Annotated in this window: 115 protein-coding genes and 1 pseudogene; 66 read left to right on the top strand and 50 right to left on the bottom strand. The window is 68.3% G+C overall.

Going from position 1 to position 110483, the window contains the following annotated elements; genetic code table 11:
* Positions 1-95 precede the first annotated feature (95 nt).
* The 4 genes from A5727_RS18965 to A5727_RS18950 are packed head-to-tail and all read left to right on the top strand — an operon-like array spanning position 96 to position 3508.
* Entirely contained in the window at positions 96-1343 is a 1248-nt protein-coding gene (locus tag A5727_RS18965; protein WP_068253078.1) for a M16 family metallopeptidase, read from the top strand.
* 1 nt (position 1344) lies between these two features.
* Positions 1345-2256: a class A beta-lactamase gene (gene bla / locus A5727_RS18960; RefSeq protein ID WP_068253075.1), complete on the top strand. Its 912-nt coding sequence runs from the start codon at positions 1345-1347 to the stop codon at positions 2254-2256.
* Positions 2257-2286: 30 nt separating this feature from the next.
* Positions 2287-3087, top strand: coding sequence for a VOC family protein (locus A5727_RS18955; RefSeq protein WP_068253073.1), 801 nt, complete (start codon positions 2287-2289; stop codon positions 3085-3087).
* Between the two features lie 19 nt (positions 3088-3106).
* Entirely contained in the window at positions 3107-3508 is a 402-nt protein-coding gene (locus tag A5727_RS18950; RefSeq protein WP_068253070.1) for a YchJ family protein, read from the top strand.
* Position 3509: 1 nt separating this feature from the next.
* On the opposite strand, the gene ald is transcribed toward A5727_RS18950, so the two are convergent.
* A complete protein-coding gene (ald, locus tag A5727_RS18945; protein WP_068253133.1) occupies positions 3510-4622 on the bottom strand; it encodes an alanine dehydrogenase in 1113 nt (370 codons plus the stop codon).
* A gap of 100 nt (positions 4623-4722) precedes the next feature.
* Here ald and aldR point away from each other — a divergent pair, with 100 nt between their 5' ends.
* The 5 genes from aldR to A5727_RS18920 all read left to right on the top strand — a co-directional run bounded on the left by aldR (position 4723) and on the right by A5727_RS18920 (position 8690).
* Complete coding sequence (aldR, locus tag A5727_RS18940; protein ID WP_157521458.1) at positions 4723-5247, top strand: HTH-type transcriptional regulator AldR; 525 nt, start codon at positions 4723-4725, stop codon at positions 5245-5247.
* 94 nt (positions 5248-5341) lie between these two features.
* On the top strand, positions 5342-6862 hold the full coding sequence (phoA, locus tag A5727_RS18935; RefSeq protein ID WP_068253065.1) for an alkaline phosphatase: 1521 nt from the start codon (positions 5342-5344) through the stop codon (positions 6860-6862).
* Between the two features lie 48 nt (positions 6863-6910).
* Positions 6911-7648, top strand: coding sequence for a 4-hydroxy-tetrahydrodipicolinate reductase (gene dapB / locus A5727_RS18930; RefSeq protein WP_068253062.1), 738 nt, complete (start codon positions 6911-6913; stop codon positions 7646-7648).
* Positions 7648-8103, top strand: a complete 456-nt coding sequence (locus tag A5727_RS18925; RefSeq protein WP_068253059.1) for a hypothetical protein — start codon at positions 7648-7650, stop codon at positions 8101-8103. Before dapB ends, A5727_RS18925 begins: the two co-directional genes overlap by 1 nt.
* Before the next feature lie 131 nt (positions 8104-8234).
* Entirely contained in the window at positions 8235-8690 is a 456-nt protein-coding gene (locus A5727_RS18920; protein ID WP_068253056.1) for a flavodoxin family protein, read from the top strand.
* A 13-nt stretch (positions 8691-8703) separates the two neighbouring features.
* On the opposite strand, the gene A5727_RS18915 is transcribed toward A5727_RS18920, so the two are convergent.
* Together A5727_RS18915 and A5727_RS18910 are read right to left on the bottom strand one after the other, a co-directional pair.
* The gene (locus A5727_RS18915) at positions 8704-10098 is read right to left on the bottom strand and encodes a fatty acid desaturase family protein (RefSeq protein ID WP_068253053.1); all 1395 of its coding nucleotides are present in this window, start codon (positions 10096-10098) and stop codon (positions 8704-8706) included.
* Between the two features lie 16 nt (positions 10099-10114).
* Positions 10115-11212 (bottom strand): ferredoxin reductase, encoded by a 1098-nt coding sequence (locus A5727_RS18910; protein WP_068253050.1) that lies wholly within the window; start codon positions 11210-11212, stop codon positions 10115-10117.
* A gap of 199 nt (positions 11213-11411) precedes the next feature.
* Between A5727_RS18910 and A5727_RS18905 the strand changes: the two genes are divergently transcribed.
* Together A5727_RS18905 and A5727_RS18900 are read left to right on the top strand one after the other, a co-directional pair.
* A complete protein-coding gene (locus A5727_RS18905; RefSeq protein ID WP_157521457.1) occupies positions 11412-12368 on the top strand; it encodes a DUF1214 domain-containing protein in 957 nt (318 codons plus the stop codon).
* 11 nt (positions 12369-12379) lie between these two features.
* The gene (locus A5727_RS18900) at positions 12380-12847 is read left to right on the top strand and encodes a hypothetical protein (protein WP_068253047.1); all 468 of its coding nucleotides are present in this window, start codon (positions 12380-12382) and stop codon (positions 12845-12847) included.
* Here A5727_RS18900 and A5727_RS18895 read toward each other — a convergent pair.
* The gene (locus A5727_RS18895) at positions 12841-13770 is read right to left on the bottom strand and encodes an HpcH/HpaI aldolase/citrate lyase family protein (RefSeq protein WP_157521456.1); all 930 of its coding nucleotides are present in this window, start codon (positions 13768-13770) and stop codon (positions 12841-12843) included. The two genes, A5727_RS18900 and A5727_RS18895, sit on opposite strands and share 7 nt — an antisense overlap.
* A 19-nt stretch (positions 13771-13789) precedes the next feature.
* Positions 13790-14527, bottom strand: a complete 738-nt coding sequence (locus A5727_RS18890) for a dienelactone hydrolase family protein (RefSeq protein ID WP_068253044.1) — start codon at positions 14525-14527, stop codon at positions 13790-13792.
* An 82-nt stretch (positions 14528-14609) separates the two neighbouring features.
* Between A5727_RS18890 and A5727_RS18885 the strand changes: the two genes are divergently transcribed.
* From A5727_RS18885 to A5727_RS18870, 4 genes are read left to right on the top strand one after another with little or no spacing between them, the layout of a single operon-like run.
* Positions 14610-15404, top strand: coding sequence for a thymidylate synthase (locus A5727_RS18885; RefSeq protein WP_197507698.1), 795 nt, complete (start codon positions 14610-14612; stop codon positions 15402-15404).
* Positions 15401-15886: a dihydrofolate reductase gene (locus tag A5727_RS18880; RefSeq protein ID WP_068253037.1), complete on the top strand. Its 486-nt coding sequence runs from the start codon at positions 15401-15403 to the stop codon at positions 15884-15886. The genes A5727_RS18885 and A5727_RS18880 overlap by 4 nt, the downstream gene beginning before the upstream one ends.
* The gene (locus A5727_RS18875) at positions 15886-17094 is read left to right on the top strand and encodes a winged helix-turn-helix domain-containing protein (protein ID WP_068253034.1); all 1209 of its coding nucleotides are present in this window, start codon (positions 15886-15888) and stop codon (positions 17092-17094) included. The genes A5727_RS18880 and A5727_RS18875 overlap by 1 nt, the downstream gene beginning before the upstream one ends.
* A gap of 3 nt (positions 17095-17097) precedes the next feature.
* Positions 17098-17994, top strand: coding sequence for a haloalkane dehalogenase (locus tag A5727_RS18870; RefSeq protein ID WP_068253032.1), 897 nt, complete (start codon positions 17098-17100; stop codon positions 17992-17994).
* 3 nt (positions 17995-17997) lie between these two features.
* Here A5727_RS18870 and A5727_RS18865 read toward each other — a convergent pair whose 3' ends face one another.
* From A5727_RS18865 to A5727_RS18855, 3 genes are read right to left on the bottom strand one after another with little or no spacing between them, the layout of a single operon-like run.
* Positions 17998-18435 (bottom strand): TA system VapC family ribonuclease toxin, encoded by a 438-nt coding sequence (locus A5727_RS18865; RefSeq protein WP_068253029.1) that lies wholly within the window; start codon positions 18433-18435, stop codon positions 17998-18000.
* Entirely contained in the window at positions 18432-18674 is a 243-nt protein-coding gene (locus A5727_RS18860) for a type II toxin-antitoxin system VapB family antitoxin (protein ID WP_197507696.1), read from the bottom strand. Before A5727_RS18860 ends, A5727_RS18865 begins: the two co-directional genes overlap by 4 nt.
* A 35-nt stretch (positions 18675-18709) precedes the next feature.
* Positions 18710-19375, bottom strand: coding sequence for a DUF4304 domain-containing protein (locus A5727_RS18855; protein ID WP_082949893.1), 666 nt, complete (start codon positions 19373-19375; stop codon positions 18710-18712).
* A gap of 124 nt (positions 19376-19499) precedes the next feature.
* On the opposite strand from A5727_RS18855, the gene A5727_RS18850 reads away from it, so the two are divergent.
* Together A5727_RS18850 and A5727_RS18845 are read left to right on the top strand one after the other, a co-directional pair.
* A complete protein-coding gene (locus tag A5727_RS18850) occupies positions 19500-19982 on the top strand; it encodes an MmpS family transport accessory protein (protein ID WP_068253023.1) in 483 nt (160 codons plus the stop codon).
* Positions 19979-22864, top strand: coding sequence for an MMPL/RND family transporter (locus A5727_RS18845; protein ID WP_068253020.1), 2886 nt, complete (start codon positions 19979-19981; stop codon positions 22862-22864). The genes A5727_RS18850 and A5727_RS18845 overlap by 4 nt, the downstream gene beginning before the upstream one ends.
* Positions 22865-22964: 100 nt before the next feature.
* Here A5727_RS18845 and A5727_RS18840 read toward each other — a convergent pair whose 3' ends face one another.
* Complete coding sequence (locus A5727_RS18840) at positions 22965-23552, bottom strand: tRNA-specific adenosine deaminase (protein ID WP_068253017.1); 588 nt, start codon at positions 23550-23552, stop codon at positions 22965-22967.
* A gap of 84 nt (positions 23553-23636) precedes the next feature.
* On the opposite strand from A5727_RS18840, the gene thyX reads away from it, so the two are divergent.
* Genes thyX through A5727_RS18825 form a run of 3 tightly spaced genes read left to right on the top strand, consistent with a single transcriptional unit; the run spans position 23637 to position 27006 of the window.
* Positions 23637-24386 (top strand): FAD-dependent thymidylate synthase, encoded by a 750-nt coding sequence (gene thyX, locus A5727_RS18835; RefSeq protein WP_068253014.1) that lies wholly within the window; start codon positions 23637-23639, stop codon positions 24384-24386.
* 34 nt (positions 24387-24420) lie between these two features.
* Positions 24421-25323, top strand: coding sequence for a 4-hydroxy-tetrahydrodipicolinate synthase (gene dapA, locus A5727_RS18830; RefSeq protein WP_068253011.1), 903 nt, complete (start codon positions 24421-24423; stop codon positions 25321-25323).
* Between the two features lie 6 nt (positions 25324-25329).
* Positions 25330-27006, top strand: a complete 1677-nt coding sequence (locus A5727_RS18825) for a ribonuclease J (protein ID WP_068253008.1) — start codon at positions 25330-25332, stop codon at positions 27004-27006.
* Positions 27007-27013: 7 nt separating this feature from the next.
* On the opposite strand, the gene A5727_RS18820 is transcribed toward A5727_RS18825, so the two are convergent.
* The 4 genes from A5727_RS18820 to A5727_RS18805 form a co-directional block, all read right to left on the bottom strand.
* Entirely contained in the window at positions 27014-27748 is a 735-nt protein-coding gene (locus tag A5727_RS18820; RefSeq protein WP_068253120.1) for a TMEM165/GDT1 family protein, read from the bottom strand.
* A gap of 299 nt (positions 27749-28047) precedes the next feature.
* Positions 28048-28920, bottom strand: coding sequence for an SAM-dependent methyltransferase (locus tag A5727_RS18815; protein WP_068253005.1), 873 nt, complete (start codon positions 28918-28920; stop codon positions 28048-28050).
* A 9-nt stretch (positions 28921-28929) separates the two neighbouring features.
* Positions 28930-29760 carry a mycofactocin-coupled SDR family oxidoreductase gene (locus A5727_RS18810; protein ID WP_068253001.1) on the bottom strand — a complete coding sequence of 277 codons (831 nt, stop codon included), beginning with the start codon at positions 29758-29760 and terminating at the stop codon, positions 28930-28932.
* A gap of 1 nt (position 29761) precedes the next feature.
* Complete coding sequence (locus tag A5727_RS18805; protein ID WP_068252998.1) at positions 29762-30076, bottom strand: putative quinol monooxygenase; 315 nt, start codon at positions 30074-30076, stop codon at positions 29762-29764.
* A gap of 16 nt (positions 30077-30092) precedes the next feature.
* Between A5727_RS18805 and A5727_RS18800 the strand changes: the two genes are divergently transcribed.
* Positions 30093-32801, top strand: a complete 2709-nt coding sequence (locus A5727_RS18800) for an FtsK/SpoIIIE family DNA translocase (RefSeq protein ID WP_502687693.1) — start codon at positions 30093-30095, stop codon at positions 32799-32801.
* Positions 32802-32852: 51 nt separating this feature from the next.
* Here A5727_RS18800 and A5727_RS18795 read toward each other — a convergent pair whose 3' ends face one another.
* On the bottom strand, positions 32853-33365 hold the full coding sequence (locus A5727_RS18795) for an amino-acid N-acetyltransferase (RefSeq protein WP_068252992.1): 513 nt from the start codon (positions 33363-33365) through the stop codon (positions 32853-32855).
* Between the two features lie 54 nt (positions 33366-33419).
* On the opposite strand from A5727_RS18795, the gene pgsA reads away from it, so the two are divergent.
* The 4 genes from pgsA to pspM all read left to right on the top strand — a co-directional run bounded on the left by pgsA (position 33420) and on the right by pspM (position 36194).
* Positions 33420-34028, top strand: coding sequence for a CDP-diacylglycerol--glycerol-3-phosphate 3-phosphatidyltransferase (pgsA, locus tag A5727_RS18790; RefSeq protein WP_068253117.1), 609 nt, complete (start codon positions 33420-33422; stop codon positions 34026-34028).
* Between the two features lie 82 nt (positions 34029-34110).
* On the top strand, positions 34111-34437 hold the full coding sequence (gene clgR / locus A5727_RS18785; RefSeq protein ID WP_068252988.1) for a transcriptional regulator ClgR: 327 nt from the start codon (positions 34111-34113) through the stop codon (positions 34435-34437).
* 115 nt (positions 34438-34552) lie between these two features.
* Positions 34553-35356 carry a phage shock protein PspA gene (pspA, locus tag A5727_RS18780; protein WP_068252985.1) on the top strand — a complete coding sequence of 268 codons (804 nt, stop codon included), beginning with the start codon at positions 34553-34555 and terminating at the stop codon, positions 35354-35356.
* A gap of 16 nt (positions 35357-35372) precedes the next feature.
* On the top strand, positions 35373-36194 hold the full coding sequence (pspM, locus tag A5727_RS18775; protein WP_068252981.1) for a phage shock envelope stress response protein PspM: 822 nt from the start codon (positions 35373-35375) through the stop codon (positions 36192-36194).
* Between the two features lie 4 nt (positions 36195-36198).
* Here the strand turns inward: pspM and A5727_RS18770 are convergent, their stop codons facing one another.
* Positions 36199-36639: a limonene-1,2-epoxide hydrolase family protein gene (locus A5727_RS18770; protein WP_068252977.1), complete on the bottom strand. Its 441-nt coding sequence runs from the start codon at positions 36637-36639 to the stop codon at positions 36199-36201.
* Between the two features lie 35 nt (positions 36640-36674).
* Here A5727_RS18770 and A5727_RS18765 point away from each other — a divergent pair, with 35 nt between their 5' ends.
* From A5727_RS18765 to A5727_RS18740, 6 genes are all read left to right on the top strand, one after another.
* Positions 36675-37838, top strand: coding sequence for a glycosyltransferase (locus A5727_RS18765; RefSeq protein WP_068253114.1), 1164 nt, complete (start codon positions 36675-36677; stop codon positions 37836-37838).
* Positions 37839-37847: 9 nt separating this feature from the next.
* Positions 37848-38042, top strand: a complete 195-nt coding sequence (locus A5727_RS18760; RefSeq protein ID WP_068252974.1) for a DUF3046 domain-containing protein — start codon at positions 37848-37850, stop codon at positions 38040-38042.
* A gap of 13 nt (positions 38043-38055) precedes the next feature.
* Positions 38056-38757 (top strand): alpha/beta fold hydrolase, encoded by a 702-nt coding sequence (locus A5727_RS18755; RefSeq protein ID WP_068252971.1) that lies wholly within the window; start codon positions 38056-38058, stop codon positions 38755-38757.
* Positions 38758-38908: 151 nt separating this feature from the next.
* The gene (gene recA, locus A5727_RS18750) at positions 38909-39961 is read left to right on the top strand and encodes a recombinase RecA (RefSeq protein ID WP_068252968.1); all 1053 of its coding nucleotides are present in this window, start codon (positions 38909-38911) and stop codon (positions 39959-39961) included.
* A complete protein-coding gene (recX, locus tag A5727_RS18745; RefSeq protein ID WP_068252965.1) occupies positions 39930-40454 on the top strand; it encodes a recombination regulator RecX in 525 nt (174 codons plus the stop codon). Before recA ends, recX begins: the two co-directional genes overlap by 32 nt.
* Positions 40455-40508: 54 nt before the next feature.
* On the top strand, positions 40509-41330 hold the full coding sequence (locus A5727_RS18740; protein ID WP_068252962.1) for a TIGR03560 family F420-dependent LLM class oxidoreductase: 822 nt from the start codon (positions 40509-40511) through the stop codon (positions 41328-41330).
* A gap of 4 nt (positions 41331-41334) precedes the next feature.
* On the opposite strand, the gene A5727_RS18735 is transcribed toward A5727_RS18740, so the two are convergent.
* Genes A5727_RS18735 through A5727_RS18720 form a run of 4 tightly spaced genes read right to left on the bottom strand, consistent with a single transcriptional unit; the run spans position 41335 to position 44477 of the window.
* Positions 41335-42195: an amino acid ABC transporter permease gene (locus A5727_RS18735; RefSeq protein ID WP_068252959.1), complete on the bottom strand. Its 861-nt coding sequence runs from the start codon at positions 42193-42195 to the stop codon at positions 41335-41337.
* Positions 42195-42875, bottom strand: a complete 681-nt coding sequence (locus tag A5727_RS18730) for an amino acid ABC transporter permease (RefSeq protein ID WP_068252956.1) — start codon at positions 42873-42875, stop codon at positions 42195-42197. Before A5727_RS18730 ends, A5727_RS18735 begins: the two co-directional genes overlap by 1 nt.
* A 43-nt stretch (positions 42876-42918) precedes the next feature.
* Positions 42919-43731, bottom strand: coding sequence for a glutamate ABC transporter substrate-binding protein (locus A5727_RS18725; RefSeq protein WP_068252953.1), 813 nt, complete (start codon positions 43729-43731; stop codon positions 42919-42921).
* Between the two features lie 17 nt (positions 43732-43748).
* Positions 43749-44477, bottom strand: a complete 729-nt coding sequence (locus tag A5727_RS18720) for an amino acid ABC transporter ATP-binding protein (RefSeq protein WP_068253111.1) — start codon at positions 44475-44477, stop codon at positions 43749-43751.
* 129 nt (positions 44478-44606) lie between these two features.
* Between A5727_RS18720 and miaB the strand changes: the two genes are divergently transcribed.
* Together miaB and A5727_RS18710 are read left to right on the top strand one after the other, a co-directional pair.
* Positions 44607-46136, top strand: coding sequence for a tRNA (N6-isopentenyl adenosine(37)-C2)-methylthiotransferase MiaB (gene miaB, locus A5727_RS18715; protein ID WP_068252951.1), 1530 nt, complete (start codon positions 44607-44609; stop codon positions 46134-46136).
* Complete coding sequence (locus A5727_RS18710) at positions 46133-46708, top strand: Rv2732c family membrane protein (protein WP_068252948.1); 576 nt, start codon at positions 46133-46135, stop codon at positions 46706-46708. Before miaB ends, A5727_RS18710 begins: the two co-directional genes overlap by 4 nt.
* Here A5727_RS18710 and A5727_RS18705 read toward each other — a convergent pair.
* A complete protein-coding gene (locus tag A5727_RS18705) occupies positions 46705-48045 on the bottom strand; it encodes a DUF349 domain-containing protein (protein ID WP_068252945.1) in 1341 nt (446 codons plus the stop codon). The genes A5727_RS18710 and A5727_RS18705 overlap by 4 nt on opposite strands.
* Before the next feature lie 98 nt (positions 48046-48143).
* Between A5727_RS18705 and A5727_RS18700 the strand changes: the two genes are divergently transcribed.
* The 5 genes from A5727_RS18700 to hflX are packed head-to-tail and all read left to right on the top strand — an operon-like array spanning position 48144 to position 52957.
* Entirely contained in the window at positions 48144-49025 is an 882-nt protein-coding gene (locus A5727_RS18700) for a DMT family transporter (RefSeq protein ID WP_068252942.1), read from the top strand.
* A 10-nt stretch (positions 49026-49035) separates the two neighbouring features.
* Positions 49036-49719, top strand: coding sequence for a class III extradiol ring-cleavage dioxygenase family protein (locus A5727_RS18695; protein WP_068252939.1), 684 nt, complete (start codon positions 49036-49038; stop codon positions 49717-49719).
* Positions 49716-50621 (top strand): tRNA (adenosine(37)-N6)-dimethylallyltransferase MiaA, encoded by a 906-nt coding sequence (gene miaA / locus A5727_RS18690; RefSeq protein WP_068252936.1) that lies wholly within the window; start codon positions 49716-49718, stop codon positions 50619-50621. Before A5727_RS18695 ends, miaA begins: the two co-directional genes overlap by 4 nt.
* Positions 50622-50625: 4 nt before the next feature.
* Positions 50626-51495: a diaminopimelate epimerase gene (dapF, locus tag A5727_RS18685; RefSeq protein ID WP_068252933.1), complete on the top strand. Its 870-nt coding sequence runs from the start codon at positions 50626-50628 to the stop codon at positions 51493-51495.
* A gap of 49 nt (positions 51496-51544) precedes the next feature.
* The gene (gene hflX / locus A5727_RS18680) at positions 51545-52957 is read left to right on the top strand and encodes a GTPase HflX (protein WP_068252930.1); all 1413 of its coding nucleotides are present in this window, start codon (positions 51545-51547) and stop codon (positions 52955-52957) included.
* Between the two features lie 8 nt (positions 52958-52965).
* On the opposite strand, the gene A5727_RS18675 is transcribed toward hflX, so the two are convergent.
* Complete coding sequence (locus A5727_RS18675) at positions 52966-54615, bottom strand: PE-PPE domain-containing protein (protein ID WP_068252927.1); 1650 nt, start codon at positions 54613-54615, stop codon at positions 52966-52968.
* Between the two features lie 151 nt (positions 54616-54766).
* On the opposite strand from A5727_RS18675, the gene A5727_RS18670 reads away from it, so the two are divergent.
* From A5727_RS18670 to A5727_RS18655, 4 genes are read left to right on the top strand one after another with little or no spacing between them, the layout of a single operon-like run.
* Positions 54767-55972: a thiolase family protein gene (locus A5727_RS18670; RefSeq protein WP_068252923.1), complete on the top strand. Its 1206-nt coding sequence runs from the start codon at positions 54767-54769 to the stop codon at positions 55970-55972.
* A gap of 2 nt (positions 55973-55974) precedes the next feature.
* Complete coding sequence (locus tag A5727_RS18665; protein ID WP_068252920.1) at positions 55975-56388, top strand: Zn-ribbon domain-containing OB-fold protein; 414 nt, start codon at positions 55975-55977, stop codon at positions 56386-56388.
* Between the two features lie 10 nt (positions 56389-56398).
* Entirely contained in the window at positions 56399-58621 is a 2223-nt protein-coding gene (locus A5727_RS18660) for an acyl-CoA dehydrogenase family protein (RefSeq protein ID WP_068252917.1), read from the top strand.
* Complete coding sequence (locus A5727_RS18655; RefSeq protein ID WP_068252914.1) at positions 58618-59232, top strand: TetR/AcrR family transcriptional regulator; 615 nt, start codon at positions 58618-58620, stop codon at positions 59230-59232. The genes A5727_RS18660 and A5727_RS18655 overlap by 4 nt, the downstream gene beginning before the upstream one ends.
* Here A5727_RS18655 and A5727_RS18650 read toward each other — a convergent pair.
* A complete protein-coding gene (locus A5727_RS18650; RefSeq protein ID WP_068252913.1) occupies positions 59171-61519 on the bottom strand; it encodes a molybdopterin-dependent oxidoreductase in 2349 nt (782 codons plus the stop codon). The genes A5727_RS18655 and A5727_RS18650 overlap by 62 nt on opposite strands.
* Positions 61520-61633: 114 nt before the next feature.
* Here A5727_RS18650 and A5727_RS18645 point away from each other — a divergent pair, with 114 nt between their 5' ends.
* Complete coding sequence (locus A5727_RS18645) at positions 61634-62794, top strand: acyl-CoA dehydrogenase family protein (RefSeq protein WP_068253108.1); 1161 nt, start codon at positions 61634-61636, stop codon at positions 62792-62794.
* Between the two features lie 202 nt (positions 62795-62996).
* Positions 62997-65273 carry a sunset domain-containing protein gene (locus A5727_RS18640; RefSeq protein WP_068252910.1) on the top strand — a complete coding sequence of 759 codons (2277 nt, stop codon included), beginning with the start codon at positions 62997-62999 and terminating at the stop codon, positions 65271-65273.
* Positions 65274-65290: 17 nt separating this feature from the next.
* Here the strand turns inward: A5727_RS18640 and lexA are convergent, their stop codons facing one another.
* Positions 65291-65989: a transcriptional repressor LexA gene (gene lexA, locus A5727_RS18635; protein ID WP_068252907.1), complete on the bottom strand. Its 699-nt coding sequence runs from the start codon at positions 65987-65989 to the stop codon at positions 65291-65293.
* Positions 65990-66263: 274 nt separating this feature from the next.
* Between lexA and A5727_RS18630 the strand changes: the two genes are divergently transcribed.
* Both A5727_RS18630 and nrdR read left to right on the top strand, forming a co-directional pair.
* Positions 66264-66770 (top strand): LysM peptidoglycan-binding domain-containing protein, encoded by a 507-nt coding sequence (locus A5727_RS18630; protein ID WP_082949886.1) that lies wholly within the window; start codon positions 66264-66266, stop codon positions 66768-66770.
* A 135-nt stretch (positions 66771-66905) separates the two neighbouring features.
* Positions 66906-67364, top strand: coding sequence for a transcriptional regulator NrdR (gene nrdR, locus A5727_RS18625; RefSeq protein ID WP_068252904.1), 459 nt, complete (start codon positions 66906-66908; stop codon positions 67362-67364).
* An 8-nt stretch (positions 67365-67372) separates the two neighbouring features.
* Here nrdR and A5727_RS18620 read toward each other — a convergent pair whose 3' ends face one another.
* From A5727_RS18620 to sthA, 4 genes are all read right to left on the bottom strand, one after another.
* Positions 67373-68068 (bottom strand): PhzF family phenazine biosynthesis protein, encoded by a 696-nt coding sequence (locus A5727_RS18620; protein WP_068252899.1) that lies wholly within the window; start codon positions 68066-68068, stop codon positions 67373-67375.
* A gap of 53 nt (positions 68069-68121) precedes the next feature.
* Positions 68122-69144 carry an alpha/beta fold hydrolase gene (locus tag A5727_RS18615; protein ID WP_068252897.1) on the bottom strand — a complete coding sequence of 341 codons (1023 nt, stop codon included), beginning with the start codon at positions 69142-69144 and terminating at the stop codon, positions 68122-68124.
* A gap of 51 nt (positions 69145-69195) precedes the next feature.
* Positions 69196-70173 carry a proteasome assembly chaperone family protein gene (locus A5727_RS18610; protein WP_068252894.1) on the bottom strand — a complete coding sequence of 326 codons (978 nt, stop codon included), beginning with the start codon at positions 70171-70173 and terminating at the stop codon, positions 69196-69198.
* A 176-nt stretch (positions 70174-70349) separates the two neighbouring features.
* Positions 70350-71756, bottom strand: coding sequence for a Si-specific NAD(P)(+) transhydrogenase (gene sthA, locus A5727_RS18605; RefSeq protein WP_197507697.1), 1407 nt, complete (start codon positions 71754-71756; stop codon positions 70350-70352).
* Between the two features lie 195 nt (positions 71757-71951).
* On the opposite strand from sthA, the gene A5727_RS18600 reads away from it, so the two are divergent.
* Positions 71952-73061, top strand: a complete 1110-nt coding sequence (locus A5727_RS18600; protein WP_082949892.1) for a DUF4192 domain-containing protein — start codon at positions 71952-71954, stop codon at positions 73059-73061.
* Here the strand turns inward: A5727_RS18600 and A5727_RS18595 are convergent.
* The 3 genes from A5727_RS18595 to A5727_RS18585 all read right to left on the bottom strand — a co-directional run bounded on the left by A5727_RS18595 (position 72991) and on the right by A5727_RS18585 (position 75363).
* A complete protein-coding gene (locus A5727_RS18595; RefSeq protein WP_068252882.1) occupies positions 72991-73683 on the bottom strand; it encodes an iron-dependent transcriptional repressor DtxR in 693 nt (230 codons plus the stop codon). The two genes, A5727_RS18600 and A5727_RS18595, sit on opposite strands and share 71 nt — an antisense overlap.
* A 147-nt stretch (positions 73684-73830) precedes the next feature.
* A complete protein-coding gene (locus A5727_RS18590; protein ID WP_068252879.1) occupies positions 73831-74793 on the bottom strand; it encodes a sigma-70 family RNA polymerase sigma factor in 963 nt (320 codons plus the stop codon).
* Positions 74794-74940: 147 nt separating this feature from the next.
* Entirely contained in the window at positions 74941-75363 is a 423-nt protein-coding gene (locus A5727_RS18585) for a DUF3099 domain-containing protein (RefSeq protein ID WP_068252872.1), read from the bottom strand.
* A gap of 78 nt (positions 75364-75441) precedes the next feature.
* Between A5727_RS18585 and A5727_RS18580 the strand changes: the two genes are divergently transcribed.
* Positions 75442-75678, top strand: a complete 237-nt coding sequence (locus tag A5727_RS18580) for a DUF3039 domain-containing protein (protein ID WP_068253102.1) — start codon at positions 75442-75444, stop codon at positions 75676-75678.
* A gap of 17 nt (positions 75679-75695) precedes the next feature.
* On the opposite strand, the gene A5727_RS18575 is transcribed toward A5727_RS18580, so the two are convergent.
* Positions 75696-76697, bottom strand: a complete 1002-nt coding sequence (locus tag A5727_RS18575) for a YihY/virulence factor BrkB family protein (RefSeq protein ID WP_068252869.1) — start codon at positions 76695-76697, stop codon at positions 75696-75698.
* A gap of 61 nt (positions 76698-76758) precedes the next feature.
* Positions 76759-76950 (bottom strand): DUF7455 domain-containing protein, encoded by a 192-nt coding sequence (locus tag A5727_RS18570; protein WP_068252867.1) that lies wholly within the window; start codon positions 76948-76950, stop codon positions 76759-76761.
* 131 nt (positions 76951-77081) lie between these two features.
* Between A5727_RS18570 and A5727_RS18565 the strand changes: the two genes are divergently transcribed.
* On the top strand, positions 77082-77447 hold the full coding sequence (locus tag A5727_RS18565) for a DUF952 domain-containing protein (protein ID WP_068252865.1): 366 nt from the start codon (positions 77082-77084) through the stop codon (positions 77445-77447).
* Positions 77448-77462: 15 nt separating this feature from the next.
* Here the strand turns inward: A5727_RS18565 and A5727_RS18560 are convergent, their stop codons facing one another.
* From A5727_RS18560 to ppgK, 3 genes are all read right to left on the bottom strand, one after another.
* Positions 77463-78557, bottom strand: a complete 1095-nt coding sequence (locus A5727_RS18560) for a methyltransferase (protein WP_068252862.1) — start codon at positions 78555-78557, stop codon at positions 77463-77465.
* 73 nt (positions 78558-78630) lie between these two features.
* Entirely contained in the window at positions 78631-80073 is a 1443-nt protein-coding gene (locus tag A5727_RS18555) for an RNA polymerase sigma factor (RefSeq protein WP_068253099.1), read from the bottom strand.
* 189 nt (positions 80074-80262) lie between these two features.
* A complete protein-coding gene (gene ppgK, locus A5727_RS18550; protein ID WP_068252859.1) occupies positions 80263-81045 on the bottom strand; it encodes a polyphosphate--glucose phosphotransferase in 783 nt (260 codons plus the stop codon).
* A gap of 74 nt (positions 81046-81119) precedes the next feature.
* On the opposite strand from ppgK, the gene A5727_RS18545 reads away from it, so the two are divergent.
* A complete protein-coding gene (locus A5727_RS18545; RefSeq protein ID WP_286150189.1) occupies positions 81120-81980 on the top strand; it encodes an inositol monophosphatase family protein in 861 nt (286 codons plus the stop codon).
* Between the two features lie 2 nt (positions 81981-81982).
* On the opposite strand, the gene cei is transcribed toward A5727_RS18545, so the two are convergent.
* Positions 81983-82633, bottom strand: coding sequence for an envelope integrity protein Cei (gene cei, locus A5727_RS18540; RefSeq protein ID WP_068252856.1), 651 nt, complete (start codon positions 82631-82633; stop codon positions 81983-81985).
* Positions 82634-82821: 188 nt separating this feature from the next.
* Here cei and A5727_RS18535 point away from each other — a divergent pair, with 188 nt between their 5' ends.
* Complete coding sequence (locus tag A5727_RS18535) at positions 82822-83124, top strand: DUF4193 domain-containing protein (protein WP_068252853.1); 303 nt, start codon at positions 82822-82824, stop codon at positions 83122-83124.
* 19 nt (positions 83125-83143) lie between these two features.
* Here the strand turns inward: A5727_RS18535 and A5727_RS18530 are convergent, their stop codons facing one another.
* Positions 83144-83641 (bottom strand): DUF3093 domain-containing protein, encoded by a 498-nt coding sequence (locus tag A5727_RS18530; protein WP_082949885.1) that lies wholly within the window; start codon positions 83639-83641, stop codon positions 83144-83146.
* A gap of 25 nt (positions 83642-83666) precedes the next feature.
* Between A5727_RS18530 and dut the strand changes: the two genes are divergently transcribed.
* Together dut and A5727_RS18520 are read left to right on the top strand one after the other, a co-directional pair.
* Complete coding sequence (gene dut / locus A5727_RS18525; RefSeq protein ID WP_068252850.1) at positions 83667-84131, top strand: dUTP diphosphatase; 465 nt, start codon at positions 83667-83669, stop codon at positions 84129-84131.
* A complete protein-coding gene (locus tag A5727_RS18520) occupies positions 84131-84910 on the top strand; it encodes a DUF3710 domain-containing protein (protein ID WP_068252848.1) in 780 nt (259 codons plus the stop codon). The genes dut and A5727_RS18520 overlap by 1 nt, the downstream gene beginning before the upstream one ends.
* Positions 84911-84917: 7 nt before the next feature.
* Here the strand turns inward: A5727_RS18520 and A5727_RS18515 are convergent, their stop codons facing one another.
* The gene (locus A5727_RS18515; RefSeq protein WP_068252846.1) at positions 84918-85619 is read right to left on the bottom strand and encodes an alpha/beta fold hydrolase; all 702 of its coding nucleotides are present in this window, start codon (positions 85617-85619) and stop codon (positions 84918-84920) included.
* 172 nt (positions 85620-85791) lie between these two features.
* Here A5727_RS18515 and A5727_RS18510 point away from each other — a divergent pair, with 172 nt between their 5' ends.
* Positions 85792-86163, top strand: coding sequence for an OB-fold nucleic acid binding domain-containing protein (locus A5727_RS18510; protein ID WP_068253088.1), 372 nt, complete (start codon positions 85792-85794; stop codon positions 86161-86163).
* A 44-nt stretch (positions 86164-86207) separates the two neighbouring features.
* The gene (locus A5727_RS18505; RefSeq protein WP_082949891.1) at positions 86208-86870 is read left to right on the top strand and encodes a DUF3159 domain-containing protein; all 663 of its coding nucleotides are present in this window, start codon (positions 86208-86210) and stop codon (positions 86868-86870) included.
* 2 nt (positions 86871-86872) lie between these two features.
* Here A5727_RS18505 and A5727_RS18500 read toward each other — a convergent pair whose 3' ends face one another.
* The gene (locus A5727_RS18500; protein WP_068252843.1) at positions 86873-87529 is read right to left on the bottom strand and encodes a potassium channel family protein; all 657 of its coding nucleotides are present in this window, start codon (positions 87527-87529) and stop codon (positions 86873-86875) included.
* A complete protein-coding gene (locus tag A5727_RS18495) occupies positions 87526-88197 on the bottom strand; it encodes a potassium channel family protein (RefSeq protein ID WP_068252840.1) in 672 nt (223 codons plus the stop codon). The genes A5727_RS18500 and A5727_RS18495 overlap by 4 nt, the downstream gene beginning before the upstream one ends.
* Positions 88198-88313: 116 nt before the next feature.
* On the opposite strand from A5727_RS18495, the gene A5727_RS18490 reads away from it, so the two are divergent.
* From A5727_RS18490 to A5727_RS18465, 6 genes are all read left to right on the top strand, one after another.
* Entirely contained in the window at positions 88314-90308 is a 1995-nt protein-coding gene (locus A5727_RS18490; protein WP_068252836.1) for an APC family permease, read from the top strand.
* Positions 90305-91486 (top strand): class I SAM-dependent RNA methyltransferase, encoded by a 1182-nt coding sequence (locus tag A5727_RS18485; RefSeq protein ID WP_068252833.1) that lies wholly within the window; start codon positions 90305-90307, stop codon positions 91484-91486. The genes A5727_RS18490 and A5727_RS18485 overlap by 4 nt, the downstream gene beginning before the upstream one ends.
* A 102-nt stretch (positions 91487-91588) precedes the next feature.
* Positions 91589-92884 (top strand): Na+/H+ antiporter NhaA, encoded by a 1296-nt coding sequence (gene nhaA, locus A5727_RS18480; RefSeq protein ID WP_068253085.1) that lies wholly within the window; start codon positions 91589-91591, stop codon positions 92882-92884.
* Between the two features lie 28 nt (positions 92885-92912).
* On the top strand, positions 92913-94826 hold the full coding sequence (gene dxs / locus A5727_RS18475; protein ID WP_068252830.1) for a 1-deoxy-D-xylulose-5-phosphate synthase: 1914 nt from the start codon (positions 92913-92915) through the stop codon (positions 94824-94826).
* 32 nt (positions 94827-94858) lie between these two features.
* On the top strand, positions 94859-96049 hold the full coding sequence (locus tag A5727_RS18470; RefSeq protein ID WP_502687692.1) for an alpha/beta hydrolase family protein: 1191 nt from the start codon (positions 94859-94861) through the stop codon (positions 96047-96049).
* Between the two features lie 9 nt (positions 96050-96058).
* The gene (locus tag A5727_RS18465) at positions 96059-96937 is read left to right on the top strand and encodes an alpha/beta fold hydrolase (protein WP_068252826.1); all 879 of its coding nucleotides are present in this window, start codon (positions 96059-96061) and stop codon (positions 96935-96937) included.
* A 30-nt stretch (positions 96938-96967) separates the two neighbouring features.
* On the opposite strand, the gene A5727_RS18460 is transcribed toward A5727_RS18465, so the two are convergent.
* Together A5727_RS18460 and A5727_RS18455 are read right to left on the bottom strand one after the other, a co-directional pair.
* Positions 96968-98242 carry an HRDC domain-containing protein gene (locus tag A5727_RS18460; protein ID WP_068252824.1) on the bottom strand — a complete coding sequence of 425 codons (1275 nt, stop codon included), beginning with the start codon at positions 98240-98242 and terminating at the stop codon, positions 96968-96970.
* A gap of 1 nt (position 98243) precedes the next feature.
* On the bottom strand, positions 98244-98780 hold the full coding sequence (locus tag A5727_RS18455) for a DUF3000 domain-containing protein (protein ID WP_231992158.1): 537 nt from the start codon (positions 98778-98780) through the stop codon (positions 98244-98246).
* A 133-nt stretch (positions 98781-98913) separates the two neighbouring features.
* On the opposite strand from A5727_RS18455, the gene hemE reads away from it, so the two are divergent.
* From hemE to hemQ, 3 genes are read left to right on the top strand one after another with little or no spacing between them, the layout of a single operon-like run.
* Positions 98914-99975 (top strand): uroporphyrinogen decarboxylase, encoded by a 1062-nt coding sequence (gene hemE, locus A5727_RS18450; protein WP_068252817.1) that lies wholly within the window; start codon positions 98914-98916, stop codon positions 99973-99975.
* Positions 99972-101321, top strand: a complete 1350-nt coding sequence (locus A5727_RS18445; RefSeq protein WP_068252814.1) for a protoporphyrinogen oxidase — start codon at positions 99972-99974, stop codon at positions 101319-101321. Before hemE ends, A5727_RS18445 begins: the two co-directional genes overlap by 4 nt.
* A 60-nt stretch (positions 101322-101381) precedes the next feature.
* Positions 101382-102077, top strand: coding sequence for a hydrogen peroxide-dependent heme synthase (hemQ, locus tag A5727_RS18440; RefSeq protein WP_068252811.1), 696 nt, complete (start codon positions 101382-101384; stop codon positions 102075-102077).
* A 20-nt stretch (positions 102078-102097) separates the two neighbouring features.
* Here the strand turns inward: hemQ and msrB are convergent, their stop codons facing one another.
* Genes msrB through A5727_RS18420 form a run of 4 tightly spaced genes read right to left on the bottom strand, consistent with a single transcriptional unit; the run spans position 102098 to position 106213 of the window.
* Entirely contained in the window at positions 102098-102520 is a 423-nt protein-coding gene (msrB, locus tag A5727_RS18435) for a peptide-methionine (R)-S-oxide reductase MsrB (protein WP_068252808.1), read from the bottom strand.
* Entirely contained in the window at positions 102517-103812 is a 1296-nt protein-coding gene (aftC, locus tag A5727_RS18430; RefSeq protein WP_157521452.1) for an arabinofuranan 3-O-arabinosyltransferase, read from the bottom strand. Before aftC ends, msrB begins: the two co-directional genes overlap by 4 nt.
* 36 nt (positions 103813-103848) lie before the next feature.
* Positions 103849-105408 (bottom strand): alpha/beta fold hydrolase, encoded by a 1560-nt coding sequence (locus A5727_RS18425; RefSeq protein ID WP_068252802.1) that lies wholly within the window; start codon positions 105406-105408, stop codon positions 103849-103851.
* A gap of 31 nt (positions 105409-105439) precedes the next feature.
* Positions 105440-106213, bottom strand: coding sequence for a pyrimidine reductase family protein (locus A5727_RS18420; protein WP_068252799.1), 774 nt, complete (start codon positions 106211-106213; stop codon positions 105440-105442).
* Between A5727_RS18420 and zapE the strand changes: the two are divergent.
* Positions 106212-107277 (top strand): annotated as a pseudogene (gene zapE / locus A5727_RS18415) (cell division protein ZapE). The gene A5727_RS18420 and the pseudogene zapE sit on opposite strands and share 2 nt — an antisense overlap.
* 69 nt (positions 107278-107346) lie before the next feature.
* On the opposite strand, the gene A5727_RS18410 reads toward zapE, so the two are convergent.
* The 4 genes from A5727_RS18410 to A5727_RS18395 are packed head-to-tail and all read right to left on the bottom strand — an operon-like array spanning position 107347 to position 109616.
* Positions 107347-107895 (bottom strand): GNAT family N-acetyltransferase, encoded by a 549-nt coding sequence (locus A5727_RS18410; RefSeq protein WP_068252793.1) that lies wholly within the window; start codon positions 107893-107895, stop codon positions 107347-107349.
* Between the two features lies 1 nt (position 107896).
* Complete coding sequence (locus A5727_RS18405; RefSeq protein WP_068252790.1) at positions 107897-108403, bottom strand: DUF1942 domain-containing protein; 507 nt, start codon at positions 108401-108403, stop codon at positions 107897-107899.
* A 47-nt stretch (positions 108404-108450) separates the two neighbouring features.
* The gene (locus tag A5727_RS18400) at positions 108451-108870 is read right to left on the bottom strand and encodes a TIGR03618 family F420-dependent PPOX class oxidoreductase (protein ID WP_068252787.1); all 420 of its coding nucleotides are present in this window, start codon (positions 108868-108870) and stop codon (positions 108451-108453) included.
* Between the two features lie 2 nt (positions 108871-108872).
* The gene (locus tag A5727_RS18395) at positions 108873-109616 is read right to left on the bottom strand and encodes a Clp protease N-terminal domain-containing protein (protein WP_068252784.1); all 744 of its coding nucleotides are present in this window, start codon (positions 109614-109616) and stop codon (positions 108873-108875) included.
* Between the two features lie 135 nt (positions 109617-109751).
* Here A5727_RS18395 and A5727_RS18390 point away from each other — a divergent pair, with 135 nt between their 5' ends.
* Positions 109752-110447: a hypothetical protein gene (locus A5727_RS18390; RefSeq protein WP_068252780.1), complete on the top strand. Its 696-nt coding sequence runs from the start codon at positions 109752-109754 to the stop codon at positions 110445-110447.
* Positions 110448-110483: the final 36 nt, after the last annotated feature.

The following is a 110483-nucleotide window of genomic DNA, read 5'->3' as shown; positions in this document are numbered from 1 at the left end:
CCCCCCCCCCCCCCCCCCCCCCCCCCCCCCCCCCCCCCCCCCGCCCCCCCCCCCCCCCCCCCCCCCCCCCCCCCCCCACCACTCTTCCGGGTGGTCTGCGCCTGGTCACCGAATACGTGCCGTCCGTGCGGTCGGCGTCGGTCGGGGTGTGGGTCAACATCGGCTCCCGTGACGAGGGGCCGACCGTCGCGGGTGCGGCACACTTCCTTGAGCATCTGCTGTTCAAATCGACCCCGACGCGCACGGCCGTGGAGATCGCCCAAGCCGTCGACGCCGTCGGTGGGGAACTGAACGCGTTCACGGCCAAGGAGCACACCTGCTACTACGCGCACGTGCTCGACACCGACCTCGCGCTGGCGGTGGACCTCGTGGCCGATGTGGTGCTCAACGGCCGCTGTGCGTCTGAGGATGTCGAAGTGGAACGCGACGTCGTGCTCGAAGAGATCGCGATGCACGACGACGATCCCGAAGATGCGCTCTCAGATGTGTTCCTGTCGGCCATGTTCGGTGACCATCCGATCGGCCGGCCGGTGATCGGCAGCGCCGAATCCATCTCGGCGATGACCCGCACACAGCTGCATTCCTTCCACATGCGCCGCTACACGCCCGAACGGATGGTGGTGGCGGTCGCCGGAAACATCGACCATGACGAGGTCCTGGCGTTGGTGCGGGAGCACTTCGGCCGGCGACTCGTCGCGGGGCGCAACGCCGTTCCGCCCCGTGCGGGCACCGGGCGCGTGCCCGGCGAGCCCACCCTTCAGGTCGTCAACCGCGACTCCGAACAGACCCACATGATGCTCGGGGTTCGGGTCCCGGGCCGGCACTGGCGGCAGCGCTGGGCGCTCGCGGTGTTGAACAACGCGCTCGGCGGCGGCCTGAGTTCGCGGCTGTTCCAGCAGATTCGGGAGTCCCGCGGGTTGGCGTACTCGGTGTACTCGACCGTCGACACGTTCTCCGACACCGGAGCGCTGTCGGTGTACGCGGGCTGCCTGCCCGAGCGTTTCGACGAGGTCGTCACCGTGGCCACCGACGTGCTTTCCGAGGTCGCGACCGACGGCATCACCGAACAGGAGTGGCGGATCGCCAAGGGGTCGCTGCGCGGCGGACTGGTGCTCGGTCTCGAGGACTCCGCGTCCCGGATGAACCGCATCGGTCGCAGCGAGATCAATTACGGTGAGCACCGCAGCCTCGATGACACGTTGGCGCAGATCGACGCGGTGACCCTTGACGAGGTCAACGCGGTGGCCCGTAAACTGCTCTCCAGACCGTTCGGCGGGGCCGTGCTGGGCCCGCGGACATCCAGAAAACAACTCCCAGAACGTCTTTCGTCGATAGCGAGGTGATGTGGTGGCCTGGTCACGCCGTGAGGTCCTGTTCGCCGGACTTTCAGTGGCCGCCCTGGCCGCCGGGACCCGTCACGTGATGCCGGTCGCGTACGCCGCCCCGCCAGCACCGGCCGACGCCGCGCTGGCGGCCCTGGAGCAGCGGTACGACGCGCTGGTCGGCCTGTTCGCCCTCGACCTGGATTCGGGGCGCTCATTGGCTTTCCGTGACGACGATCCGTTCGCGATGTGCTCGACCTTCAAAACCTACGCCGCGGGCAGTGTCCTGCAGCGCGACCAGCGCGGCGAACTTCAGTTGGATCGGCAGGTGTTCGTCGATCCGGCTGAACTGGTGGCCAATTCACCGGTCACCGAGGTGAATGCCGGTTCGTCGATGACACTGGCCGCGTTGTGTCAAGCCGCGTTGCAGCGCAGCGACAACACCGCGGCCAACCTCCTGCTGCAGACCATCGGCGGCCCGCCCGCCATCACCGCGTTCGCGCGGTCGATCGGCGATGACCGGTCCCGGCTGGACCGTTGGGAGACCGAACTGAACTCGGCGCTGCCCGGTGACCCCCGCGACACCAGTTCACCCCGAGCGCTGGCTGGGGGCTACCGGGCCCTGTTGACCGGCACGGTCCTCGACGAACCCCATCGGGCGCAGCTGGAGACCTGGATGCGCGGAAACGCCACGTCGGAGAAGAGCCTGCGGGCCGGCCTGCCACCGGGGTGGACGTCGGCCGACAAGACCGGCGCGGGCGACTACGGCAGCACCAACGCCGTCGGCATCGCCTTCGCGCCCGACGGCCGGCGGCTGCTGTTGTCGGTCATGACGCGGTCGAGGTCCACGAATCCGGACGCGCCGTGGCTGCAACCGCTCATCGCCGAGGTGACCGCACTCGCGGTGACCGAATTGATGCCCGACGCGCGATGAGTTCTCGCCGCTGCGGGTGTCTGTAGGGGTATGACCGAATACTCAGCCCCCGTAGGCGCCCCCATCTGGTTCGACCTCATGAGCAGCGACCCCGCCAAGGCCGCCGAGTTCTATCACGCGATCTTCGGGTGGGAACTCGCCGAGCCCGCGCGACCGGAATTCGGCGGCTACCAGAACTTCACCAAGAACGGCCGGCGCATCGCTGGTCTGGTGCCGCCCATGGGAGAAGAGGCAGGGCCGAGCGACATCTGGTCGGTGTACCTGCACACCGCGGATTCAGAGGCCACGCGCAAGGCCGTCGAGACCGCCGGCGGCTCCATCATGGTGCCGCCGATGCCGGTCGGCGACCTGGGCTCGATGATGGTGGCCGTCGATCCGGCGGGCGCGGTGATCGGATTCTGGCAGCCCGGCTCCCACGTCGGCTTCACCCAATGGGGCGAGCACGGCGCCCCGTACTGGTTCGAATGCCACAGCAGGGATTACGAGAAGTCGTGTGCGTTCTATCCCGCCGTGATCGGTGCGCGGCTCGAGGAGGTCGGCACCGGGGGCGATCCCGAGGCGGTGGGCCCGGACCGGTATTCGTCGGTGTTCGTGGGGGAGAGCGCGTACTCGGGGATCATGGACGCCGCGTCGTTGTACCCACCCGAGGTGCCCTCGTTCTGGCAGGTCTACATCACCGTCGACGACGTCGCGGCGACGGTGCAGCAGGCCCGGGAGCTGGGTGCGGAGATCCTGATGCCCGGCGAGGACACGCCCTACGGAACGCTGGCCGCGCTGCGGGATCCGCTCGGCGCGCTGTTCTGCCTGGGGCATCCGCCGGCAGGCAGGTGAGTCCGGGCACACTGTCACGGTGCGTGCCATCGATCCCTGTCCCTGTGGTTCCGGCGATGCCTTCGGACGGTGCTGCCTACCCCTGCATCTCGGCGACCGTGAGGCCGAGTCCGCCGTGCAGTTGATGCGGGCGCGTTACAGCGCTTATGCCGTCGGTGACCTCGATTACGTGTACCGGACATGGCATCCGCGCACCCGGCCCGCCGAACTGCGGCCGGTCGACGGACTGCAGTGGCTGGGCCTGCGGATCCTCGACACCGCCGGCGGAGAGCCGGGCGACGAACAGGGAGAGGTGGAGTTCGTCGCCCGGCACCGCATGGACGGTCAGGACGGGGCGCTGCACGAGCGGTCGCGGTTCGTCGTCCGAGCCCGACGGTGGTGCTACCTGGACGGGGACGAGTTCGGGGACGAACTCGCCTGAGCTACACCAGGCTCGCCGGATCGGTGAACGGCAGGTCCAGGTCGTCGGCCACCTGCTCAGACAGCAGCGCACCCTCGTGGGTGGACAGCCCCTTGGCCAGCGCCGCGTCGGCCGCGCATGCCGCCTGCCAGCCCTTGTCGGCGAGCTTGACCACGTACGGCATGGTCGCGTTGGTCAGTGCGTAGGTCGAGGTCCGCGGGACGGAGCCGGGCATGTTGGCGACGCAGTAGAACACGCTGTCGTGCACGGTGAAGGTCGGGTCGTCGTGCGTGGTGGGACGGGAGTCCTCGAAGCAGCCACCCTGGTCGATCGCGATGTCGACCAGGACCGAACCCGGCTTCATGTGTGCGACAAGCGCATTGGACACCAGCTTGGGGGCCTTGGCGCCGGGCACCAGCACCGCGCCGATCACCAGATCGGCCTCCTTGACCGCTGTCTCCAGGTCGTAGGTCGACGAGTAGCGGGTCTGGATCCGTCCACCGAACTCGGCGTCGAGTTCGCGCAGTCGGTTGATGTTGACGTCGAAGATGGTCACGTTGGCGCCCATGCCGCTGGCCACCCGTGCGCCGTTGTACCCGGCGGTTCCGCCGCCGATCACCACGACCTCGGCGGGCGCGACGCCTGGGACGCCGCCCATCAGCACGCCGCGGCCGCCCTGGGTCTTCATCAGCTGGTAGGCGCCGACCTGAGCCGACAGTCGGCCCGCGACCTCGCTCATCGGCGCCAGCAGCGGTAGGAATCCGTCTGCGGTCTGGACGGTTTCGTAGGCGATTGAGGTGGTACCCGACGCCAGCAGTGCATCGGTGCACGGTTTCGACGCCGCCAGATGCAGATAGGTGAACAGGGTCTGGCCCTTGCGCATCAGCGAGTACTCGGCCTCGATGGGCTCCTTGACCTTCAGCAGCAGGTCGGCCTCGGCCCACACCTGCTCGGCGCCGGTGACGATCTCGGCGCCCGCGGCCTTGAAGTCGCTGTCGGAGATCGCCGATCCGTCGCCGGCGCCGGCCTGGATGACGACGTCATGACCGCGGCGGGTCAGTTCGGCGACGCCCGCCGGGGTGATGGCCACCCGGTACTCGTTGTTCTTGATCTCCGTCGGAATGCCGACGCGCATGATCGCTCCTTGTCGATTGGTCATCAGCCCGGATGGCCGTATTCATCAAGTGTGAAGAAACAACGGAACTTGTGCAATATTTATGGCTAAGATTCGTGCTATGGCCAGCCGTGATGAAGAATCATCAGCACGACCCGTCAGCCTGCCGTCCACGCCGAAGGATGTTCGGGCCGCAGACCTCGATGACGTCGATCGCCGCATCCTGACCACGCTGCACGCCGATGCCCGCATCTCCAACAGCGCCCTGGCCGAGGCCGTGGGAATCGCGGCCTCGACCTGCCATGGGCGAGTGCGCCGCCTCCAGGATCTGGGCGTCATCCGAGGCTTCTACACCGACATCAACCCCGCGGCGATCGGCCTGTCGCTGCAGGCGATGATCTCGGTCAGCCTGCAGGCCGGGGCGCGCGGCAGGATCCGCGACTTCATCTCGCAGATCCGGAGCAAGCCCCAGGTGATGGACGTGTACTTCCTGGCCGGCGCCGACGACTTCATCCTGCACGTGGCCGCCCGCGACACCGATGACCTGCGCGCCTTCGTGGTGGAGAATCTCAACGCGGACCGCGATGTGGCAGGCACGCAGACCTCACTGATCTTCGAGCACCTGCGCGGCGCGTCACCTTTGTGATCCGCTTGCCGGAACTTCGCTGCGTCGTCAGTCTCCGTTCATCGGGGTCCTGTTCACTCTGCCGGGCTCATCCGAACGGACGAAAGACGGTGGAATGCAGAAGTATCTGAGGACGGCAGCGGTGCTGGGCGCGCTCGCGATGCTGCCGCTGGCCGCCTGCAGCGGCGACAAGAGTTCGAACGCGAATGGCGACACCGTGACTCGGCAGGCCGCCGGTGACCTCACCGCACCCGGTGGGGCGCACCGACTCGACGGTGATCAGTCCGGTGCCGTCCGCGCCGCGATCAACGACGGCACGCCGCGCAACGTGATCCTGCTGATCGGCGACGGCATGGGCGATTCGGAGATCACGATCGCCCGCAACTACGACAAGGGTGCCGGCGGCGTCCTCGACGGCCTCGACGCCCTGCCGCTGACGGGGCAGTACACCACCTACTCGTTGCGCAAGGACGGAAAGCCCAACTACGTCACCGACTCCGCGGCCAGCGCCACGGCCTGGTCGACGGGCACCAAGACCTACAACGGCGCACTGGGCATCGACATCAAAGACGCCCCGCACGCGACGATCCTGGAACTGGCCAAGACGCAGGGGTTCGCGACCGGCGACGTCACCACCTCCGAGATCCAGGACGCCACCCCGGCGTCGCAGTTCGCCCACATCACCGAGCGTGACTGCTACGGCCCGGAGGAGATGGCCGACGCCTGCCCCAACGAGACGCTGGCCAACGGTGGCCCGGGATCGGTGACCGAACAGATGCTGGCCGCCCGCCCCGACCTCACCCTCGGCGGCGGTTTCGAGACCTTCGGTCAGACCGCCACCGCGGGGGACTACGCGGGCCAGACCCTTGAGGTGCAGGCCAAGGAGCGCGGCTACCAGATCGTGCGCACCGCAGGCGAATTGGAGGCCGTCACGCGGGCTGATCAGGACCAGCCCGTGCTCGGCCTGTTCGCCGACGGCAATCTGCCGGTGCGCTGGACCGGGCCCGCCGCAGTCCGGCAGGGCTACCTGCAACCCGCGGGTCGGTGTGCCGACAACCCCGGGCGCGGCGCCGATGTTCCCACGCTGGCCGAGATGACCGCCAAGGCCATCGACCTGCTGAAGGACTCCAAGAGCGGCTCCGAGAAGGGCTTCTTCCTTCAGGTCGAGGGCGCCTCGATCGACAAGCGCGACCACGCCGCCGACCCGTGCGGGCAGATCGGCGAGACCGTCGACTTCGACGCCGCGGTTCAGCAGGCGCTCGAGTTCGCTCGTGCCGACGGCAACACCCTCGTGATCGTCACGGCCGACCACGGCCACAGCAGCCAGATCGTCGAGGAGTACACCGAGGACGATCTGCGGGGTCTGGCGCAGGACTCCCAGCAGCCGATCGAGAAGGTGCGCGACGCCATGTACCCAGGGCTCACCCGCAGGCTGGTCACCGCGGACGACGCCGAGATGATCATCAGCTACGGCACCTCGGCCGATGTGGACATCGAGGACGAGACGCACACCGGAACCCAGGTCAGGGTCGCGGCATACGGTCCGCGGGCGGCCAACGTGGTGGGCCTGACGGACCAGACGGACCTGTTCTTCACGATGACCGACGCGCTGGGCATCGACCGCGGCGCCCGGTAGCCGACAGGGGCTCCCTGGGGCTCCCGGCGCCCCGACTACGCTGCTTGCATGCGTGTCGGAGTGCTGGGAGCCAAGGGCAAGGTCGGAGCGACGATGGTGGCGGCGGTCGAGGCCGCCGGCGATCTGGAGTTCTCGGCCGGTGTCGATGCCGGTGATCCGCTGTCGGCGCTGACCGATTCGGGCACCGAGGTGGTCATCGACTTCACCCATCCCGATGTGGTGATGGACAACCTGAAGTTCCTGATCGACAACGGAATCCACGCCGTGGTCGGCACCACCGGATTCACCCAGGACCGGCTCGACCAGGTGCAGCAGTGGCTGGACGCCAAACCCGGTGCGGCCGTGCTGATCGCCCCCAACTTCGCCATCGGTGCGGTGCTGACCATGCACTTCGCGCAGCAGGCGGCGCCGTACTTCGAGTCCGTCGAGATCATCGAGCTGCATCACCCGCAGAAGGCCGACGCCCCCTCAGGCACCGCGGCCCGCACCGCAAAACTGGTGGCCGAGGCGCGAAAAGACCTGCCGCCCAATCCCGATGCCACCAGCCAAGGGCTCGACGGGGCGCGCGGCGCCGACGTCGACGGCGTCCCCGTGCACTCCGTGCGCCTGACCGGCCTGGTGGCGCACCAGGAGGTGCTGTTCGGCACGCAGGGGGAGACCCTGACCATCCGCCACGACAGCCTGGACCGTACGTCGTTCGTGCCGGGGGTGCTGCTGGCGGTGCGCAGCGTCGCCGACCACCCGGGCCTGACGGTGGGCCTCGAACCACTGCTCAACCTGGGCTGATGCGTAGCCTGCGCACTCAGCTGCTGATCGGGTTCCTGTGCGTGGCCCTGATCGTCTACTTCGTGCTGCTGGGCCGCATCGCGGTGGCGCTGATCGCCGACGGGCGCGCGGCGCCGGTCGGGATGGGCATCGCGCTGCTGATCCTGCCGTTCATCGGGCTGTGGGCCATGGTCGCCACGCTGCGGGCGGGGTTCGCGCACCAGAAGCTGGCCCGGTTGGCCGACGAGCAGGGCATGGAGCTGGACGTCAGCGCGCTGCCCCGGCGGGCCAGCGGCCGGATCGAGCGCCAGGCCGCTGACCAGTTGTTCGACACCGTGCGCTCCGAATTGGACGCCGATCCCGACAACTGGGTGCGCTGGTACCGCGTGGCCCGCGCCTACGACTACGCCGGTGACCGCACCCGGGCCCGGGAGGCCATGAAGAAGGCCGTCGAATTGGAACGCGGGCAGCCGTGAGCACCGCGATCCTGCGGCGCTCACCTGGGATCTGCCCGACATCGAACTGATCGTCGCGAGCGTGCGCACAATACGGGTGTTCGTCGGCGTGTCAGCCGGAGACACGCACGCTCGCGGGAGATGAAGACAAGATGAAGCTGCTGATCGTCCACCACACGCCGTCGCCACACTGCCAGGAGATGTTCGAGGCGGTGCTGGCCGGCGCGACGGACCCCGAGATCGAGGGCGTGGAGGTGGTGCGCCGTCCCGCGCTGACGGTCGCGCCGGCCGAGATGCTCGAGGCCGACGGCTATCTGCTGGGCAGCCCGGCCAACCTCGGATACATCTCCGGGGCCCTCAAGCATGCGTTCGACGTCTGTTATTACCCGTGCCTGGACGCCACTCGTGGGCGTCCGTTCGGCCTGTGGCTGCACGGCAACGAGGGCACCGAGGGCGCCGAGCGAGCCGTCGACTCCATCACCGCGGGCCTGGGTTGGGAACGTGCCGCGTCGAACGTCGTCGTGGCGGGCAAGCCGACCAGGGCTGAGCTCGAGGCGTGTTGGAACCTCGGGGCCACCGTCGCCGCGACGGTGATGGAGTCGGCCTGAGCGGGGCGGCCCGCTAGTCGTTGCCGCGCGGCGGAGGCTGCACCTGCACGCCCCCGGACGTGTGTTCCGGACCCGCGTCAGGGTGCTCGGCGGGCAGCCGATCGCGGAATCGGGTGGCCTCGCTGGGACCGTCGCTCCTGGTGCGTCCCTCGGGGCTGCGGTACGGCCCCGGCTTCGGTCGGGGTTTCCCGCCGGGGAAGGCCAGGCGGAAGATGCTGCGGTGCACCGCGAACCACTGCTTGGAGAAACGCCCGGAGTTGTACGGCAACTCGTAGCGCTCACAGATGTCCTTGACCTTGGGCGCGATCTCGGAGTACCGGCTGCTGGGCATGTCGGGATACAGATGGTGTTCCACCTGGTAGCCCAAGTTGCCGCTGATGACGTGGAACAGCGGACTGCCGTCGATATTGGCCGCGCCGATCAACTGGCGGACATACCAACCGCCGCGGGTCTCGTTCTCCACCTCTTCTTCACTGAATGTGTATGTCTGGTCCGGGAAGTGCCCGCAGAAGATGATCGCGTGTGCCCACACGTTGCGAATGAGATTTGCCAGCGCGTCGGCTGCCAGAGTCCGCAGGAAGGTGCTCTCGACACCGGGAAGCAGCCGGTCGAGCAGGGCCGCAGTGGCGCCGACTGATCCGCTGCTCGACATCCTGCGAAGTCCCCTGGCCACCCGCGACTCCGCCGGCTGATCCAGCCGGCCACGCGAGGCCAACTGGGCCAGCGCGAAGGCGCCGGCGCTGATCGTCGGCCAGCCGAGGTAGTCCTTGACAATCTGCGCGCGCGCCTTGCCCCGAATTCCCTTGAGCTCTTGGCGCACCTCCGACCACGGCTTCTCGCCACGTTGTGCGGCGCGGAAGTCGATGTCGTGAACAGCCACGCCCCATTCGAACAGGAGTGTCAGCAGGAGGTTGAACAGTGGCTGCGCGAGCCAGATCGGATGCCACGGCTGATTGGGGTCGATCCGCATGATCTCGTAACCGAGATCGCGATCCTTACCGCGGATGTTCGTGTACGTGTGGTGGATGTAGTTGTGCGAGTGCTTCCACGACCGCGCCGTCGAGGCGGTGTCCCAATCCCAGACCGAGGAGTGGATGTCGGGATCGTTCATCCAATCCCATTGCCCGTGAAGAATATTGTGGCCGAGTTCCATGTTCTCCAGGATCTTGGCCATTCCCAGGCAGGCCGTGCCGAGGACCCACGCGGTTCGGGACCGCGAGGCCAGCAGCAGCACCCGTCCCGCGACGACGATCTGCCGCTGCACCGAGATCACCGTCTTGATGTACTGGCGGTCGCGGTCGCCGAGCTCGGCGAACACCTCGTCGTGGATTGCGTCGAACTCTTTGGCGAGCTTCTCGAGTTCCTGCTCGCTGAGACGGGCGAGCGGGCTCTCGGCGGCAGTGGTCATGATGACTCCTTCACAGTCACAGTTCGAATTCCACGTCACCTTCAGCAGCGTGAATGCAGATCCTCACGTCCTGACCGGTCGGCTCGGTGACCTCACCGGTACGAAGGTCTCGGACCTTCCCCGACTTCAACGTCCCCACACAGGTGTGGCAGATTCCGATTCGACAGCCGTACGCAAGGTTCAGGCCCGCCTGTTCACCGGCTTCCAAAATGGGTGTGCCGCCGTCGCTTTCCGCGGTCGTTTCGCTGTCGACGAAGGTGATCTGACCACCCTCGCCCTTGCCTGCGTCGCCGCCGATCTTCGGCTGGAACCGCTCATAGTGCAGCCGATCCGGGTCGCCGTTGTCCTGCCAGTGCGCGATCATCGCATCGAGCAGCTCGCTCGGGCCCGAACAGAAGGCTTCGCGTTCGCGCCAGTCCGGACACAACTCGTCCAGGTCGTCAGGGGAGAGTCGGCCACGTTCGGCGGTGAGGCGCAGATCCAGCCTCATGTGTTCGTGTCGGTGGTCGAGGTTTTCGAGTGTCGACAGGAACATCACCTGCTCGCGGGTGCGGGCGGAATGGAACACCACCACGTCGTCAAGCGCACCGCGGTGATCCAGACTGCGCAGCATGCTGATGATCGGCGTGATGCCGCTGCCAGCGCTGATGAACAGCATTTTGGCGGGCAGCGGCTCCGGCAGGGTGAAGACACCCTCGATTTCGCCGAGCCGCACGACCTCGCCGGGTTGGATCTTGTGCACCAGATACGGCGACACGACACCGCTGTCCACCTTCTTGGGCGTGACGCTGATCAGCCCGTCCTCGGGTTGCGGATCCGAGGTCAGCGAATAGGCGCGCCAGTGGTAGCGGCCGTCGATGATCAAGCCGAGCCGGACGTACTGGCCGGGCTTGTGTCCCGGCCACTCATACCCGGGCCGGATCAGTACGCTGGCCGCCTCCGACCCCTGCGGTTCGACCCGCTCGACCTTTCCGCGCAGCTCTTTGGTCGTCCACAGCGGGTTGATCATCTCGATGTAATCGTCGGGCCGCAGCGGACTGAACAGATGCCGCACCGCCCGCAGGAACAACCGACGACCGCGTGGGACGGGGGGTGTGGCACCTCGTTCTGCCATGTTCACTCCCTCCCCGCGACGCAGTGCGGGCCGCCTATGGACATCGCGGACCCGCATCCCGGTTACCGGGGGGTAACCCCCTTCGGGACGAGTTGAAACCTGTCGACGGGGGCAGGATCGGAGAATGTCGCGCTGACGTCGTCGGCGCGGCGGCTGAACCGGTGGCCCATCGCAGGACGGGCACATTAGGCTGACGCGCGTGACAAAAGAGGTCAACGTCGACAACTTCGTGGCGGCCGAAACGCACCGGATGTTCACCGACATTCAGCGTGACGCGGGCGGGATCAACACCTTTCATCACAACCGGGAACCGGCGCCGATCGAGAATCAACTGGTCATCCGATTGAATCGGGACACGTTGTACAGCTATGCCATCGCCGATCTGGCCGAGCCCGCCTGGTTGACGCTGCCGGAGGCGGGGGAGCGCTACCGCTCGGTCATGGTGGTCAGCGAGGACCATCTCATCAATGTCGTCCTGCATGATGCCGGGAGGCACCGCCTCACGCAGGAGGAGTGCGGGTCGCGGTATGTGCTCGTCGCAATCCGCACGCTGGTGGACCCGTCGAACCCCGAGGACATCGCCGCCGTCGGGCGCCTGCAGGACGCGACGGTGCTCGAACCCGGGTCGTCCGAGGCGTTCTCGTCGCCGGAGTACGACAAGGCCACCTTCGACACCACGCGCGAGGCGCTGCTGCGCCTGGCCGCCGGTCTGCCGGACTACCGACGTGCGTTCGGGCGCCGCGAGGACGTCGATCCGGTGCACCACCTGATCGGGTCGGCCGCGGCCTGGGGTGGGCTGCCGGCCTCGGAGGCGTTCTATCTGGGGGTCGACCCGGGACTGCCGCCGGGGGAGTACGAGATGACGTTCAAAGACGTTCCGGTGGACGCCTTCTGGTCGGTGTCGGTGTACAACGCCGAGGGCTTTTTCGAGCCCAACGCAGAAGGCCTGTTCTCGGTCAACAGCGTCACCGGTGCCAAGAACGACGACGGTTCAGTCACCGTCCGGTTCACCGCCGACCCCGGGGCCGTCACGGCGCCCAACCGCATCGTCACCCCGCAGGGCTGGAACTGCCTGATTCGGCTGTACCGACCGCGCGCGGAGATCCTCGACGGGGCGTGGGTGCCGCCGTCGCTGAATGTCGTCGAGTCGAACTAGAGAGGGCCACCATGCCGGGAATCGCTGAAATCGCACTGGGTGCCGCGCCGATCGCGGGCGGGGCGCTGCTCGGGTTGGCCGCGGGCAACTTCAAGGGCCCCGACCTGCGTGGTGCGATCAAAGCCGACATGGATCTGCTGGACCGCATTCCCGAGGAGCAGGTGGAGCGGCGCGCTGAGCTGCAGCGTGTGATCGATGCCCGCCTCGACGACATCGTCGCCGCGGTGGACCGCAATCGGGAGATCCGCGAACTCGCGACGTCCTACAGCGGCAACTGGCGTGACATCGTGGTGTTCGTCTGCACCGTTCTGTTCGCCATCGTGTGGTGGAACGTCAACCACGATCGGCAGAACTGGCTGGTGATGTTCATTCTGCTGATCCTGTTGTCGGTCGTCGCGGCGGTGTATGCGGCGCGCGGGATCTTCCGCGGGATCGCGACGTACATGCACTCTCGGCGCAGGGGCGGCGCTGCTCAGTAGTGGTAGGTGTCCGACGGCGCCGGAATGTGGATCGGGTCGTCGACATCGTCGAGTTGCGCCTCGATGCCGTACGCCCGGGCCAGCTTGAGGATCTTGTTGCCGCGCGCGATGCGGGGCAGATCTGAGCCGTTGCGGATCTCGCCGCCCTCCCGCTCGAACTCGGCGAAGAACTCCTTGGCCCAGGCGATCTCCTCCGCCGACGGCGACAGGCCCTCGTTGACGGTGCCGCACTGATCGGGTGTCAGGCAGAGTTTGCCGGTCATGCCGAACTCGGTCGACACCGCGGTGGCCTCTGACAGCTTCAGCGCGCTCGACCCGACGGTCGGCCCGTCGATGGGGCTGGGCAGGTGCGCGGCCGTCGACGCGATGGTGAACCGCGACCGCGCATACGCCAGGGTCATCGGGCTGTCGCCGAAGCCCGTGTCTCGGCGGAAGTCGCCGATGCCGAACGCCAGCCGGAACACACTCTTGGCCGAGGCGATCTCGGTGATGCGTTCCATCCCGCGCGCGGTCTCGACCAGCGCCACGATCGGCACACCGGGCAGTCGCTTCGCGGTCTCGGTCACGTGGTCGACCGACTCGACCATCGCCAGCATGACGCCGCCGACCGAGGTCGAGGCCAGCGCGGCCAGATCGTCGGCCCACCATGCGGTGCCGAAGCCGTTGACGCGGACCCAGTCGGTGTGGCCCTCCGCGAGCCACCGCACCACGTTGTCCCTGGCCTTGAGTTTGTCCTTCGGGGCCACGGCGTCCTCGATGTCCAGGACGACGATGTCGGCCTTGGAGCGCGCGGCGACGGCGAACTTGTCGTACTTCGCGCCGTTGACCAGGAGCCAACTGCGCGCCAGCACCGGGTCGACCCGATATCCGTATTCGCCGCCGGAATCCGCCTCGTTGAACGCCTGGTCATACACGGCGTTCATGTTCCCGCACGGGGTGCTGTCAGGACAAATGCGCCCCGAAGACGTCCTTCATCGCGGTCCAGTGCCTCTTCGCCGCGGCGGCGTCGTACGGCGCGTTGTCCGGGACGGCGAAGCCGTGGCCGGCGGGATAGATCTCGACCGTGTGCTCGACGCCCGCCGCCGTCAGGGCCTGCTCCAACGTCTCGGCGTTCTCGGTGGTGAACGACCCGTCGTTCTCCGCCCCGCCGACGTACACCGCGGCCTTGATCTTGTCGGCCAGCAGATGCGGGCTGGTCGGATCGTCGGTGACCAGGCCGCCGCCGTGGAAGGACATGGCCGCGGCCACCCGGTCGGGTACTCGGCCCGCCACGATCAGCGACGTGCGTCCGCCCATGCAGTACCCGGTGGTGCCGAACGTCGTGCCGCTGACCTCGGGCCGGGCCGCAAGGTAGTCGAGGAAGGCGTTCGCGTCGGCGGCCATGATCTCCGGGGTGATCGTGGAGATCATGGCGAACAGGCGCCTGCGTTCCCCGGCGTCAGCGAAGACCGTGGCCATCTCGAACGGTTCCCAGCCGGGGCTGCGGTAGTACACGTCGGGCACCAGGACGGCGTAGCCGTACTCGGCGAGCTGCGTCGCCATCTGGGTGAACGTGTCGCGGGCGCCGCCGGCGTCCGGGTACATCACCACGCCCGGCCAGGGGCCGTCGCCCTCGGGGGTGGCCAGCGTGACGGTGCAGGTTCCGTCGGGTGTGGTGATGGTGTCGGTGATCGTCGGCATGTCCTCCGTTCTACTCCGCGTGTGCGCCGCCTCACCCCCCGGTCCCGGCACGTAAGCTGACCTCGTGCAGACCGCTGCGTCGATTCCCACCCCGTACGAGGATCTGTTGCGTGAGGTGCTCCGCTCCGGGACCCCGAAGTCCGACCGCACCGGAACCGGCACCCGCAGTCTCTTCGGCCACCAGATGCGGTTCGACCTCTCGGCGGGATTCCCGCTCATCACCACCAAGAAGGTGCACCTGAAGTCGGTCGTCTACGAGTTGCTGTGGTTTCTGCGGGGCGATTCCAACGTGCGCTGGCTGCAGGAGCACGGCGTCACCATCTGGGACGAGTGGGCCTCTCCGACAGGCGAACTCGGTCCCGTCTACGGCGTGCAGTGGCGATCCTGGCCCACTCCGTCGGGCGAGCACATCGATCAGATCAGTGCCGCACTGCAGTTGCTGAAGTCCGACCCGGACTCGCGCCGCAACATCGTCTCGGCGTGGAACGTCGGTGAGATTCCGCAGATGGCGCTCCCGCCGTGCCACGCGTTCTTCCAGTTCTACGTCGCCGATGGGCGCCTGTCCTGCCAGTTGTATCAGCGCAGCGCCGACCTCTTCCTCGGCGTCCCCTTCAACATCGCCTCCTATGCGCTGCTGACCCACATGATGGCGGCCCAGGCCGGCCTCGACGTCGGCGAGTTCATCTGGACCGGGGGAGACTGCCACATCTACGACAACCACGTCGAGCAGGTCACCGAGCAGTTGTCCCGGGACGCCCGCCCCTATCCGGAACTCGTTCTTGCCCAACGTGATTCGCTGTTCGACTACACCTACGACGACGTCACCGTCAAGGGGTATGACCCGCATCCGGCGATCAAGGCGCCCGTCGCGGTATGACGGCCCCGTCGCTGAGTCTGATCTGGGCACAGTCCACCTCGGGCGTCATCGGCCGTGACAACGGCATCCCGTGGCGCCTGCCCGAGGATCAGGCCCGGTTCAAGGAGCTGACCATGGGCCACACCGTCGTCATGGGGCGGCTGACCTGGGAGTCGCTTCCGGCGAAGGTGCGTCCGCTGCCGGGCCGCAGAAATGTCGTAGTCACCAGGCAGGCTGACTACATGGCTGATGGTGCAGATGTGGTGACGTCCCTGCGGGACGCCCCGTTGGACGACGCGTGGGTGATCGGCGGCGCGCAGATCTATGCGGCCGCACTGCCGCTCGCGAACCGCTGTGAGGTCACCGAGATCGAGGTCGACCTGCGCCGCGAGGACGACGACGCGGTGGCCCCGGTGCTCGATGAGACGTGGCGGGGCACGGCGGGCGACTGGCTGACCAGTTCGTCGGGCCTGCGGTACCGGTTCCTGTCCTACGTGCGCTGATGGCTCGGCTCACCCTGGCCCAGGCGCGCCGCGTCGCGCTGGCCGCCCAGGGTTTCCACGAGGCACCGCCCGCAGGTGCGGTGACCCGCGCCCACCTGCGGCGGCTGATCTCCCGAATCCAGGTTCTGCAGCTGGACTCGGTGTCGGTCGCGGTGCGGGCGCACTACGCGCCGGTGTTCAGTCGCCTCGGTCCCTACGACCGCGATCTGCTGGACCGCGCGGCCTGGAGCCACACCGCGCGCTCGCCGCGCCTGCTGGTGGAGTACTGGGCGCACGAGGCGGCCCTGATGGCCGTCGACGACTGGCCGCTGCTGCGGTGGCGCATGCGGGAGTACACACACGGCCGGTGGGGTCGCGAGATCGTGCGCCGCAATCCGCGTCTGGCCGAGGACATCGTCGCGGCGGTGGCCGAACTCGGCCCGTCGACCGCGGGGCAGATCGAGGCGCACCTGGAGGCCGAACCGCGTGGCCGTAAGGGACCGTGGTGGGACCGAAGTGAGACCAAGTGGGTGGCCGAGGCGCTGTGGTCGGCCGGCGTGTTGACCACCGCGACCCGGGTGGGGTTCGCGCGCCACTACGACCTGACCGAGCGGGTGCTGCCGGCCGAGGTGCTCGCGCGTGAGGTCGACGACGAGCAGGCGATCCGGGAACTGGTGCTGCGCGCCGCGTCGTCACTGGGCGTGGGCACCGAGGCGGACCTGCGCGACTACTTTCGGCTCGGCGCCGCCCAGGTCAAGCCCGCGCTGACCGATCTGGTGGCCGCCGGGGAACTCGAGGCCGTCGACCTGGACGGCGCCCCGGCCTACCTGCGGGCAGGACAGAAGATCCCCCGCGTCGACCGCGGCACGGCGCTGCTGTGCCCGTTCGACCCGCTGATCTTCTTCCGGCCGCGGGTCGAGCGGCTGTTCGGCTTCCACTACCGCATCGAGATCTACACCCCGGCGGCCAAACGGCAGTACGGGTATTACGTGTGGCCGTTCCTGCTCGATGGGCAGCTGGTGGGCCGCGTCGACCTCAAGGCCGACCGCGCCGGCGACACCCTGCAGGTCCTCGGGGCCTTCACCGAGGACGGCCAGGACCGCGTGCGGGTGGCAGAGGCGTTGGCGCCGCACCTGCGCAGCATGGCCGACTGGCTGGGGCTGGGCGACGTCGCGATCGGTGATCGTGGGGATTTGGTGGTGCCGCTGCGCGCCGCTTTGGTTGACTGAGCCATGGATGTTCTGCGCACCCCCGACGAGCGCTTCGAGGACCTGCCCGACTACCCGTTCGCACCCCATTACGTCGATGTCGACGGCGTGCGGATGCACTACCTCGACGAGGGTCCGGCCGACGCCGAGGTGGTGCTGCTGCTGCACGGCGAGCCGTCCTGGAGCTACCTGTACCGGACGATGATCCCGGTGCTGACCGCCGCCGGATTGCGAGCGGCGGCAATCGATCTCGTCGGCTTCGGCCGCAGCGACAAACCCGCGCGTCGCGAGGACTACACGTACGCGGCGCACGTCGACTGGACCTGGGCGGCCATCGAGGCCATCGGCTTGGCCGACATCACCCTGGTCTGCCAGGACTGGGGTGGTCTCATCGGGCTGCGCCTCGTGGGCGAGCACCCGGACCGCTTCGCCCGCGTGGTGGCCGCCAACACCATGCTGCCCACCGGTGACCACCACCCCGGAGACGCCTTCCTGGCGTGGCAGCAGTTCAGCCAGCAGACCCCGGACTTCCCGGTCGGGAAGATCGTCGCCGGTGGTTGCGTCACCACCCTGAGTCCCGAGGTCATCGCGGCCTATGACGCGCCGTTCCCCGACGACTCGTTCAAGGCGGGTGCGCGGCAGTTCCCGCTGCTGGTTCCCGTCACGCCCGACGATCCGGCCGCGGAGGCGAACCGGGCCGCCTGGGAGGTGCTCGCCAGGTTCGAGCGACCGTTCCTGTGCGCGTTCTCCGACTCCGACGCCATCACGCGGGGTGCGGATGCGGTGCTGCGCAAGCTGATTCCCGGTGCCGCCGGGCAGCCTCAGATCACGATCGAAGGCGGCGGCCACTTTCTGCAGGAGGACAAGGGCGTCGAATTGGCGGGTGTCGTGGTCGACTTCATCACCGCCAACCCGAGGTGAGTGTCAGACGACGAGGGGATTGCGTACTGCAACCGTGTGGGCGAATCTGCTGAAATCGCGGTCGGCAGACCACAACTCGCGTACGCCATGTGTGGCGCACAGCGCGGCGATTCGCGCGTCGTGGACGAGGGGGCCCACCACCCGTCCTGCGGTGAGCAGGTGCCGCAGAGTATCCCAGTGTTCACCGGTCTCGGCGAGGAGCACGACGGAGGGGGAACCGAGCCAGGCGTCGATCTGTGTCACGGCCTGGTCGACGGTGCTGGGCGGATCGAAGATCTTCGGGTGGGTGCAGATGGCGAAGAACTCGTGCAGACATGGCCACGGAATGGCCCAGGGTGCCCGCCCTTCCGCCAGCTCTTTCACCGATCGGCTTGCCGCGGAATGGAACTCCGCGTCACGGCGGTGCGCGTAGACCAGAAGATTGGTGTCGACGGCGATCATGCCTGCGAGTCGTAGACGGCGTCGCGGATCTGCGCCCAGGACGCTCCCCGAAACTCCGGTTGCATGCCACGTCCGTCGACGGAGGCGTCCGGCAACTCGAAGGCGGAGGTCGCGGAGCGTTGTTTGACCACGGCGCGCAGACCGGTCTCGATCAGTTCGCGCAGCGTCGTGTGATCCCGTCGCGCGAGCGCCTGGGCCTGCCTGACCAGTTCGTCGGGCAATGTGACGGTGGTCTTCATGCGGTCAACCATAACAGTCCTGCCGTACTGCCGTACTAGTCTGACCAGGAGAAATGCTCACACGGCTCGTCAAGGATGCCCAACCGCACCAGGTTGGCGCCGCGCCGCCCGGCGGCAACGACGAGCTGACTGTTGAAGATCTCCCAGCGGTCCTGGTGGCCGAACTGCGTGCGCAGTGAGTCGATGTACGCCGACAGCATGTCGATGTCGTCGTTCGCCGCGAGATAGCTGCACACCGGTTGCATGCGATGCAGCTTGTTGTGGGCGACGGCCCACTGCACCAACTCAGCCGTGGTGGTGAAACCCTCGACCGAGGTCAGCACCCGACGAAGGTCGTCGCACAACTCAGTGGCGAACGCGGGCATATCGGTTCCTGCGTCGAACGTGACTTCGTCGGGCACGTCTGGCACCACGTTCTCCCAGCGGCGATCGAAGATGCTCAGAGGTGCGGTGAACACGCCCAGTTCGCGCTGCGCATCCTCGATCTCGGTGGAGCCGACACCGACGTTGACGAAGAACCCGTAGTGCGGCGTAGCTCGATTCCATTTACTGGGCTGAAAATTAATCGAGTCCCACAGCGGCGCGCGACTTCTGCGAAACGTGTACCCGGCCTTGCTGAAACCCTCTGCCTTCAGGAACTTTCGAACGTCGTGGGACAGCAACTCCTCCATCTTCCAGCGCAGAAACTTCCCTTGGTACATGTCGTCCCCCTGCTCGGTCCCGTTGATGCCGGCGACCATAGGGGCCGTGACGACTTCCCTCCAGTCACCCTGCGGCGGGCTGTGGATGGCGTGTGCGAGTGACCCGTGAGTTCGGAAATCACGCATGCATCACGAGTCGTGGGGCGGTAGCGTACGTTTCATCGGCGGGTTCTCGGTTCGCGGTCTTCTGCGGCGACGGTGGATGGTCATCGTCGCGATTGTTGTTGTCGCGGTGGTGGGGTTCAGCATCCATCGTCTGCACGGGATCTTCGGGTCCGACAATCAGGTGTCCAGACCCGGCGCAGACGCGCTGGAGAACACCGGCTACAACCCCAAACACGTCCTGTTCGAGGTGATCGGCACCCCCGGATCCGTGGCGACCATCAATTGGCTGGACGAGAACGCTCAACCTCAGCGCGTCGACGACGTGCCGCTGCCGTGGTCGCACCTGGTGACCACCGACGAACCGACGATGTTCGCCGACCTGCGGGCACAGGGTGACGCGGATGTCCTGACCTGCCGGATCACCGTCAACGGCGTGGTGAAGGACGAGAGGTCCACCCACAACGTGAACGGGTACATCTCCTGCATGGACAAGACCGCATGAGTGCCAACGACGTTGACGGTTCGCGTGCCGCGCGGATCATTCGCCGACTCGCGGTGCCGATCCTGCTCCTGTGGCTCGCGGTCGCCGTGATCTCCAACATCATCTCGCCCCAACTCGAGGTGGTCGGGGCGGCGCGGTCGGTGTCGCTGAACGCCGCGGACTCTCCGTCCATCCAGGCGATGAGGCACATCGGCCAGGTCTTCAAGGAGTTCGACTCCGACAGCGCGGCGATGATCGTCCTCGAGGGCGATCAGCCGTTGGGCGACGAAGCGCACAGGTACTACGACGTCCTGGTCAAGAGGCTGGCCGAGGACACCGAGCATGTGGAGCACATCCAGGACTTCTGGGGCGACCCACTGACCGCGGGCGGATCGCAGAGCAGGGACGGTAAGGCCGCCCTGGTGCAGGTGTACCTGGCCGGCAATCAGGGTGAGGCGCTGTCGAACCAGTCCGTCGACGCCATTCGCGACATCGTCGAAAGCGTGCCCGCTCCGCCCGGAGTCACGGCTCATGTCACCGGCGCCGCGCCGCTGATCACCGACAATTTCGAGGTCGGCAGCGCGGGCACCGAGAAGGTCACGGCCATCACCTTTCTGGTCATCGCCGTGATGCTGCTGGTGGTCTACCGCTCGATCAGCACGACGCTGATCATGCTGTTCACCGTCCTGGTGGAGCTGGCCGCGGCCCGTGGCGTCGTCTCCACCCTGGCGCACTGGGGCGTCATCGGGTTGTCGACGTATGCGACGAACCTGCTGACCCTGCTGGCGATCGCCGCGGGAACCGACTACGCGATCTTCATCGTCGGGCGCTACCACGAGGCGCGCAGCAAGGGGATGGACCGAATATCGGCCTACCACGACATGTTCCGCGGCACCGTGCACGTCATCGTCGGTTCGGGGCTGACCATCGCCGGGGCGGTGGCCTGCCTGGTCTTCACCCGCCTGCCGTACTTCCAGACGCTGGGCATCCCGGCGGCCCTGGGCGTGCTGGTGACGCTGGCGGCGGCCTTGACGCTCGGGCCCGCGGTCCTGTTGATCGCCACCCGATTCGGACTGCTGGAGCCCAAACGCACGGTGCGGACTCGCGGTTGGCGGCGCATCGGCACGTCCATCGTCCGCTGGCCCGGTCCCATCCTCGCCGTCTCGTGTGGCATCGCCGCCGTCGGCCTGCTCGCGCTGCCCGGCTACAAGGTGAGCTACGACGGGCGCCCGTACCTGCCCGATTCGGCGCCCGCAAAAGTCGGCTACGCCGCCGCCGAACGCCACTTCTCCGAGGCCAGGCTCAACCCCGAACTGCTGATGATCGAGGCTGACCACGACCTGCGGAACCCCGCGGACATGCTGACGCTGGAGCGCGTCGCCAAGAGCGTTCTGCACACTCCCGGCATCTCCCTGGTCCAGTCCATCACCCGGCCGCTGGGGACGCCGATCAGTCACAGCTCCATCCCGTTTCAGATCAGCGCGCAGAGCGCCAGCCAGATCATGAACCTGGGCTATCAGCAGCAGCGCGGTGCGGATCTGATGAAGCAGGCGACGGAGATCACCAACACCATCGACATCCTCAGGCAGCAGCTGACCCTGCAGCAGGCCAGTGCGGCGGCCACCCATGAACAGACCGAGGCGTTCCACGACACCGTCACGATCGTCAACGACCTGCGTGACAAGATCGCGAACTTCGACGATCAGTTCCGCCCTCTGCGCAACTACTTCTATTGGGAGCCACACTGTTTCGACATCCCGATGTGCGCCGCCGCGCGGTCACTGTTCGATGCCCTCGACGGCATCAGCCAGTTGAGCGAACAGTTCAGCAGCATCACCGCCAGCCTCGACAAGCTCGACGCGCTGCAACCGCGACTTCTGGCGCTGCTGCCGCCGCAGATCGCGATACAGGAACGCAACCGTGACCTCACGTTGTCGAACTACGCCACCACCACCGGCATCAACACCCAGGCCGAGGAGGCGCTGAAGAACTCCACGGCCATGGGGCAGGCCTTCGACGCCGCCAAGAACGACGACACCTTCTACCTGCCGCCGGAGGCGTTCGACAACCCCGACTTCAAACGCGGCCTCAAGCTGTTCCTGTCCCCGGATGGCCACGCGGCCCGGATGATCATCACGCATTCCGGCAAACCCGCCAGCACGGAGGGGATTTCGCACATCGATGCCATCAAGGACTCGGCATTCGACGCGATCAAGGCCACCCCGCTCTCGGACGCGAAGATCTACGTCGCCGGAACCGCGGCGACGTACAAGGACATTCAGGACGGGTCCCGCTACGACCTGCTGATCGCCGCGCTCGCCGCGATGTCACTGATTCTGCTGATCATGATGTTCATCACGCGCAGCCTGGTGGCCGCCGTCGTGATCGTCGGGACCGTCGCGATCTCGCTGGGTGCGTCATTCGGCCTGTCGGTTCTGGTGTGGCAGTACATCTTCGGCATCCAGCTGTATTGGATCGTGTTGGCGCTGGCGGTGATCCTGCTGCTGGCCGTCGGTGCCGACTACAACCTGCTGCTGATCTCCCGGTTCAAGGAGGAGATCGGAGCCGGCCTGAACACGGGGATCATCCGGGCGATGGCCGGCACCGGACGAGTCGTCACCGCGGCCGGTCTGGTGTTCGCCGCCACCATGTCGTCGTTCATCTTCAGCGATCTGGTGGTGCTCGGCCAGATCGGCACCACCATCGGACTGGGCCTGCTGTTCGACACCCTGATCGTGCGCTCGTTCATGACCCCGTCGATCGCGGCCATGATGGGCCGCTGGTTCTGGTGGCCGCTGACCGTGCGACCCCGCCCCGCCAGTCGCATGCTGCGCCCGTTCGGGTCCCGCAACGCCGTTCGCGCGCTGCTCGGGGTGGGGGAGACGCGGCGCGAGGAGTCCTGAGCTCGCAGCACGCGCTCGAATGTGCGGAATTGCAGGTGAGAACGCGATTCTGCATGCAATTCGGCACATATCTGGCCGCGCATCACTGCAGGTCCACGCATCACGCCAACGGGATGTCGTTGTCGCCCTTGTTCTCCTGATACCTCGATGACAGGGCGTCGTAGCGTTCGCGAATGCGCTGCTCCTGCGCCCGCAGACGGCTGCGGTGCGGTTCCGCCTCGGCCTCGACCAGGTCGGCTATCGAATAGGCGGTCCAGAACGCGTTGCTGCGCCGATATCCCCCGGGCTCGAGGCCGAAGAGCTCCTTGAGGATCACCAGGTCGTGCGGGATCGCGAAGGCGTCGCGGGAGTCCTCATGACTGAAGAGGTAGTGGTAGTTGTCGAATCCGGCCCAGGTGATCGCCGACATGCACATGGTGCACGGCTCGTGGGTGGAGATGAACACCAGCTCGGCGGTCGACGGGCGGTCGGGGAGCTCGTAGAACTGCTTGAGGGTGTGCACCTCGCCATGCCACAGCGGGTTGGCGGTTTCGGCGTTGGTCCCCGCGATCACCAGGGACAGATCAGACTTGCGCAGCAGCGCCGCACCGAACACCTTGTTGCCCTGCGTCACACCGGATTCGGTCAGCGCGAGGATGTCGTCCTCGATCACGTCGAGCAGTCGCGACGGCGGAGCGGGTGCGGCCATGGGCAACCCTAACGCGGGAGGTTGACCCGAGCCCGCCGAGAGTCGTGGCCGAGCCTCCCGAAATCCGCACGATAGGCTTCCCGGGTGGCCGAGACCGCCCCGCTGCGTGTGCAGCTGATCGCCAAGTCGGAGTTCACCGCACCCGAGGACGTGCCGTGGAGCACCGACGCCGAGGGCGGTGCGGCGCTCGTCGAGTTCGCCGGCCGGGCCTGCTACCAGAGCTGGGACAAGCCCAACCCACGCACCGCGACCAACGCCGCCTACCTCAAGCACATCATCGACGTCGGGCATTTCTCGGTCCTCGAACACGCGACGGTGAGCTTCTACATCACCGGTGTTTCGCGGTCCTGCACGCATGAACTGATCCGGCACCGGCACTTCTCCTACTCGCAGCTGTCCCAGCGGTATGTGCCCGAGCACGATTCGCAGGTGGTGCTGCCGCCGGGAATCGAGGGTGACCCCGAACTCGAGGAACTGTTCCTGACGGCCACCGACGCCGCGCGCAGCGCCTACACCGAACTGCTGACGCGGCTGAACCAGAAGCTGGCCGGTGACGAGGGCACCGTGCGCCGCAAACAGGCACGCCAGGCCGCCCGCGCGGTCCTGCCGAACGCGACCGAGACCCGGATCGTGGTCACGGGCAACTACCGGGCATGGCGCCACTTCATCGCGATGCGCGCCAGTGAGCAGGCCGATGTCGAGATCCGCCGCCTGGCCGTGGAGTGCCTGCGCCAGTTGGTCGCCGTGGCACCGCAGGCCTTCGGCGACTTCGACATCTACACCCTGCCCGACGGCACCGAAGTGGCCACCAGCCCGCTGGCCACCGAGGCCTGAAAGCGATTTTGACCCGCACGGTAACCTTTAGGCCGTGAGCACCAGCGGATTCGACGCCCCAGCACGACTGGGCACCGTATTGACTGCGATGGTGACGCCGTTCGACTCGGACGGCGCCCTGGATACGGCCACCGCAAAGAAGCTCGCCGTACACCTCGTGGATTCCGGTTGCGACGGCCTTGTCATCTCGGGCACCACCGGCGAATCGCCGACCACCAGCGACGACGAGAAGATCGAACTGCTCTCGGCGGTGCTCGACGCGGTCGGTGACCGGGCCCGCATCATCGCCGGCGCCGGCTCCTACGACACCGCCCACAGCGTGCATCTGGCCAAGCGCAGCGCCGCGGCGGGGGCACACGGTCTGCTGGTCGTCACGCCGTACTACTCGCGTCCCCCGCAGGCTGGACTGGTGGCGCACTTCACCGCCGTCGCCGACGCGACCGACCTGCCCAACGTGCTCTACGACATCCCGCCCCGCTCGGTGGTGCCGATCGAGTGGGACACCCTGCGCACGCTGTCGGCCCACCCCAACATCGTCGCGGTCAAGGACGCCAAGGGCGACCTGCACGGGGGTGCTCAGATCATGGCCGACACCGGTCTGACCTACTACTCGGGCGATGATGCGCTCAACCTGCCCTGGCTGGCCATGGGCGCGGTCGGCTTCATCAGCGTCTGGGGCCATGTGGCCGGCGGTCAGCTGCGAGAGATGTTGTCGGCCTTCACCTCCGGTGACATCGCCACCGCGCGCAAGATCAGTGTCGCGCTGGGTCCGCTGAACGGCGCGCAGACCCGGCTCGGCGGGGTGACACTGTCCAAGACCGGGCTCCGGCTGCAGGGTGTCGAGACCGGGGAACCCCGGTTGCCGCAGGTGCCTGCGACGCCGGAACAGATCGAGGCGTTGGCCGCCGACATGCGGGCCGCCGGCGTGCTTCGGTAGGCCCGGATGGACACCGACCTCACACCGCCGGGGCCCTTGGCTCCGGGCGGACTGCGGGTGACGGCACTGGGCGGCATCGGCGAGATCGGCCGGAACATGACAGTGTTCGAGCACCTCGGTCGCCTGCTCGTCATCGACTGCGGCGTGCTCTTCCCGACGCACGACGAACCCGGCGTCGACCTGATCCTGCCCGATCTGCGGCACATCGAGGACCGCCTCGACGACATCGAAGCCCTGGTCCTGACCCACGCGCATGAGGATCACATCGGCGCGATCCCGTTCCTGCTCAAACTGCGTCCCGACATCCCCGTCGTCGGGTCGAAGTTCACCCTGGCACTGGTGGCCGCCAAATGCCGCGAACACCGGATCAAGCCGGTGTTCGTCGAGGTCAAAGAGGGGCAGCGCAGCACCCACGGGGTGTTCGAATGCCAGTACTTCGCGGTCAACCACTCGATCCCCGACGCGCTGGCGATCGCTGTGCACACCGGCGCGGGCACGGTCCTGCACACCGGGGACATCAAGCTCGACCAGCTGCCGCTGGACGGCCGGCCCACCGACCTGCCCGGCATGTCGCGTCTCGGCGACGCCGGGGTGGACCTGTTCCTGTGCGACTCGACCAATGCCGAGCATCCCGGGGTCGGACCGTCGGAGAGTGAGATCGGGCCGACACTGCACCGCCTGATCCGAGGTGCCGACGGTCGCGTCATCGTCGCGTGCTTCGCCTCGAACGTCGACCGCGTGCAGCAGATCATCGACGCCGCGGTGGCCCTGGGCCGCAAGGTGTCGTTCGTCGGGCGCTCGATGGTGCGCAACATGGGCATCGCCCGCGAACTCGGATTCCTCTCGGTCGCCGACGACGACGTCATCGACATCGGTGCGGCCGAGATGCTGCCGGCAGATCGCGTGGTGCTGGTCACCACGGGGACCCAGGGTGAGCCGATGGCCGCGCTGTCGCGGATGTCACGCGGTGAGCACCGCAGCATCACCCTGACCGCCGGCGACCTGATCATCCTGTCGTCCTCGCTGATCCCCGGCAACGAGGAGGCCGTCTACGGGGTGATCGACGCGCTGGCCAAGATCGGCGCGCGCGTGGTCACCAATGCGCAGGCGCGCGTGCACGTCTCGGGGCACGCGTACGCCGGTGAACTGCTGTTCCTCTACAACGGGGTGCGGCCCCGCAACGTGATGCCCGTGCACGGCACCTGGCGCCATCTGCGGGCCAACGCCAAGCTCGCCGTCAGCACGGGCGTGCCGGAGGAGAACATCGTGCTGGCCGAGAACGGCGTGAGCGTGGACCTGGTCAGCGGTGTGGCCTCGATCGCCGGTGCGGTGCCCGTGGGCAAGATGTTCGTCGATGGGCTGATCACCGGGGACGTCGGCGATGCGACGCTGGGGGAGCGGCTGATCCTGTCGTCGGGATTCGTCGCGGTGACCGTGGTGTTGCACCGCGGCACGGGCAAGCCCGCGGCTCCCGTGCATCTGCATTCACGGGGCTTCTCCGAGGACCCCAAGGCGCTGGAACCCGCCGCGCTCAAGGTCGAGGCCGAACTGGAGAACCTGGCCGCCGAGAGCGTGACCGATCCGGTGCGCATCGCGCAGGCCGTGCGTCGTGCCGTCGGCAAGTGGGTGGGGGAGACCTACCGGCGTCAACCGATGATCGTCCCCACCGTCCTCGAGATCTGAGGCGGGCTCAGCCGCGCTGCGTCGCCGCCGACTCGTCGGCGTCGAACTCCTCGGGTTCGGCGGGCGCACGCAGCACCGCCGGGCGAAGCCGCTCCGGCAGCGCCCACAACGCGCCGGCGACGATCGCCAGCACCGCCACCGCGCCCGCCCCGACCGCGACCACGGGCCACGCCGAGAAGACGTTCTCCAGCACCATGTAGGCGCCGAACAGCAGGAACAGCGCGCTGGCGACGATCTGGATGAGGCGTTCGGGCAGGTGTCTGCCCGCCACCGCGCCGACGAGGATGGCCAGTGCGTCGGCGGCGACCATGCCCAGAGTGGACCCGATCCACACCGCCAACCAGTTCCGGTCGGCGGCCAGGGTGACCGTGGCGAGCATGGTCTTGTCGCCCAGCTCAGCCAGCACGAACGCCGAGGTGACCACGAAGAACGCCGGCGCCGTCGCCTTCTGCGCCCGACTGGCCTCCTCATCGCTGAGGCTGTCGCCGCGCAGTGTCCACATGCCGAAGAAGATGAACATGATTCCGGCGAGCAGGCCCAGCAGGTGTGTCGGCAGGGCCGCGCCGAGGTAATGGCCGATCGCCACGGAGAGCAGGTGGACCGCGACTGTGGCCGCGGTGATCGCCGACAGCACCACCCACCAGCGGTAACGCAGCGCGAACATCATCGCCACCAACTGGGTCTTGTCGCCCAGTTCGGCGATGAAGATGACGGCGAAACTCAGCAGCAGCGCAGACAACACCACGTCGACTCCTTCGTGGCTGCCAGGGGGGACACAGAATGCCTCCGGCCGGCAACCGATACGGTTCTACGGCCGAAGGTCTCGCCCACCGGATCGACTCCGGTTCCGGCGACCGGGCCGCGGAAACGCTGCGGCCAGTGTGTCGATTCACCGAATTGGGGGCTACTCCCCTTCGCTTCGGCAAGGCTACCTTCACCTCGGGGGAGGTGCAACTCGCGTGTGTCGAAAAGGCCGCTATGACAACAAGTTTGGGCTATCGGTTGAAAAAGTTTGGGCGTTCGAACAACTTCTGACGGCCACTAGGCGAGTGTCGCGTGTGCCGTCCACTCGATCGCGGAGGCGGCCAGTGTCCGGCCCGCGGGACGGATGTAGGTGTCCCGGAAATAGCTCGGGCCTGCCTGCTCGACGAGTGTCCAGCCGTGCTCGGCGAGCTGCTCGTGCAGTCGCTCGGGGTCGAAACCGCTGTGCCACAACGGTTTGTCGCCACAGAACCTCCGATGGACGGCCTCGGCGCCGTAGCGGTTGGTGCCGTCGATGAAATCCTGTCGGATGTAGGTGAAGATCAGCTGGCTGCCCCGGGCGGCGCCCCGCAGCCCGTCGAGGGTCGCCCGGACCGCCTGCGGTGACAGGTACTGCGTCACGCCCTCCCAGACGAAGAACGTGCGAAGCGCGGGGTCGTAGCCGTGTGTGCGCAGCGTCTCCAGCAGGTCGTCCCGCTCGAAGTCCGCCGGCACCAGACGCACCGAATCGGGCACCTGCCCCAGCGCACGGGTCACCACGGCGGCCTTGCGCTCGACGTTGATCGGCTGGTCCACCTCGAAGACGGGCATGCCGCTGTGTCGCGCGATCCGGTAGGCCCTGGTGTCCAGGCCCGCCCCCAGGATCACCACGGTGTCGAACTCGTGCAGGGGGTCGCTGAGGCGCTCGTCGATCAGCCTCTTGCGGCACGCGATGCTGGCCCACAGGCCCGGGCCGGAGCGCTCGGAGGACTTCACGAACGCGCTGCGCAGCGGCGACCACCGCGTCGCGGTGACCAGCGCTCGCAGCGCCGCGGGCAGGAAGGCGGCCGCCAGGTCGTCGTCGACGAGGCGGTGCTGGGCTGGTTCGTTGTGTTCGACGGCGGCGAGCACCATGGGCCCGAGGGCGGTCTGGGCGGCGGCGTTGCGGGCCATGGCGTTCTGCTATCGCTTGTTGACGTATCCAGCGTCGACCGGAAGCGCGACGCCCGTGACATAGCGTCCGGTGTCGGCCACGAGCCAGAACACCGCGTTGGCGATGTCCTCGGGTTCCAGCGTATGCACGGGCAGCGCGTTGCCCATGTCGGGGCCGCCCTGCGACTCCTGTGCCATGCCTTCGAGCCAGGACCGGGTGAAGTCGTTGTCGATCATCGGTGTGTTCACCCCGGCGGGATGCACGGAATTCACTCGGATGCTGTATGGCGCAAGGAAGTTCGCGTAGACCCGCATCAGTCCGACGATGCCGTGCTTGGCCGCGGCGTAGCCGACTGATCCGGCGATCGGCGAGCCCAGGCCCACCAGGCCGGCGACCGAACTGGTCAGCACGATGGACCCGCCGTTGCCGAACTTGATCATCGGCTTCATCGCGACGTCCACCGTGTTGTAGACGCCGGTCAGGTTGACGTCGATGACGTCCTGCCACGCGTCCTCGCCGGCCATCGGCGCGATACCGGCGTTGGCGACCACGATGTCGAGGCGGTCGCCCAGTTCGGCGGTGCCCGTGCGCAGCGCTGACTTCAGCGCGTCGCGGTCCCGGACGTCGGCCTCGACCGCGACGATGCGGGCGCCGGTCTCCTCGACGAGCTTGACGGTGGCCGCCAGGTCGTCGGGAGTGGCCAGCGGGTAGGGGACCGAGTCGATCTGAGCGCACAGGTCGACAGCGATGATGTCGGCCCCCTCGGACGCCAGTTTGACCGCGTGGGCACGCCCCTGCCCGCGCGCGGCGCCCGTGATGAAGGCGACCGTGCCCTTGAGGGCGTCTCCTGGTCCGCTCATCTCAGGGCCGCAGTTGGCCCTTGGCCGGATCGCCGGCCACCACCGGGGCCAGCATCTTGATGTCGGGAGCGCCGTCGAGGTGCTCACCGACGGCGCCGAACAGCTTGCCGATCGCGGGGGCGGTGCTGTGGGTCTTGAGGGCCTCCTCGTCGGCCCACTGCTCGATGAACACGAACGTGCCGTTGGCCTCGTGCAGGGAGTAGAGCTGGCACCCGGGCTCGGAGTGCACCTCCTCGATCGCCGCGGTGCAGGCGGCCCGCACCGTGTCGATGGATTCGGGCTTGGCGGTCATGGTGGCAACGACGACTACTGGCATGTGGTGCTGCTCCTCGATGGAACCGACGTGTGACGCCCTTCACCCTAGTGGGACGCAGATAACGAACAGGTCTCGGCGGGGTCGCGTGACCAGTGTGGCGGATGGTGCAGATGGTGTCTATGCGATTAGGCTGGCCCGCATGGCTAGTAAGACCGTCGCCCGATCCGGCGCCAAAACGAGCAGGTCAGGCGCCACGTCGCGGACCAGCTCGAAGTCGGGCCCCAAACCCAAGCGGCCCGCGCCGCCCCGAAAGAAGGCTCCGGCCCGCCGGCCGAGGAATCAGCCTTCTCCGGTGGCGGCTGCGGGGGTCGCCGTCGGGCGCGCCTCGCGCGCGACATGGCTGATGCTGGCGCGCGGCGCGGGCAGCACCGCGCGCTCGGTCGGCCGGGCCCGCGACATCGATCCCGGACACCGGCGCGACGGCATCGCGTTGGCGCTGCTCGGGGTCGCGGTCGTGATCGCCGCCAGTTCGTGGTTCGAGGCCGCGGGCCCCGTCGGTGCCTGGATCGACGGCGCACTGCGGACCCTGGTCGGGTCGGCGGTGGTGGTGCTGCCGCTGCTCATCGGCGGCATCGCCGTCGTGCTGATGCGTACCGCGCCGAACCCCGAGGTGCGGCCCCGCCTGATCCTGGGCGCCGCGATGATCGGGCTGCCGGTGTTGGGCCTGTGGCATCTGTGGGCGGGTTCGCCTGCGGCGCCGGGTGCCCGCCAGGAGGCGGCGGGCTTCGTCGGGTTCGCCATCGGGGGCCCGCTGTCGGAGGGTCTGACGCCCTGGATCGCGGCGCCGCTGCTGTTCATGGGGGCGGTGTTCGGGATTCTGCTGTTGACCGGCACCACAATCCGTGACGTGCCCGCGACGCTGCACCACATGTTCAGCACGAAGCTGGGCCGCTACGAGGACGACCGCTACGACGACGAGTACGACGACTACGACGAGTACGACGAGTCCGCCGACGACGATGTTCAGGACTTCTCCGACGGCTACTACGACGACCCGGTGGCCTATGCGGGTGACGAACCGCAGTCGTGGCCCGGTGGGACACCGCAGGAGAACTATCCGCTGGACGAGGCGGCGCTCACCGACGCACCGACCGTCCCCGAACCGGTTGTGGCACCCCGTCCGCGAAAGCGCAAGGCGCCCAAGGAGGATGCCGACACGCGGGAGCTCAAGGACACCAAGGTGCTCGACAGGACCCTCGACCGCGTCGTCGAGGGCCCCTACACGCTGCCGTCACTCGACCTGCTGGTCGCGGGGGATCCGCCCAAGCTGCGAAGTGCCGCCAACGAGGCGATGGAGAACGCGATCACCTCGGTGCTGCAGCAGTTCAAGGTCGACGCGGCCGTGACCGGATGCACGCGCGGACCGACGGTCACGCGCTACGAGGTGGAGCTCGGGCCCGGTGTGAAGGTCGAGAAGATCACCGCGCTGCACCGCAACATCGCCTATGCGGTGGCCACCGAGAGCGTCCGCATGCTCGCGCCGATCCCCGGCAAGTCCGCCGTGGGCATCGAGGTGCCCAACACCGACCGCGAGATGGTGCGCCTGGCCGACGTGCTCACCGCACCGTCCACGCGTCGTGACCATCACCCGTTGGTGATCGGGCTGGGCAAGGACATCGAGGGCGACTTCATCTCGGCCAACCTCGCCAAGATGCCGCACCTGCTGGTCGCCGGTTCGACGGGTTCGGGTAAGTCCAGCTTCGTCAACTCCATGCTGGTGTCGCTGCTGGCGCGCGCCACCCCGGAGGAGGTCAGGATGATCCTGATCGACCCGAAGATGGTGGAACTCACGCCCTACGAAGGCATTCCGCACCTGATCACGCCGATCATCACCGAACCCAAGAAGGCCGCCGCCGCGTTGGCCTGGCTGGTCGAGGAGATGGAACAGCGCTATCAGGACATGCAGGCCTCGCGGGTGCGGCACATCGACGTGTTCAACGAAAAGGTGCGGTCGGGTGAGATCTCCGCGCCGCTGGGCAGCCAGCGGGTGTACAAGCCGTACCCGTACATCCTGGCCATCGTCGACGAGCTCGCCGACCTGATGATGACCGCACCCCGCGACGTCGAAGAGGCCATCGTCCGGATCACCCAGAAGGCGCGTGCCGCCGGCATCCACCTGGTGCTGGCCACGCAGCGCCCGTCGGTGGACGTCGTCACGGGCCTGATCAAGACCAACGTGCCGTCCCGGTTGGCGTTCGCGACGTCCTCGCTGACCGACAGCCGCGTGATCCTGGACCAGCCCGGTGCCGAGAAGCTGATCGGTATGGGCGACGGGCTGTTTCTGCCGATGGGCGCCAACAAGCCGATTCGTCTGCAGGGCGCGTTCATCACCGACGAGGAGATCCACGCCGTCGTCAGCGCCACCAAGGAACAGGCCGAGCCCGAGTACACCGAGGGCGTCACGGCGGTCAAGGCCGGCGAGCGCAAGGATGTCGACCCCGACATCGGCGACGACATGGACGTTCTGCTGCAGGCCGTCGAACTGGTGGTGTCCTCGCAGTTCGGCTCGACCTCGATGCTGCAGCGCAAGCTGCGGGTCGGTTTCGCCAAGGCCGGCCGCCTGATGGATCTCATGGAGACCCGTGGGATCGTCGGTCCGTCGGAGGGCTCGAAGGCGCGCGAGGTGCTGGTCAAGCCGGACGAGCTGGCGGGCACGCTGGCCCTGATCCGCGGCGGGTCCGACGCCAACGGGGACGACGCCGACGACGACGACGCGCCGTTCTGACCCTGGTTCGCAGCCCGCGAGCGACCACACCGGTCGCTCGCGGAGCGCGGTCTACAGGATCAGCAGCATCCGCGTGTTGCCCAGGATGTTGGGTTTGACGTAGCTCAGGTCCAGAAACTCCGCCACGCCGATGTCATAGGACCGGCACATCTCCTCGTACACCTCGGCCGTCACGGGTGTGCCCTCGATCTCCCGGAATCCGTGCCGGCCGAAGAACTCAGTCTCGAAGGTGAGCACGAACAGGCGCTGCAGCTGCAGTTCGCGGGCCACCTCGAGCAGCTTCTGGACCACGGCGTGTCCGGCCCCGCGCCCCTTGACCCTGGGGTCGACCGCGACGGTGCGGACCTCGCCGAGATCCGACCACATCACGTGCAGCGCACCGCACCCGACCACCTCGCCGTCGAGTTCGGCGACCCAGAACTCCTGAACCGATTCGTAGAGCGTGACCAGGTTCTTCTCAAGCAGGATCTTGCCCGCGTAGGTGTCGACGAGACGCTTGATGGCGGGCACATCGGAGGTCCGGGCACGGCGCACAATCGGTGAGATGGTCTGGGGGTCGCTCACGGGTGGACAGTATCGGTTGCCGATCGCGAGGACGCCACCGGATATTCTGTGGCGGTGACGGGGCAACCAGAGACTCAGCCTGCGGCCCCGGGCCCCTCGATCGCCAACGTTGCGAACCTGCTCACCGCGTTCAGGCTGGTCCTCGTTCCGGTGTTCCTGTTGGTCCTCTTCGTCGGTGACGGCCATGAGTTCGGCAGCCGGATCGTGGCATTCGTGATCTTTGCCGTGGCCGTGATCACAGATCGGCTGGACGGGCAGATCGCCCGCAAGTACGACATCGTCACCGAATTCGGCAAGCTGGCCGACCCGATCGCCGACAAACTGCTGATCGGCTCGGCGCTGATCGGGCTGTCCATGCTGGGGGATCTGCCCTGGTGGGTCACGGTGGTCGTGCTCTGTCGCGAGGTGGGCATCACGGTCCTGCGGTTCGCCGTTCTGCGCCGCGGGGTCATCCCGGCCAGTCGCGGCGGCAAGCTCAAGACCCTGGTCCAGGCCGTCGCCATCGGTCTGTTCATTCTGCCGCTGCACGCCTGGCCGTCGGTGTGGCTGACCACGGCCTGGGTGGTGATGTGGGCCGCGATCGTGCTGACGATCGTCACCGGCATCGACTACCTGCTGTCTGCGATGCGAGATTTTCGAACGGTTCCCCGGGAACCAAACTGAACGCCTCCGGCGTTGTCATCACAAGGTCCACCCATGGCCGGTCCATGGCGAGGTCCGCTCCCCAAAAGCTGAAGGAGACACGATGACGCTTCTGCTGCGCGAGGTGGTCGGCGATGTGCTGCGTCGGGCCCGCACCTCCCAGGGACGCACCCTGCGTGAGGTCTCCGACTCGGCGCGGGTCAGCCTCGGCTACCTGTCCGAGGTCGAACGCGGCCGGAAAGAGGCCTCCAGCGAGCTGCTCAACGCGATCTGCACGGCGCTGGACGTGCCGTTGTCCGAGGTGCTGTCGGACGCCGGCGAGCACATGGCGCGCCATGAGCGGTCCGCGATGTCGACGGCTGGGCCCACGCGGATCGACGCCGGCACCAAGGTCGTGATCCCACCGGTCGTCTCCATGGCGGTCGCCTGAGCCGTGTCCTTGGCCCGATTTGGGTCCGAGAGTGTGGTGAACTGCGCTGACCCGATAAATTGGTCAACGCAGGGTGAGTCCGGCAGACACCGACAACGTTAGGCGGCATGTACTCATGGCCAATCCGTTCGTTAAGGCGTGGCGCTACCTGATGGCGCTGTTCAACTCGAAGATCGATGAGCACGCCGATCCCAAGGTGCAGATTCAGCAGGCCATCGAGGAGGCCCAGCGGCAGCACCAGGCGTTGTCGCAGCAGGCCGCGCAGGTGATCGGTAACCAGCGCCAACTCGAGATGCGCCTGAACCGGCAGCTGGCCGACATCGAGAAGCTCCAGGCCAATGTGCGCCAGGCGATCACGCTGGCCGATCAGGCGGTCGCCGCCGGCGACGCCGCCAAGGCCACCGAGTACAACAACGCCGCCGAGGCGTTCGCGGCCCAACTGGTGACCGCTGAGCAGAGCGTCGAAGACCTCAAGTCCCTGCACGACCAGGCGCTGCAGGCCGCGGGGCAGGCCAAGAAGGCCGTCGAGCAGAACGCGATGGTGCTGCAGCAGAAGATCGCCGAGCGCACCAAGCTGCTGTCCCAGCTCGAGCAGGCCAAGATGCAGGAACAGGTCAGCGCCTCGCTGCGGTCGATGACCGAGATCGCGGCGCCGGGCAACACGCCCAGCCTCGACGAGGTGCGCGACAAGATCGAGCGCCGGTACGCCAACGCGATGGGCGAGGCCGAACTGGCGCAGAACTCGGTGCAGGGCCGCATGATGGAGGTTCAGCAGGCCAGTGTGCAGATGGCCGGGCACTCGCGGTTGGAGCAGATCCGCGCCTCGATGCGGGGTGACTCGCTGACCGCTGGGTCCGCGGACGCCACCCCGGCGGCGCCGTCGGTGGAGCCCAGCGCCGAAAAGCCGCTCAGTCAATAGACCAGGAGACGTCTCGATGGCAGCCAAGCCCTTCGCCAAGCAGTGGAGCGCGGTTCTGCAGCGTGGGCTTGACGGTGTCAGCGAAGCCGCTGACGTCGTCGCCCACAAGCTGAGCGTGGCCGCAGACCCACGGGCTCGGCTGCTGCGTAAACGCAAGTGGGCGTTGCGGATCGGCCTGCTCTTCGGGTTCGGCACCGCGTTCTTCGCGTTGGTCACCGCCCTGCTGGCGACCTGGAACACGCCGGTGTGGGCGCTGCTGATCACGGGCCTGATCGCGGCGGGTGCGGCCTTCCCGATGACACTGGCGTTCCTGCGCTACCGCTGGCTGCGCGCGACGCCGCTTCCGGCGCAGCGGCCGGCGGCCACGCGTCGCCTGCCCCCGCATGGTTCGGCGGCCCGGCCGGCGATGTACGCCCTCGGCGCCTCCGAGCGTGGGCTGTTCTCACTGCTCGGCGTGATGGAGCGCAATCGCCTGCTGCCCGCCGACGAGATCGCCGACCTCACGGCCGCGGCGAACCAGACCGCGACCGCGATGGCGGCGACCGCGTCCGAGGTGGTGTCGATGGAACGCGCGGTCACCACCAACGCCTCGTCGCGTCAGTACCTCGTGCCGACCATCAACGCCTACACCTCACAGTTGGGCAACGGTGTGCGGCAGTACAACGAGATGGTCACCGCCGCAGCGCAACTGGTGTCGTCGGCCAGCGGCGGCCAGGACGCCGCCGCCCAGTGGCCGCAGTCCCGGCGCGACTACCGCGGTGAATTGACCGCCGCGACCGACAAGCTGCTCGGCTGGGCGCAGGCCTTCGACGAGCTGGGTCAACTGCGCCGCGCCTGACGCCTCAGAAGTGCGGGCGCAGTGCGGGCAGCACGGCTCCCAGCAGTCCGCGCACCACGCCCTTGGCGATGGCGAACAGGTCGAAGTAGTCGCGCCACAGCGTGATTCGGCCGTCACGCACCTCGAACACCCCGCACACCCAGAACTGCATCCGGACGCGGCCGACTGAGAGCGCGTCGGTGCGCTCGTTGAGCACCGAACCGCCCTCGGCCACGCTGCGGTGGAACTTGACGTCGAACCCGAAGCTGTCGCGTTCCATGCCCTTGAAGACCTTCATGGTGCGGGCGCGCCCGCGAATGGTCGGGAAGCCCACGTTCTGGTAGATCACGTCGTCGTCGAGCAGGCTGCCCGCGGTGTCGAGGTCCTTGTCGCGCAGCGCGAAGAGGAACTTCTCCACGACTGCGACATCAGTGTCAGTGCTGAGTTCGATGCTCTGCTCCGTCATGCGGTCAGCCTAAACCGCTGTGGCAGTCTGTGGCGATGCGTCTCGCCGTGGTTGCCGGCCCCGATCCGGGGCATTCGTTCCCCGCCATCGCCCTGTGTCAGCGATTCCGGGCCGCGGGAGCCGAGCCGACCCTGTTGACCGGGGTCGAATGGCTCGACACCGCCCGCGCCGCCGGTCTGCAGGCCGAAGAACTCCTGGGCCTCGACCCCACCGACGAGGACGACGACGCGGACGCGGGGGAGAAGATTCACCGGCGAGCAGCCCGGATGGCGGTGCTCAACGCTCCGGTGATCGGCGAACTCGCGCCCGATCTGATCGTCTCCGACGTCATCACCGCGTGCGGCGGGATGGCCGCCGAGCTGCTCGGCTTGCCGTGGGTCGAACTCAACCCCCATCCGCTCTACCTGCCGTCCAAGGGACTTCCGCCCGTGGGCAGCGGGCTGGCGCCGGGAACCGGGCTGCGTGGACGACTGCGGGACAGCCTCATGCGCAGGCTCACGGCGCGTTCACTCAAGCAGGGGATGGCGCAGCGTTCGGCGGCCCGCGTCGGCATCGGCCTGCCCGCCGACGATCCGGGTCCGCTGCGCCGCCTGATCGCAACGCTGCCCGCGCTGGAGGTGCCCCGCCCCGACTGGCCCGACGAGGCCGTGGTGGTGGGCCCGCTGCACTTCGAGCCGACCTCCGATGTCCTGACGCCGCCGCCCGGGGACGGGCCTCTGGTGGTGGTGGCGCCGTCGACGGCGACCACCGGCGCGGCGGGATTGGCCGAGCTCGCGATCGAGTCGCTGGTGCCGGGGGAGGCGCTGCCGCCGAGGGCGCGGGTGGTGGTGTCTCGGCTGGGCGGTGCGGATCTGAATCCTCCGGCGTGGGCTGTCGTCGGGTTGGGCCGGCAGGACGAACTGCTTCGCCATGCGGATCTGATGATCTGCGGGGGAGGGCACGGCATCGTGTCGAAGACCCTGCTCGCCGGGGTGCCGATGGTCGTGGTGCCCGGCGGCGGTGACCAATGGGAGATGGCCAATCGCGTTGTGCGGCAGGGCAGCGGCGAGTTGATTCGGCCGTTGTCGGGACCGGCGTTGGCCACCGCGGCGGCCAAGGTGCTTGCCTCGCGCAGCCATGCCGAGGCCGCGCGCTCGGCGGCGGCGTCGATCGCGACGGTGGCCGATCCGGTACGGGTGTGCCAAGACGCACTTGGGTAGGTTGTCGGTGTGCGACTGACCGAATTCCGTGAACTCGTCGAGCAGCAGTTCGGCGCCGTGCGGGGAGCGTCGCTGGTGGTCGATCACGTGCTGACCGGCCTGGGCGGCCAGACCGCGGCCCAGGCGATCGAGGCCGGCGTGGAACCGCGTGAGGTGTGGCGCGCGCTGTGCGCCGATTTCGACGTCCCGCGCGACCAATGGTGAGAGTATCGGCGCGGTGAGCACCTTCGCCCTGGTCCACGGCGCCTGGCATGGGGCCTGGTGCTGGGAGCTCCTGATTCCCGAACTGCACCGGCGCGGACATCGGGCCATCGCGGTGGACCTGCCCTGTGACGATCCCGCGGCCACCCTGTCCGATTACGCGGATGTGGTCACCGCGGCGCTGGACGATGATGTCGACGGGGACTCGGTCGTCGTCGTCGGGCACTCACTGGGCGGTCATGTGCTGCCCCTGGTCGCCGCGCGTCGACCGGTGGGACACCTGGTGTACCTGGCTGCGATGATGCCCGACCCGGGCCGCAGTCAGGCCGATCAGGAACGCGACGAGGGCATGCTGAATCCACGCTATCGGGGCGGCCTGAGCAGCGCGGACGGGTGTTCGCGATGGAGCGACACCGCGTTGGCGCGGGAGTTGTTGTACGCCGACTGCCCCGACGACGCCGTGGCGGCCGCGCTGGCGCGGCTGCGGCCGCAGGGCTTCGGCGTGGTACGTGAGGTCTGGACGGCTCCGTTGCCGGCGGTGCCGTCGACCTACATCGTGTGCACGGACGACCGGATTCTGGATCCGGACTGGTCACGGCGGGTGGCGGCGGAGCGATTGGGTGCCGACGTGGTGGAACTTCCCGGCGGGCACTCACCCTTCCTGTCCCGGCCCGAGGTGCTGGCCGACGTCCTGGACGCGCTGTCCGGACGCGCCTGACACGCCCGGCGCGCCTACTTGCTTTCGAACACCTGTTCGTTAATCTGGTGGAAGTTCGATCGACGACTCCACGACTTGTCGGTGCCCTGATCTAGCGTCACGGCCAACCGACCGAGAACCGGTCAACCACGACTACCGGAGAGGTACCACCATGGCGCAGCAGGCCCCCGATCGCGAGAAGGCCCTCGAACTGGCGATGGCCCAGATCGAGAAGAGTTTCGGCAAAGGCTCGGTGATGCGCCTCGGTGAGGAGGCGCGGCAGCCGATCTCGGTCATCCCCACCGGATCCATCGCCCTGGATGTCGCACTGGGCATCGGCGGCCTGCCGCGTGGCCGCGTCATCGAGATCTACGGCCCGGAATCCTCGGGTAAGACCACCGTGGCCCTGCATGCCGTGGCCAATGCCCAGGCCGCCGGCGGTATCGCGGCCTTCATCGACGCCGAGCACGCGCTGGACCCCGAATACGCCAAGAAGCTCGGTGTGGACACCGACGCCCTGCTGGTGTCGCAGCCCGACACCGGTGAGCAGGCGCTGGAGATCGCCGACATGCTGATCCGGTCGGGGGCGCTGGACATCCTGGTCATCGACTCGGTGGCCGCCCTGGTGCCCCGCGCCGAGATCGAGGGCGAGATGGGTGACAGCCACGTCGGTCTGCAGGCCCGGTTGATGAGCCAGGCGCTGCGCAAGATGACGGGTGCGCTGAACAACTCCGGCACCACCGCGATCTTCATCAACCAGCTCCGCGAGAAGATCGGCGTGATGTTCGGTTCGCCCGAGACCACCACGGGCGGTAAGGCTTTGAAGTTCTATGCCTCGGTCCGCATGGACGTGCGGCGGATCGAGACGCTCAAGGACGGCACCGACGCGGTGGGTAACCGCACCCGGGTCAAGGTCGTCAAGAACAAGGTGTCGCCGCCGTTCAAGCAGGCTGAGTTCGACATCCTCTACGGCAAGGGCATCTCCAAGGAGGGCTCACTGATCGACATGGGTGTCGAGCAGGGCTTCATCCGCAAGTCCGGGTCGTGGTTCACCTACGAGGGCGAGCAGTTGGGGCAGGGCAAGGAGAACGCCCGCAACTTCCTGCTGTCCAACCCCGAGACGGCCGACGAGATCGAGAAGAAGATCAAGGAGAAGCTCGGCATCGGCGCCGTGATGACCGACGATCTGGCCGATGACGTCCTGCCAGCCCCAGTCGACTTCTGATCCGGCCAAGCGCGCGGAGCAGGCGCGGGCACTGTGCCTGCGTCTGCTCACGGTGCGGGCCCGCACCCGAGCCGAACTCCAGGGGCAGCTGGCCAAGCGGGGCTATCCCGACGACGTCAGCGCCGCGGTGCTCGACCGGTTGACCGACGTGGGCCTGGTCGATGACGCGGACTTCGCCGAACAGTGGGTGCGCTCGCGGCGGGTCAACGCCGGAAAGGGTAAGCGCGCCTTGGCCGCCGAGTTGCGGACCAAGGGCGTCGACGACGACGTCATCGATGAGGCGCTGGCGGACATCGACGCCGGCGCGGAGCGGCAGCGGGCCGAGGAACTGGTGCGAGCCAAGCTGCGCCGCGAGCGCCTGGCCGAGGACGACGACACCAAGGTCATGCGCCGGCTGGTGGGCATGCTGGCCCGCCGCGGCTACAGCCAGGGCCTCGCATTCGACGTCGTCAACGTCGAGTTGGCGGCAGAACGCGAGCGTCGCCGGGTCTGAGGATCGCCGGAGCGTTGGCGGGTGCAGGGTGCTGACGAGGGGTAGGTTGCGGACATGCTGGTCTCCGCAAAACTTGCGCCCGTGTTCGACTATCCGGTTCTCGAACAGTTCTGGCGCAGCGCCGACGATCTGGGATTCCACGGCATCTGGAACTACGACCACTTCTACGGACTCATCGATCCGGAGCAGTCGACGTACGAGGGCTGGACGTCCCTGGCGGCCATGGCGGCGGTGACGCAGCGCGCCCGGGTCGGCTGCCTGGTCAGTTCGGTGACATTCCGGAACCCCGCTGTGCTCGCCAAGATGGCGGTGACGGTCGACCACATCTCCGGCGGCAGGCTGGAATTCGGTATCGGTGCGGGGTGGCACGAAAACGAGCACGCGGGTTACGGGCTGGCGTTTCCCAGTCCCGGGCAGCGGGTGGCGATGCTCGACGAGGCTCTGACCGTGATCCGCGGGTTGTGGGCGAACGACAGATTCAGCCACGCCGGGGAGTTCTTCACGGTCGACGACGCGCTGGCGAACCCGAAACCGCTGCAGCGGCCACACCCGCCGATCGTGATCGGCGGCGGCAGGCCCAGGATGCTGCGGGTCGTCGCCCGCCACGCCGACGAGTGGAACATGCCCTCTCAGGGCGCCGACGAATGGGCCGCGACCAGCGCGCGTCTCGACGCCGCATGCGCCGAGGTCGGTCGCGATCCTTCGGAGATCCGCCGTTCGGTGCAGCTGTTCCTGCATCCCCAGGACCCCGCGCAGGTCGACAAGGAGCTGGCCACGCTGCCGGACTACGAGGCGGCGGGCTGCCAGCACGTGGTGCTGTCGTTCTATCAGCCGCCGGACACCGAGCACCTTGAGCGGGCGGCCGCGCTGATCTAGGCGTTCAGTCGCCCGGTTCCAACGCGTGCGGCTGCACGGGTTCGGGGGTGCGCCGCGATCTGCGTAGGCGACGTTCCAGCCACGTCGCAAACGCCGAGAGGCCGAAGTTGATGGCGATCAACACCACCGCCACGACGATCAGGGCCGGGATGTAGTTGCCATAGGCGCCAGCCACATTGGTGGCCTGGCGCACGACCTCCAGATACAGGATCTGGTAGCCGATCGCGGTGTCCTTGAGCACCACGACCATCTGGGAGATCAGCACCGGCAGCATCGCGGTGACCGCCTGCGGCAACTGCACCGACCACATGGTCTGGCCCCAGCGCATGCCGAGCGCCGAGGCGGCCTCGGCCTGACCACTGGGCAGCGACTGCACACCGGCACGGATGATCTCGGCGATCACCGCGCCGTTGTAGAGGGTCAGGCCCGTGACCACACCGGCCAGCGCCTGGTACTTCGACGGCACGAGGTCGTACGCGCCGAAGATCGCGAAGCTGAAGATCATCATGATCAGCACGGGCACGGCGCGGAAGAACTCGACGAGCACCGCGGCGGGCCAGCGCACCACGGCGTGGGGCGACAGTCGCCCGATGCCGAGCAGGAAGCCGAGCACCAGCGCGGCCACGATCGAGAGCGCGGCCGCGATCAGGGTGCCCTGCAGGCCCGGCAGAAGGTAGGTCTTCCACAGGTTGGCGGTCAGGAACGGTGACCACTTGGCCGCGGTGAGCTGATCCTTCTCGGCGAACTGCCACAGCACGGCGCCGGCCACGGCCACGAGCACGATGACCGTGACGACGGTGGCGATGCGGTTGCGGGCCCGGGCGCGCGGCCCGGGTGCGTCGAAGAGGACTGAGGCGCCCGACATCAGCGTTGCACCGCCAAGCGCCGGCCCAGCCAGCCGAACAGCAGACCCATCGGCAGAGTCAGCAGCACGAAGCCGGCGGCGAAGATCGTGCCCACGGTCAGCAGGGCCGCGGTGTTCTCGGTCAACTCCTTCATCAGCAGCGCCGCCTCGGCGACGCCGATGGCCGAGGCGATCGTGGTGTTCTTCGTCAGGGCGATCAGCACCGATCCCAGCGGAATGATGACCGCGCGGAATGCCTGCGGCATCAGGATGAATCGCAGGTTCTGGGTGAAGGTGAGGCCCAGCGAACGCGCGGCCTCGGCCTGCCCGAGCGGGACCGTGTTGACCCCCGACCGGACCGTCTCGCAGACGAAGGACGCTGTGTAGACCGCCAATCCGAGCACCGCGAGCCGAAAGTTGCTGTCGGCGATGGAGGTGGTCGAATTCGGATCGACCAGCGTGATCCGCAGCGTCTGACCGAGCCCCAGTGAACAGAACACGATGATGAGCGTCAGCGGGGTGTTGCGGATGATGTTGACGTAGGCGGTGCCGATCCAGTTGAGCACCGGCACGGGCGCCAGCCGCATCGCGGCCAGCGCCGTGCCGAGCACCAGCGCGCCGACGCCCGAGTACACGGTGAGCTTGATGGTCATCCAGAACGCCGCGAAGATCGCATCGCGGTACTCGGTGAAAATCTCCATCGCGGCGTCGGAATTCCTCGTGTACTCGGGGTCAGCGGATCGATCAGGACCGGTCGATGGCGGGCGGCGTGGGGGCGGTCAGGCCGGCCGGGCCGAGGTTCTTCTCGAACGCGGCCTTCCACGCGCCGTCGGCGGCCATCTTCTCCAGGGCGTCGTTGATCTTGTTCTGCAGTTCGGTGTCGTCCTTCTTCAGGCCGATGCCGTAGCGCTCCTCGGAGAACGGTTCGCCCACGAGCTTGAGCTTGTCCGGCGCCTGCGCCACATAGCCGGCCAGGATCACCTGGTCGGTGGTGACGGCGTCGATGCCGCCGTTCTTGAGCGCGTCCACACATGCCGAGTACGTGTCATACTGCTGCAGCTGCACACCCGGGAACTCGGCCTTGATCTTCTGTGCCGGAGTGGAACCCGACACCGAGCACAGCTTCTTGTTGTTCTGCAGCGATTCCTTGCCCGTGATGTCGGTGTTGTCGGCACGCACCATCAGGCTCTGCCCCGTCAGCAGGTACGGGCCGGCGAAGGAGACCTTCTCCTTGCGGGCGTCGGTGATCGAGTACGTCGCGACGATGTAGTCCACCTGATCGTTCTGGATCATCGTCTCGCGCTGCGGCGACGGCGACTCCTTCCACTCGATCTGTTCGGGCGTGTACCCGAGTTCGCCCGCGACGTAGGTGGCCACGTCGACGTCGAAACCGCTGACGGTCCCGTCCGGGTTCTTGAACCCCAGTCCTGGCTGGTCGAACTTCGTCCCGATGACGATCTTGTTCTCGTCGCCGCCACCACCGCACGCTGTCAGCGCCAGGGGGAGGGCGGCGGCCAGCGCAATGGCGGCCGCCACACGGAATCGCATGGTGGACATAGGGTTTCCTTTCACCGTCAGTGGTTGAGGATCTTGCCGAGGAAATCCTTGGCGCGATCGGTCTTCGGGTTGGAGAAGAACTCTTCGGGTGGGGCATCCTCGACGATCGCGCCGTCGGACATGAACACCACACGGTCGGCGGCCCGGCGCGCGAACCCCATCTCGTGGGTGACCACGAGCATCGTCATGCCCTCCTCGGCCAGCGCTGTCATGACCGCCAGCACCTCGTTGATCATCTCGGGATCCAGCGCACTGGTGGGCTCGTCGAACAGCATGACCTTGGGCTTCATCGCCAGCGACCGCGCGATCGCCACCCGCTGCTGCTGCCCGCCGGACAACTGGGCCGGATACTTGTCGGCCTGGTTGGCCACCCCGACGCGCTCCAAGAGCGCCATGGCCTCGGTGCGGGCCTGCGCCTTGGGGGTCCGGCGCACCTTCACCGGCGCGAGCATCACATTCTCGACGATGGTCTTGTGGGCGAACAGATTGAAGGACTGGAACACCATGCCCACGTCCGACCGTAGCTGGGCCAGCCTGCGGCCCTCGGCGGGCAGGGCCTGCCCGTCGATCGTGATGCTGCCCGAGTCGATGGTCTCGAGGCGGTTGATGGTGCGGCACAGCGTCGACTTGCCGGACCCGGACGGGCCGAGCACGACGATCACCTGCCCACGCGAGACGTCGAGGTTGATGTCCCTGAGGACATGCAGGGTTCCGAAATGTTTGTTGACCTCACGCAGTGAGATCATCGGCACGGTGTCGAGATGGTCGGCATCGGCGGCCATGGGCCAAGACCTTACCCAGGAAACCCCCAGCGTGCCCGCAACTGGACAATCTGCGGATTGGGTCGGCGCGCAGCGCGTCCGTACCATGGTCGGGTGACTTCGGCACCGGCAAAGGATCTGTGGGCGTCAACCGAGACGTCCGGTGCCGCCGCGCGCACGTATCAGGTGCGCACCTACGGCTGCCAGATGAACGTGCACGACTCCGAGCGGCTCGCGGGCCTTCTGGAGGACGCCGGCTACACGCGGGCGCCCGAGGGATCCGACGCCGACATCGTCGTGTTCAACACCTGCGCGGTCCGTGAGAACGCCGACAACAAGCTCTACGGCAACCTCAGCCACCTCGCACCGCGCAAGGCCAGCGACCCGAACATGCAGATCGCGGTCGGCGGATGCCTGGCGCAGAAGGACCGTGACGCGGTGCTCCAGCGCGCGCCGTGGGTCGACGTCGTCTTCGGCACGCACAACATCGGATCGCTGCCGGCCCTGCTGGAGCGGGCCAGGCACAACCGCGCCGCCCAGGTCGAGATCGTCGAGGCGCTCGAGCAGTTCCCGTCGGCACTGCCGGCCGCACGCGAATCGGCTTATGCGGCATGGGTGTCCATCTCGGTCGGCTGCAACAACACCTGCACGTTCTGCATCGTGCCGTCGCTGCGCGGCAGGGAGGTGGACCGCCGGCCGGGTGACATCCTCGCTGAGGTGCAGTCCCTGGTCTCCCAGGGTGTGCTCGAGGTCACGCTGCTGGGGCAGAACGTGAACGCCTATGGCGTGTCGTTCGCCGATCCCGAGACCCCGCGCGACCGCGGCGCTTTCGCATCGCTGCTGCGGGCCTGCGGACAGATCGACGGACTCGAACGCGTCCGCTTCACCTCACCGCACCCCGCGGAGTTCACCGACGACGTCATCGACGCCATGGCCGAGACCCCGAATGTCTGCCCGGCGCTGCACATGCCGCTGCAGTCGGGTTCGGACCGCATGCTCAAGGCCATGCGCCGGTCCTACCGGGCCGAGCGGTTCCTGGGCATCATCGACCGGGTCCGGTCCGCGATGCCGCACGCGGCGATCACGACCGACATCATCGTCGGCTTCCCCGGCGAGACCGAAGAGGACTTCCAGGCCACCCTGGACGTCGTCCGGCGGGCGCAGTTCGCCAGCGCGTTCACCTTCCAGTACTCCAAGCGCCCGGGCACGCCCGCCGCCGACCTGCCCGACCAGCTGCCCAAGGCCGTCGTGCAGGAGCGCTACGAACGGTTGATCGCGCTGCAGGAGGAGATCTCCCTGCAGCAGAACGCCGCGCAGGTGGGGCGCACCGTCGAACTCCTGGTCGCCGCGGGCGAGGGCCGCAAGGACACCGCGACGTCGCGGATGAGCGGACGTGCGCGCGACGGGCGGCTGGTGCACTTCACCGCCGGGGACATCCACGTTCGGCCCGGCGACGTCGTGACCACGACCGTCACGGGGGCCGCACCGCACCACCTGATCGCCGACGCCGCGCTGTTGTCGCATCGCCGGACTCGCGCGGGAGACGCGCACGAGGCGGGGCAGCGTCCCCGCACGGTCGGGTTGGGGCTGCCGGGACTAGGCGCGCCGGAGCCTGCGCCACAGGTTGTGGGGTGTCAGCAATGAGCAGGTCCAACGGATTCGACGACTACAAGGACGACATCGAGGCGGCCGAGAAGCGCGTCGCCGGTGAGATCGAACCGGGGGCCCGGGCCCTTGTGGTCGCGATCCTGGTGTTCGTGCTGCTGGTGACGTTCATCCTGCCGCACTCCGGTGCCGCGCGGGGTGTCGACGTCCTGCTGGGGAGCCCGGCCGCGGTGGATGTCGGTATCCGCCTGCCCTCGCGTGTATTCGTCTGGCTGACTTTGGTTTTCGGTGTCGGATTCTCGATGCTGGCGCTGCTGACGCGGCGCTGGGTGCTGGCCTGGGTGGCCCTGGCGGGCACATGGCTGGCCGCCGCGACCGGCCTGCTGGCGGTGTGGACGCGCCAGACCGCCGCGGCGGGTCAACCCGGCCCGGGCATCGGCCTGGTGATCGCCTGGATCACCGTCATCGTGCTGGCGTTCCACTGGGCCCGCGTGGTGTGGACCCGCACCGCCGTGCAGTTGGCCGCCGAGGACGCCCGCCGACGCGAGGCCGCGGAGAAGCAGTCCAAGGGACTGCTCGAGGACCTCGGGCCCGACGAGCAGTCCGGCTAACGCTTCTTCGTCAGCGCACTGGCCGCGGCGTCGGCCCACTGCCGCCACTGCTCGGCGTTGGCCCTGGCCTCCTCGGCCTCCCGGGTGCGGCCCGCGGCCTCGGCCTTGGCGGCCTGCTTCTCGTACTGCTCGACCCGGGCCTGGAACTGCTCGGCGCGGGCCTGGGCCTGCGGGTCCGTCCAGTCGGCTTCGGCGGCGTCACGCACCTTCTTCTCCACTGCGCGCAGGCGCCGTTCGAGGTCCGTGCGCTCCCTCGGCACCTTCCCGATCTCGTCCCACCTGTCGGTGATCGCGCGCAGTGCGGCGCGCGCGGCGTCGGCGTCGGAGGTGTCGATGCGCTCGGCCTCGGCCAGCAGCGCCTCCTTCGCCGCTGCGTTCGCCTTGAACTCGGCGTCACGCTCGGCCGTCACGGCGTTGCGGGCCGCGAAGAATGTGTCCTGCGCGGCCTTGAACCGGCGCCACAGGGCGTCGTCGACGTCCTTGGCCGCACGGCCCACGGACTTCCACTCGGTGAGCAGGTCACGGAACGCGCCGCTGGTGGGACCCCAGTCCGTGGACCCGGACAGCGCCTCAGCGCGCTCACACAGCTTCTCCTTGGCCTGCTTGACCCCTGCGCGTTCGCGGTCGAGCTCGGCGAAGTGGGAGCCACGACGCCGATTGAACGTCTCCCGGGCCGCCGAGTACCGCTTCCACAGCGCGTCGTCGGTCTTGCGGTCCAGCCCCGTGATCGTCTTCCACTCATCGAGGATCGCCCGCAGGCGATCGCCCGCGGCCTTCCACTGCGTGGAGTTGGCCGCCAACTCCTCGGCCTCGGCGGCCAGCGCCTCCTTGCGCGCGATCTGCTCGGCGCGATGCTCCTCGCGCTTGGCCTTGGCCTCCGCAGCCGCGGATTCGGCGTGCTCGGTGATCGCCGACAGCCGGGCGGCCAGCGCGTCCACATCGCCCAGCACGCTTGCGGTGGGCAGCGTCTCAGCCAGCGCCGCGGCCGCGGCGCGGATCTTGCGCGCGTCGCCGGTGCCCGACTCCAGGCGGCGCTCCATCAGGGCGATCTCGGTGGACAGGTCGTCGAAGCGCCGCCCGAAGTGGGCGAAGGCCGCCTCGGCGTCCCCGGCCTGCCACGAACCGATGATGCGCTCGCCGGACGAGCTGATCAGCCAGACGGTGCCGTCGTCGTCGACTCGGCCGAAGCGGTGCGGATCACTGCCGGGTGCGACCGAGGTCGGCGGTGTCACGGGTGCGGCGGACGGGCGGGGTCCGGGTTTCGGACCCGGTTTCGGACCGGGGGTTGGACCCGGTGTCGGAACCGAATCGGCGTTCGTCGGATCTTGTGTGGTCATGACCAGCTGTCCCTACTCTCCACGCGGATTTCCCGCGCACTGCCGCGCGACGCGGCGCCTTCTTCTCCCACGTATTCAAGCAGGTAGTCTCCCGCGACATGGTCAAAGCCGACATCGCCGCACTCCTGGCGCTCGGCGCGGCGCTGTTCATCGCGATCGGTGACGTCATCCACCAGCGCTCCGCGAACGAGGTGCCCGACTCCGACGTCGGCCACGCGGGGCTGTTCCTGCAACTGCTCAGGGACCGTGTCTGGTGGCTCGGCAGTGGGGTCGCCGCGGTCGGATTCGTGCTGCAGGCCGCGGCTTTGGGGCTCGGATCGGTGCTGCTCGTGCAGGCCCTGCTGGTGACGTCTCTGCTGTTCGCGCTGCCCATGAGTGCGCGCGCCGCGCACAGGCGGGTGACCCGCTGGGAGTGGACCTGGGCCGCGCTGCTGGCCGCGTCGGTGGTGATCATCGTCACCGTGGGCAACCCGACGGCGGGGCAGTCCCGCGCCGATGTCGAGACGTGGGGTGCGGTCGCCGCGGTGATCGTCCCCGTGATTGTCGTGTGCGTGCTGGCCGCCAACCGGTTGCGCGGCTCCCTCAGCGCGGTGCTGCTCGGCATCGTCTCGGGCACCCTGTGGGGCGTCTTCGCGGTGCTGACCAAGGGTGTGGTGGACCTGCTCGGCAGGGGGCCGGAGGCCCTGCTGCTCTCTCCCGAGCTGTACGTGTGGGCCGCGCTGGCGGTCGGCGGGACGGCTTTCCAGCAGTCGTCGTTCCGGGCCGGACCGATCACCGCGTCGCTGCCCGCGATGACGATCACCGAACCGCTGGTGGCCTCCGTGCTCGGCGTGGTGGTGCTGGGGGAGACTCTGCGCCCGGGCGACGCCGGCTGGGTCGTCCTCGTCGCGGCGATCGCCGCGATGGTCGTGGCCACCGTCGCCCTGGCCCGCGGTGAGGCCAGGGACAGCGTCGCCCACGACTCCGAGCTGCCCGGATAACGTTGACGCCGTGCTCACAGCCGTAGCGATCATCCCGTCGGCGCCGGTGCTCGTGCCGCAGCTTGCCGGTGCCGCCGCCGACGAACTCGTCGAGGCGCGGGACGCGGTCCTCGCGTGCGCGGCCGCGCTGCCCGACCAATGGGTCTGCGTGGGTGCGGCCGCCGCCGACGCGGTCGTCGGCCCGGACGCCGTCGGCACGCTGGCCGGATACGGCGTCGACGTGCGGGTCACCCTGGGCCCCGTGAGCACCGGACCACTGACCGAACTGCCCCTGTGCGCGCTGATCAGCGGATGGGTGCGGGCACAGGTGGCGCCGCAGGCATCGGCGCACGTGCACTGCGTCGCCGCCACCCGCGACGCCGCCGCCGCGCTGAACCTGGGCGCTGACCTGCGCGCCGACATCGAGCGCTCCGACGCCCGGATCGGGGTGCTCGTGGTCGCCGACGGTCTGACCACGCTGACACCGTCGGCCCCCGGCGGCCACGACCCCGACTCGGTCGCCACGCAGGCCGCACTCGACGACGCGCTCGCCGCTGGCGACGCCGAGGCGCTGGCCGCGCTGCCCGACGGCGTCGTGGGCCGGGTGGCGTATCAGGTGCTGGCGGGTCTGCTCCCGCGCCCCCGTCGGGCGCAGGAGCGCTACCGTGGCGCGCCGTACGGCGTCGGCTACTTCGCGGGTGTCTGGCGGCCATGAGGCCCATCGCCGTCATCGGACCCACCGGCACCGGCAAATCCGCCCTGGCCCTGGACCTGGCCGAGTCGCTGGGCGGTGAGATCGTCAACGCCGACGCCATGCAGCAGTACCGGGGCATGGACATCGGCACCGCGAAACTGCCCGTCGCCGAGCGCCGCGGCATCCCACACCACCAGCTCGACGTGCTCGACGTCGTCGAGACGGCGACCGTCGCGCGCTATCAGGAGGCCGCGTCGGCGGACATCGAGGATATCGCGGCCCGCGGCCTGGTGCCCGTGATCGTCGGCGGGTCGATGCTCTACATCCAGTCACTGCTCGACGAGTGGGTGTTCCCGGCCACCGATCCGCAGGTGCGGGCCCGCTGGGAGGCCCGCCTGGCCGAGGTCGGCACGGCCGCTCTGCACGCCGAACTGGCCCGGCGGGACTCCGCCGCGGCCGAGGCGATCCGTCCCACCGACGGTCGGCGGATCGTGCGGGCACTCGAAGTCGTCGAGCTGACCGGGCAGCCGTTCGCGGCGTCCGCGCCGACGATCGGCGCGCCCCGCTGGGACACCGTGATCATCGGATTGGATTGGGACACCGAGGTTCTCGACGAGCGCCTGCGGTTGCGCACCGACATGATGTTCGATGAGGGACTGGTCGAGGAGGTGCGCGCGCTGCTCTCGGAGGGACTGCGCGACGGCGTGACGGCCTCGCGGGCACTGGGGTATGCGCAGGTGCTCTCCGATCTCGACGCCGGCGGCGACGGTCAGGCCGCGCGGGAGCCCACATTCATCGGCACGCGCCGCTATGTGCGCAGGCAGCGTTCGTGGTTCCGCCGGGACCACCGCGTGCGGTGGCTCGACGGCGCGGCCCCGGACCTGTGCGATTCGGCCTTGGCCGCGTGGCGGCACGTATCCTGAGCGGGTGAAGTTCGCCAAGGGACACGGCACGCAGAACGACTTCGTCGTGCTGCCGGATCCTGCTGCCGAACTGGATCTGACCCCCGCGCGCGTCTTCGCGCTGTGCGACCGGCGCCGCGGCCTGGGCGCCGACGGTGTACTGCGCGTGACGACGGCGGGTGTGGCGCGCGACGCAGGCGTGCTCGCGACCCTGCCCGACGGTGTCGGCGCCGATGACTGGTTCATGGACTACCGCAACGCCGACGGGTCGATCGCGGAGATGTGCGGCAATGGCGTGCGTGTCTTCGCGCACTATCTCGTGGCGTCCGGCCTGGTCAGCGACCGGGAGTTCGTCGTCGGCACCCGCGCGGGTGCGCGGCCGGTGGTGATCCACGGCTTCGATCCCGTCACCGCGGAGGTCACGGTCGACATGGGCAAGGCCAATCAGTTTGGCGCGGGCACCGCCACGGTGGGCGGACGTGAGTTCACCGGCGTGGCCGTCGACGTCGGCAATCCGCATCTGGCCTGCGTCGACCCGCAGCTGAGCCTTGCCGACCTGATGGCACTCGACGTCGCCGCACCCGTGCAGTTCGACGCCGCGCTGTTCCCGAACGGCGTGAACGTCGAGGTGCTGACGGCACCGGTCGACGGTGCGGTGTCCATGCGCGTGCACGAGCGTGGAGTCGGGGAGACCCGGTCCTGCGGAACCGGCACGGTGGCCGCGGCGGTCGCGGCGCTGCGCCACGCGGATGCGGCCACCGGCACCGTGGTCGTGCGAATTCCCGGCGGTGAGGTCACGGTCACCGTCACCGACGCGACCAGCTGGCTTCGTGGGCCCTCGGTGCTGCTGGCCCGCGGTGAGATCTCCGACGACTGGTGGAGTGCGCCCGCTTGATATTCGTTGGCCGTCGGGCATCCGGGCATGACACCATCGGGTCCTGCCTATGACTGAACATCCGCGCTTTCCCTATGAGCCCACCGCAGGTGAGCTGGCCCTCGACGACCGGTCGGCCCTGCGCCGCGTCGCCGGACTGTCCACCGAACTCGAGGACATCTCCGAAGTCGAGTACCGGCAGCTGCGACTTGAGCGCGTGGTCCTGGTCGGGGTCTGGACTGAGGGCAGCGCCGCCGACGCCGAGGCCAGCCTGGCCGAACTGGCGGCACTGGCCAAGACCGCCGGCTCGGAGGTGCTCGAGGGCCTCATCCAACGCCGCGACAAGCCCGACCCGTCGACCTACATCGGCTCCGGCAAGGCCGTCGAGCTGCGTGAGGTCGTGGTCGCCACCGGCGCCGACACCGTGATCTGCGACGGTGAGCTCTCGCCCGCGCAGCTGACGGCGCTCGAGAAGGCCGTCAAGGTCAAGGTGATCGACCGCACCGCGCTGATCCTCGACATCTTCGCCCAGCACGCCACCAGCCGCGAGGGCAAGGCGCAGGTGTCGCTGGCCCAAATGGAGTACATGCTGCCGCGACTGCGCGGTTGGGGTGAGTCGATGTCCCGGCAGGCCGGTGGCCGGGCCGGTGGCGCGGGCGGCGGCGTCGGTACGCGCGGACCGGGTGAGACCAAGATCGAGACCGACCGCCGCCGCATCCGGGAGCGGATGTCGAAGCTGCGGCGCGAGATCAAGGACATGAAGAAGATCCGCGACACCCAGCGCGGCAGCCGCCGGCGCAACGATGTGCCGTCGGTGGCCATCGTCGGCTACACCAACGCCGGCAAGTCCAGTCTGCTCAACGCCCTGACCGGTGCCGGCGTGCTGGTCGAGAACGCACTGTTCGCGACGCTCGAACCCACCACGCGCCGAGGCAGTTTCGACGACGGGCGGCCGTTTGTGCTGACCGACACCGTCGGGTTCGTCCGGCATCTGCCGACTCAGCTTGTCGAGGCCTTCCAGTCGACGCTGGAGGAGGTGCTCGACGCCGACCTGCTGGTGCACGTCGTCGACGGCTCCGACGTCGATCCGCTCGGACAGATCAAGGCCGTGCGGGAGGTGGTCAACGAGGTGCTGGCCTCGCATGACGCGGCACCGCCGCCAGAGCTGTTGGTGGTCAACAAGATCGACGCCGCCGATGATCTCGCGCTGGCCAAGCTGCGACGCGCGCTGCCCGGGGCTGTGTTCGTCTCGGCGCACACCGGTGACGGCCTGGAACGGCTGCGGCAGCGGATGGGTGAGATGGTCGAGCCCACCGACGTCTCGGTGGATGTGACCATTCCCTACGACCGCGGCGAACTCGTGGCCCGCGTGCACGACATCGGCCGGGTGGACGCCACCGAGCACACCGAGGGCGGGACCCGGATCAAGGCGCAGGTGCCCGCCGCTCTGGCCGCGAGCCTGCGCGAGTTCGCGACCGTCTAGTCGGACTTCTACGCCGCGGGCTTGTCCGCGGCCGGCTTGTCCGCCGTCTCGGAGGCCGCAGCCTTCTTCGCGCCGAACCGTGACTGGGCCCGCTCTGTCCTAGCCGCAGCCCGGTCCGCGGCCTTCTTGATGGCCGTCTCGACGGCCTTGGGCGGCGGTCCCAGCACCCTGCGGGCCACCTTGGCCAGATCGCGCACGGGCTGGACGTCGGACTGCGGAGTGTCAGCGTCAGCGTCCGCGCCGGGTGTCACGGAGTCGTCCTCAGACTTCTTCACCGACACCAGCTTCGGCAGCTTCAGGGCGGGCAGCGTCGGCAGCGCCACGATGGACTTTGCCGCCGTGGTGGTGTCGTCCTGTGGATCTCCGACCACCGTCGTCTGCGGGTCCGGGATCTCGGTGGTGCCCGTGCCGTCGTTCTGAGCGCGGGCCGTGACGGTCAGCGTGTCCGCCGGGTCGCTCTCATCGCCCCACATCCGCGGCAGGTCCGGGATCTTGTGGTTCGGGTCGTTGATCGTCGCGATCGCCGCGTTGATGCCCTCCGGAATGTCGTTGATCAGGTCGACGACCAGCTTCACCAGGTTCACCCGCGGGATCAGGGTGAACGGTGTGGGCCGGCCGTAGTCGTCACGGATGTAGGCGGTTTCGATCAGCGTCTGGGTCAACGGCTGCAGCAGCGCGACGACGGGGTTGATGAGCCAGCTGGTGCCCGTCGAGGAACCCAGGTCGATGAAGGGCTGGAACAACGGCAGCGAGGTCGCGGCCAGCGTGACGTAGACGGTGTCGCCGTGCCGCTGGCAGTTCGCACCGGAGGGGTCGGCCTGGCAGGCCGCGATGGCCCCCTCGATGTCGGCCGCGTCGTAACCGTAGGGGAGCTCGCCCTCGGGTTCGGGGCGCCCGCGCGGGTCCAGATAGGTGCCGTGCACGTACTCGAAGCCGAGCGCGGCGTTGAGAACCGCCAGCAGATTCCACGGCACCGCCGGGAAGTCCGCCACGCCGTCGTACTGGAATGCGATGTCGGTGGTGTTCACCGTCGGCGAGGTGTTGGTCGGCGTCGGTTGGCCGAACGTCGCGTCCAGGATCGGCACGGTGCCGAACATCGCGAGGCGTTCGAACAGACCGCCGTTGGGCCGGTTCGGGTTGCCGATCAGGACGAACCGCACATTGTCGGGAAGGCCCGGCATCCCTTCGGGTGGGTTGGCCAACTGCCGCTTGACGATGCTGGCCACCGTCGCACCCTGCGAGTAGCCGAAGATGACGACCTCGTCGCCGGGACCGGCGGCGGCCTGTGCCTCGCCGTAGAGGGACGACAGCGACACCACGCCGTTCTGCACCGAGTCGTTCCACTTCGCGCCCTCCAGGCCACCCCATCCGGCGAAGGGGAACGGCCAGAACTGGGCGGTGTAGGGCACTCCGACGGCGCAGTCCACGTCGGAGGTGCAGGGATCGATCGCGCTCCAGGAGGGGTTCACGTAGTTGTTGACGGCGTTCTTGAGGTAGTTGGTGGAGGCGTCGGGATTCGACGTGCCCGTACCCGGGACGACAAGGGCCGTGTTGGCCGCCAGGGTGATCGCGGCCTGCATCGTTCCGGTCAGCGCAAGCACCATCGCACTGACGAACGCGATCACCACCACCGTGATCGAACCGACTGTTGAACGCATCTGTGTCCGCATAATCCTGTCCTTGCCGGCCGACGCTCGTCGGGCGCCAGGGAATCTTTGCACCGACGCATGAAGATCACTGTCAATTCCGCCAAACCGTGTGTCGCACCCCAAAACAGGAATGAGATTTCAATTCCTCTACGCTGGGGGCATGGGTCTGAGAGGCGAGGCCGCGATCGTGGGCTTTCACGAGCTGCCGTGCGAGCGCATGCCGTCCGGTGCGCCGGAGTTCACCATCGAGCAGTGGGCCAGGCTGGCGGCGGCGGCCGTGGCCGACGCGGGACTGAGCGTCGAGGACGTCGACGGACTGGTGACCACCGGAGTGTTCGAATCCGAACTCTTCGTGCCCTCAACGGTCGTGGAGTATCTCGGGATCAAGGTCAATTTCGCGGAGTACGTCGACCTCGGCGGCGCGAGCGCGGCCGCGATGGTGTGGCGCGCCGCGGCCGCGATTGAGTTGGGCATCTGTGAAGCGGTGCTGTGTGCCATCCCGGCCATCTACCTCACGCCCATGCATGAGCAGCGGCCGCCGAACATGGGCGACGCGGTGTACTACGGTGCCTCGAGCTTCCGGTATGGATCGCCACAGGCGGAGTTCGAGATCCCCTACGGGTACCTCGGCCAGAACGGGCCGTATGCGCAGGTTGCCCAGATGTACGCCGCCGCATACGGATACGACGAACGCGCGATGGCCAAGATCGTCGTCGACCAGAGGGTCAACGCCAACCACACCGCGGGCGCGGTGTTCCGCGACAAGCCGGTCACGGTGGACGACGTGCTCGCCAGCCCGATCATCGCCTCACCGCTGCACATGCTCGAGATCGTGATGCCGTGTATGGGCGGATCGGCGGTCCTGGTCACCAGTGAGCGCCTGGCCCGCAGGGGCCGCAACCGGCCCGTCTGGATCAAGGGCTTCGGCGAACGCGTGCCCTACAAGTCACCGGTCTACGCCGAGGAACCGCTCAACACACCCATGCAGCACATCGCCCCCAAGGCCTTCGGCATGGCCGGACTCACCCCGGCTGACATGGACATGGTGTCGATCTACGACTGCTACACCATCACCGCACTGCTGACGCTCGAGGACGCCGGCTTCTGCGAGAAGGGCAAGGGCATGCAGTTCGTGACCGACCACGACCTCACCTTCCGCGGTGACTTCCCGATGAACACAGCCGGCGGCCAGCTCGGCTACGGCCAACCCGGCAACGCCGGCGGAATGCACCACGTCTGCGACGCCACCCGCCAACTCATGGGTCGCGCCGCCGACACTCAGATCGCCGACTGCAACCGGGCCTTCGTCTCCGGCAACGGCGGCGTGCTCAGTGAGCAGGAAGCTCTGATCCTGGTGGGGGACTGACCATGACCGCACTCGAACGTCCGATGCCGCTGCCGACCCCGGTCTCTGCGCCCTACTGGGACGGGCTGCGCCGCGGTGAGGTGTGGATCCAGTACTCGCCGTCGTTGGGGCGCTACGTGTTCTACCCCCGCGTCCTGGCGCCCGGCACACTGGCCGACGACCTGGAATGGCGCCAGATCTCCGGTGCGGGCACCCTGGTCAGCTTCGCCGTCGCACAACGCCCTGTGGCGCCACAGTTCGCCGACGCGGTGCCGCATCTGCTGGGGATCGTGCAATGGGACGAGGGACCGCGCTTCGCCACCGAACTCGTCGACGTCGCACCCGAGGAACTCGAGGTCGGCATGCCCGTCACGCCCGTGTTCGTCGACGTTCCGGACCACGACGTGACGCTGCTCAAGTACGCGCCGCGCCGGTGAAGGAGACGATGTGGCCCTGGCACTGAGCGATGAGCAGGCGCAGTTGGCCGCTGCCGTGGCGGGCTTCGCCACGCGTCACGCGCCGATCGCGCAGACCCGCACACAGTTCGACGAACTCGCCGCCGGCACCGTCCCGTCGTGGTGGAACGCCTTCACCGCACAGGGTTTCCACGCCGTGCACCTGCCGGAGGCGGCGGGCGGGCAGGGCGGCGGTCTGACCGAGGCCGCCTGCGTCCTCGATGCCGCCGGGTACGCCCTGCTGCCCGGACCGGTTCTGTCGACCATGATCGCCGGTGCGGTGGCGGCGGCACCCGGCGCCGGTCCCGTGCTGCGCGCGCTGGCCGCCGAGATCGCTGCGGGTGCCACGGCCGTCGTGGTGCTGCCGGAGTCCGGTCAGCTGACGGCCACCCCCGTCGACGGCGGTTGGGAGCTGACGGGCCTGGTCGGACCCGTGATCGGGCTCGCGGGTGCCCAGCGGATCGTCGTCTCGGCACACACCGAGGCCGACACCGTGTGGACGGTGCTGCGCACCGACGGTCACGGTCTGAGTGTCGTCAGCGAGTCGGGTACCGACCTGACCCGCGATGTCGCCTGCCTCAGGGTTGAGCAGCACCTGATCGGCAGCGCCGCGGTGGCGGACGGTGTCGACGTCGAGGCCGCGCGGTTCGCCGCGGTGGCGCTGACCGCGGCCGAGGCGGCCGGCGTCGCCCGGTGGTGCACGGACAACGTCATCGCGCATCTGTTGGTCCGGGAACAGTTCGGCCAGCCGATCGGCGCATTCCAGGCGCTGCAGCACAGGGCCGCAGCGCTCTATGTCGACAGTGAACTCATCGCGGCGTCGGCCTGGGACGCGGCCCGCGCGGCCGAACAGTCCGCAGCGCAGCGACGCATCGCGGCCTCGGGCGCTGCCATCGTGGCCAACGCCAAGCTGCCTGACCTGGCCCTGGATGCGCTGACCATGTTCGGGGCCATCGGCTACACGTGGGAACACGATATGCACCTCTACTGGCGCCGGGCGATCAGCCTGTCCGCGGCCAGTGGACCGCTGGGCCCGTGGGCCCGGCAACTCGGTGAGCCTGCGGCGCCGACCCGTGACTTCTCCATCCAACTGCCCGACGTCGAGACGGAGTTCCGGTCGCGCATCGTCGAGATCCTCGACCACGCAGCGACATTGGTCAACGACCAGCCCGGCCGGCAGAGCCCCGACTACGCCAACCTCTACACCGGTGCGCAGCGCGATGTGCTGGCGGCCGCGGGCCTGCTGGCACCGCACCTGCCCGCTCCCTGGGGGCTGGACGCCACCCCTGTCCAGCAGTTGATCATCACCGAGGAGTTCGAGCGCCGCCCCGAGGTGGTCCGCTCGTCACTGGGCATCGCCGAGTGGATCCTTCCGACGATCCTGGCCTTCGGGACCGAGGAGCAGCGCGAGCGGTTCGCCGAGCCGATCCTGCGCGGAACCCACGCCTGGTGCCAGCTGTTCAGCGAGCCGGGCGCAGGATCGGATCTGGCGTCGCTGAGCACGCGGGCCACCCGGGTCCAGGGCGGTTGGCGCATCGACGGCCAGAAGGTGTGGACGTCGTCGGCGCATCGCGCGGACTGGGGTGCACTGCTGGCGCGGACCGATCCGGAGGCCCGTAAACACAAGGGGATCGGCTACTTCCTCGTCGACATGACCACACCCGGGATCACGGTGCGGCCGCTGCGCACGGCCACCGGCGAGGCGCATTTCAACGAGGTGTTCTTCGACGACGTGTTCGTGCCCGACGACATGCTGGTCGGCGCCCCGGACGCGGGTTGGTCGTTGGCCCTGGCGACCATGGCCAACGAACGCGCCGCGATCAGCGGGTACATCAACAACGACCGGGAGTCGGTGCTGCGCGACCTCGCCGAGCGCCCCGGGGTTGACCGCGAGGCCCTGCTCCGCGCCCTCGGAGAGGTCCGCGCCGCCACGAATGCGATCGCCGCACTGAACCTGCGCGACACGCTGTCTCGGCTCGCGGGGCACTCGCCGGGCCCCGCGACCAGCATCGCCAAGGTCGCCACCGGCGCGGTGCTGCGCCGGATCGGCACCGCCGCTTTGGAATTCGCGGGTCCCGGGGCGTTGATCCATGGGGTGGGCGACACCGCGGTGGCGCACACTCTGCAGTTGCCCGCCGAGATCATCGGCGGCGGCACGCGGGAGATCCAGTTGAACATCATCGCCACCATGATCCTGGGACTGCCGCGACGATGACCGGCGGTCCGGTCAGTCTCGCGGGGGCGTCGGACGAACTGCCCGAGTACAAGCGCGCGCGCCGCAGGCAGATCGTCAACGCGGCCCTTGCGGCGCTCAAGGAGCACGACTACGAGCAGATCCAGATGCGCGACGTCGCCGAACGCGCCGATGTCGCGCTCGGCACCCTGTACCGGTACTTCGGATCGAAGGAGCACGTCTACGCCGCGGTGCTTCAGCAGTGGGCGCAACCGGTTTTCGTCGCCGACGACTCGGACTCGCGGCCTGCGGTCCAGCGTCTGCGCGCCAAGGTCCGCGCCATCGTCACGAGCTTCGAGAAGCGGCCACGATTCTTCAAAGTCTGTCTTCTGCTGCAGAATACGACCGATCCGGCGGCCGCTCAGATGATGGACGAGTTCGCCGAGGTGGCGGTGCGCACCCTGGCGTATGACTTCGCGGCACTGGGGGAGCAGGAGGCCCACGACGCCGCTGTGATGCTGTGGGGCATCATCAACACCGTGCTGTCCGCGGCGATTCTGCGTGGCCACCCGATGGCGCACGCCCACCGGATCAGCGAGGCGTTCGTGGATCTGGTGGCGCCGCGGTTTCCGGACGACCAGCGCGGGCCGTGATCCGCGGCGGCTCATGGGCCCGCACCGGGGGCAGGGCGCCGGTGTACTTCTCCACCTGCACCAGCACGTGCGCTCCGGTGCACCCGTGGGCCAGCGCCGAGGTTCCGACGTCATCGGTGAGCACATTCGGATTGCCGTGCGCGCACAGCGAATCCGGGTACGCCGGATCGACCGGGTCATACCACGCGCCGGTGGCCAACTGAACCACCCGTGGTCGCACGCCCTCATCGAGGACGACCCCGGCCAGGCACGCGCCGCGATCGTTGAACACGCGCACCACATCCCCGGCGTCGAGGCCGCGTTCCGCCGCGTCCCGCGGATTCATCCGGATCGGTTCACGCCCAGCCACTTTCGACGCCTGGCTGGTGCTCCCGGCGTCCAGTTGGCTGTGCAGTCGGGAGGCCGGCTGGTTGGCCAGCAGGTGCAGCGGGAACTCGGTGGCCCGCGCCCCGCCGAGCCATTCGGTCGGCTCATACCAACGCGGGTGGCCCGCGCAGTCGGCGTAGCCGAAGCCCGCGATGTCTTCGGAGTGGATCTCGATGCGTCCGCTGGGTGTGGCCAGTGGATGCGCGGCCGGGTCGGCCCGGAACTCCGACAGCAGTGTCAGTCCCTCCTCGACCGGCAGCTCCAGGTGCCCCCGCTCCCAGAACTCGCCGAAGGTGGGCACGGTGAAGTCGAGCTGTGCGGCCCATGTGGTGTACATGTGCTCGAGCCATTCCCGTTCGGTGCGGCCCTCGGTGAACGCCTCGCCGAACCCCAGCCGGTACGCCAGGTCGGCGAAGGTCTGGTGGTCGTTGCGCGCCTGGGCGTACGGCGGCGCCAGGGCGGGCATCGCGACCAGTCGAGGGTCGTTGCGAGAACCCGAGAAGTCGTCACGCTCATACGGTGTTGTGGAGGGGACGACGATGTCGGCGTGCTTGGCCATCGCGGTCCAGTACGGGTCGTGGACGACGACGGTGTCCGGCCGGCTCAGCGCGCGCCGCAGTCGGGGGATGTTCTGGTGGTGGTGAAACGGGTTGCCGCCGGCCCAGTACACGCACCGGATGTCGGGATAGCGCAGGCGCTGGCCGTTGTAGTCGAACGGCTCGCCCGGGTGCAGCAGCATATCGCTGACGGCCGCCACCGGAATGAACGTCTGCACCGGATTGGGGCCCTGCGGCAGGCGCGGCAGGCGGCAGCGCACCGGTGGCAGGCCGGGCTCGTTCATCGATCCGTAGCCGTGGCCGAAACCGCCTCCGGGAAGCCCGATCTGACCGAGCATCGCCGCCAGTGTCAGGCCCATCCACGGGGCCTGCTCGCCGTAGCGGGTGCGCTGCAGTGACCAGCTGACGGTGACGATGGTGCGCCCCGCCGCCATCCGTCGGGCCAGGGCGCGCAGCGTGTCGGCGGACACCTGACTGATCCGTGCGGCCCATTCCGCCGACTTGGGCACGCCGTCGTCGTGGCCGAGCAGGTGGGCCTCGAACACCTCGTAGCCCGTGCAGAACTCGCGCAGGAACTCCTTGTCGTGCAGGCCCTCGCAGACCAGGGTGTGGGCCAGTCCGAGCATGATGGCCACATCGGTGCCCGGGACGGCCGCCAGCCAGTCGCACGGACCGTCGACGTCGTCGCGCAGCGGAGAGACCGACACGATGTGCCCGCCGCGGGCGCGGAACCGCGTCAACGCCTCGCGGACCGGATGCGCCGTGGTGCCGCCGTCGTTGATCGCGGTGTTCTTCAAGGGCACGCCGCCGAAGCAGACCAGCAGATCGGTGTGCTCGGCGATCACGTCCCAGCTCGTCGAGCGGGTGAACAGGTTGTCGTGCGTACCCACCACGCGCGGCATGATCACGCCGGTGGCGCCGAGGCTGTAGGAGTGCCGCGAGAACGTGTATCCGCCGAGCAGTTTCAGAAACCGGTGGACCTGGCTCTGCGCGTGGTGGAACCGCCCCGCGCTGGACCAGCCGTAGGAGCCGCCGTAGACGGCCTCATTGCCGTACGTGTCGACGACCCGGCGCAGCTCGGTGGCGAGCAGTTCGGTCAGCTCCGGCCAGGACAGCTCGACGAACTCGTCGGAGCCGCGTGAGCCGGTGGGCCCGGGGCCGTGCTCGAGCCAGCCGCGCCGCACCGCCGGGGCGGCGATGCGGGACCGGTGCCGGATCGACCCGACCAGGTTCTGAAGCAGCGGGGACGGGTCGGTGTCGTAGTCGGGGGCGGTGACGGCGGTGATGTCGCCGTCGGCGACGTCGGCATGGAACGCACCCCAGTGGGTCAGGCTCATCGGTGCGGTGTCGCCGCGCGCACTCATGGCTCCCGAGTCTAGGTGCGCAGGTCGGCGGGGGCGATTCCCGACCAACCACCCGGTTGGTATATCGTCGTGCGCAAGTTTCGCAGTCTGATCAAACCCGCCCCGGAGGTCCCCGTGAGCAACGCCGTGAAGTACCAGCGCACCCTGTTCGAGCCCGAGCACGAACTCTTCCGCGAGTCGTACCGGGCGTTCCTGGACAAGCATGTCGCGCCGCACCACGAGCAGTGGGAGAAGGACAAGATCGTCGACCGCGGTGTGTGGCTCGAGGCAGGCAAGCAGGGCTTCCTGGGTATGGCCGTGCCGGAGGAGTACGGCGGTGGCGGCAACGACGACTTCCGCTACAACACCGTGCTGGTCGAGGAGACCGTTGCGGGCCGCTACAGCGGCCTGGGGTTCTCACTGCACAACGACGTGGTGCTGCCCTACTTCCTGCGGTTGGCCAACGAGGAGCAGAAGCAGCGCTGGCTGCCCGGATTCTGCACCGGCGAGCTGATCACCGCGATCGCCATGACCGAACCCGGCACGGGAAGCGACCTGCAGGGCATCAAGACCCGTGCGGTCAAGCAGGGGGATCACTACATCCTCAACGGCTCCAAGACCTTCATCACCAACGGCATCAACTCCGACCTCGTGATCGTCGTTGCGCAGACCGACCCCGACAAGGGTGCGCTGGGCTTCTCGCTGCTGGTCGTCGAGCGCGGCATGGAGGGATTTGAGCGCGGTCGCCACCTCGACAAGATCGGCCTGGACGCCCAGGACACGGCGGAACTGTCCTTCACCGACGTCAAGGTGCCCGTGGAGAACCTCCTCGGCGAGGAGGGGCAGGGTTTCGTCTACCTGATGCAGAACCTGCCGCAGGAGCGCATCTCGATCGCCATCATGGCCGTCGCTGCGATGGAGGCGGTGCTCGAGGAGACCATCCAGTACACCAAGGAGCGCAAGGCCTTCGGAAAGCCGATCGGCAACTTCCAGAACAGCCGTTTCCTGCTGGCCGAACTGGCGACCGAGACGACCGCCATGCGGATCCTCGTCGACGAGTTCATCCGGATGCATCTGTCGGCGCACCTGTCGGCCGAGCAGGCCGCGATGGCCAAGTGGTACACCACCGAGGCTCAGGTCAAGCTCATCGACCGCTGCCTGCAGCTGCACGGTGGCTACGGCTACATGCGCGAGTACAACGTTGCCCGGGCCTACCTCGATGCCCGCGTGCAGACCATCTACGGCGGCACCACCGAGATCATGAAGGAGATCATCGGGCGCAGTCTGGGTATCTGACCCACGGCCCATTCAGGGCCGAAAACTTTAACCGTCGCGTATCGAATCCGCGCTTTCGGGTCCCAGATGCATGTTATTTGCGTTACGTATGGGTATTCTGTGCCGGATGAGGTTGGCCCGTCTACGACTGTGCCCTGAATTCGGGTCGGTCCTCGCAGGCTGACGATGCAGATGGCAGGGTCGGAAAGCGCGGGGTGAGTCGATGACACGGCAGTGGAAACGATTCGGGGGAATCGGTCGAACGGCGTTGGGAATTGTTCTCGCCGCAGCCGCGGTCGCACTCTTTGCGCCGACCGCGCATGCGTCACCGGAAAGTGACGCCACGGATGCGATCAATGCGGCATTCGATGCCGCCGGTGGAGATGCGTCGACGCTGGGGCCGCGGGATGGCGGTGTCTATCCCGTGGGCCAGGGTTTCGCTCAGAACTTTGCCGGAGGGGCGATTTTCTTCTCGCCGGCAACCGGCGCGAAGATCATGCAGGGCGCCATCCTGGAGAAGTACCGTGCCCTCGGCGGCCCGGCGGACAGTGATCTGGGGTTCCCGAACATCGATGAGGGCCCGGGCCGAATCAGCCCGGAGAGCCGCAACAGCACCTTCAGCGCCGCCGACAACCCCGTCATCTTCTGGACGCCGGAGACCGGCGCCTGGGTGGTTCGCGGTGCGATCAACGCCGCCTGGGACAAGCTCGGCGGTTCGGCCGGGGTCCTCGGCGTCCCGGTTGCCGACGAGACGTACAGCGGCAACGTGATCTCGCAGCGGTTCACCGGTGGACAGCTGTCGTTCGACACGAGCACGAAGACGTTCACCACCGAACCCGCGGACCTGGCGGGACAGCTTGTCGGCCTGGAGATTCCGTCCGACGCAACGTCGGCGATCGCGACCGCCTGGCGTGCCGCCGGTGGACCCTCGGGCCCGCTCGGTGTCAAGGCCGGGGAGCAGTACGCCATCGGCGACTCCGGGGCGGGACAGGACTTCGCCGGCGGCAAGGTGTTCTTCAGCCCCGAGACGGGTGCGCACGCCGTGTCGGGCGACATCCTGGCCAAGTACGAGTCGGCGGGCGGGCCCACGGGTGACTTCGGTTTCCCGGTCGGCGCCGAGGCCGACGGCGGGGTTCCGGACAGCCGGATCCAGGTGTTCTCCGCACCGGACAGTCCGACGATCTTCTGGACGCGTGATCACGGTGCGGTCATCGTGCGTGGGGCCATGAAGGCCGCGTGGGACAAGCTGGGCGGCGCGACGGGTGCGCTCGGCGTGCCGGTCGGCGATCAGAACACCGAGGGCGGCATCGTCACGCAGAAGTTCAGCGGTGGCGAGCTCTCCTGGAACAGCGCAGACAACACCTTCACCTCCGACCCGGAGAACCTCGCACAGTCTCTGACGGGGCTCGAGGTTCCCAACGCGCCCCTGCCGAGTGCTCCACCGGTGGCCCCCGAAGGCGACAAGGACAGCGGCCTGACGTGGCAGAACTGGTGGCTGTGGTGGATCATCCCGGTCGCCCTGCTGCTGCTGGGGTCGGTGTACGCCTGGGTCGCGATGCGCAGGCGCCGGTCCACACAGCACGCCGACTATGACGACGACGAGGACGAGGGTCCCGACGCCGGATACGAGTCGGGCTATGAGCCCACCTACGAGAGCACGTACGGCGAGACCGGCTGGTCGCGCCGGACGGACTACGCCGAACACGAGGACGAGCACGAGGCCTCTGTGGACACATCGCGTCCCTCATGGGGCGAGGAGACTGCGTCTCTGCCCGGCCTCGCGCCGCAGTCCGACGACCACGGCCTGTTCACCCATCGCGGAGCCCATGAGGCGGCAGATGACGTCGAGGACGAGGACGATCTCGACGCTGACACCGCTCCCACCCGGGTCCTCAACGTCGGCGACGAACAGGCGGGACGCCACGCCGCGCATGACACGGGTGCCCAGACCTGGTCCTCGCAGCCGGACGACGACGACTACCTGCCCGGCCCCGGTTCGCTGTTCGCGCCGGTCTATGGCGCGGCGCCGCCGCCCGCACGCAGTTTCGAGGCACCGCCCAGCCGGTACGTGTCGCAGTTCGAGCAGGACTATCGGCGGGATGTCGACGCCGGGTACCAGGAGCCGGCTTACGAGGACTCCGGTCGCCAGGACCGGCCGTACGAGAGTCCCCAGGACCGGGACTACGACGAACCGGACTACGGGGACCGGGGTCGGGGCCAGGATCACTACGACGATCACTACGACGATCACGACGACGAGGACATCGTCGTCGTCTCGGCCGAGGTCGAGGAGGAGCACGTGGAGGCGGTTGCACCGCCGGCGATCCACCTGCCGCTCGACGATCCGTACACCGCGCCGGAGGGGTATCCGGTCAAGGGCAGCATGCGCACGGGCCGGTACCACGTTCCGGGATCGCCCAGCTACGACGAGACGGTCGCCGAGATCTGGTTCGCCAGCCCGGAATTGGCCGAGGCGAACGGCTTCAGCCGCGCCGACTGACCGAACTCAGGTCGCGCTCAGATCTTGCGGATGACGGTCACGACCTTGCCGAGAATGGCCGCGTCGTTGCCCGGGATCGGGTCGAATGCCGGGTTGTGGGGCATCAGCCAGACCTGACCCGCGCTCCGCTTGAAGGTCTTCACCGTGGCTTCGCCGTCGATCATCGCGGCCACGATGTCGCCGTTGTCGGCGACGTTCTGCTGGCGCACGACGACCCAGTCGCCGTCACAGATCGCGGCGTCGACCATGGACTCGCCGACCACCTTCAGCAGGAACAGCGAACCCTCGCCGACGAGTTCACGCGGCAGCGGGAAGACATCCTCGACCGCCTCCTCGGCGAGAATGGGGCCACCCGCGGCGATGCGCCCGAGCACGGGCACGAAGGTGGGCTCCGGCAGCGCATCCGATCCGGCGACGTCGGTCACCACGGCGTGTGGAGCGTCGTCGGCGCCGCGGACGTCCACGGCGCGCGGCCGGTTCGGATCTCGGCGCAGATAGCCCTTCCGTTCGAGTGTGCGCAGTTGATGGGCCACCGACGACGTCGACGTCAGACCCACCGCATCGCCGATCTCGCGGATGCTCGGGGGGTAGCCACGGGTGGTCACCGACGTCCGGATGACCTCGAGGATGGTTCGCTGCCGCTCGGTGAGAGCAGGGTCGAGTGCGCCTTCGCGACTGGTCGCGGGTGAACTGCTGCCGTTCTCGGTGTCAGCCATGCGTTCGAATGTAGTCGGCCGCCGGCTGAGAATCAAACATGTGTTCGAGGCGTGTCGGCATCCTGCCTGCTGGTGCCGCTGTGACGGTTGATGTTTCTGAGGTGAATGCCCGGGTGGGACTCGGGCGGCCCGTTTTTGTCGGTGCCCCGTTCTATCGTTCGGCTACGGTTCGATCACATGTTCGGTTTGGGGCTTCTGGTCGAACACATGATCGATTACATTCGAACACAGGAGCGAACGCATGGACCGCGCGAGGCGACCGAAAGGACCGGACATGACCCACACCAGCGTGTATTCGAGGACCGGATCGGCCTTCTGTGAAGACAGCTGGCCCACCCGCACGCCGTCCCCGGGCGTGGACGCGCCGCGGCGCGCCCGCCGCGGCAGCGGCGGCGCGGGGCGGCCGTCGCCGGCACGGCCGGCGGCCATCGCACCGCGGTATCGCGGTACCGGCGTGCGGGTGTCGCGCGCTCCGCATGCCCGCACTCCCGGGCGTCGGATCACCCCGTGGACCCTGGTGGGCCTGGCCTTCACGGCCGCGCTGGTGACGATGTGGCTCGGCGTGGTCGCGCAGTTCGGTGAGGCCGCGCACGCCTCGAGTCCCGTTCCGGATCGGCTCGCGGTCGTGCAGGTCCGGTCGGGGGAGACGCTGGCCCACCTCGCGGCCCGGGTCGCGCCGGACGCCCCGGTCAACAGCGTGGTCGACCGGATCCGCGAACTCAACGAACTCGAGGCCGGGACGCTCGACGCCGGCCAGACTCTGATCGCGCCCGTCGGCTGACCGGCCCACGTCGAGTTCGGGTGGCAGACAGTCATGATCGTCGTGGACTTTGGTGGCCTGGCCGCTGGGAGGCGCACCCAGGTAGTCTTTGAGTCGTTGGGGTCATCCCACAGGCGGCACGACGAAGGAGCGGGCATGCACTGTCCTTTCTGCCGGAATCCTGACTCGCGTGTCGTGGACTCCCGGGAGACGGACGAAGGCCAGGCCATCCGACGGCGCCGTTCCTGTCCGGAGTGCGGTCGCAGATTCACCACCGTGGAGACGGCCGTGCTCGCCGTCGTGAAACGCAGTGGCGTCACCGAACCGTTCAGTCGGGAAAAGGTGATCAGCGGTGTGCGGCGGGCCTGTCAGGGGCGCCAGGTGGACGACGACGCGCTCAATCTGCTGGCGCAGCAGGTCGAGGACGCGGTACGGGCCGCGGGTCCCGAGGTCCCGAGCAACGAGGTCGGTCTCGCGATTCTGGGGCCACTGCGGGAACTGGATGAAGTCGCCTACCTGAGATTCGCCTCGGTGTACCGGTCTTTCACGTCGGCCGACGACTTCGAACGCGAAATCGAGGCCCTGCGTCAGCACCGCAGGGTCTCCGCGAGCTGACCCTGCGGTCAGTCGACGCGGCGGATGCCGTCGTTGACGACTGCGCCCGCAACCTGCACCCACCCCTCGGGTGACCACGTCGTCTCGATCCGCGAACCCTGCCCCTGTGTGATGTGCAGGTCCCTGCTGAGGTAGTCGGTGATGCGCACCGCCGCGGCGCCGGTGGCCTCGTCCTCGATGATGCCCAGATGCGGAGCGAACATCCGGGAGCGGATCTCACCGGCGTCCCGGTTGGTCCACGTCCACAGATAGTGCTCGACGTCGTCGGCGTAGTCGTTCGGATCGGCGGCCATCAGATCGTCGACCGAGTCCAGATCGTGGATCGCGAACTCGGGGGCCCATTCGGACCGCGCGCTGATCGCGGTGAGCTTGTCGGAGCCGACGTCGTAGTTGACCTGAACGATCCCGGCCGCGGTCTGCAGCGTGTGCACGGGGGTCCCGGTCTCCTTGAGCCACCACGATGCCCCCACGGTCGGGTGGCCCGCGAACGGCAACTCGGCTGCCGGCGTGAAGATCTGCACCTGTGCAGTCGCCGCGCCCGCGGTCGGGATGTGGACGAAAATGGTTTCGCTGTAACCCAATTGAGTTGCCAGAGCCTGCCGGTCGCTGGGTCCGACTGTGCGTGCGTCGACCACACCGAGTGGGTTGCCGTAGTTGCCTTCTGAATCGGTGAACACCCTAAGCACCGTGACGTCGATACCCATGTCCCGACTGTACTGGGCCGTGATGTTGATGTGGTCTGGATCTTCGGTCGGTCTCAGGTCGCCGAACGTTCGTCGTGCCCCATCGCGTCGAGCACCGCGACCTGGGTGTCGATCGTCCCGGTGAGGGTGGACTCGGTGATCCCGGACCGCAGGAGTTCCCGCAGAGCGGCCTGGTCGTACTCGGCCGGCGCGGTGGTGTCGATGAAGCGCTCGACGACCTCCACGAAGCGGTCGGGGTCGTCGTGGAAGGGGAAGTGGCCCGAGCGCGTGAAGATCTCCAGTTGGGAGCCGGGCATCGCGGCGTGCGCCATGCGGGCATGCGCCACCGGGATGACGACATCCTGGTCACCCCAGATGAGCTGCACAGGAACCGATTCCGTCAAATAACATCGGTCGAGCATCGTGACCACCTGCCCACGCCAGTCGACGACGGCACGCAGGGTGCGGGTGAAGGCCGACGAGGCGGTCGGTTCGGGCAGGTCGCGCAGGATGCGCAGCACGTCGGGGAGGTCGCGCCCGACGCGGGTGGATCCGAACACCGCACCCGCGGCCTTGCCGAACGCCTGCAGCGCGGGCAGCACCAGCGGCAGTCGCAGGAGCCCCAGCGCCTCGCCGCCCATCGGAAGGGACGCCACCCGCAGTGCCACATTGACGTCCTTGGTCACGCCGCCGGCCCCGACCAGGATGAGCCGCTCGACCAACTGCGGGAACTGGTAGGCGAACTGCATGGCGACCCCACCGCCGAGGGAATGGCCGATGACCGTGACACGCTCGATGTCGAGCACGCTGAGCAGGTCCCGCATGCCGTTGGCGTACGCCGCCACCGAATAGTCGGCCCGCGGTTTGTCGGACTGCCCGTGGCCCAGGAGGTCGGGCGCGATCACGGTGAACCGCTGGGCGAGCTTCGCGTGCACCGTGTCCCACGTCGTCGAGTTGTCGCCGATGCCGTGGATGAGCAGCAGGGCCGGGCCCGTGCCCGCGATCCGGTATGCGCGCCGGTAGCCGTGGATCGTGCGGTACTCGAGCGTGGGGGAGAGTTCGCGCACGGACCGGAGGTTCGGCTTCTGTGGGCTCATAACGCCAACCTCGTCGTCGGGCCCCATCGGGCGTGGTCGTGACTGCGCGCTTTACGGCGTGCCGTCGTCGTCGCGGAACGGGTCCGGATTCTTCTCACCCGACTGTTGGGCGAGGAAGCGCTCGAACTCTGCTCCGAGTTCGTCCCCGCTCGGCAGGTCCTCGTCGTGAGCCAGCAAAGACCGATTCTCCTGGGCGGCGACGAAAGCATCGTACTGACGCTCCAGGGCGCTCACCACTTGAGCCACCTCCGCGCTGGCCTCGACCTGTTCGTCGATCTTGGTGCGGACATCGGCGGCAGCCGTCGTGAGCGCGGCCGTGGGCAGGGTCAGCGACGCGCTCCGGGCAACCTCTTCGAGCAGCGCCTGAGCCGCCGCCGGGTAATCCGTCTGTGCCAGGTAGTGCGGCACGTGGACGGTGAACCCGACGACTTCGTGGCCGTGCTGGGCAAGGCGGTACTCGAGCAGGCTGGAGGCGCTGCCGGGCACCTGGACCTCGCCCACCCAGGGCGTGTGTTCGGCGATCAGCTCGCGGTTGTTTCCGTGCGCGGTCATCGTGATCGGCCGGGTGTGCGGCACCGCCATCGGAATGGCGCCGAGCCCGATGGTGCGCCTCACGTCGAGGCGTTCGGCGAGGAGCCGGACCGCGGTGATGAACCGCTCCCACTTGAGGTCGGGCTCCAGCCCCGCCAACAGCAGGAACGGGGTGCCGGCCTCGTCGTGCAGGGCGAACAACGACAGTTCGGGATCCTCGTACTCGGAGAAGTGGTCTGTCTTGAATGTCATCAGCGGCCGGCGCGACCGATAATCGAGAAGTTCGTCGATCGCGAACGACGCGACGAGTTCGGTGTCGAGGTGATCCTTGAGGTGCTTGGCCGCCAGCCGAATCGCGTGACCCGCATCGGAGAAGCCCTCCAGAGCGTGGATCAGCACCGGCCCCTGGCCGTCGCTGTTGACCAGTTGCGGCGCGGGGAACTCCAACTCGTACATACCGGTCTGCTCGGGTTGATCCGGACCTGGTACGTGCGCCATCGTTCGCCTCCTCGTCACTGCTGAGCACTCTGTGGACACTCGCCTGTTGGTCAAGTGTCCCTCACATCGTCGGACGTGCTGGCGGCGGCACGGCCTCACAGTGGTACAACGGCCCGGCTGACGGTGAAAGTCCCTGGTCGGGAGTGATTTCGCCCTGCGATGAATAGGTCGTGACGTCAACTCCGATACAACTGCAGAGCCCGCAGCTTGTTCATCACGTCCAGCGCTGCGACCTTGTATGCCTCGGAGAAGGTCGGGTAGTTGAAGACCGCGTCCACCAGATAGTCGACCGTGCCGCCGCATCCCATCACGGCCTGACCGATGTGCACCATCTCCGTCGCGTTGGTGCCGAAGATGTGCACGCCGAGCAGTCGCAGGTCCTCCGTCGACACCAGCAGTTTGAGCATGCCGTAGGAGTCGCCGGCGATCTGACCGCGGGCCAGTTCGCGATAGCGGGAGACACCGACCTCGTAGGGCACGGCGTTCCTGGTCAGCTCGACCTCCGTGGCCCCCACATACGACACCTCGGGGATGGAGTAGATGCCGATCGGCTGCAGGTCCATCATGCCCTTGGTCGGCTCGCCGAACGCGTGATACGCCGCCAGCCTGCCCTGCTCCATCGACGTCGCGGCCAGGGCGGGGAACCCGATGACGTCGCCGACCGCGTAGATGTGGTCGATCTTGGTGGTGAAGTTGTCATCGACGTGAATACGGCCGCGCGCGTCCGCCTCCAGCCCCGCCTTGGCGAGGTCGAGGTGGTCGGTCTGTCCCTGGCGGCCGGCGGAGTACATGACCGTCTCGGCTGGAATCTGCTTGCCGCTGGCCAGCGTCGTCACGGTGCCCGCGGCGCCGACGTCGACGGCGGTGACCTCCTCACCGAATCGGAACGTCACGGCGAGGTCCCGCAGATGGAACCGCAGTGCCTCGATGATCTCCGGATCGCAGAACTCCAGCATCGAATCCCGCTTCTCCACGACGGTCACCTTCGTGCCCAGGGCGGCGAACATCGAGGCGTACTCGATGCCGATGACCCCGGCCCCGACCACCACCATCGACGTCGGCAGGGTCTTGAGGTCCAGGATGCCGTCGGAGTCCAGGACTCGGTGCTCGTCGAACTCCACCCCGGCCGGGCGGGCAGGTTTGGTGCCGGTGGCCAGCACGATGTAGCGACCGCGGACCGTGATCCGCTCGGCCCGGCTGGGGTCGTCCACCGCGATGGTGTGTTCGTCCTCGAAACGCCCGTGTCCGGTGTAGAGCTCCACCCGGTTGCGCAGGAGCTGAGAGCGCACCACCTCGATCTCCTTGCCGATCACATGCTGGGTGCGGGCCAGCAGATCGGCGGGGGTGATCTTGTCCTTGACGCGGTAACTGGCGCCGTAGAGCTCACGCTGGCTCATGCCCGTCAGGTAGACCACGGCCTCGCGCAGGGTCTTCGACGGGATCGTGCCGGTGTTGACGCACACGCCGCCGAGCATCATTCCGCGTTCGACGACCGCGACCGATCTGCCGAGCTTGGCGGCGGCGATCGCGGCACGCTGGCCGCCCGGCCCCGATCCGATGACGACGAGGTCGTATTCCTGCATCGAGCCCATACCTGAGGTGTCTACGCCGGAAAATGGCACCCAAAGTGCCAGCGGCGTCAACTCCGCGTGAACATTCCGCGCCTGCCGCGGGCCCCGGCCTCGATCCATCCACAATCGAGGATTCGTCCACAGGGGAGCTTCGAAGGGGCCGCCGCCGACCGCGTGCTGACGGTGTCCGTTGGGACCGTCGACCCCATGACACCTCGCCATGACTTCAAGCTCACCCATCCCGGTTCGCTGATCGCCGCCATCCCCGCGGTGCTCGGCTTCGTTCCCGAACGCTCACTGGTCATCGTGGGCATCGACGGCGGGGAGATGGGTGCCGTGCTGCGCATGGACCTGTCCGATGCCCTCGCCGGCGGTGTCGGCCATCTTGTGGATGTGGCCGCCTCCAGCGGGGCGGATGCGGCGATCGCGTGCATCGTGGACGACGCGGGGTCGGACTGCACGTCGTGTGGCCAGGAGTATGCGGGTCTGTGCGCCGCGTTGGCCGATCGGCTCGAGGCCGTCGACATGACGCTCATCGATGCACACATCGTCGACCGGATCGCGGCAGGTGGCCGGTGGCACTGCGCCGACGGCTGTGGGGCAGGCGGTGTCGTCGACGATCCTTCCGCCTCACCGCTGTCGATGGCTGCCGTGCTCGACGGACGCCGGCTGTACGCCAGTCGCGATGAGCTCGAGTCGATCATCGCCACCGACCTCAGCCGCGACAGCGCCGGGATCGCGCGGGCCGTTCAGGAGCGTGCCGACGGGCCCCGTCTCGGCGATCAGGACATCAGGAACGTTCAGCGCAAGGCGGTCCGCGGGATCATCTCGGCCGCCCGCAGAGTTGGGCGAGGAAAGAGGTTGAGCGACCAGGAGGTGGCCGGGCTGGCATACGACCTGACCGATCTGACTGTCCGAGATGCGGCGTACGCCCTGGCGGTCGGTTCGGCGGCGGGTGCCGCCGAACAGTTGTGGGTGTACCTCGCACGGGTCCTGCCACCGCCGTGGCGCGCGGAGGCGCTGACCTTCGTCGGGTTCTTCGCCTACGCCCGGGGGGACGGACCTCTGGCCGGGGTGGCGTTGAGCGCCGCGTTGGAGGTCGACCCCACGCACCGCATGGCCGGAATGCTCGACAGCGCGCTTCAGGCGGGGATGCGGCCCGAGAAGATCCGCGGTCTGGCCACGACGGGTGCCGTCCTGGCAAGAGACCTCGGCATCACCCTGCCGGGTGATGCCGGCGCGGGCGTCAGACCTTCTCGACCTTCACGGCGTGCGCCATCTCGTGCGGCAGGTCGACGTTCTCGTGGCCGGGGATGACGATGGTCACCCCGCCCGCGGGGCTGATCTCGGCTGTGACGCGGGCGTTGGGCACCACACCGGCGTCTTTGAGCCTGCTGATCAAGCCGGTGTCACCCTGCACGTGCTCGGTGAGTTGGCGCACCACCACCGCCACCGGCGACCCGGCGGGCAGTTCGGTGAGGCGCACCAGGTTGTAGTCCTCGAACCCGCTGGTCGAGCCGATCCCGAGTTCGGACAGGCCCGGGATGGGGTTGCCGAACGGTGACACCGTGGGGTTGTCCAGGACCGCCACGAGGCGCCGTTCCACGTTCTCGCTCATCACGTGTTCCCACTTGCACGCCTCCGCGTGCACGTCCTCCCACGGCAGACCGATCACATCGACGAGCAGGCGCTCGGCCAGGCGATGCTTGCGCATGACCGCGACAGCCAGCGCGCGGCCCTTCTCGGTGAGTTCGAGGTGACGATCGCCCGCGACATGCAGCAGGCCGTCGCGCTCCATGCGAGACACGGTTTGGCTGACGGTGGGACCGCTCTGTTCCAGCCGCTCGGCGATGCGCGCGCGCAGGGGAACCACGCCCTCTTCCTCGAGGTCGTAGATCGTGCGCAAATACATTTCAGTGGTATCGACCAGGTCGTTCATCTGCCACCCTCCGTCCGCGCCATTCTACTTGGCCAATTGCCCTCTCGGCCCCCTTGCCTCGGCGCGGCGCCGCTGCGGGAGGCACTGCTCACAGCAGTGTGCCCGCCGGGGGGAGCGGCGGGCACACTGACTGGGCAGGTTGGTGGATCAGCTTGCGTACGAGCGCAGACGATCGGCGCGGTCTCCGTGGCGCAACTTCGCCATCACCTCACGCTCGATCTGCCGGACACGTTCGCGGGACAGGCCGAACAGCTTCCCGATCTGGTCGAGGGTCCGCGGCTGACCGTCGTCAAGACCGAACCGCAGCCGGATGACCTGCTGCTCACGCTCGTCCAGGGTGGCCAGCACGTGCCGGATGTCGGTGTGCAGCAGCTCGGCGATGACCGCGTTCTCCGCGGAGAGAGCCTCAGAGTCCTCGATGAAGTCGCCCAGCGGGGCCTCCTCGTCGGAACCCACGGGCATGTCCAGGCTCACCGGGTCCCGGCTGTGCTCGAGCAGGTCGTTGATCTTCTCGACGGGGATGCCCGACTCCTCGGCCAGTTCCTCGTCGCTGGCCTCGCGACCCAACTGCTGATGCATCTCGCGCTTGATCCGGGCGAGCTTGTTGACCTGCTCCACCAGGTGCACCGGCAGGCGAATGGTGCGGCTCTGATCAGCCATGCCGCGGGTGATCGCCTGGCGAATCCACCAGGTGGCGTAGGTCGAGAACTTGAACCCCTTGGCGTAGTCGAACTTCTCCATCGCGCGGATGAGGCCCAGGTTGCCCTCCTGGATCAGGTCGAGCAGCGGCATCCCGCGGCCGGTGTACCGCTTGGCCAGCGAGACCACCAGACGCAGGTTCGCCTCGAGCAGGTGACTGCGTGCGGCCTGACCATCACGCACGACGGCCATCAGGTCACGCTTGCGGTTCTCGCCGAGACGCTTCCGGGTGTCCAGCAGATGCTGTGCGTAAAGCCCTGCCTCGATGCGTTTCGCGAGCTCCACCTCGTCGGCGGCGTTGAGCAAAGCCGTCTTGCCGATTCCGTTCAGATAGACCCGCACCAGGTCGGCTGCTGGGCTCTGAGCGTCCAGATCGCTGTTGTCGATCCGGGTTGCGGCGGCATTTGCCATATCGGCCTCCTTAGTGGCTCGAACTTTCATTCGTTCTAACGCCCCAGTGGAGGAAAGAGTTCCCACAAATCGTCTGCGTCACACCCTCTGAACTGCAGAAATGACGCGGCGACCTGAGAAGGTCCTGAGAAATGAAGGAGAAGGCGCTCAGCCTGGCCAGTCGGCGTCGGAATCCGCCGATTTCCATTGCGCGCCGGTACCGTCCCGCCCGTTGTCGGGGGACCACGTGCCGAGGGCGGGCCGCTCCGCGGTGGGGAACAGCGGGGTGCGCCGGCGGTCGTCATCGAAGCGCCGGGGCTCCTCGGCGCGCCGGGGTGGGCGGTCGTTCGCGATCAATACGGCCATCCATGGCAGGGGGATGGACACCGCCACGATCAGCAGCGAGATCCAGCCGTTCTCCCAGATGCTGTAGGCGACCGCGGCGAGCAGAAGGGCGGGGATGCGGAAGGCCATGATCGTCAGGTACTTGCGGACCCGCAGCCGATGCTCCTCTTCGTAGGGGATGGCTGCGCGCGTGATGAGTACCGGCCGACCGTCGTCGTCGAAACCCAGCTCTTGGCTGTGCTTCATACCTCCACTCTTGCACAAACCGAATTCCCCGGCTCGGGTGGTTCCCGGCCCGTAATCTTCTGCGGCAGAATGACGGGCATGCAGACGCAGACGATCGAACGCACCGACACCGACGAACGCGTCGACGACGGGACCGACAGCGACACTCCCAAGTTCTTCCACTACGTCAAGAAGGACAAGATCGCCGAGAGCGCGGTCATGGGCACGCACGTCGTCGCCCTGTGCGGTGAGGTCTTCCCGGTGACGAAGTCGCCCAAGCCGGGTTCGCCGGTGTGCCCGGACTGCAAGCGGATCTACGAGCAGCTCAAGAAGTAGCCCTAAAGACGCAGCCCTCAGGAAGTGGTCGGAGCCGACCGCGTCGGATCCGGTCCCGGCGAACTCGCGGGCTGCTCCGGGGAGTCCGCCGATTTCGGTTCGAGCTTGGCCGAGGCCTTGTCCTCCAACCACGTCCGGAGCTGGTCGGCGTGGGTGGCCGGGGCCGGCCACTCCTCTTCGATCGCGTTGTTCAGTTCGGCGCCCAGCATGATGGCGAAGCCCAGGAAGAACGCGAACAGCAGGAATGCTATCGGCGTCGCCAATGCGCCGTAGGTGTACCCGGTCCTGGTGATCGAACTGAGGTAGATGCGCAGCCCCACGGTGGCGATCATGAACACCGCGGTGGCAAGGACGGCTCCGATCACCAGACGGTGCGTCGGCAACGGCTTCGGCAGCGACACCCGGTAAAGCAGGGTGATCGAGATGACCAGTGCCAGCGCCAGCGCGGGGTAGTAGCCGAAGCGAAGGACACTGTCCCAGCTGTCGGGGATGTACTCGGCGATCTTGCGCGGCCCCAGAGCCAGGAACGGCGCCGTCGCGATGATGATCACCAGACCGATCACGTACAGACCCAGGGCGTAGAACCGCTGGCGGACCGGATGCCGCAGCGGCGTCTGGTCGTGGGCCTCGACGATCGAGTCGACGAACGCCGAGATCGCCGACGAGCCGGCCCACAGTGAGATCACGAAGCCCAACGAGACGACCTCGCCTCGGGCGCCCTGCACGATGTCCCGGATCGTCGGTTCGATGATCTCGATGACGATGTTCTTGGAGAAGAAGCTGCCCGCGGTGCTGATCAGCCGGTCCTGGATGGTGTCCAGGGTGTCCGGACCGAACATCGGCGCGATGTAGGCCAGGCTGCCGAGCATGCCCAGCAGCAGCGGGGGCAGGGACAACACCGACCAGAAGCCGGCCTGTGCGGACTCCGAGAAGATGGAGTCGTCCCAGGCCTTCGACACGGTCCTCCTGCTGACGCGCAGGATGTGGTGTCGGGAAGGTTTGATGGGCTGGTCACTCATGACCAGTCCAGCATTCCTGACGTGAGACGGAAGTGGAAAGCGGGACGCTCCAACGTTTGAGTTACAGCTCGGTGGAGCTTGTCTCCAGAACGGCGGCGAGTGCGATCAGCTTGGCCTCGTGCTCGTTGGCGTGATGCTGGCAGAACAGAAGTTCGGCCCCTGAAGGCAGCTTCGCACGCACGCGGGCAGCGGCACCGCAGCGGTCGCAGCGATCAGCCCGTGTGAGTTCGGGACTGGTCAGAGTTGCGGTCATGGCGGCTCCTCCGTTCCTCGCGTGTTCTCTACTGTGTCAGACGTTTGGGGTTCCGGCGTTGTTCCCGAGGCGTTCACAGGTGTGTCGTGTCTCACGTCGGCCCCCGTTTGCGGCTGCGGCAGGGTGGGCGTATGTCAAGTACCCAATCACGACTGGTTCATATCTGCTCTGAGCAGGATTGGTCGGAGGTCTCCTCCTCGGCCGAGTACCGGCCCGCGTCGCTCGATGAGGTCGGCTTCATCCATCTGTCGACGCTCGAACAGGTGCATCTGCCCGCCAACCGGATCCACCTGGGGCGAACCGATTTGGTACTGCTGTACGTGGACGCCGACGCGGTCGCCGACCCGATCAGGTGGGAGCCGGGCGTCCCGACGGATCCGGAGGCCATGCTGTTCCCGCATCTGTACGGGCCGTTGCCGACCGCCGCTGTGACACACGTCATGCCGTATCTGCCGGGCCCGGACGGGCGGTTTGCCCCGCCCGGACCCATCGGCTGACGTGAGGGCCGTCGCTCAGACCGGGACGGCCTCGATGATCGAGAGCGGACTCGCGGTGGGCACCACACGCGTCAGTCGAAAGCCCGCGTCCGCCAGCAGCTTCCTGTACTGCGCCTCGGTGCGTTCCCGCCCGCCTGCGCTGACGAGCATCTCCAGGTCGATGAGGAACCCGATGTTGTTGGGCGCGCCGTCGGGCAGGACCATCTCCCACAGCAGCACTCGGCCGCCGTCGGCGATCGCGGTCCGCACATTGCGCAGGATCGCCACCGACTGCTCGTCGTCCCAGTCGTGAATGATCGCCTTGAGCAGATAGGTGTCGCCTCCGGCGGGCACGGACTCGAAGAATGAGCCGCCGTGGGTCTGGCAGCGGGTCGCGACGCCGGCGGGTTCCAGAACGTCGGCCGCGCCCGCCACCACCGAGGGGCGGTCGAACAGCACGCCGCTGGCCTGCGGGGCCCGGGTGAGCACTGCGGCCAGAAGACCGCCGTGGCCGCCCCCGACGTCGACGATGCGTCTGCAGCCGCTGAAATCGTAAGCCGGCACCGCATTTTGGAGGACGGCCCGGGAGCCTCCGGTCATCGCGTTGTTGAAGATCGCGGCGAATTCGGCGTCGGTGTCCAGATAGTCGAACACCCCGATTCCGCGCAGCTTCTCCACAGAGGTGCCACCGGTCTTAACCGAGTGCACCAGTTCACCCCAGTGCTCCCAATGGCGGGGGCTCCCGACGAACTCGATCATCGGAGCCATCGACTCCGGCGCGTCGGAGCGCAGCGTCTGCCCCAGGCGCGTCAGCGAGAACCGGCCGTCTCGGTGCAGTTTGAGCACGTTGCGGCTCGCCAGCGTGCGCAGCAGGCGATACGTGGCCTCCGGGTGCGTCCCGACCCGCGCGGCGATGTCGTCGGCGGTGCGGGGCCCGTCTGCCAGCACGTCGGCGATGCGCAGTTTCACCGTCGCGTACAGCGCCGCGGTGAACCACGAGCCCAGCCCGAGTTCGAGCATCGCGATGTGACTGGGCGCGGCGGCCTTGTGCAGCCGGTCGAGCGCACCGCGAAGCCGGTTGACACCGGCGATCAGGGCGGCGGGCGGGGCCTTGGTGGCCGTGGCGGGCATAACACACCTCGAAGAGTCGGCGGAACGTGACGTCGGTGACGCTACGACCGCGCTCTTGGAGGTTTCTTGACCGCTAATCCAAGTAGTCGCGCAGGACCTGCGAACGGCTCGGGTGCCGCAGCTTGCTCATGGTCTTCGATTCGATCTGGCGGATGCGCTCACGCGTGACGCCGTAGACCTGGCCGATCTCGTCGAGGGTGCGGGGCTGACCGTCGGTCAGGCCGAACCGCAGGCGCACCACGCCGGCTTCGCGCTCAGACAGCGTCTCCAGCACGGACTGCAGCTGATCCTGCAGCAGCGTGAAGCTCACGGCATCGACGGCCACCACGGCCTCGCTGTCCTCGATGAAGTCACCGAGTTGGCTGTCGCCCTCGTCGCCGATGGTCTGGTCCAGCGAGATCGGCTCACGCGCGTACTGCTGGATCTCCAGCACCTTCTCCGGCGTGATGTCCATCTCCTTGGCCAACTCCTCCGGAGTGGGCTCGCGGCCCAGATCCTGAAGCAGTTCGCGCTGGATGCGGCCGAGCTTGTTGATGACCTCGACCATGTGCACGGGGATGCGGATCGTGCGGGCCTGGTCGGCCATGGCGCGGGTGATGGCCTGACGGATCCACCACGTGGCGTACGTGGAGAACTTGTAGCCCTTGGTGTAGTCGAACTTCTCGACGGCACGGATCAGACCGAGGTTGCCCTCCTGGATCAGGTCCAGGAACGCCATTCCGCGGCCCGTATAGCGCTTGGCCAGCGAGACCACGAGGCGCAGGTTGGCCTCGAGGAGATGGTTCTTCGCGCGGTCGCCGTCGCGGCAGATCCACTGCATGTCGCGGCGCTGGGCGGCGGGAAGCTTCTCGCCCTTCTCGGCGAGTTCGCCCATCAACTGCGTGGCGTACAGGCCGGCCTCGATGCGCTTGGCGAGCTCGACCTCCTCCTCGGCGTTGAGCAGCGCGACCTTGCCGATCTGCTTGAGGTAGGCACGCACTGAGTCAGCCGACGCGGTGAGCTCGGCGTCCTTACGGGCCTGCCGCAGTGCCTCGGATTCCTCTTCGTCCCAGACGAAGTCACCGGAGGCCTTGTCCTTCTCGGAGGGCTCGGCGATGTCCTCGTCATCCCCGGCCTTGGCGGCCTTGGCGTCCTTGCCCTCGTCCTCGGCCCCCTCGTCGCCGTCATCCTCGGCGTCATCGTCGGAGGCGTCGTCGCTCAGATCCTCGATGTCGTCGTCGACCTCAAGGTCGGCCACGTCCTCCAGGTCCTCGCCGGGTTCCGTTTCGAGGTCGTCGACCTCGGTGTCGACATCGTCGGCGGCGGTGTCGGTCGCCTGTTCCTTCTTGGTCCGACCGCGCGCTGGGGCGTCCTTCTTGGCGGCGGCCTTGCGCGGCGCGGCCTTCTTCGCCGCGGTGGCCTTGGCCGCCCGCTTGACGGGTGCGCGCTTGGTGGCGCCCGTCGTGGAGGTGGCAGAAGCTTTGGGGGCGGTGCCCTTTACCGGCTCTTCGGTTGCCGGGGCTGCTTTCGTTGCCACGTACACCCTTTCGATCTAGCGGACTTCCGGTGCGCAGGGCATGCGTCACCGAAAGCGTCGGCATCTGGAATGTCGGCGTGAGTCTCTGTTTTTGGAGCTTCGCCGCTATTCGTTGGCGGCCGCCATCGACCATTGTAACGACAGTGCGGCAACACACCGCGCCGAGCGAGGAAATTCAGCGCGTCCCCGTCACGCCGAAGCGTGTTCGGTGCCGTCGCCGTGGGCCGCCATCGCGGCGCCGACGATGCCCGCGGTGTTCTGCAGCGCCGCGGCGACCACGGGTGTGCGGTTGGTCAGCAACGGCACCCACTTGTCGGCCTTGCGGCTGATGCCGCCGCCCACGATGATCAGCTCCGGCCAGATCGCATTCTCGACGGCGACCAGCACTTTGGTGACCTCTCTGGTCCAACGCTCGTAGCTCCAGCCCTTGCGCTCCTTGACCGACGACGCGGCCCGGTGCTCGGCCTCCTTGCCGTCGACCTCGAGGTGGCCGAACTCAGTGTTGGGCAGCAGCAGACCGTTGTGGATGACCGCCGAACCGATGCCCGTCCCGAACGTCAGCAGCACGATCACCCCGGAGTTGTCCCGTCCGGCGCCGAACCGCTCCTCGGCGAGTCCTGCCGCGTCGGCGTCGTTGAGCACCGTGACGGCCTGGCCGCCGAGCGCAGCGCTGTACACCTCGCTGGCGTTGGTGCCGATCCACGATTTGTCGACGTTGGCGGCGGTGCGCACGACGCCGTCGGTGACCACGCCCGGGTAGGTCACCCCGAGCGGACCCGTCCAGCCGAAGTGCGCGACCACGTCGGCGATGGTCTTGGCCACGGCGTCGGGGGTGGCCGGTTGAGGGGTCGGGAGCTTGAACCGCTCGCCGACGAGCTGGCCGGTGTCGAGGTCGACGATCCCGCCCTTGACGCCACTGCCGCCGACGTCGATGCCGAAACCGTGGTTGCTGTTCGGGTCGGACGAAGTCATGGCGGCTCCTTGGGGAAGGGCAGTCGGCGGTTAAACGATAGTGGGTCGGCGACGGGGTGTGTTGCGATAGAGCCGTGACCCACCCCACCCGGACCCCACCAGATGCGACCGCCCTGCGCCTGGTCGCCGAGACGGTGGCCGCCGAGGCCGCCGAATTCGTCCGGGTGCGTCGCGAGGAGGTGTTCGGCGCGACGCCGCCGGCGGACGCGGTCCGCGCCAAGAGCACCCCGACCGATCCGGTCACGGTGGTGGACACCGAGACCGAGGCCCTGCTGCGGGACCGGCTGGCGCAGCTGCGTCCCGGAGACGCGGTGTTGGGGGAGGAGGGCGGCGGTCCCGCGGCGCAGCCGCCGGCCGGCGCGGTGACCTGGGTGCTCGACCCCATCGACGGCACGGTGAACTTCGTCTACGGCATCCCGGCGTTCGCGGTGTCGGTGGCCGCCCAGGTCGACGGGGTCTCGGTGGCCGGGGCGGTGGCCGACGTCGCACGCTCCGAGATCTATTCGGCGGCGGCCGGATCTGGCGCACGCCTGCGCGGTCCGGAGGGGACGCGCGTCCTGCGGTGCGCGCAGACCACCGAACTGGCTATGGCCCTGATCGGCACGGGCTTCGGCTACTCGGCGTCCCGGCGCACCGCGCAGGCCCGCCTGCTGGCCGCGCTGCTGCCCGAGGTGCGTGACGTCCGCCGGATCGGCTCAGCGGCCCTGGATCTCTGCCTGGTGGCCGCCGGCCGCCTGGACGCGCATTACGAGCACGGCCTCAATGTGTGGGACTGGGCCGCGGGTGCGCTGATCGCGGCCGAGGCGGGTGCGCGGGTGCTGCTGCCGAAGCCGGGCCAGCCCGCGGGCCTCGTGATGGCCAGCGCCCCCGGCATCGCCGATCAGCTGGCGGCCACCCTGGAACGCCTCGATGGGTTGGCCCCGCTGCCTGAGTGAGCTCAGCAGGTGGCCGAGTGGATCTTGGACAGCAGCGCGGAGTCCGCGGGTTCGGTGGCCTCGGGACGCAGACCCGCGAGAACGGCGTCGATGTCGTCGCTGTGCGTCAGCGTCGTGAACTCGGTGCCGATCGCGAGGTCGACGGACGCGTCGGTGCGGTCGTCGGCGAACAGTTCGGTGCACGGGGCCACAAGCCACACCGCGGCCGCGCCGGCCCGGCCGCCCGGCCCGAAGCGGATCTGGCCCTGGCATGTGAGGCGGGTGTCGCCGTAGACCGGGTCGTTGGCCGCAGTCGGCTGGGCGAAGCCGAGGTCGCGCAGCGCGCCGGAGACTTCGCCGGCCTGACCGCCCTGACCGCTGGCGTTGAGCACACGGATCTGCGTCTCGGCGAGTTTCGCCGGCATCACCTTGGTCATGTCGGAGCGGCTGACCTGCTCGCCGAGGGACGGGATGCTGCCGTCGGCAGACGGTGGCGGCGGATTGCAGACCGCCGCCTCGTGCACGTCCGGCGGCCGGGTCAACGCGATCATCCAGACCACAGCCGTGACCACGGCCAGCGCACCGGCCGTGACGGCGCCGGGCCAGTAGTTGCGCCTCCGGAACGGGAGTCCGCGCTTGTCGAACGCCGTTCCCTCGGTGATTTGTGAGACCACGCCTGCACTCTAGATGCAGGAACCGCGGGCGTCCGTCTGCGGTTATGGTGAAAGCCAGGTCACAATGTGAGTTAAATCACAGTTGTTGGGGGTGGGTTGCGGGCACGAATCATTTGGCGCACGCGTTCGGCACTGGTACAAAGCCTTGCTGCAACACTTGCGCGCGGGACTACGAGGGGAAGAGAAGAATGGCTACCGACTATGACGCGCCACGGCGGTCCGAGACCGACGAGGTCTCTGAGGATTCGCTGGAGGAACTGAAGGCACGGCGTAACGAGGCGCAGTCGGCCGTCGTCGACGTCGACGAGTCGGAGTCTGCAGAGAACTTCGAACTCCCCGGTGCCGACCTCTCCGGCGAAGAGCTCTCGGTGCGCGTGGTGCCCAAGCAGGCCGACGAGTTCACCTGCTCGAGCTGCTTCCTGGTGCAGCACCGCAGCCGCCTCGCCAGCGAGAAGAACGGCGTGATGATCTGTACCGACTGCGCCGCCTGAGCAGCTTGACCGGGGGGTTCTAGCTGCTCTGCGCGCTGTTCAGCGCCGCCAGCAGCCGGTCCGGATGCCGACTGCTGACGAGCCAGTACGGCGTCGGGTCGTCCGCGTCGTCGAGCACGGCCAACACCATGGGTCCGACCCACACGCGGTGCAACACGTAGGCCGCCGGATCCAGCTGGCGGCCGAGCGCGGCGGATTTGGCGCTGCGGGGCACCACGGCGGTGCGGGAGATGACGCTGACGGGCAGGTGCGCCGGGCCGGCGCACAGTTCGACACCGCCTTCGCCTGCGACGACGGAGACCTCCGCGCGGCCGAGCCAGATCAGCGCGGCCGCCGCGACGGCGAACAGGGCCGCGAACGGAACCCAGTCCGGCACGCCCGACGCGCCGGACAGCGCCTGGTTGACCTCCAGGGCGATCAGCCCCGCCAGGCCCATGCCCAGGGGCCACCACCACCACGGCACCCACAGGCGCTCGCGGTAGTGCACACTCTGCGAGGTCAATTGCGAACCTGACACTCGGCCAAGGGTAGTCTGTGGCACCGTGTCCACTCGCCTGGCGGTCGTACGCCTGGACCCCGAACTTCCGCTGCCCACCCGCGCCCACGCGGGAGACGCGGGGGTTGACCTGTTCAGCGCCCAGGATGTCCATCTGGCGCCGGGGCAGCGCGCCCTCGTTCCCACCGGCATCGCGGTCGCGGTCCCGATGGGAATGGTCGGCCTGATCCATCCCCGTTCGGGTTTGGCTGCGCGCGTAGGCCTTTCGATCGTCAACAGTCCCGGCACGATCGACGCCGGGTACCGGGGCGAGATCAAGGTCTCCCTGATCAACCTCGACACCAGCGAACCGATCGTGATCCAGCGCGGCGACCGCATCGCGCAGCTCGTGCTGCAACGTGTCGAACTGCCCGAGATCATCGAGGTCACCTCATTCGACGAGGCGGGCCTGGCGGACACCACCCGTGGCGACGGCGGCCACGGTTCCTCTGGAGGACATGCGAGTCTGTGATGGCATTCGGTAAACGCAAGGGCAAGCAGGACGACACGCCGAGCGGCGTCGACGAGGCGAAGGCGCCCGTCACCACGGCCGCCGATGACGACGTCGATCCGATCGACGAGGACGGCCCGTTCGACATCGAGGACTTCGACGACCCCGCGGTCGCCGAGGTGGGCAGGCTGGATCTGGGCTCGGTGCTCATCCCGATGCCCGAGGCGGGTCAGGTCCAGGTTGAACTCAACGAAGTCGGCGTGCCCAGTGCGGTGTGGGTCGTCACTCCCAATGGGCGGTTCACGATCGCCGCCTACGCGGCCCCCAAGAGTGCGGGGCTGTGGCGGGAGGTGGCGGGTGAACTGGCCGAGTCGCTGCGCAAGGACACCCCGCAGGTCAGCATCGAAACGGGACCGTGGGGTCGCGAGGTCGTCGGGGCCGCCCAGGGCGCGGTGCGCTTCATCGGTGTCGACGGGTACCGGTGGATGATCCGCTGTGTGGTCAACGGCACCCATGAGACCTTCGCCGCGCTGACCAGCGAGGCGCGAAACGCACTGGCCGACACTGTGGTTCGGCGCGGCGACACGCCGCTGCCGGTGCGCACGCCGCTGCCGGTGCAGCTGCCCGAACCCATGGCCGCCCAGCTGCGGGCGGCCGCGGAGCAGGCGGCGCAGGGGCAGGCCGGCCAGCAGCCCGCGCCGCAGAGCCAGCAGCCGCCGCAGCCGCCGACGCCTGCGGCGCGACGCACGCTGTCGGCGATGCAGCAGCTGCGCAACACCAACACCATCACCGGCGGCTGACCCGAGGTCAGTCGGCCTCGGCCAGCGCCGCCAGGCACGCGGCGCCCAGTTCCGCCGGATCGGCGCCGATCTGGGCGAGCGTGACCGTGCGCAGTGCCGCGCGCGGGGCGGCGGTCACCCACTCGACGCCGACCTCCAAGGGATGGATCGGATCGTCGATCGCCGACGCCACGCCCATCGGGCAGGCCAGCGTCTCCAATTCCCGGCTCGTCGGTGCCACGAACGCCGCGGCCTCCTCCATGGCGTCAGGCAGCAGCGGCCACTGACCGACCCAGGATCGGGTCAACTCGTCGGCCAGCCATGCGGGGCTGCTCTGCTGCATCCGGGCGGTCGCGGCGACCAGTCCATCGCGACGCAGTTCGTGCGCTGAGGCGCGCGCGGCCGCCGCAGCGGGGGCGGTCGCGGGGTCACCGGTCCACGCGGGCAGCGCGGCGAGCACCGCGACGACGCGACCGGGGTGTGAGATCGCCCACGCCAGCCCGACAGCGGCACCGAGGGACACGCCGGCGACGGCCACCGGCCCCTGCTGCGCGGCCTCCTCCAGCGCGTGCCGGTAACCGGCGATCAACCGGCCGGGTTCGGGGGTGTGCGGGATCGGCAGCGCTCCGACGTGGTGCAATGCGGGGGAGAACGCCCGGTAGACGTAGTCGTCGTCAGAGCCGGTGCCCGGCAGCAGCACGGTCGGAATGCCGGTGAGATCGACGCCCATGCCTGTGATCGTGCCTGGTCGACGCGTGGCGATGGAAGGGTGGGTCACCCACCGGCACGGCGACGTGGCAATCGGGAACCAACGGGTCTACCGTGGCCTTGGCAACGCGGATTCGCCTCTGGTGGTTTCAACTGACCACAAGGTGGATCCAACTACTCAAAGCAGGAGTGCCATGGCTACGGCCGAAGGTTATCTGCGTCGGCTCACACGTCGGCTCACGGAGGATCCCGAGCAGCGCGACGTCGAGGAGTTGACAGGTGAGGCCGCCCAGACCGGCGCGCAGCGCGCGATCGACTGCCAGCGCGGCCAGGAGGTCACCATGGTGGGCACGCTGCGCACCGTGGAGGCCAACGCCAAGGGGTGCGCCGGCGGCGTCCGGGCGGAACTGTTCGACGGCACCGACTCGGTGACGCTGGTCTGGTTGGGCCAGCGGCGGATTCCGGGCATCGAGTCCGGTCGAAAGCTGCTGGTGCGCGGCCGTCTGGGCAAGCTCGAGAACGGCTCGAAGGCCGTCTACAACCCCCACTACGAGATCCAACGCTGACGTTGACCCAAGAACGAACCGGCGCCCAGGCGATCCTGGACCAGATGGGCGGCGTCAGCGGCCTGATCTATTCGTCCCTGCCCGTCCTTGTCTTCGTCCCCGTCTCAACACTGGCCGGACTCAAACCGGCCGTCATCTCGGCCCTCGCGGTGGCAGCCGTCATCCTGGTGTGGCGCCTGGTCCGCCGCGAGTCCACCCAACCGGCGGTGTCGGGGTTCATCGGTGTGGGCGTCTGCGCGCTGATCGCCTACCTGATGGGCGAATCCAAGGGCTACTTCCTGCTGGGCATCTGGACCTCGCTGTTCTGGGCGGTGGTCTTCGGGCTGTCGGTGCTGGTGCGACGGCCCATCGTGGGCTACGTGTGGGGATGGGTCAACGGGCACGGCGCCGGCTGGCGCCAGGTGCGCGCCGCGGTGCGGGTCTTCGACATCGCGACGTTGACCTGGGTGCTGGTGTTCGCGTCCCGGTTCGTGGTGCAGCACCACCTGTACGACGCCGATCAGACGGGCTGGCTCGGGGTCACCCGGATCGCCATGGGTTGGCCGCTGACGGCGACCGCGGCACTGGTGACCTATCTGGCGATCAAGTCCGCACAGCGGGCCATCCACGCAGCCGAACAGGCCGAGGGGGCCTCGGCGGAGATCACCGGCGCCGAATACGAGGCCGCCGACGCCGGGTACGAGGACGACGCGCGCCGCACCGACTGACCCTAGGGCAGCAGCAGGGCGCGCAGTTCGTCTTCGACCTCAGGCACCGTCACCAGAAGGAGTTCGTCGCCGCCCTCGAGGGGTTCGTCGGCCTCGGGCACGATCACGCGCGCACCGCGCAGGATGGTCACCAGCGCCGCGTCGCGGGGCAGGTCGAGCTTGCGGACCGGCTTTCCGCCCCAGGGGGTGTCGTCGGGCAGGGTGATCTCGACGAGGTTGGTGCCGGCTTTGCGGAACTCCATGATGTGCACCAGATCGCCGACGGCGACGGCCTCCTCGACGAGCGAGGCCAGCATGCGCGGGGTCGACACCGCCACGTCGACGCCCCAGGACTCGTCGAACAGCCACTCGTTGCGGGGATCGTTGACCCGAGCCACGACCCGCGCCACCGCGAACTCGGTCTTGGCCAACAGCGAGAGCACCACGTTGGCCTTGTCGTCGCCGGTGGCGGCGATCATGACGTCGAAATCCTGCAGCTGCACCGACTCGAGCAGCGACAGCTCGCAGGCGTCGCCGAGGCGCCAGTGCGCCGCGGGGATCGCGTCGACGTCGATGTGTTCGACGTTGCGCTCGATCAACGTGATCTCATGGCCGTTGTCGATGAGTTCCCGAGCGATCGAGCGGCCCACCGCGCCGGCACCGGCGATTGCGACCTTCACAGTCCCTCCTCCTCACCGGGTGGCAACGCAGCGATCGCCATGGCCTCGGCCGCGCGACCCGAGACCGCGGCCATGTAGACCTGATCACTGGCCTGCAGCACGGTCTTCGGTTCGGGCAGCAGACCCTCGCCGAACCGGATCAGGAACGCCACCCGAGCCTTGGTCGCGGCCTCCAGATCGGTGACCAGACGCCCCACCCAACCCTCGTGGAGGACGACTTCGGCCACCGCGACCGTCCCCGTGGGGTCTCGCCACTTCGTCGTCTCCCCGTCGCGCATCAGCGCATTGAGCAGACGGTCGGTGGTCCACGGCACCGTCGCGACGGTCGGGATGCCGAGGCGCTCGTAGACCGCTGCACGCTTCGCGTCGTAGATGCGCGCGACGACCCGCTCGACACCGAAGGTCTCGCGGGCCACGCGCGCGGAGATGATGTTGGAGTTGTCCCCGGAGGACACCGCGGCGAAGGCCCCGGCCTCCTCGATCCCGGCGCGCAGCAGCACATCGCGGTCGAAACCCATGCCGAGGACCCGATCGCCTGAGAAATCCGGGGACAGTCGCTGGAAAGCCGCGCTGTCCCGGTCGATGACCGCCACGTCGTGGCCGATCCGCGACAATGCATCCGCGAGCGCTGCGCCGACCCGGCCGCACCCCATCACCACTACCCGCACCTGGCGTCCTTTCGGGCCCGAGTTGCCGCATGACCCACTGAGCGCATGCGACTTCCGAAAACCGACCGTACGCGGAACGCTACCGCCAACCGCGCATAGGCATACCCTTGGACCTCGTGTCTAAGCTTTCGACCGCCGCCCGTCGGTTGGTGCTGGGTCGGCCGTTCCGCAGCGACAAGCTCGGTCACACGCTGCTGCCGAAGCGGATCGCGCTGCCGGTGTTCGCCTCCGACGCGATGTCGTCGGTGGCGTATGCACCCGAGGAGATCTTCCTGGTGCTCTCGGTCGCGGGCCTGTCGGCCTACGCCTGGACGCCGTGGATCGGGCTGGCCGTCGCGTTCGTTCTGCTCGTCGTCGTCGCCAGTTACCGGCAGAATGTGCACGCCTATCCCTCCGGAGGCGGGGACTACGAGGTCGTCACGACCAACCTCGGTCCCACCGCGGGCCTCACGGTGGCCAGCGCCCTGATGGTCGATTACGTACTGACGGTTGCGGTTTCGATGTCCTCGGCGATGTCGAACATCGGCTCGGCGGTGCCGTTCGTGGCGCAGCACAAGGTGCTCTTCGCGGTCCTGGCGATCCTGCTGCTGATGTCGATGAATCTGCGCGGCATCCGAGAGTCGGGCATCGCGTTCGCGATTCCCACCTACGCCTTCATCGCGGCGATGGCGACCATGCTGGGCTGGGGTCTGTTCCGCATCTATGTGCTCGGGGACACCGTCCAGGCCGAATCCGCGGGATTCGAGATGCATCCCGAACACGGCGACGTGCTGGGCTTCGCCCTGGTGTTCCTGGTCGCGCGGTCGTTCTCGTCGGGGTGTGCGGCGCTGACGGGTGTGGAGGCGATCAGCAACGGCGTGCCGGCGTTCCGCAAGCCCAAGAGCCGCAACGCCGCGACCACGCTGCTGATGCTCGGCACCATCTCGGTGGTGCTGTTGATGGGGATCATCGTGCTGGCCGAGAAGATCGGCGTGCAGATCGTTGAACACCCGGCCACGCAGTTGAGCGGAGCGCCCGACGGATATCACCAGAAGACACTGGTCGCGCAGTTGGCGCAGGCCGTGTTCGGCAGCTTCCATCTGGGCTTCGTGCTCATCACCGTGGCCACGGCGCTGATCCTCGTGCTGGCCGCCAACACCGCCTTCAACGGCTTCCCAGTGCTGGGATCGATCCTGGCCCAGGACCGTTACCTGCCCCGGCAGCTGCACACCCGCGGGGACCGCTTGGCGTTCTCCAACGGCATCCTGTTCCTGGCGATCGCGGCGATCGCCTTCGTCGTGGCGTTCCGGGCCGAGGTCACCGCGCTCATCCAGCTCTACATCGTCGGCGTCTTCGTGTCGTTCACGCTGAGCCAGATCGGCATGGTGCGGCACTGGACGCATCACCTCACCACCGAGACCGATCCCGCGGTGCGCCGTCAGATGCAGCGCTCGCGGATCGTCAACACGATCGGGTTCGTCTGCACCGGTTCGGTCCTGATCGTCGTGCTGGTCACCAAGTTCGTGGCCGGTGCGTGGATCGCGATCACGGCGATGGGCGCGCTGTTCGTGATCATGAAGTTGATCCACCGGCACTACGAGGCGGTGTCGCGGGAACTGGCTGAGCAGGAGGGGGACGCCGACGACATGGTGCTGCCCAGCCGCAACCACGCGGTGGTGTTGGTGTCCAAGCTGCATCTGCCCACCCGGCGCGCGCTGGCGTATGCGCGCGCCACCCGGCCGGACACCCTGGAGGCCATCACGGTCAGCGTCGACGACGCCGAAACCCGTGAGCTGGTTCACCATTGGCAGGAGAGTGACATCTCGGTGCCGCTGAAGGTGGTGGCCTCCCCGTATCGGGAGATCACCCGGCCCGTGCTGGAGTACGTGAAGCGGATCACCAAGGAGTCACCGCGTACCGTGGTCACGGTGTTCATCCCCGAGTACGTCGTCGGCCACTGGTGGGAGGGCATCCTGCACAACCAGAGCGCCCTGCGACTCAAAGGCAGGCTGCTCTTCGAACCCAACGTCATGGTGACTTCGGTTCCGTGGCAGCTCAATTCGTCGGAGCGGCTCAAGACGCTGCAGCCTCAGTCGGCCCCAGGCGACGCGCGGCGAGGATTCGTGGATTGAGCCTTCTCACGCTCACGGTCGGCGCCGCGGCCAACGGCGGCAGCTGTGTGGCCCGCGAGGACGGCCGCGTCGTGTTCGTCCGGTACGCACTGCCGGGGGAGACCGTGCGGGCCCGCATCACCGATCAGCGCGGATCGTATTGGCATGCCGCCGCGGTCGAGGTCATCGACCCGTCGCCGGACCGGGTGGACCCGCTGTGCCCGATCGCGGGCCCCGAGGGCGCGGGCTGCTGCGATCTGTCCTTCGCGACACCTGAGGCGGTGCGCCGGATCAAGGCCGAGGTGGTGGCCAATCAGGTGGAACGCCTCGGCGGCCACCGGTGGGACAGTGGCGGCGCCGGTGCCGAGTTCGTCGGCACCCCGTCCGCGCTCGGATGGCGCACTCGGGTCCGGTTGGAGGTCGGCGCCGACGGGCGGCCCGGATTCCACCGCTACCACAGCAGCGATCTGGTCACCGAGCTGAACTGTGCGCAGTTGCCCACCGGCCTGCTCGAGGGTCTGCCCGAGGATCAGTTCCGGCCCGGCGATCAGGTGCACGTCGTGCTCGACGACGAGGGCACCCGGCACATCGTGTGCGGCGGTCCACACCGCCGCACGCGCGTCGTGGAAGGCGGTTACGAGGGGAAGCAGAAGGTCCGCGGTCGCATCTGGCACCTGCCGGTCACGGCGTTCTGGCAGGCCCACCGGGATGCCGCGGACTTCTACAGCGCGCTCGTGGCGGACTGGGCGCAGGTGGCTCCCGGCGGCAGCGCCTGGGACCTGTACGGCGGCGCCGGTGTCTTCGCCGCGGCGTTGGCCGACGCCGTCGGTCCGGACGGCCGGGTCGTCAGCGTGGACACGTCCCGGGCCGGCTCCAAGGCCGGCCGGGTGGCGCTGGCCGACACCCCGCAGGTGCGTTTCGTCACCGATTCGGTGCGCCGGATGCTGGGTGCGCATCACGGTGCCGCACCCGACGTCGCGGTGCTGGATCCGCCGCGGACGGGCGCGGGGCGCGAGGTCATCGATGCGCTGGCTGGTGCGGGCGTGCCACGGGTCATCCACATCGGTTGTGAGGCAGCGTCATTCGCGCGGGATGTCGGGCTGTATCGAAAGCATGGCTACACCGTCGAGCAGATTCGGGTGTTCGACGCGTTCCCGCTGACTCATCACGTGGAGTGCTTCGCCCTGCTCAGCCGCTGAGAACGCCTACACTTCAACCTGGTGCGCCGGGAAGTCTGGTCGGCAGTGGAGTCCGTGATGTCGTAGGTCAACGACGTCGTCGATCAGCATGAGGTGAGTCCGTTGTCGCAGCAGAACCCGCGTCCGTCGCTCGGTGGCCGGCTGTTCAGCCGGGGATCCTGGCGCGAGACCTCGCGGATCGCGGAGGTGCTGCGTCGCGAGACGGTCGGCGGAATCATCCTGCTGTGCGCGGCCGCCGCGGCCCTGATCTGGGCGAACTCACCGTGGTCGGCGGGCTATGACCGCATCTCGTCGTTCGTGGTCGGGCCGCAGTCCTGGCATCTGAACCTGGACCTGGCCACATGGGCCGCCGACGGCCTGCTGGCGATCTTCTTCTTCGTCGTCGGCCTGGAGCTCAAGCGTGAGTTCGTGGCCGGCGATCTGCGCAACCCCGCCCGTGCCGTGCTGCCGATCCTGGCCGCCGTGGGCGGCATGGTGGTTCCCGCTGTGATCTTCGTCTCAGTCAACGTCGGGATGGGATCGCCCGACACCCTGAAGGGATGGGCGGTTCCGACCGCGACCGACATCGCCTTCGCGGTCGCGGTGCTGGCGGTGCTGGGCAGTCACCTGCCCGCGGCGTTGCGGACCTTCCTGCTGACGCTGGCCGTGGTCGACGACCTGCTGGCGATCTGCGTCATCGCGGTGTTCTACACCGACCACCTCAACGTGGTGCCCCTGCTGTGGGCGCTGCTGCCCGCGGGCCTGTTCGCCCTCGCGGTGCAGCGTGGTCTGCACCGGGTCTGGATTCTGGTGCCGTTGGGGGTCCTGACCTGGGCGTTGATGCATGCCAGTGGCATCCACGCGACGGTCGCCGGCGTGCTGCTCGGGTTCACCGTGCCCGTGCTGGGGCGCCATGCCGCGAGCGAGCGCTTCGAGCACCTGCTGCGACCGGTGTCCGCGGGGTTCGCGATTCCGGTCTTCGCCTTCTTCGCCGCAGGGGTCACGGTCAGCGACGTCGGGTTGGCCGCGGCACTGCGTGAGCCCGTCGTGCTGGGCGTCATGGCCGGCCTGGTGGTGGGCAAACCCATCGGTGTCCTGGGCACCACGTACCTGCTGGCACGGTTCACGCGAGCCAGCCTGGACGACGATCTGGCCTGGCGGGACGTCTTCGGGGTGTCCCTGCTGGCCGGGATTGGGTTCACGGTGTCGCTGCTGATCGGCGAACTGGCCTTCGGTCACCACAGCGCACACGCCGACCACGTCAAGATCGGTGTCCTGCTCGGCAGCGTGATCGCGGCAGTCCTGGCTGCGGGAGTGCTGCTCAGTCGCAACGCCGCGTATCGGCGCATCCATGAGCTTGAAACCGCCGACGACGACCATGACGGTGTGCCGGATGTCTACCAGGCTCGGCGGGACTGATCACAGCTTGCGTGCGTAGACTGTCGGGATGCTTGATCAGATCCGCGGACCTGCTGATCTGCAGCACCTTTCGCAGTCACAATTGAGTGACCTGGCTCACGAAATCCGCAATTTCCTGATCCATAAGGTGGCTGCGACCGGCGGGCATCTGGGCCCCAACTTGGGCGTCGTCGAGCTCACCTTGGCGCTTCACCGAGTCTTCGACTCACCGCACGACCCCATCATCTTCGACACCGGGCATCAGGCCTACGTGCACAAGATGCTGACCGGTCGCAGCGCCGAGTTCGACTCGCTGCGCATGCGCGACGGGCTGTCCGGCTACCCCAGCCGCGCGGAGAGCGAACACGACTGGGTCGAGTCCAGCCACGCATCGGCCGCGCTGTCCTACGCCGACGGGCTGGCCAAGGCCTTCGAACTCAACGGTCACCGCAACCGCCACGTCGTGGCGGTGGTGGGCGACGGTGCACTCACGGGCGGCATGTGCTGGGAGGCGATGAACAACATCGCCGCGGCCAAGCGTCCCGTCGTGATCGTCGTCAACGACAACGGGCGCAGCTATGCGCCGACCATCGGCGGGCTGGCCGACCACCTCGCCGCGCTTCGCCTGCAGCCCGGCTACGAGAAACTGCTGGAGAAGGGGCGGGCCGCCGTCCGCGGGGTCCCGATCATCGGCGAGGTGTGCTACCAGTGCATGCACAGCGTCAAGGCGGGCCTGAAGGACGCGCTGCAGCCTCAGGCCATGTTCACCGACCTCGGGTTGAAGTACGTCGGTCCGATCGACGGCCACGACGAGCATGCGGTGGAGGCCGCGCTGCGGCACGCACGTGGGTTCAACGCTCCGGTGATCGTGCACGTGGTCACCCGCAAGGGCATGGGGTACGGGCCCGCGGAGGCCGACGAGGCCGAGCAGATGCACGCGTGCGGTGTGATCGACCCGGTGACCGGGCGGGCCACCTCCGAATCCGCGCCCGGGTGGACGGCCACGTTCTCCGACGAGTTGATCCGCATCGCCAAGAAGCGCCGCGACGTCGTGGCGATCACCGCGGCGATGCCGGGCCCGACGGGACTGTCGGCCTTCGGGCAGGCCTACCCTGATCGGCTCTTCGACGTCGGCATCGCCGAACAGCACGCCATGACTTCTGCTGCCGGCCTTGCGATGGGTGGTCTGCATCCGGTCGTGGCGATCTACTCGACGTTCCTCAATCGCGCGTTCGACCAGGTCATGATGGATGTGGCGCTGCACAAGCTTCCGGTCACCATGGTGCTGGACCGCGCGGGTGTGACGGGCCCGGACGGTGCGAGCCACAACGGCATGTGGGATCTGTCGATCCTGGGCATCGTCCCGGGCATGCGGGTGGCCGCTCCGCGCGACGCCGCCACCCTGCGCGAGGAACTGGGGGAGGCCCTGGCCGTCAACGACGGGCCGACTGCCCTCCGATTCCCGAAAGGCGCCGTGGGCGAGGATATTCCGGCCGTCACACGGCGCGCTGGGGTGGATGTGCTCTCCGAGCCGGCCGACGGTCTGACGGCCGATGTGCTGTTGATCGCGGTGGGCCCGATGGCCACCATGGCGCTGTCGACCGCGCAGCGACTCCGCACCCAGGGAATCGGCGTCACCGTGGTGGATCCGCGGTGGGTGCTTCCCGTCCCCGAGGTGCTCACCGACCTGGCTCGTGAGCACAAGCTGGTGGTGACGGTGGAGGACAACGGTCTTGCCGGCGGCGTCGGCTCCGCGGTGTCGGCCGCGTTGCGGCGCAACGAGATCGACGTGCCGTGCCGCGACATCGGTGTGCCGCAGGAGTTCCTGCCGCACGCGTCGCGCGGTGAGATCTTCGCCGAGGTCGGACTGACCGACAAGCACATCGCTCGCCGGATCACCGGATGGGTTGCGGCGCTGGGCAGTTCGGACTCCGAGCAGGAAGTCAGCGAGCGGCTCGACTGAGTCGGTGCGCGGACACGGTAGTGTCAGCGCCCATGCGGAACTTCTCGCTTGCGCTCGTCGCGCTGCTGTTGGGTCTGGCCTCTCTGATGGGCACGAGCGCGGTCGCCGGGGCGGCGACCGCACCGGACTGGTCGGGGCTGGACGCGCGGTTCTACGACGGTCCCATCCCGGCGCCCGGTGCGCTCCTGGAATCGGTGCCCCTGAATCCGGCGCTGTCGGTGGCCGGCGCCGCGTCGGCCTACCGCATTCTCTACTCGTCGACGGACCAGCACCAACGGCCCGCGGTGGGGACGGCCGCCGTCTTCACGCCGAAGACGCCGGCGCCTGAGGGCGGTTGGCCCGTCGTGGCGTGGGCGCACGGCACGGTGGGCCTGGGTGACGACTGCACGCCCTCGGCGCACCCACGCAGCCCGCGGGACAACGAGTATCTGTCGCACTGGCTGGACCAGGGGTACGCCGTGGTGGCCGCCGACTACATCGGTCTGGGGACCCCCGGGCTGATGAGCTACCTGAACGGGACGGCGACGGCGCACGGCATCGTCGACGCCGTCATCGCCGCACACAAGCTGGACCTGCCGCTGGCGCAGAAGTGGGCCGTCGTCGGACAGTCCCAGGGCGGGGGCGCGGCCATCGACACCGCGCGGTGGGCCACCGAATTCAGCGCGGGCTCCGGCCTCGACTATCGCGGCGTGGTCGCCACCGGCACCCCGGCCAATGTCGCCACGCTGGTCAAGCAGGCGGGGCCCGACATGGCGGTGCCGCCCAACCTGGACCCGGTCGCCAACGCGTATACGGCTTACATCGTCGCCGCACTGCGCGAGGCGCGGCCCGACCTCAACCTCGATCGCATGCTCACCCCCGCGGGTCGTGCCGCCGCCGATCGGGCCGAGACCGTGTGCCTGCGCGAACTGGCGGACTCACTGTCGGACATGACTGTGCCGGGCTTCTTCGCCGCTCCGCTGGCATCGGTTCCTGGGGCCGTCGAGTACGTCGACGTCCACATGGGCACACCGCAGTCCGGTTTCGACGCACCCATCTTCCTCGGCGTCGGCCTGCAGGACCGCGATGTCCCGCCCGACCTGACGTTGAAGTTCTACGACCAACTCGTGGCCAACGACCAGGACGTCGTGCTGCACACCTATCCGGATGACGATCACAGCAGTGCGGTGCTGGCCTCGATGCGGGACTCGACGCCATTCCTGCAGGGAGTCTTCGCCGACTAGGTTGGGGACATGCACCCCGAACTCGAAGCGTGGAAGTCTGCGGGACACCATTTCGACTACCTGGGTTTCGACATCTTCTACCGGGTTGAGGGCAGCGGTCCGGCCCTGCTGGCCATCCACGGCTACCCGTTCAACTCGTGGGACTGGTCGCTGATCTGGCCAGCGCTGACGCAGCGGTTCACGGTGATCGCACCGGACATGATCGGGATGGGTTTCTCGGCCAAACCCGTCGAGTACCAGTACTCGGTGCATGACCACGCGGATATGCATGAGGCCCTGCTCGAGCACCTCGGGGTCACCGATATGCACGTCCTGGCCCATGATCTGGGTGACTCGGTGGGCCAGGAACTGTTGGCGCGCCAGGAGTTTGGGCAGCGTGCCTACGGTGTCGCGCGCATCGCCACGATCACCTGGCTCAACGGCGGCATGTTCAACGAGGCGTACACGCCGCGCGCCATGCAGAAGCTGATGTCGCAGACTCCGCTGGGCGACGTGGTGAGCCCACTGCAGGGCAGTCGACTGTCCCGGCGCGTGCTTGAACCGACGCTGCGCCAGATGTTCGGCGCCAACACCCAGCCCACTCCGGAGTTGATGGCGAAGTTCCACCAGATCCTGGAGTACAACGACGGAAAACGCGTGCTGCACAAGGTCGGCCGGTTTCTGGGGGATCGCCGCACGCACCGCAACCGCTGGGTGCGGGCCATGCGGTCGACCGACGTCCCGATGCGGTTGATCGACGGGCCGGCGGACCCGAATTCGGGCGCGCACATGGCCGCCCGCTACCGCGAGGTCATCCCCAACCCCGACGTGGTCATGCTGGCCGACGACATCGGGCACTGGCCGCAGATCGAGGCACCCGAAGCGGTGCTGGAGCATCTCCTGCCGTGATCCGCGTGGACCGCAACCGCGGTTGGGGTCTCACCGCAGAGCGGCGCTGAGCACCGGCACCACCAGTTCCCGCTGCCACGGCCGTGACCCGGCCTCGATCAGGAACGCCTCGATCACGGACTCGGGATCCGGCACGGGCTTCCAATCCCAGCACAGCCGGCGCACCGTCTCGGGCGAGACCAGATTCTCGGTCGGCACCTTGATCCGTTCGGACAGCTCCGCCAAGGCCGACCGGGCGGCCTCCAGCCGCGCGGCGGCCTCGGGCTTGCGACGACTCCATCGCACCGCGGGTGGGGGTCCGGTGTTGGGTTCGGAACGCTGCGGAGGATCCGGGTCCTCGCGTCCCTCGGCCAGGGCCGCCAGCCACGTCGCGGCGCTGCGCTTCTGCTTCGGACCGCCGAACACCGGGAGCTTGGTCAGCTCTGCCAGGGTCTTGGGGTCTGCCAGTGCGGCCTCGATGATCGCGGCGTCCGGCAGGATCCGGCCCGGGGCGATGTCCCGCCGGCGCGCGATCGCGTCCCGGGCGTTCCACAGCGCCCGCACCTCGGCCAGGGCCTGCGGGTTGCGCACCTTGTGGATGCCGGAGGTGCGGCGCCACCGGTCCCGCCGGGTGGGCGGAGATTCGCAGGTGCGCAGGTACTCGAATTCCTGTGCCGCCCACTCGGTTTTGTTCTGCTGTTCGAGGACGTCGGCGATGGCCTGGCGGAGTTCGAGGAGCACTTCGACATCGAGGGCCGCATAGTTGAGCCACGGTTCGGGCAGCGGACGCTGCGACCAGTCCGCCGCGCCGTGGCCCTTGTCCAGGCTCAGGCCCAGGAGCCGCTGCACCATGGCCGCAAGGTTGACCCGCTCGAACCCGGCGAGCCTGCCGGCCAACTCGGTGTCGTACAGAGCGGGCGGGCGCATGCCCAGTTCGGCCAGACACGGCAGGTCCTGGTCTGCGGCGTGCAGGATCCACTCGTCCTCGCTGAGCACGTCCGCGACCGGGCGCAGCGTCTGCAGCGGGTCGCGGCCATGGCTGACCGGGTCGATCAGCACGGTGCCCGCCCCGGCGCGCCGAATCTGGATCAGATAGGCCCGATTGGAGTAGCGGAAGCCCGAGGCGCGCTCGGCGTCGACCGCGAACGCGCCGTGACCTGTCGCGAGAAGTTCTGCGGCCGCGGCGATGTCGTCGGCGTAGATCGCCAGCGGGGGGACGCCGTCGGCGGGTGCGAGCAGGGGAGTGGGTTCGGGCTCGGTGACCTCGTCGGGAGATGGTGGCGGGTCGCCGACTGGATCGTCGGACTCGGAGGGTGGTGCGGACATGTCAGGCGCGTGACCGCGTTCCCAGGTTGGTCACCCCGACCGGCGGCAGGCCCGCGGCGTGCTCGAGGACTTCGCAGAACGCCTGTACGTGGGTGCCCAGATCGGGGCTGGTCGCGGTCCATGACGCCCGCAGTTCCAGCTGATGGGCCCGTGGCGGGCCGGAGATGTCGCCGTAACGCACCGACGTGGTGGCGGTGACCGTGCCGCCGAGTGCCGTGACGTGCTCGGAGCGCGACTCCAGCGCGTCGACCAGCCAACTCCAGGCGACCTCGGGCAGCAGGGGATCGATGGCCTCACTGGAGTCCAGGTCGGCCTGAATGTAGGCGACGAGGCGCATGGTGCCGTCCCACGCGTCGGACCCGTCGGGGTCGTGGAGCAGGATCAGGCGGCCGAAGGCGTCGCCCTCGGACTCCTCGGGGACCACGCCGGTGTCGGGGTGCTTGACCTCGGCGCCGACGGCATAACTGAAGGGGGCCAGCCGCTGCGGGGGCCGGATGGGGCCCAGCTCGATCTCCTGGCGGACGGCCACGTCACTCATGGCCGCGACCGCCGCGCGGAATTCTGCCGGTTCTCCGGACGTCACGTCGTTTGACGGTAGACCTGTTGGCGCAGCTACGGGCGCAGGCGCGCCGTTTTGGCGGGTTCAGTTGCCAATGGCAGCATGAGAGACGATGAGTAACCGTCGTGAGCTGCCCGATTCGCCCTACCTGGCGGCCGTAGCCGGCCGCACCCCGGCCCGTGTGCCGGTCTGGTTCATGCGGCAAGCAGGCCGTTCGCTGCCCGAATACCGTGCACTGCGGGCCAAGCACAAGATGCTGGACTCGTGTTTCGACGCCGATCTGGTCACCGAGATCACCCTCCAGCCGGTCCGCCGGCACGGGGTGGACGCCGCGATCCTGTTCTCCGACATCGTGGTGCCGCTGCGGGCCGCGGGCATCGATCTGGACATCGTGCCGGACGTGGGCCCGGTGATCGCCCATCCGATCCGCTCGAGTGCCGATGTGGCCGCGATCAAGCCACTGGAGCGCCAGCAGGTGGCACCGGTGGCCGACGCCGTGGGGAACCTGGTCCGAGACCTCGGCGACGTGCCGCTGATCGGCTTCGCCGGCGCGCCGTTCACCTTGGCGTCGTACCTGGTCGAAGGCGGTCCGAGCAAGAATCACGAGCGCACCAAGGCCATGATGCTCGGTGACGAGCCGACCTGGCACGCCCTGATGGAGGCCCTGGTCGACATCACGGTGGAGTTCCTGCGTGTGCAGGTCGACGCGGGTGTCGATGCGATTCAGATGTTCGACTCCTGGGCGGGCACGCTGTCGCTGGCCGATTACCGCACCTATGTGCTGCCGCACAGCTCCCGCGTCTTCGCCGCGCTGGCCGAGGCCGGTGTGCCGATGACGCACTTCGGGATCGGCACCGCCGAACTGCTCGGAGCCATGTCGGAGGCCCTCGGAGATGGACCGGCCCGCATGGTTGGGGTCGACTGGCGCACCTCTCTGACCGCAGCCGCGGGCCGGGTCGGAGCTGGCCGCGCGCTGCAGGGCAACCTCGACCCAGTCGTGCTGATGGCCGGTTGGGACGTCGTGGCGCGCCGGGCCCGTGACGTCGTCGCCGATGGTCGCGCAGCCATCGAGGCCGGCGCCGCGGGTCATGTGTTCAACCTCGGCCACGGGGTGCTGCCCGCCACCGACCCCGGCCTGCTGACCGATCTGGTGGCGCTGGTGCACGAACAGTGAGCGGCGCGTCCTACTGCGTAGTCGGCGGCGGCATCTCCGGTCTGGTCGCCGCCTACCGGTTGCGCCGCCTCGTCGGCGCGGACGCCTCCATCACGCTGTTCGACCCCGCAGACCGTCTCGGCGGAATCCTGCGCACCGAGCGCGTCGGCGGACAACCGCTGGACATCGGTGCCGAAGCCTTCATCGTGCGGCGCCCCGAAGTGCCCGCTCTGCTGGCCGAATTGGGCTTGGCGGCAAGCCAACTGGGCACCACCGGGGTCCGTCCGCTGCTCTACAGCGGAGCCCGGTTGCACAACCTGCCGCCCGACACGGTCAACGGCATTCCCAGTTCCTCTGCGTCGATGGCCGGACTGGTCGACGACGAGACCCTCGCCCGGATGGCAGGCGAACCGAGTCGGCCGCTGCGGTGGCAGCCCGGCGCCGACCCATCGGTCGCCGACGTGGTGGGGGATCGGTACGGCATGCAGGTCGTGGCCCGGTCGGTGGATCCGATGCTGGGCGGGGTGTATGCGGGTTCCGCGGCGACCATCGGCATGCGGTCGGCCGTTCCGACCGTCGCCGCGGCCCTGGACCGCGGCGCGCCGTCTCTGACCGCGGCCGTGCGGTCCGCACTGCCCAAGGTGTCCGGCGCGCCGGTGTTCGGGGCCATCGACGGCGGATACGAGGTGCTCGTGCGGGCTCTCGTGCAGCACAGTGGCCTGCGATGGATACAGACGAGCGTCGAATCCCTGGCCCGCGACGGTGCGCGCTGGTCCGTGTGCGATGACGAGGGCGCCTGCCACACCGCCGACGCGGTGATCCTGGCCGTACCCGCACCACGCCTGGCACGGTTGGTGGCCTCCGTGGCGCCCCGCACCGCTGCCGCCGCGGGCCGGGTGCCCGTGGCCTCGGCCGCCGTCGTCGCACTGGCCGTGCCGGGCGGCACGCCGCTGCCGCAGCACTCCGGTGTGCTGGTGGCCAGCGGCGAGCGCCTGCACGCGAAGGCGATCACGCTGTCGAGTCGCAAGTGGGGCCGCCGCGGCAACGTCGAACTGCTGCGATTGTCGTTCGGCCGCTGCGGCGACACCGTGGCCCGCGACACCTCCGACGACGAACTGCTGGCCGCCTCGCTTGAGGATCTCGGCACGGTGTTCGGCATCGACGTCACCCCCGAGGACGTGTGCGTGCAGCGCTGGCTCGACGCGATGCCCCAGTACGGGCCGGGGCACGCGCTGGTGGCCGCGGAGATCCGCGACGGTCTGCCGCACGGTCTCGCGGTCGCGGGCAGCCACCTCGACGGCATCGGAGTTCCGGCCTGTGTGGCCGCCGCCACGCGCGCGGCGACCGAGATCGCGGCCTTGCCCTGACCCGCTGCGCGGGGCCGTCCTCCTGACGGGTCCGGAAACGCGACGTGGCACGATGGAGCCATGGCTCGCTTGGATTTCGACGAACTCAACGCCACCATCCGCTACCTGATGTTCTCAGTGTTCGCGGTTGAGCAGGGGGCGCTTCCCGAGGACCGCGCCGCGGTCATCGACGAGACGGCGACCTTCCTCAAACAGCAGGAGGACAAGGGCGTCGTCGTGCGCGGGATCTACGACGTCGCTGGGCTGCGCGCGGACGCCGACTTCATGTTCTGGACGCACGCCGAACGTGTCGAGGATCTTCAGGCCACCTACTCCGATTTCCGTCGCACCACGACACTGGGCCGCTCGAGCACCCCGGTGTGGAGCAGCGTCGCACTGCACCGGCCCGCCGAGTTCAACAAGAGCCACATCCCGGCGTTCCTGGCCGGTGAGGAGCCCGGAAACTACGTCTGCGTGTATCCGTTCGTGCGGTCGCTGGACTGGTACCTGCTGCCCGACGAGGACCGTCGCAAAATGCTCGCCGACCACGGGATGGCCGCGCGCGGCTACAAGGACGTCCGCGCCAACACCGTCCCGGCGTTCGCGCTCGGCGACTACGAGTGGCTGCTGGCCTTCGAGGCTCCTGAGCTGTACCGGATCGTGGACCTGATGCGTGATCTTCGGGCCACCGAGGCGCGCAGGCACGTCCGCGAGGAGACGCCGTTCTTCACGGGCCCGCGGGTGAGCGTCGAACAGCTGGTGACCGCGCTGCCGTGAGGCCGCGGGGCCGTATGGCCCTAAGGCTTGGGCACCAGCCTCAGTGAGATCGAGTTGATGCAGTAGCGCTGGTCCGTGGGCGTGGGATAACCCTCGCCGGTGAACACGTGCCCGAGGTGGCTGTGGCATGTCGCGCACAGCACCTCGACGCGACGCATGCCGTGCGAGTCGTCGGGGCGCAGAATCACCGCGTCCGAGTGGGACGGGTCGAAGAATGACGGCCACCCGCAGTGCGAGTCGAATTTCTCTGTGCTGCGGAACAATTCAGCCCCGCATGCCCGGCAGTGGTAGATGCCCTCGGTGTGGGTGTCGGTGTATTCGCCGACGCCTGGGCGCTCGGTTCCCGCCCGGCGCAGCACCGCGAACTCCTCGGGAGTCAGCTTCTCGCGCCACTCGTCGTCGGTGAGGGCGATCTTCGGCGGCGGAAGAGGCGAGGGGCTCATCGGTCTACGCTAGCGCGCTCTTTCTCCTTCGTCATCCAGGTCGGATCAATGCCCTCGTCCAGGCGGCCGTCCTCTTTGGCGTCGAGATACCGGAAGTACAGCACACAGAACACCACGATCAGCAGCAGTGACCATCCGTAGGTGATCTTCATGTACTCCAGGAACCGGCCCGTCGTCGGCCAGTGCACCAGAAGATAGCGGTCCATGGTCATGAAGCCGTAGATCGCCAGCCAGGCCGGCCAGTTGCGCAGCACGGAGTTGCGCAGCACCACGGTCATGATGAACGGGAACAGCATCATCGAGTAGTAGCCCTGTCCCAGGGACAGCACCAGATAGGACGCGGTCAGCAGGACGCCGGCCGACGTCAGCATCCAGAACAGCGGATCGCGGGTGCGGTAGTACCGGTACAGCAGGTACATGCTGCCGACTGCCAACAGCAGGAACAGGATTCGCAGCGCGAGGATCAGCCAGCCCGGCAAACCGTAGTAGATGCCGTTGCCCTGGATCGAGGAGTTGAAGTAGTCGCGCGTGCTCAGGATGTAGGGGACCGTGTTCTTGACGAAGCCCCACGGGTCGGCCACCAGGGGCCAGGCCGCGAGGTTGAACAGCGCGGGCACCCCGAAGGCGCCCACCAGAGGCCGCCACTGCCGGTTCAGCACGGGCAGCAGCAGCAGTGGCGCGAGGGAGGGTTTGACCACCAGGGTCAGTCCGATCGCGACACCCGCGAGCCATTCCCGGCTGCGTCGGCCGTCGAGTGCCCACATGAAGAACAGCACCTGGGCCAGCAGAATGCAGCCGTTGATGTTGGTGAACACCAGCGTGCTCGTCACGGACTCGGTGACGAACATGGCCAGCAGCACGGCCGGGGCGGCCACCGACGCGAGCGAGAACTTGAACAGGCGCAGCAGGAAGTATGCGGCCAGCACGATCGCCAGCGTGTTGAAGGTGATGAACCAGTAGCGCGAGGCGTCGACGGGCAGGAAGCCGAACGGTGCCAGCAGCAGTGTCCCGCCCGGCGGGTACAGGTAGTGCGGATCGACGTGGTCGAAGTGCTCGTTGTAGATGTCGAGGCCGCGGCGGAAGTTGCTGACAGCGCGGTACACCGGCCCGAAGTCGTCGGTGATGTAGCCGTTGGTGGCCAGAACGTAGCTGCGGTGGAAGACCGACATGATCGCGATGGGCCACAGAATCGAGCGCAGCACGGTCGCGGTGCTCGGCGCACTGGTGCGTGGGCGGAACGGCGCGAGCAGGGCGCTGCGCAGGCCTGTGGGGGTCGAGTCAGCTTCCGTCACGAACGGCAACCTACACCGGAGCACATGTGAGCCGTATCAGGCGGGGCAGTACGTGTCCGTCGACGGAGCCCGCCCGGTGTCCAGGTAGGACAACAGCGGCGGCACCGCGCAGGGCGAGTAGACGCTCGCGCCGTGCCCGACGCCCTGCCACATCACACGTTTGCTGGTCGCTCCGGCGTTGATGATGGTGGCCGCGGTCGCGGCGACACCCTCCGACCCGACGATCGGATCGTTCTGCACCCCGAGCAGCAGTACGTCGATCTTGAGGTTCTTGGGGTCCTGCGGCGCGGATCCGCTGGGCCAGTTCAGGCACTTCACGAGGTCGAGCGCGCCGACGGCCCCGAACTGGGGGTAGAGCTTGGGCCAGGCGACGACGAGTTGCCGCACGCGGTCCGGGGTCGGCCGGTTGAGTGAGTCGCTGCAGCGGTTGATGAACTGACCGTCGGTGTCGCGGAGGCCTTCGGTGCGACTGATCAGGTCGAGCAGCCCTGCGGCGTCGCCCGAGCGTGCGTCGGCCAGCGTCCGGGCCAGGTCGTTGGTGGAGGCGATTCGATCGCCGTCGGGAAATCCGAGCGCGGTCACGATCGCGTTGGCCACCGCCGCCACCGAGGCGCCGCCGGGACCACCGCCGGCCCGCGCGGCCGACAACAGGGAGTCGACAGCGGCCTTGGGGTCCGGGCCCAACGGGCAGTTGACCGCCACGCACTGGGCCGCGAACGCGTCGAGCGCGGCCTGCTGTCCCTTCACCCGCTGCTCGGCCGCGGCCTCGGCGCTGATGGCGGGGGGCAGCGGTGAGTCCAGCACCAGGCGCGAGACCTTGTCCGGGTGCGAACCGGCGTAGGCCATCGCGATCTGCGCGCCGTTGCCCACGCCGACCAGCGCCAGTGCCGGCACATCCCAGATGCTGCGCAGCCGTTCCAGATCCTCGGCGGCGTGCGCATTGTCGTAGGCCGAGTCGCCGGGCGCGATGATGTCGGTGCACGAGGTCGTCGCCGTGAGCGTGACGGCACCCAGGTTGGCCACGGGATCGTCGCCCGCTTCGAACTGCGCCTGATCGCGCATCTCCTGGCGGTCGTACAGGTCGCGGCAGTCGACCGCGCTGGACATGCCGAGCCCGCGGCGGTCCACGGCCACGACCGGGTTCGTCTTGAGGATGTCGGCGCCCGCACCGGTCACCCACACCGGCAGCTGGTGGGAACTGGCGAGGTCGGTGCCGCTGGTGAAGACGACGGGGCCGGCGTCGGCCGGTGTCGCCTCCGACCGCGCCCGCACGACGCCGATGCGCAGGGAACCCGTGGCACCGTTGATCGGGTCGAGGTCTGCGTCATAGTCGGCGCATTCGAGCGTCACCCCGGGGGCGCCACGCACCCCGGTGTCGCCGAACACCCGGTCGGTGCAGTCCTGCCATGCCAAATCGGCCTTGGGTGCCGCGATCGGAGCCGGCCCCGATGGTGCCTCGGTGGTGGTCTCGGCGTCCTGGTGGCCGTGGCTCCGGTCGGTGGCGAAGCGCGGGTCCGCGCCGATGATGGGGGCGCAGCCCGCCAGAAGGGTTGTCGCCGCAACAAGGAGCGTGGCGAACTGGGCCTGCCGACTCATGCCGCCAAGACTAGCGAGCGCATCACAGCACTCATGCTTCCCGCACGTACCGCGTGTACAGAAATCCGGAGTCGTCGGCCAGCACGTGGGCGCGGCGCATCGGCGTCCGTGTCTCGTCCACTCCGCTCGCGATGCGGTGTGCCGCCCCGCCGACCAGCACCGGCGCGATGGACAGGCAGATCTCGTCGAGCAGGCCCGCCGCGATGAACGTGTCGTGCAGCAGGGGGCCGCCCTCGGTCAGCACCCGCAGCAGCCCGCGCCCGGCCAGCGCCGCCAGCGCGACCCTCAGGTCGATGTCGTCGGGGACGGAGTTCGAGCAGTCGACGACGGTGGCGACATCACCGAGCCGCGTCCTGGTGGCGGCCAGGGCCGACCCCGAGGTGAGGATCAGCGGCGGCACCTCACTCTTGGTGAACACCAGCATGTCGCGGTCCAGCAGGCCCGATCTCGTGACGATCGCGATCGGCGGGACTTCGGCCTGGCCGCGCGCCTGGCGGGCCTGGCGGGCGGGGACGGACAGCTGCACGCCGCCGTAGTTCTCGACGCGGACGGTTCCGGCGCCGACGACCACCACGTCGGCGTTCTCGCGCATCAGCGCGAACAGGGCCCGGTCGCCCGGCCCTCCGAGGTCGCCGGACTTGCCGCCGGCCGTCGCGCCGCCGTCGAGGCTGGCGATGAAGTTGGACCGGACCCAGCAGCGGGTCAACTCAGGCGGGTAGGCGTACAGCTGCGCCAGGCGCTCTTCGCCGACCGGACCGGCACCGTCGAGCAGTGTGAGTTGCGTCCCAGCGTCGGGTTCGGCCATGAGTTCGATTGGAGCACGTCGCTACAGTTCCTGCCATGCTCGCCCCCCATCTCGTCGACCGGCATCCGACGGTGTCGCCGGAACGGTTGATCGCCCAGCTCGTTCCGCCCCCGACGTTCACCGACGTCAGCTTCGACAGCTACCGCCCTGATCCTGCCGAGCCGAGCCAGGCCGCCGCCGTGGTCGCGTGCCGGGAGTTCTGCAGCAACGCGGTCGCGCGGCGCGCCGGGCGGAAGAAGCTGTTCGGCAAGCGCGAGGTGTTGCCCGGTGTCGGCGTCTACCTCGACGGCGGGTTCGGCGTGGGCAAGACGCACCTGTTGGCATCGACGTACTTCACGCTGGCAGGGGCCGACGCGGGGAAGGCGGCGTTCGCGACCTTCGGTGAGCTCACGCAGTTGGCCGGGGTGTTCGGCTTCACCGAGTGCATCGAGCTGCTGGCCGAGTACGTCGTGGTCTGCATCGACGAGTTCGAACTCGACGATCCCGGAAACACGACGCTGGTCTCGCGCATGCTGTCGCAGTTGGTGGAGCGCGGAGTGTCGATCGCGGCGACGTCGAACACACTGCCCGAGCAGTTGGGCGAGGGCCGGTTCGCCGCGCAGGACTTCCTGCGCGAGATCAACACGCTGTCGCAGATCTTCACAACGGTCCGCATCGAGGGGCCCGACTATCGGCACCGCGGCCTGCCGCCCGCACCCGAGCCCCTGACCGACGAGCAGGTCGCCGAGCGTGCCGGGCGGGTCTCCGGCGCGACGCTCGACGATTTCGACGCGCTGTGCGCCCATCTGGCGACGATGCACCCGTCGCGTTATCTGACCCTGATCGAGGATGTGCAGGCCGTCTTCATCACCGGTGTGCACGCCCTCGACGACCAGAACGTGGCGCTGCGTCTGGTGTCGCTGACCGACCGCCTCTACGACGCGGGCATCCCGGTGGTGGCCTCGGGCGAGAAGCTGGACACCATCTTCAGTGAGGAGATGCTGGCCGGCGGGTACCGGAAGAAGTATCTGCGTGCCACCTCGCGGTTGTTGGCTTTGACCGCGGCCGGCATGGAATTGGGCTGACCGCCCGGGGTGGGTGTCTGAAATGCCCGCCTCGGAGCGATTTTCAACGGGCGGGAACCCGGGGTGACTTCAGGAAGCCGTCCCGAGCACCCGCAGCATCACGTAGTCGTTCTCCAGGTGTGTGCCGAGCAGAAACGTCTTGGTGCCGCTGACCCTGAAGCCGTGCTTGGCGTAGAAGCTCTGCGCCCGCGTGTTGTTCTGGTTCACACCGAGCCACACCGCGGCGGCACCGTCCTCGGCGGCGTGCCGCAGCGCCGCGGTCATCAGTTCGGCGGCCACCGCTGACCCGTGTGCCTCGGGCAGCACGTACATCTTGGACAGCTCCACGGCGGGCCGCACCGTGACGGCCCGCTGCACCACCGGATCGTCGGGTACACCACGAATCATCATGGCGTAGCCGAGGATTCGGCCGTCGACGGTCGCGATCAGCACGTCGCGCCCGGGGTCGCGAAGGTAGGCGGCGAACCGATCCGCCGTCAGATTCTGCGCGATGAACGCCGCGACGTTCACAGGAGACACCGCCGGCGGGCAGGCCAACGGAAAGGTCTGTGCTGCAACGGCAGCCAGCTCGTCGAGGTCGGATTCGGTGGCAGCGGTGACGGTTACCTGCTGGCCCAACTCAGACGTTCCACTGCGCCAGTCGCTGGCCGGTCTTCTTATTCGTCAGGACGACGTTGGCCACCAGGTCGCGGTAGCAGTCCCAGTACACAAAGCCGCCCACGGCCGATCCCTGCGGGGCGTTCTGCAGGCCGTACTGCAGTGCCTCAGGCGCGTCGCTGTTGCGCGGCTGATAGGCGTCGCCGGTCGGCGTCACACCGCTGAACTGAAACGACACCGCCATGGCGTACGGATTGGGCACCTGAACGGCCTGGACGGCGACCTTGGCCTTCCACACCTGTTGGCGCGGCGGGCGCGGCGGATAGCCGAACCCGGGCGGGATCTCGGAGGGCTCCACGCTCAGCACCGTGACGTCGGCGATCAGGTCGCCGTCCTGAACCCGCAAGGTGTCGCCGAGTCGACCGATCGGGCTGTCGGCCGCGACCGCGGTCGGCATCACGCCGACGGTGATGCCGCTCAACGCGAGGGTGGCGACGACTGTCAGCAGGGTGGTGAACCAACGACGCATGCCTGGCATGATGGCACACCGCGCGGCGGCGGCGTCGGCAGTCCGGCTCAGGCGGCCCAGGGGCCGATGCCACCCACCTTCTCCACGCGTATCCGGGTCAGGTAGCCGGGAGGGGATCCCGGCGGGGGAAATCCGCTGCCGGGCATCAGGACCGCGGACAGTCTCGTCAGCAGTTCGGGCGCTCCGCCTTCAACGATGCGCGCGGTTCCGGTGATTGCGAGGTAGGGCCGCATTCCGGGGCCTGTGGTGTCCGAGATGATGGTGACCGCGACTCGGCCGTCCCGCCTGATGTTGCGGATCTTCTGGTAGACGGCGAGATGGGCCGAGACGAGTTCATCACCGTCGGGAGTGGACTCCAGGGCCACCCAGACGACGCTGACCTGCGGGCTGCCGTCGGGGTTGAGGGTCACGAGGGTCGCGTTGGCGCCGTCGCCGATGAGGGCCCGCGCAGTGTCGTCGAGTTTCATCATCACGTCGACGACGTGTCGTCTGGTTTTGTTCCCGTCAGCGCGGACAGGGCCGCGATCAGGTCGGCCTCGAACCGCGCCTTGTCGGCGCCGGCGCGATGCAGTGGGCCGGGCGTCGCCGCGTCGTTCTCGGATTCGAGCAGGGCCAGCACGAGGTGTTCGGTGCCGATGTAGTTGTGGCCGAGGCGCAACGCCTCCCGGAACGTCAGTTCGAGGGTCTTCTTGGCGGCGGCGCTGAAGGGAACCAGTTCGAGGGCCTCGCCCGGTCCGGGGGTTGACTCGACAGCGGCCCGCAGGGAGTCGAGGTCGATCCGCTCCCTGGTCAACAACGTCGCGGCCAGGCTCTCGCGGTCGGTCAGCAGCCCGAGGATCAGATGGTCGGTGGTGATCTCCGGGCTGCGGTCGGCCTGAGCGGCGCTCTGGGCGGCGACGATCGCGTTTCGAGCCCGCGGTGTGAAGCGCTGGAACCCCTCGTTGGGGTCCAGCGCCTCTCCCTTGGGAACGAAGCGCTTCTGCGCGGCCTGCTTGGTCACTCCCATACACCTGCCGATGTCGGTCCACGACGCGCCGGAACGGCGGGCCTGGTCGACGAAGTGGCCGATCAGGTGGTCGGCGACCTCACCGAGGTGTTCGGCGGCCAGCATCGCGTCGGTCAACTGGTCGAGCGTGTCCTCGTGCACCGATTTGATGGCCCGGATCAGGGCGTCGAGGCTGACGGGTTGAGTGATGGAGTTCGGGCCGGTCATATCGTCAACGGTAGGTTGACGGTGGATATACGTCAACCCTGGGTTGACGGCTGAGGATGTCCGCGACGGGCGGTGGGGTCGGCTCTGGCTCGATCCTGACGGGCTGGGCGTGGTGGCTGACTAAGATCGCGCCTTGTGTCTGACGAGTTGCCGATGGCCCTCATCGACGAGGTGTCGGTGACGTTGACCTCGTTGCCGCGACTGACCCTGCCGCCCGAGCGGTGGCCTGCTGTCGCGGAATCCGTCAATCGCCTGGACGACGCGGTGTGGACCGGTGACGAGAAGATTCTGCGTGCGGAACTGAAGAGGTTGCGGGGCGCCGTGATCGGCACCACGCCGCGGCCGCAGCCCGGGGAGGGGGTCGCACCCACCGTCAATCCGCTCTCGTACCGCACGACCGATTACGCGACGCGCACTCCGCTGCGCTCGATCACGGTGTTCCTGATCGCCAGTGCCGTGCTGTTGGCAACCCTGGTGGTTTCGCTGATCGTGCTGTTGGCTGTCGGCGACGACTCGCCGTCGGGCTCGATGACGTCAGGGGTCACCACGTCGGTGGAGGCGACGCCGAGCGCCGACGGGCGACCCGAGGGCCAGCGCGAACCCGCCGAGGGTGGCGGCGGCCTTCAGCTGGCCATCCTGGGCCTGATCGCCGTCGCCGGTGTCGGCGGGTTCATGGTCTTGATCTGGCGGCGTCGCGCCAAGGCTGCGGGTACACCCGCCGGGTCGCGGGAACCTCGTACGTCCACACGTCTTCAGACCGTTGCGGTGCCCGATGACCTCCGCGACGCCGCCCGCCGCCTGGTGGCGGAACTGGAGCGGCGTCGCGGATAGCGGTCAGATCCCGATGGGCGGGGCGTCGGGGGCGGG

This window comes from Mycobacterium sp. ACS4331, from assembly GCF_001667265.1.
In the GTDB taxonomy this organism is placed as follows: domain Bacteria; phylum Actinomycetota; class Actinomycetes; order Mycobacteriales; family Mycobacteriaceae; genus Mycobacterium.
This window is presented reverse-complemented; position numbering and strand designations above follow the sequence as displayed.

Bases quoted from the DNA above. Each gene is read 5' to 3' on its own strand.
- A5727_RS18955 (WP_068253073.1), top strand. From the start codon at position 2,287: ATGACCGAATACTCAGCCCCCGTAGGCGCCCCCATCTGGTTCGACCTC.
- ald (WP_068253133.1), bottom strand. From the start codon at position 4,622: ATGCGCGTCGGCATTCCGACGGAGATCAAGAACAACGAGTACCGGGTG.
- aldR (WP_157521458.1), top strand. From the start codon at position 4,723: ATGGCCAGCCGTGATGAAGAATCATCAGCACGACCCGTCAGCCTGCCG.
- phoA (WP_068253065.1), top strand. From the start codon at position 5,342: ATGCAGAAGTATCTGAGGACGGCAGCGGTGCTGGGCGCGCTCGCGATG.
- dapB (WP_068253062.1), top strand. From the start codon at position 6,911: ATGCGTGTCGGAGTGCTGGGAGCCAAGGGCAAGGTCGGAGCGACGATG.
- A5727_RS18925 (WP_068253059.1), top strand. From the start codon at position 7,648: ATGCGTAGCCTGCGCACTCAGCTGCTGATCGGGTTCCTGTGCGTGGCC.
- A5727_RS18920 (WP_068253056.1), top strand. From the start codon at position 8,235: ATGAAGCTGCTGATCGTCCACCACACGCCGTCGCCACACTGCCAGGAG.
- A5727_RS18915 (WP_068253053.1), bottom strand. From the start codon at position 10,098: ATGACCACTGCCGCCGAGAGCCCGCTCGCCCGTCTCAGCGAGCAGGAA.
- A5727_RS18910 (WP_068253050.1), bottom strand. From the start codon at position 11,212: ATGGCAGAACGAGGTGCCACACCCCCCGTCCCACGCGGTCGTCGGTTG.
- A5727_RS18900 (WP_068253047.1), top strand. From the start codon at position 12,380: ATGCCGGGAATCGCTGAAATCGCACTGGGTGCCGCGCCGATCGCGGGC.
- A5727_RS18895 (WP_157521456.1), bottom strand. From the start codon at position 13,770: ATGAACGCCGTGTATGACCAGGCGTTCAACGAGGCGGATTCCGGCGGC.
- A5727_RS18890 (WP_068253044.1), bottom strand. From the start codon at position 14,527: ATGCCGACGATCACCGACACCATCACCACACCCGACGGAACCTGCACC.
- A5727_RS18880 (WP_068253037.1), top strand. From the start codon at position 15,401: ATGACGGCCCCGTCGCTGAGTCTGATCTGGGCACAGTCCACCTCGGGC.
- A5727_RS18875 (WP_068253034.1), top strand. From the start codon at position 15,886: ATGGCTCGGCTCACCCTGGCCCAGGCGCGCCGCGTCGCGCTGGCCGCC.
- A5727_RS18870 (WP_068253032.1), top strand. From the start codon at position 17,098: ATGGATGTTCTGCGCACCCCCGACGAGCGCTTCGAGGACCTGCCCGAC.
- A5727_RS18865 (WP_068253029.1), bottom strand. From the start codon at position 18,435: ATGATCGCCGTCGACACCAATCTTCTGGTCTACGCGCACCGCCGTGAC.
- A5727_RS18860 (WP_197507696.1), bottom strand. From the start codon at position 18,674: ATGAAGACCACCGTCACATTGCCCGACGAACTGGTCAGGCAGGCCCAG.
- A5727_RS18855 (WP_082949893.1), bottom strand. From the start codon at position 19,375: ATGTACCAAGGGAAGTTTCTGCGCTGGAAGATGGAGGAGTTGCTGTCC.
- A5727_RS18850 (WP_068253023.1), top strand. From the start codon at position 19,500: ATGCATCACGAGTCGTGGGGCGGTAGCGTACGTTTCATCGGCGGGTTC.
- A5727_RS18845 (WP_068253020.1), top strand. From the start codon at position 19,979: ATGAGTGCCAACGACGTTGACGGTTCGCGTGCCGCGCGGATCATTCGC.
- A5727_RS18840 (WP_068253017.1), bottom strand. From the start codon at position 23,552: ATGGCCGCACCCGCTCCGCCGTCGCGACTGCTCGACGTGATCGAGGAC.
- A5727_RS18825 (WP_068253008.1), top strand. From the start codon at position 25,330: ATGGACACCGACCTCACACCGCCGGGGCCCTTGGCTCCGGGCGGACTG.
- A5727_RS18815 (WP_068253005.1), bottom strand. From the start codon at position 28,920: ATGGCCCGCAACGCCGCCGCCCAGACCGCCCTCGGGCCCATGGTGCTC.
- A5727_RS18810 (WP_068253001.1), bottom strand. From the start codon at position 29,760: ATGAGCGGACCAGGAGACGCCCTCAAGGGCACGGTCGCCTTCATCACG.
- A5727_RS18805 (WP_068252998.1), bottom strand. From the start codon at position 30,076: ATGCCAGTAGTCGTCGTTGCCACCATGACCGCCAAGCCCGAATCCATC.
- A5727_RS18800 (WP_502687693.1), top strand. From the start codon at position 30,093: ATGGAACCGACGTGTGACGCCCTTCACCCTAGTGGGACGCAGATAACG.
- clgR (WP_068252988.1), top strand. From the start codon at position 34,111: ATGACGCTTCTGCTGCGCGAGGTGGTCGGCGATGTGCTGCGTCGGGCC.
- pspA (WP_068252985.1), top strand. From the start codon at position 34,553: ATGGCCAATCCGTTCGTTAAGGCGTGGCGCTACCTGATGGCGCTGTTC.
- pspM (WP_068252981.1), top strand. From the start codon at position 35,373: ATGGCAGCCAAGCCCTTCGCCAAGCAGTGGAGCGCGGTTCTGCAGCGT.
- A5727_RS18770 (WP_068252977.1), bottom strand. From the start codon at position 36,639: ATGACGGAGCAGAGCATCGAACTCAGCACTGACACTGATGTCGCAGTC.
- A5727_RS18765 (WP_068253114.1), top strand. From the start codon at position 36,675: ATGCGTCTCGCCGTGGTTGCCGGCCCCGATCCGGGGCATTCGTTCCCC.
- recA (WP_068252968.1), top strand. From the start codon at position 38,909: ATGGCGCAGCAGGCCCCCGATCGCGAGAAGGCCCTCGAACTGGCGATG.
- recX (WP_068252965.1), top strand. From the start codon at position 39,930: ATGACGTCCTGCCAGCCCCAGTCGACTTCTGATCCGGCCAAGCGCGCG.
- A5727_RS18740 (WP_068252962.1), top strand. From the start codon at position 40,509: ATGCTGGTCTCCGCAAAACTTGCGCCCGTGTTCGACTATCCGGTTCTC.
- A5727_RS18735 (WP_068252959.1), bottom strand. From the start codon at position 42,195: ATGTCGGGCGCCTCAGTCCTCTTCGACGCACCCGGGCCGCGCGCCCGG.
- A5727_RS18730 (WP_068252956.1), bottom strand. From the start codon at position 42,875: ATGGAGATTTTCACCGAGTACCGCGATGCGATCTTCGCGGCGTTCTGG.
- A5727_RS18725 (WP_068252953.1), bottom strand. From the start codon at position 43,731: ATGTCCACCATGCGATTCCGTGTGGCGGCCGCCATTGCGCTGGCCGCC.
- A5727_RS18720 (WP_068253111.1), bottom strand. From the start codon at position 44,477: ATGATCTCACTGCGTGAGGTCAACAAACATTTCGGAACCCTGCATGTC.
- A5727_RS18710 (WP_068252948.1), top strand. From the start codon at position 46,133: ATGAGCAGGTCCAACGGATTCGACGACTACAAGGACGACATCGAGGCG.
- A5727_RS18705 (WP_068252945.1), bottom strand. From the start codon at position 48,045: ATGACCACACAAGATCCGACGAACGCCGATTCGGTTCCGACACCGGGT.
- A5727_RS18700 (WP_068252942.1), top strand. From the start codon at position 48,144: ATGGTCAAAGCCGACATCGCCGCACTCCTGGCGCTCGGCGCGGCGCTG.
- miaA (WP_068252936.1), top strand. From the start codon at position 49,716: ATGAGGCCCATCGCCGTCATCGGACCCACCGGCACCGGCAAATCCGCC.
- hflX (WP_068252930.1), top strand. From the start codon at position 51,545: ATGACTGAACATCCGCGCTTTCCCTATGAGCCCACCGCAGGTGAGCTG.
- A5727_RS18675 (WP_068252927.1), bottom strand. From the start codon at position 54,615: ATGCGTTCAACAGTCGGTTCGATCACGGTGGTGGTGATCGCGTTCGTC.
- A5727_RS18670 (WP_068252923.1), top strand. From the start codon at position 54,767: ATGGGTCTGAGAGGCGAGGCCGCGATCGTGGGCTTTCACGAGCTGCCG.
- A5727_RS18665 (WP_068252920.1), top strand. From the start codon at position 55,975: ATGACCGCACTCGAACGTCCGATGCCGCTGCCGACCCCGGTCTCTGCG.
- A5727_RS18655 (WP_068252914.1), top strand. From the start codon at position 58,618: ATGACCGGCGGTCCGGTCAGTCTCGCGGGGGCGTCGGACGAACTGCCC.
- A5727_RS18650 (WP_068252913.1), bottom strand. From the start codon at position 61,519: ATGAGTGCGCGCGGCGACACCGCACCGATGAGCCTGACCCACTGGGGT.
- A5727_RS18640 (WP_068252910.1), top strand. From the start codon at position 62,997: ATGACACGGCAGTGGAAACGATTCGGGGGAATCGGTCGAACGGCGTTG.
- lexA (WP_068252907.1), bottom strand. From the start codon at position 65,989: ATGGCTGACACCGAGAACGGCAGCAGTTCACCCGCGACCAGTCGCGAA.
- A5727_RS18630 (WP_082949886.1), top strand. From the start codon at position 66,264: ATGACCCACACCAGCGTGTATTCGAGGACCGGATCGGCCTTCTGTGAA.
- nrdR (WP_068252904.1), top strand. From the start codon at position 66,906: ATGCACTGTCCTTTCTGCCGGAATCCTGACTCGCGTGTCGTGGACTCC.
- A5727_RS18620 (WP_068252899.1), bottom strand. From the start codon at position 68,068: ATGGGTATCGACGTCACGGTGCTTAGGGTGTTCACCGATTCAGAAGGC.
- A5727_RS18615 (WP_068252897.1), bottom strand. From the start codon at position 69,144: ATGAGCCCACAGAAGCCGAACCTCCGGTCCGTGCGCGAACTCTCCCCC.
- A5727_RS18610 (WP_068252894.1), bottom strand. From the start codon at position 70,173: ATGGCGCACGTACCAGGTCCGGATCAACCCGAGCAGACCGGTATGTAC.
- sthA (WP_197507697.1), bottom strand. From the start codon at position 71,756: ATGCAGGAATACGACCTCGTCGTCATCGGATCGGGGCCGGGCGGCCAG.
- A5727_RS18600 (WP_082949892.1), top strand. From the start codon at position 71,952: ATGACACCTCGCCATGACTTCAAGCTCACCCATCCCGGTTCGCTGATC.
- A5727_RS18595 (WP_068252882.1), bottom strand. From the start codon at position 73,683: ATGAACGACCTGGTCGATACCACTGAAATGTATTTGCGCACGATCTAC.
- A5727_RS18590 (WP_068252879.1), bottom strand. From the start codon at position 74,793: ATGGCAAATGCCGCCGCAACCCGGATCGACAACAGCGATCTGGACGCT.
- A5727_RS18585 (WP_068252872.1), bottom strand. From the start codon at position 75,363: ATGAAGCACAGCCAAGAGCTGGGTTTCGACGACGACGGTCGGCCGGTA.
- A5727_RS18580 (WP_068253102.1), top strand. From the start codon at position 75,442: ATGCAGACGCAGACGATCGAACGCACCGACACCGACGAACGCGTCGAC.
- A5727_RS18575 (WP_068252869.1), bottom strand. From the start codon at position 76,697: ATGAGTGACCAGCCCATCAAACCTTCCCGACACCACATCCTGCGCGTC.
- A5727_RS18570 (WP_068252867.1), bottom strand. From the start codon at position 76,950: ATGACCGCAACTCTGACCAGTCCCGAACTCACACGGGCTGATCGCTGC.
- A5727_RS18565 (WP_068252865.1), top strand. From the start codon at position 77,082: ATGTCAAGTACCCAATCACGACTGGTTCATATCTGCTCTGAGCAGGAT.
- A5727_RS18560 (WP_068252862.1), bottom strand. From the start codon at position 78,557: ATGCCCGCCACGGCCACCAAGGCCCCGCCCGCCGCCCTGATCGCCGGT.
- ppgK (WP_068252859.1), bottom strand. From the start codon at position 81,045: ATGACTTCGTCCGACCCGAACAGCAACCACGGTTTCGGCATCGACGTC.
- A5727_RS18535 (WP_068252853.1), top strand. From the start codon at position 82,822: ATGGCTACCGACTATGACGCGCCACGGCGGTCCGAGACCGACGAGGTC.
- A5727_RS18520 (WP_068252848.1), top strand. From the start codon at position 84,131: ATGGCATTCGGTAAACGCAAGGGCAAGCAGGACGACACGCCGAGCGGC.
- A5727_RS18515 (WP_068252846.1), bottom strand. From the start codon at position 85,619: ATGGGCGTCGATCTCACCGGCATTCCGACCGTGCTGCTGCCGGGCACC.
- A5727_RS18510 (WP_068253088.1), top strand. From the start codon at position 85,792: ATGGCTACGGCCGAAGGTTATCTGCGTCGGCTCACACGTCGGCTCACG.
- A5727_RS18505 (WP_082949891.1), top strand. From the start codon at position 86,208: ATGGGCGGCGTCAGCGGCCTGATCTATTCGTCCCTGCCCGTCCTTGTC.
- dxs (WP_068252830.1), top strand. From the start codon at position 92,913: ATGCTTGATCAGATCCGCGGACCTGCTGATCTGCAGCACCTTTCGCAG.
- A5727_RS18470 (WP_502687692.1), top strand. From the start codon at position 94,859: ATGCGGAACTTCTCGCTTGCGCTCGTCGCGCTGCTGTTGGGTCTGGCC.
- A5727_RS18465 (WP_068252826.1), top strand. From the start codon at position 96,059: ATGCACCCCGAACTCGAAGCGTGGAAGTCTGCGGGACACCATTTCGAC.
- A5727_RS18460 (WP_068252824.1), bottom strand. From the start codon at position 98,242: ATGTCCGCACCACCCTCCGAGTCCGACGATCCAGTCGGCGACCCGCCA.
- A5727_RS18455 (WP_231992158.1), bottom strand. From the start codon at position 98,780: ATGAGTGACGTGGCCGTCCGCCAGGAGATCGAGCTGGGCCCCATCCGG.
- hemE (WP_068252817.1), top strand. From the start codon at position 98,914: ATGAGTAACCGTCGTGAGCTGCCCGATTCGCCCTACCTGGCGGCCGTA.
- hemQ (WP_068252811.1), top strand. From the start codon at position 101,382: ATGGCTCGCTTGGATTTCGACGAACTCAACGCCACCATCCGCTACCTG.
- msrB (WP_068252808.1), bottom strand. From the start codon at position 102,520: ATGAGCCCCTCGCCTCTTCCGCCGCCGAAGATCGCCCTCACCGACGAC.
- A5727_RS18425 (WP_068252802.1), bottom strand. From the start codon at position 105,408: ATGAGTCGGCAGGCCCAGTTCGCCACGCTCCTTGTTGCGGCGACAACC.
- A5727_RS18420 (WP_068252799.1), bottom strand. From the start codon at position 106,213: ATGGCCGAACCCGACGCTGGGACGCAACTCACACTGCTCGACGGTGCC.
- A5727_RS18405 (WP_068252790.1), bottom strand. From the start codon at position 108,403: ATGCGTCGTTGGTTCACCACCCTGCTGACAGTCGTCGCCACCCTCGCG.
- A5727_RS18400 (WP_068252787.1), bottom strand. From the start codon at position 108,870: ATGAAACTCGACGACACTGCGCGGGCCCTCATCGGCGACGGCGCCAAC.
- A5727_RS18395 (WP_068252784.1), bottom strand. From the start codon at position 109,616: ATGACCGGCCCGAACTCCATCACTCAACCCGTCAGCCTCGACGCCCTG.